General features: G+C 33.0%; 117 protein-coding genes and 2 tRNA genes (2 of these 119 cut by a window edge). 70 read left to right on the plus strand and 49 right to left on the minus strand.

What is annotated here, in order from left to right; translation table 11 throughout:
- From hacB to ASJ80_RS01665, 6 genes are all read left to right on the plus strand, one after another.
- Positions 1-145, plus strand: partial view of a homoaconitase small subunit gene (gene hacB, locus ASJ80_RS01645; RefSeq protein WP_069583548.1) — the end only. 347 nt of this gene lie to the left of the window's left edge; 145 of the gene's 492 nt are visible here — the last part of the coding sequence; the start codon falls outside the window, past its left edge; its stop codon occupies positions 143-145.
- A 91-nt stretch (positions 146-236) separates the two neighbouring features.
- Positions 237-836 (plus strand): HVO_0476 family zinc finger protein, encoded by a 600-nt coding sequence (locus tag ASJ80_RS01650; protein WP_069583549.1) that lies wholly within the window; start codon positions 237-239, stop codon positions 834-836.
- Positions 833-1,489, plus strand: coding sequence for a protein-L-isoaspartate O-methyltransferase (locus ASJ80_RS01655; RefSeq protein ID WP_338036856.1), 657 nt, complete (start codon positions 833-835; stop codon positions 1,487-1,489). Before ASJ80_RS01650 ends, ASJ80_RS01655 begins: the two co-directional genes overlap by 4 nt.
- Before the next feature lie 130 nt (positions 1,490-1,619).
- The gene (locus ASJ80_RS01660; RefSeq protein WP_069583550.1) at positions 1,620-2,900 is read left to right on the plus strand and encodes a tRNA (N(6)-L-threonylcarbamoyladenosine(37)-C(2))-methylthiotransferase; all 1,281 of its coding nucleotides are present in this window, start codon (positions 1,620-1,622) and stop codon (positions 2,898-2,900) included.
- A gap of 311 nt (positions 2,901-3,211) precedes the next feature.
- Positions 3,212-3,334 carry a hypothetical protein gene (locus ASJ80_RS17590; protein WP_255360682.1) on the plus strand — a complete coding sequence of 41 codons (123 nt, stop codon included), beginning with the start codon at positions 3,212-3,214 and terminating at the stop codon, positions 3,332-3,334.
- A 403-nt stretch (positions 3,335-3,737) separates the two neighbouring features.
- The gene (locus tag ASJ80_RS01665) at positions 3,738-4,487 is read left to right on the plus strand and encodes a hypothetical protein (protein ID WP_069583551.1); all 750 of its coding nucleotides are present in this window, start codon (positions 3,738-3,740) and stop codon (positions 4,485-4,487) included.
- Positions 4,488-4,583: 96 nt separating this feature from the next.
- Here ASJ80_RS01665 and ASJ80_RS01670 read toward each other — a convergent pair whose 3' ends face one another.
- The 3 genes from ASJ80_RS01670 to ASJ80_RS01680 form a co-directional block, all read right to left on the minus strand.
- Positions 4,584-4,775: an eL43 family ribosomal protein gene (locus ASJ80_RS01670; RefSeq protein WP_069583552.1), complete on the minus strand. Its 192-nt coding sequence runs from the start codon at positions 4,773-4,775 to the stop codon at positions 4,584-4,586.
- A gap of 124 nt (positions 4,776-4,899) precedes the next feature.
- Positions 4,900-4,972 (minus strand) — tRNA-Phe (locus ASJ80_RS01675).
- A 3-nt stretch (positions 4,973-4,975) separates the two neighbouring features.
- Positions 4,976-5,047 (minus strand) — tRNA-Val (locus tag ASJ80_RS01680).
- A gap of 336 nt (positions 5,048-5,383) precedes the next feature.
- On the opposite strand from ASJ80_RS01680, the gene ASJ80_RS01685 reads away from it, so the two are divergent.
- The 3 genes from ASJ80_RS01685 to ASJ80_RS01695 are packed head-to-tail and all read left to right on the plus strand — an operon-like array spanning position 5,384 to position 6,672.
- Positions 5,384-5,794: a GerW family sporulation protein gene (locus tag ASJ80_RS01685; RefSeq protein ID WP_069583553.1), complete on the plus strand. Its 411-nt coding sequence runs from the start codon at positions 5,384-5,386 to the stop codon at positions 5,792-5,794.
- A 50-nt stretch (positions 5,795-5,844) separates the two neighbouring features.
- Entirely contained in the window at positions 5,845-6,426 is a 582-nt protein-coding gene (locus tag ASJ80_RS01690) for a DUF2953 domain-containing protein (RefSeq protein WP_069583554.1), read from the plus strand.
- Positions 6,427-6,429: 3 nt separating this feature from the next.
- Positions 6,430-6,672 carry a hypothetical protein gene (locus ASJ80_RS01695; RefSeq protein ID WP_069583555.1) on the plus strand — a complete coding sequence of 81 codons (243 nt, stop codon included), beginning with the start codon at positions 6,430-6,432 and terminating at the stop codon, positions 6,670-6,672.
- Between the two features lie 71 nt (positions 6,673-6,743).
- On the opposite strand, the gene ASJ80_RS01700 is transcribed toward ASJ80_RS01695, so the two are convergent.
- The 3 genes from ASJ80_RS01700 to ASJ80_RS01710 form a co-directional block, all read right to left on the minus strand.
- On the minus strand, positions 6,744-7,178 hold the full coding sequence (locus tag ASJ80_RS01700) for a hypothetical protein (RefSeq protein ID WP_069583556.1): 435 nt from the start codon (positions 7,176-7,178) through the stop codon (positions 6,744-6,746).
- 100 nt (positions 7,179-7,278) lie between these two features.
- Complete coding sequence (locus ASJ80_RS01705) at positions 7,279-7,476, minus strand: hypothetical protein (RefSeq protein ID WP_069583557.1); 198 nt, start codon at positions 7,474-7,476, stop codon at positions 7,279-7,281.
- Between the two features lie 368 nt (positions 7,477-7,844).
- The gene (locus ASJ80_RS01710; protein ID WP_069583558.1) at positions 7,845-8,393 is read right to left on the minus strand and encodes an ArsR family transcriptional regulator; all 549 of its coding nucleotides are present in this window, start codon (positions 8,391-8,393) and stop codon (positions 7,845-7,847) included.
- A gap of 155 nt (positions 8,394-8,548) precedes the next feature.
- Here ASJ80_RS01710 and ASJ80_RS01715 point away from each other — a divergent pair, with 155 nt between their 5' ends.
- The 3 genes from ASJ80_RS01715 (at position 8,549) to ASJ80_RS01730 (ending at position 13,125) form a co-directional block, all read left to right on the plus strand.
- A complete protein-coding gene (locus tag ASJ80_RS01715; protein ID WP_069583559.1) occupies positions 8,549-9,220 on the plus strand; it encodes a GltB/FmdC/FwdC-like GXGXG domain-containing protein in 672 nt (223 codons plus the stop codon).
- On the plus strand, positions 9,217-11,076 hold the full coding sequence (locus ASJ80_RS01720) for a glutamate synthase-related protein (protein ID WP_069583560.1): 1,860 nt from the start codon (positions 9,217-9,219) through the stop codon (positions 11,074-11,076). Before ASJ80_RS01715 ends, ASJ80_RS01720 begins: the two co-directional genes overlap by 4 nt.
- 1,704 nt (positions 11,077-12,780) lie before the next feature.
- Positions 12,781-13,125 carry a hypothetical protein gene (locus tag ASJ80_RS01730; RefSeq protein ID WP_069583562.1) on the plus strand — a complete coding sequence of 115 codons (345 nt, stop codon included), beginning with the start codon at positions 12,781-12,783 and terminating at the stop codon, positions 13,123-13,125.
- 874 nt (positions 13,126-13,999) lie between these two features.
- Here ASJ80_RS01730 and ASJ80_RS01735 read toward each other — a convergent pair.
- From ASJ80_RS01735 to ASJ80_RS01745, 3 genes are all read right to left on the minus strand, one after another.
- Positions 14,000-14,491: a rubrerythrin family protein gene (locus ASJ80_RS01735; protein WP_069583563.1), complete on the minus strand. Its 492-nt coding sequence runs from the start codon at positions 14,489-14,491 to the stop codon at positions 14,000-14,002.
- Positions 14,492-14,790: 299 nt separating this feature from the next.
- Complete coding sequence (locus ASJ80_RS01740) at positions 14,791-14,997, minus strand: histone family protein (protein WP_048080739.1); 207 nt, start codon at positions 14,995-14,997, stop codon at positions 14,791-14,793.
- A 684-nt stretch (positions 14,998-15,681) separates the two neighbouring features.
- On the minus strand, positions 15,682-16,992 hold the full coding sequence (locus tag ASJ80_RS01745) for an ATP-binding protein (protein ID WP_069583564.1): 1,311 nt from the start codon (positions 16,990-16,992) through the stop codon (positions 15,682-15,684).
- 317 nt (positions 16,993-17,309) lie between these two features.
- Here ASJ80_RS01745 and cofH point away from each other — a divergent pair, with 317 nt between their 5' ends.
- The gene (cofH, locus tag ASJ80_RS01755) at positions 17,310-18,425 is read left to right on the plus strand and encodes a 5-amino-6-(D-ribitylamino)uracil--L-tyrosine 4-hydroxyphenyl transferase CofH (protein WP_069583566.1); all 1,116 of its coding nucleotides are present in this window, start codon (positions 17,310-17,312) and stop codon (positions 18,423-18,425) included.
- 48 nt (positions 18,426-18,473) lie between these two features.
- Here the strand turns inward: cofH and ASJ80_RS01760 are convergent, their stop codons facing one another.
- The 4 genes from ASJ80_RS01760 to ASJ80_RS01770 form a co-directional block, all read right to left on the minus strand.
- Complete coding sequence (locus ASJ80_RS01760; protein ID WP_069583567.1) at positions 18,474-18,836, minus strand: cyclophilin-like fold protein; 363 nt, start codon at positions 18,834-18,836, stop codon at positions 18,474-18,476.
- Positions 18,837-18,841: 5 nt separating this feature from the next.
- A complete protein-coding gene (deoC, locus tag ASJ80_RS01765; protein ID WP_069583568.1) occupies positions 18,842-19,546 on the minus strand; it encodes a deoxyribose-phosphate aldolase in 705 nt (234 codons plus the stop codon).
- Positions 19,547-19,714: 168 nt separating this feature from the next.
- The gene (locus ASJ80_RS17595; protein WP_255360683.1) at positions 19,715-19,843 is read right to left on the minus strand and encodes a hypothetical protein; all 129 of its coding nucleotides are present in this window, start codon (positions 19,841-19,843) and stop codon (positions 19,715-19,717) included.
- 31 nt (positions 19,844-19,874) lie between these two features.
- On the minus strand, positions 19,875-21,515 hold the full coding sequence (locus tag ASJ80_RS01770) for a tRNA uridine(34) 5-carboxymethylaminomethyl modification radical SAM/GNAT enzyme Elp3 (protein ID WP_069583569.1): 1,641 nt from the start codon (positions 21,513-21,515) through the stop codon (positions 19,875-19,877).
- A 716-nt stretch (positions 21,516-22,231) separates the two neighbouring features.
- Here ASJ80_RS01770 and ASJ80_RS01775 point away from each other — a divergent pair.
- A complete protein-coding gene (locus ASJ80_RS01775; protein ID WP_069583570.1) occupies positions 22,232-22,576 on the plus strand; it encodes a hypothetical protein in 345 nt (114 codons plus the stop codon).
- A gap of 28 nt (positions 22,577-22,604) precedes the next feature.
- Here the strand turns inward: ASJ80_RS01775 and ASJ80_RS01780 are convergent, their stop codons facing one another.
- Entirely contained in the window at positions 22,605-23,693 is a 1,089-nt protein-coding gene (locus ASJ80_RS01780) for a CBS domain-containing protein (protein ID WP_069583571.1), read from the minus strand.
- A gap of 201 nt (positions 23,694-23,894) precedes the next feature.
- Here ASJ80_RS01780 and ASJ80_RS01785 point away from each other — a divergent pair, with 201 nt between their 5' ends.
- On the plus strand, positions 23,895-24,188 hold the full coding sequence (locus ASJ80_RS01785) for a PRC-barrel domain-containing protein (protein ID WP_069583572.1): 294 nt from the start codon (positions 23,895-23,897) through the stop codon (positions 24,186-24,188).
- 36 nt (positions 24,189-24,224) lie between these two features.
- A complete protein-coding gene (locus tag ASJ80_RS01790) occupies positions 24,225-24,524 on the plus strand; it encodes a DUF2098 domain-containing protein (protein ID WP_069583573.1) in 300 nt (99 codons plus the stop codon).
- A 158-nt stretch (positions 24,525-24,682) separates the two neighbouring features.
- Here the strand turns inward: ASJ80_RS01790 and ASJ80_RS01795 are convergent, their stop codons facing one another.
- Positions 24,683-24,922, minus strand: coding sequence for a hypothetical protein (locus ASJ80_RS01795; protein ID WP_069583574.1), 240 nt, complete (start codon positions 24,920-24,922; stop codon positions 24,683-24,685).
- A 1,155-nt stretch (positions 24,923-26,077) separates the two neighbouring features.
- Between ASJ80_RS01795 and ASJ80_RS01800 the strand changes: the two genes are divergently transcribed.
- The 7 genes from ASJ80_RS01800 (at position 26,078) to ASJ80_RS01830 (ending at position 32,969) form a co-directional block, all read left to right on the plus strand.
- A complete protein-coding gene (locus tag ASJ80_RS01800; RefSeq protein ID WP_069583575.1) occupies positions 26,078-27,892 on the plus strand; it encodes an MJ1255/VC2487 family glycosyltransferase in 1,815 nt (604 codons plus the stop codon).
- A gap of 132 nt (positions 27,893-28,024) precedes the next feature.
- Positions 28,025-29,035 (plus strand): histidine kinase dimerization/phosphoacceptor domain -containing protein, encoded by a 1,011-nt coding sequence (locus tag ASJ80_RS01805; protein WP_069583576.1) that lies wholly within the window; start codon positions 28,025-28,027, stop codon positions 29,033-29,035.
- A gap of 279 nt (positions 29,036-29,314) precedes the next feature.
- On the plus strand, positions 29,315-29,929 hold the full coding sequence (locus ASJ80_RS01810) for a TetR/AcrR family transcriptional regulator (RefSeq protein WP_069583577.1): 615 nt from the start codon (positions 29,315-29,317) through the stop codon (positions 29,927-29,929).
- 69 nt (positions 29,930-29,998) lie between these two features.
- Positions 29,999-30,736: a 4Fe-4S binding protein gene (locus ASJ80_RS01815; RefSeq protein ID WP_069583578.1), complete on the plus strand. Its 738-nt coding sequence runs from the start codon at positions 29,999-30,001 to the stop codon at positions 30,734-30,736.
- 95 nt (positions 30,737-30,831) lie between these two features.
- The gene (locus tag ASJ80_RS01820; protein ID WP_069583579.1) at positions 30,832-31,632 is read left to right on the plus strand and encodes an EFR1 family ferrodoxin; all 801 of its coding nucleotides are present in this window, start codon (positions 30,832-30,834) and stop codon (positions 31,630-31,632) included.
- Positions 31,633-31,860: 228 nt separating this feature from the next.
- A complete protein-coding gene (locus ASJ80_RS01825) occupies positions 31,861-32,475 on the plus strand; it encodes a hypothetical protein (protein WP_069583580.1) in 615 nt (204 codons plus the stop codon).
- Between the two features lie 107 nt (positions 32,476-32,582).
- Positions 32,583-32,969, plus strand: coding sequence for a DUF488 domain-containing protein (locus tag ASJ80_RS01830; RefSeq protein WP_069583581.1), 387 nt, complete (start codon positions 32,583-32,585; stop codon positions 32,967-32,969).
- 34 nt (positions 32,970-33,003) lie between these two features.
- On the opposite strand, the gene ASJ80_RS01835 is transcribed toward ASJ80_RS01830, so the two are convergent.
- Positions 33,004-34,014 carry a S1 family peptidase gene (locus ASJ80_RS01835; protein ID WP_069583582.1) on the minus strand — a complete coding sequence of 337 codons (1,011 nt, stop codon included), beginning with the start codon at positions 34,012-34,014 and terminating at the stop codon, positions 33,004-33,006.
- Between the two features lie 344 nt (positions 34,015-34,358).
- On the opposite strand from ASJ80_RS01835, the gene ASJ80_RS16770 reads away from it, so the two are divergent.
- Together ASJ80_RS16770 and ASJ80_RS01840 are read left to right on the plus strand one after the other, a co-directional pair.
- Positions 34,359-34,523 carry a hypothetical protein gene (locus tag ASJ80_RS16770; RefSeq protein WP_176720234.1) on the plus strand — a complete coding sequence of 55 codons (165 nt, stop codon included), beginning with the start codon at positions 34,359-34,361 and terminating at the stop codon, positions 34,521-34,523.
- Positions 34,524-35,170: 647 nt separating this feature from the next.
- Positions 35,171-36,364: an AAA family ATPase gene (locus ASJ80_RS01840; protein WP_069583583.1), complete on the plus strand. Its 1,194-nt coding sequence runs from the start codon at positions 35,171-35,173 to the stop codon at positions 36,362-36,364.
- A 147-nt stretch (positions 36,365-36,511) separates the two neighbouring features.
- Here ASJ80_RS01840 and ASJ80_RS01845 read toward each other — a convergent pair whose 3' ends face one another.
- The gene (locus ASJ80_RS01845; RefSeq protein WP_069583584.1) at positions 36,512-37,024 is read right to left on the minus strand and encodes a hypothetical protein; all 513 of its coding nucleotides are present in this window, start codon (positions 37,022-37,024) and stop codon (positions 36,512-36,514) included.
- A 790-nt stretch (positions 37,025-37,814) separates the two neighbouring features.
- Here ASJ80_RS01845 and ASJ80_RS01850 point away from each other — a divergent pair.
- Together ASJ80_RS01850 and ASJ80_RS01855 are read left to right on the plus strand one after the other, a co-directional pair.
- The gene (locus ASJ80_RS01850; RefSeq protein WP_245837426.1) at positions 37,815-38,111 is read left to right on the plus strand and encodes a nucleotidyltransferase family protein; all 297 of its coding nucleotides are present in this window, start codon (positions 37,815-37,817) and stop codon (positions 38,109-38,111) included.
- Positions 38,104-38,451, plus strand: a complete 348-nt coding sequence (locus tag ASJ80_RS01855) for a HepT-like ribonuclease domain-containing protein (RefSeq protein WP_095651927.1) — start codon at positions 38,104-38,106, stop codon at positions 38,449-38,451. Before ASJ80_RS01850 ends, ASJ80_RS01855 begins: the two co-directional genes overlap by 8 nt.
- A 1,188-nt stretch (positions 38,452-39,639) precedes the next feature.
- Here ASJ80_RS01855 and ASJ80_RS01860 read toward each other — a convergent pair.
- The gene (locus ASJ80_RS01860; RefSeq protein WP_069583586.1) at positions 39,640-40,173 is read right to left on the minus strand and encodes a DUF2115 domain-containing protein; all 534 of its coding nucleotides are present in this window, start codon (positions 40,171-40,173) and stop codon (positions 39,640-39,642) included.
- A gap of 239 nt (positions 40,174-40,412) precedes the next feature.
- Between ASJ80_RS01860 and ASJ80_RS01865 the strand changes: the two genes are divergently transcribed.
- Genes ASJ80_RS01865 through ASJ80_RS01885 form a run of 5 tightly spaced genes read left to right on the plus strand, consistent with a single transcriptional unit; the run spans position 40,413 to position 44,102 of the window.
- The gene (locus ASJ80_RS01865; RefSeq protein WP_069583587.1) at positions 40,413-42,053 is read left to right on the plus strand and encodes an AAA family ATPase; all 1,641 of its coding nucleotides are present in this window, start codon (positions 40,413-40,415) and stop codon (positions 42,051-42,053) included.
- A gap of 11 nt (positions 42,054-42,064) precedes the next feature.
- On the plus strand, positions 42,065-42,547 hold the full coding sequence (locus ASJ80_RS01870; protein ID WP_069583588.1) for a hypothetical protein: 483 nt from the start codon (positions 42,065-42,067) through the stop codon (positions 42,545-42,547).
- A gap of 4 nt (positions 42,548-42,551) precedes the next feature.
- The gene (locus tag ASJ80_RS01875) at positions 42,552-42,764 is read left to right on the plus strand and encodes a DUF2997 domain-containing protein (RefSeq protein WP_048080710.1); all 213 of its coding nucleotides are present in this window, start codon (positions 42,552-42,554) and stop codon (positions 42,762-42,764) included.
- Position 42,765: 1 nt separating this feature from the next.
- Entirely contained in the window at positions 42,766-43,506 is a 741-nt protein-coding gene (locus tag ASJ80_RS01880; protein WP_069583589.1) for a ComEA family DNA-binding protein, read from the plus strand.
- The gene (locus ASJ80_RS01885) at positions 43,506-44,102 is read left to right on the plus strand and encodes a 4Fe-4S single cluster domain-containing protein (RefSeq protein WP_069583590.1); all 597 of its coding nucleotides are present in this window, start codon (positions 43,506-43,508) and stop codon (positions 44,100-44,102) included. Before ASJ80_RS01880 ends, ASJ80_RS01885 begins: the two co-directional genes overlap by 1 nt.
- 15 nt (positions 44,103-44,117) lie before the next feature.
- Here the strand turns inward: ASJ80_RS01885 and ASJ80_RS01890 are convergent, their stop codons facing one another.
- Together ASJ80_RS01890 and ASJ80_RS01895 are read right to left on the minus strand one after the other, a co-directional pair.
- Positions 44,118-44,654 carry a DUF2115 domain-containing protein gene (locus tag ASJ80_RS01890; RefSeq protein WP_069583591.1) on the minus strand — a complete coding sequence of 179 codons (537 nt, stop codon included), beginning with the start codon at positions 44,652-44,654 and terminating at the stop codon, positions 44,118-44,120.
- A 48-nt stretch (positions 44,655-44,702) separates the two neighbouring features.
- Positions 44,703-46,796 (minus strand): DEAD/DEAH box helicase, encoded by a 2,094-nt coding sequence (locus ASJ80_RS01895; protein WP_176720235.1) that lies wholly within the window; start codon positions 46,794-46,796, stop codon positions 44,703-44,705.
- 189 nt (positions 46,797-46,985) lie between these two features.
- Between ASJ80_RS01895 and ASJ80_RS01900 the strand changes: the two genes are divergently transcribed.
- Positions 46,986-47,324 carry a rhodanese-like domain-containing protein gene (locus ASJ80_RS01900; protein WP_069583593.1) on the plus strand — a complete coding sequence of 113 codons (339 nt, stop codon included), beginning with the start codon at positions 46,986-46,988 and terminating at the stop codon, positions 47,322-47,324.
- Positions 47,325-47,748: 424 nt separating this feature from the next.
- Positions 47,749-48,102, plus strand: coding sequence for a DUF5518 domain-containing protein (locus ASJ80_RS01905; protein ID WP_083240939.1), 354 nt, complete (start codon positions 47,749-47,751; stop codon positions 48,100-48,102).
- A gap of 20 nt (positions 48,103-48,122) precedes the next feature.
- Here ASJ80_RS01905 and moaC read toward each other — a convergent pair whose 3' ends face one another.
- The 4 genes from moaC to ASJ80_RS01925 all read right to left on the minus strand — a co-directional run bounded on the left by moaC (position 48,123) and on the right by ASJ80_RS01925 (position 51,294).
- On the minus strand, positions 48,123-48,596 hold the full coding sequence (gene moaC / locus ASJ80_RS01910) for a cyclic pyranopterin monophosphate synthase MoaC (RefSeq protein WP_069583595.1): 474 nt from the start codon (positions 48,594-48,596) through the stop codon (positions 48,123-48,125).
- Positions 48,597-48,638: 42 nt separating this feature from the next.
- Complete coding sequence (locus tag ASJ80_RS01915; protein WP_069583596.1) at positions 48,639-49,709, minus strand: glycosyltransferase family 4 protein; 1,071 nt, start codon at positions 49,707-49,709, stop codon at positions 48,639-48,641.
- Positions 49,710-49,907: 198 nt separating this feature from the next.
- Positions 49,908-50,966: a cobalt-precorrin-5B (C(1))-methyltransferase CbiD gene (cbiD, locus tag ASJ80_RS01920; RefSeq protein WP_069583597.1), complete on the minus strand. Its 1,059-nt coding sequence runs from the start codon at positions 50,964-50,966 to the stop codon at positions 49,908-49,910.
- A gap of 64 nt (positions 50,967-51,030) precedes the next feature.
- A complete protein-coding gene (locus tag ASJ80_RS01925) occupies positions 51,031-51,294 on the minus strand; it encodes an MJ0307 family thioredoxin (protein WP_069583598.1) in 264 nt (87 codons plus the stop codon).
- Positions 51,295-51,724: 430 nt separating this feature from the next.
- Here ASJ80_RS01925 and ASJ80_RS01930 point away from each other — a divergent pair, with 430 nt between their 5' ends.
- The 16 genes from ASJ80_RS01930 (at position 51,725) to thsA (ending at position 67,274) form a co-directional block, all read left to right on the plus strand.
- On the plus strand, positions 51,725-52,591 hold the full coding sequence (locus tag ASJ80_RS01930) for a shikimate kinase (RefSeq protein ID WP_069583599.1): 867 nt from the start codon (positions 51,725-51,727) through the stop codon (positions 52,589-52,591).
- A gap of 35 nt (positions 52,592-52,626) precedes the next feature.
- Positions 52,627-52,926 carry a chorismate mutase gene (locus tag ASJ80_RS01935; RefSeq protein ID WP_069583600.1) on the plus strand — a complete coding sequence of 100 codons (300 nt, stop codon included), beginning with the start codon at positions 52,627-52,629 and terminating at the stop codon, positions 52,924-52,926.
- Positions 52,919-53,110: a 30S ribosomal protein S17e gene (locus tag ASJ80_RS01940; protein WP_048080698.1), complete on the plus strand. Its 192-nt coding sequence runs from the start codon at positions 52,919-52,921 to the stop codon at positions 53,108-53,110. The genes ASJ80_RS01935 and ASJ80_RS01940 overlap by 8 nt, the downstream gene beginning before the upstream one ends.
- 38 nt (positions 53,111-53,148) lie before the next feature.
- Positions 53,149-54,369, plus strand: a complete 1,221-nt coding sequence (locus tag ASJ80_RS01945; RefSeq protein WP_069583601.1) for an aspartate kinase — start codon at positions 53,149-53,151, stop codon at positions 54,367-54,369.
- The gene (gene dapA, locus ASJ80_RS01950; RefSeq protein ID WP_069583602.1) at positions 54,366-55,259 is read left to right on the plus strand and encodes a 4-hydroxy-tetrahydrodipicolinate synthase; all 894 of its coding nucleotides are present in this window, start codon (positions 54,366-54,368) and stop codon (positions 55,257-55,259) included. The genes ASJ80_RS01945 and dapA overlap by 4 nt, the downstream gene beginning before the upstream one ends.
- Before the next feature lie 217 nt (positions 55,260-55,476).
- Positions 55,477-56,298 carry a 4-hydroxy-tetrahydrodipicolinate reductase gene (gene dapB / locus ASJ80_RS01955; protein ID WP_069583603.1) on the plus strand — a complete coding sequence of 274 codons (822 nt, stop codon included), beginning with the start codon at positions 55,477-55,479 and terminating at the stop codon, positions 56,296-56,298.
- Positions 56,299-56,348: 50 nt separating this feature from the next.
- Complete coding sequence (locus ASJ80_RS01960; protein ID WP_069583604.1) at positions 56,349-57,506, plus strand: phospholipase D-like domain-containing protein; 1,158 nt, start codon at positions 56,349-56,351, stop codon at positions 57,504-57,506.
- Between the two features lie 121 nt (positions 57,507-57,627).
- Positions 57,628-58,671, plus strand: a complete 1,044-nt coding sequence (gene asd, locus ASJ80_RS01965; RefSeq protein WP_069583605.1) for an aspartate-semialdehyde dehydrogenase — start codon at positions 57,628-57,630, stop codon at positions 58,669-58,671.
- A 356-nt stretch (positions 58,672-59,027) separates the two neighbouring features.
- Positions 59,028-59,576: a hypothetical protein gene (locus ASJ80_RS01970; RefSeq protein ID WP_069583606.1), complete on the plus strand. Its 549-nt coding sequence runs from the start codon at positions 59,028-59,030 to the stop codon at positions 59,574-59,576.
- Positions 59,577-59,928: 352 nt separating this feature from the next.
- Positions 59,929-60,450 carry a hypothetical protein gene (locus ASJ80_RS01975; RefSeq protein ID WP_069583607.1) on the plus strand — a complete coding sequence of 174 codons (522 nt, stop codon included), beginning with the start codon at positions 59,929-59,931 and terminating at the stop codon, positions 60,448-60,450.
- A 137-nt stretch (positions 60,451-60,587) separates the two neighbouring features.
- Positions 60,588-61,496, plus strand: a complete 909-nt coding sequence (locus ASJ80_RS01980) for a hypothetical protein (RefSeq protein ID WP_069583608.1) — start codon at positions 60,588-60,590, stop codon at positions 61,494-61,496.
- 419 nt (positions 61,497-61,915) lie between these two features.
- On the plus strand, positions 61,916-62,533 hold the full coding sequence (locus ASJ80_RS01985) for a hypothetical protein (RefSeq protein ID WP_069583609.1): 618 nt from the start codon (positions 61,916-61,918) through the stop codon (positions 62,531-62,533).
- A 140-nt stretch (positions 62,534-62,673) separates the two neighbouring features.
- Positions 62,674-63,255 (plus strand): phosphatase PAP2 family protein, encoded by a 582-nt coding sequence (locus ASJ80_RS01990; RefSeq protein ID WP_069583610.1) that lies wholly within the window; start codon positions 62,674-62,676, stop codon positions 63,253-63,255.
- Positions 63,256-63,310: 55 nt separating this feature from the next.
- Entirely contained in the window at positions 63,311-63,826 is a 516-nt protein-coding gene (locus ASJ80_RS01995; protein ID WP_069583611.1) for a hypothetical protein, read from the plus strand.
- A gap of 631 nt (positions 63,827-64,457) precedes the next feature.
- Complete coding sequence (locus ASJ80_RS02000) at positions 64,458-65,492, plus strand: transglutaminase-like domain-containing protein (RefSeq protein ID WP_069583612.1); 1,035 nt, start codon at positions 64,458-64,460, stop codon at positions 65,490-65,492.
- 144 nt (positions 65,493-65,636) lie between these two features.
- On the plus strand, positions 65,637-67,274 hold the full coding sequence (gene thsA / locus ASJ80_RS02005) for a thermosome subunit alpha (protein ID WP_095651928.1): 1,638 nt from the start codon (positions 65,637-65,639) through the stop codon (positions 67,272-67,274).
- Positions 67,275-67,452: 178 nt separating this feature from the next.
- Here thsA and ASJ80_RS02010 read toward each other — a convergent pair whose 3' ends face one another.
- Positions 67,453-68,496, minus strand: coding sequence for a PQQ-dependent sugar dehydrogenase (locus tag ASJ80_RS02010; RefSeq protein ID WP_069583124.1), 1,044 nt, complete (start codon positions 68,494-68,496; stop codon positions 67,453-67,455).
- 211 nt (positions 68,497-68,707) lie between these two features.
- Here ASJ80_RS02010 and ASJ80_RS02015 point away from each other — a divergent pair, with 211 nt between their 5' ends.
- From ASJ80_RS02015 to ASJ80_RS02025, 3 genes are all read left to right on the plus strand, one after another.
- Positions 68,708-68,983 carry an acylphosphatase gene (locus tag ASJ80_RS02015; protein ID WP_069583125.1) on the plus strand — a complete coding sequence of 92 codons (276 nt, stop codon included), beginning with the start codon at positions 68,708-68,710 and terminating at the stop codon, positions 68,981-68,983.
- 379 nt (positions 68,984-69,362) lie between these two features.
- On the plus strand, positions 69,363-70,844 hold the full coding sequence (locus ASJ80_RS02020) for an oligosaccharide flippase family protein (RefSeq protein ID WP_069583126.1): 1,482 nt from the start codon (positions 69,363-69,365) through the stop codon (positions 70,842-70,844).
- Positions 70,845-71,563: 719 nt separating this feature from the next.
- A complete protein-coding gene (locus ASJ80_RS02025; protein WP_069583127.1) occupies positions 71,564-71,911 on the plus strand; it encodes a rhodanese-like domain-containing protein in 348 nt (115 codons plus the stop codon).
- Between the two features lie 103 nt (positions 71,912-72,014).
- Here the strand turns inward: ASJ80_RS02025 and ASJ80_RS02030 are convergent, their stop codons facing one another.
- The 6 genes from ASJ80_RS02030 to ASJ80_RS02055 form a co-directional block, all read right to left on the minus strand.
- Positions 72,015-72,377, minus strand: a complete 363-nt coding sequence (locus ASJ80_RS02030) for a hypothetical protein (RefSeq protein WP_048080680.1) — start codon at positions 72,375-72,377, stop codon at positions 72,015-72,017.
- 323 nt (positions 72,378-72,700) lie between these two features.
- Positions 72,701-73,852: a thiolase domain-containing protein gene (locus ASJ80_RS02035; RefSeq protein ID WP_069583128.1), complete on the minus strand. Its 1,152-nt coding sequence runs from the start codon at positions 73,850-73,852 to the stop codon at positions 72,701-72,703.
- A gap of 35 nt (positions 73,853-73,887) precedes the next feature.
- Positions 73,888-74,928, minus strand: coding sequence for a hydroxymethylglutaryl-CoA synthase (locus tag ASJ80_RS02040; protein WP_069583129.1), 1,041 nt, complete (start codon positions 74,926-74,928; stop codon positions 73,888-73,890).
- Positions 74,929-75,170: 242 nt separating this feature from the next.
- On the minus strand, positions 75,171-75,401 hold the full coding sequence (locus ASJ80_RS02045) for an LSM domain-containing protein (protein WP_048080677.1): 231 nt from the start codon (positions 75,399-75,401) through the stop codon (positions 75,171-75,173).
- A 470-nt stretch (positions 75,402-75,871) separates the two neighbouring features.
- A complete protein-coding gene (locus ASJ80_RS02050; RefSeq protein ID WP_245837427.1) occupies positions 75,872-76,564 on the minus strand; it encodes a sulfite oxidase-like oxidoreductase in 693 nt (230 codons plus the stop codon).
- Positions 76,565-76,583: 19 nt separating this feature from the next.
- The gene (locus tag ASJ80_RS02055; RefSeq protein ID WP_069583130.1) at positions 76,584-78,680 is read right to left on the minus strand and encodes a thioredoxin domain-containing protein; all 2,097 of its coding nucleotides are present in this window, start codon (positions 78,678-78,680) and stop codon (positions 76,584-76,586) included.
- A 470-nt stretch (positions 78,681-79,150) separates the two neighbouring features.
- On the opposite strand from ASJ80_RS02055, the gene ASJ80_RS02060 reads away from it, so the two are divergent.
- Positions 79,151-80,074 (plus strand): DUF2121 family protein, encoded by a 924-nt coding sequence (locus ASJ80_RS02060; protein ID WP_069583131.1) that lies wholly within the window; start codon positions 79,151-79,153, stop codon positions 80,072-80,074.
- Between the two features lie 89 nt (positions 80,075-80,163).
- A complete protein-coding gene (locus ASJ80_RS02065; RefSeq protein ID WP_069583139.1) occupies positions 80,164-80,943 on the plus strand; it encodes an MBL fold metallo-hydrolase in 780 nt (259 codons plus the stop codon).
- Positions 80,944-80,996: 53 nt separating this feature from the next.
- Here ASJ80_RS02065 and ASJ80_RS02070 read toward each other — a convergent pair whose 3' ends face one another.
- The 3 genes from ASJ80_RS02070 to ASJ80_RS02080 form a co-directional block, all read right to left on the minus strand.
- A complete protein-coding gene (locus ASJ80_RS02070; RefSeq protein WP_069583132.1) occupies positions 80,997-81,527 on the minus strand; it encodes a DUF308 domain-containing protein in 531 nt (176 codons plus the stop codon).
- Between the two features lie 204 nt (positions 81,528-81,731).
- A complete protein-coding gene (locus tag ASJ80_RS02075) occupies positions 81,732-82,391 on the minus strand; it encodes an ABC transporter ATP-binding protein (protein ID WP_069583133.1) in 660 nt (219 codons plus the stop codon).
- Entirely contained in the window at positions 82,384-83,085 is a 702-nt protein-coding gene (locus tag ASJ80_RS02080) for an ABC transporter permease (RefSeq protein WP_069583134.1), read from the minus strand. The genes ASJ80_RS02075 and ASJ80_RS02080 overlap by 8 nt, the downstream gene beginning before the upstream one ends.
- Positions 83,086-83,873: 788 nt before the next feature.
- Here ASJ80_RS02080 and ASJ80_RS02085 point away from each other — a divergent pair.
- Entirely contained in the window at positions 83,874-84,347 is a 474-nt protein-coding gene (locus ASJ80_RS02085; protein ID WP_069583135.1) for a DUF308 domain-containing protein, read from the plus strand.
- A 42-nt stretch (positions 84,348-84,389) separates the two neighbouring features.
- Here ASJ80_RS02085 and ASJ80_RS02090 read toward each other — a convergent pair whose 3' ends face one another.
- Together ASJ80_RS02090 and ASJ80_RS02095 are read right to left on the minus strand one after the other, a co-directional pair.
- Positions 84,390-85,157, minus strand: a complete 768-nt coding sequence (locus ASJ80_RS02090) for an ion channel (protein WP_069583136.1) — start codon at positions 85,155-85,157, stop codon at positions 84,390-84,392.
- 146 nt (positions 85,158-85,303) lie between these two features.
- Positions 85,304-85,693, minus strand: a complete 390-nt coding sequence (locus ASJ80_RS02095) for a hypothetical protein (RefSeq protein ID WP_069583137.1) — start codon at positions 85,691-85,693, stop codon at positions 85,304-85,306.
- 272 nt (positions 85,694-85,965) lie between these two features.
- On the opposite strand from ASJ80_RS02095, the gene ASJ80_RS02100 reads away from it, so the two are divergent.
- Positions 85,966-87,372: a glutamate decarboxylase gene (locus ASJ80_RS02100; RefSeq protein WP_095651930.1), complete on the plus strand. Its 1,407-nt coding sequence runs from the start codon at positions 85,966-85,968 to the stop codon at positions 87,370-87,372.
- A gap of 56 nt (positions 87,373-87,428) precedes the next feature.
- Here the strand turns inward: ASJ80_RS02100 and ASJ80_RS02105 are convergent, their stop codons facing one another.
- Complete coding sequence (locus tag ASJ80_RS02105) at positions 87,429-88,334, minus strand: YrhK family protein (protein ID WP_083241091.1); 906 nt, start codon at positions 88,332-88,334, stop codon at positions 87,429-87,431.
- 125 nt (positions 88,335-88,459) lie between these two features.
- Between ASJ80_RS02105 and ASJ80_RS16775 the strand changes: the two genes are divergently transcribed.
- Positions 88,460-88,612 (plus strand): hypothetical protein, encoded by a 153-nt coding sequence (locus tag ASJ80_RS16775; RefSeq protein ID WP_176720348.1) that lies wholly within the window; start codon positions 88,460-88,462, stop codon positions 88,610-88,612.
- A 96-nt stretch (positions 88,613-88,708) separates the two neighbouring features.
- Here the strand turns inward: ASJ80_RS16775 and ASJ80_RS02110 are convergent, their stop codons facing one another.
- The 7 genes from ASJ80_RS02110 to ASJ80_RS02140 form a co-directional block, all read right to left on the minus strand.
- Positions 88,709-90,184 carry a pyridoxal-dependent decarboxylase gene (locus ASJ80_RS02110; RefSeq protein ID WP_095651931.1) on the minus strand — a complete coding sequence of 492 codons (1,476 nt, stop codon included), beginning with the start codon at positions 90,182-90,184 and terminating at the stop codon, positions 88,709-88,711.
- 451 nt (positions 90,185-90,635) lie between these two features.
- Positions 90,636-90,770: a hypothetical protein gene (locus ASJ80_RS17600; RefSeq protein ID WP_255360727.1), complete on the minus strand. Its 135-nt coding sequence runs from the start codon at positions 90,768-90,770 to the stop codon at positions 90,636-90,638.
- 267 nt (positions 90,771-91,037) lie between these two features.
- Entirely contained in the window at positions 91,038-91,316 is a 279-nt protein-coding gene (locus ASJ80_RS02115; protein WP_083241080.1) for a hypothetical protein, read from the minus strand.
- Between the two features lie 172 nt (positions 91,317-91,488).
- The gene (locus ASJ80_RS02120) at positions 91,489-91,944 is read right to left on the minus strand and encodes a response regulator (protein ID WP_069585782.1); all 456 of its coding nucleotides are present in this window, start codon (positions 91,942-91,944) and stop codon (positions 91,489-91,491) included.
- 282 nt (positions 91,945-92,226) lie between these two features.
- Positions 92,227-92,649, minus strand: coding sequence for a hypothetical protein (locus ASJ80_RS02125; RefSeq protein WP_095651932.1), 423 nt, complete (start codon positions 92,647-92,649; stop codon positions 92,227-92,229).
- 3 nt (positions 92,650-92,652) lie between these two features.
- Positions 92,653-95,121: a PAS domain S-box protein gene (locus ASJ80_RS02130; protein ID WP_176720289.1), complete on the minus strand. Its 2,469-nt coding sequence runs from the start codon at positions 95,119-95,121 to the stop codon at positions 92,653-92,655.
- Positions 95,122-95,711: 590 nt separating this feature from the next.
- Positions 95,712-97,238: an MFS transporter gene (locus ASJ80_RS02140; RefSeq protein WP_069584547.1), complete on the minus strand. Its 1,527-nt coding sequence runs from the start codon at positions 97,236-97,238 to the stop codon at positions 95,712-95,714.
- Positions 97,239-97,461: 223 nt separating this feature from the next.
- Here ASJ80_RS02140 and ASJ80_RS02145 point away from each other — a divergent pair, with 223 nt between their 5' ends.
- Positions 97,462-97,974, plus strand: a complete 513-nt coding sequence (locus ASJ80_RS02145; protein WP_069584548.1) for a hypothetical protein — start codon at positions 97,462-97,464, stop codon at positions 97,972-97,974.
- A gap of 116 nt (positions 97,975-98,090) precedes the next feature.
- Here ASJ80_RS02145 and aroC read toward each other — a convergent pair whose 3' ends face one another.
- On the minus strand, positions 98,091-99,182 hold the full coding sequence (gene aroC, locus ASJ80_RS02150) for a chorismate synthase (protein ID WP_069584549.1): 1,092 nt from the start codon (positions 99,180-99,182) through the stop codon (positions 98,091-98,093).
- A 181-nt stretch (positions 99,183-99,363) separates the two neighbouring features.
- Complete coding sequence (locus tag ASJ80_RS02155) at positions 99,364-99,933, minus strand: DJ-1/PfpI family protein (protein ID WP_069584550.1); 570 nt, start codon at positions 99,931-99,933, stop codon at positions 99,364-99,366.
- Positions 99,934-100,365: 432 nt separating this feature from the next.
- On the opposite strand from ASJ80_RS02155, the gene ASJ80_RS02160 reads away from it, so the two are divergent.
- Positions 100,366-100,743, plus strand: a complete 378-nt coding sequence (locus ASJ80_RS02160) for a hypothetical protein (protein WP_069584551.1) — start codon at positions 100,366-100,368, stop codon at positions 100,741-100,743.
- Positions 100,744-100,926: 183 nt separating this feature from the next.
- On the opposite strand, the gene ASJ80_RS02165 is transcribed toward ASJ80_RS02160, so the two are convergent.
- Positions 100,927-101,373 (minus strand): GNAT family N-acetyltransferase, encoded by a 447-nt coding sequence (locus tag ASJ80_RS02165; protein WP_069584552.1) that lies wholly within the window; start codon positions 101,371-101,373, stop codon positions 100,927-100,929.
- A complete protein-coding gene (locus ASJ80_RS02170; protein ID WP_069584553.1) occupies positions 101,366-101,899 on the minus strand; it encodes a GNAT family N-acetyltransferase in 534 nt (177 codons plus the stop codon). Before ASJ80_RS02170 ends, ASJ80_RS02165 begins: the two co-directional genes overlap by 8 nt.
- Before the next feature lie 633 nt (positions 101,900-102,532).
- Between ASJ80_RS02170 and ASJ80_RS02175 the strand changes: the two genes are divergently transcribed.
- Positions 102,533-103,105, plus strand: coding sequence for a hypothetical protein (locus ASJ80_RS02175; RefSeq protein ID WP_069584554.1), 573 nt, complete (start codon positions 102,533-102,535; stop codon positions 103,103-103,105).
- A 36-nt stretch (positions 103,106-103,141) separates the two neighbouring features.
- Here the strand turns inward: ASJ80_RS02175 and ASJ80_RS02180 are convergent, their stop codons facing one another.
- Positions 103,142-104,722 (minus strand): histidine kinase dimerization/phosphoacceptor domain -containing protein, encoded by a 1,581-nt coding sequence (locus ASJ80_RS02180; protein ID WP_069584555.1) that lies wholly within the window; start codon positions 104,720-104,722, stop codon positions 103,142-103,144.
- Between the two features lie 600 nt (positions 104,723-105,322).
- On the opposite strand from ASJ80_RS02180, the gene ASJ80_RS02185 reads away from it, so the two are divergent.
- The 9 genes from ASJ80_RS02185 to ASJ80_RS02225 form a co-directional block, all read left to right on the plus strand.
- Positions 105,323-106,228: a glycosyltransferase family 2 protein gene (locus tag ASJ80_RS02185; protein ID WP_245837428.1), complete on the plus strand. Its 906-nt coding sequence runs from the start codon at positions 105,323-105,325 to the stop codon at positions 106,226-106,228.
- Positions 106,225-107,415 (plus strand): DUF1972 domain-containing protein, encoded by a 1,191-nt coding sequence (locus ASJ80_RS02190; RefSeq protein WP_069584556.1) that lies wholly within the window; start codon positions 106,225-106,227, stop codon positions 107,413-107,415. The genes ASJ80_RS02185 and ASJ80_RS02190 overlap by 4 nt, the downstream gene beginning before the upstream one ends.
- Entirely contained in the window at positions 107,393-108,379 is a 987-nt protein-coding gene (locus tag ASJ80_RS02195) for a class I SAM-dependent methyltransferase (RefSeq protein WP_048080656.1), read from the plus strand. The genes ASJ80_RS02190 and ASJ80_RS02195 overlap by 23 nt, the downstream gene beginning before the upstream one ends.
- Positions 108,380-108,461: 82 nt before the next feature.
- The gene (locus ASJ80_RS02200; RefSeq protein WP_048080655.1) at positions 108,462-109,601 is read left to right on the plus strand and encodes a glycosyltransferase family 4 protein; all 1,140 of its coding nucleotides are present in this window, start codon (positions 108,462-108,464) and stop codon (positions 109,599-109,601) included.
- 25 nt (positions 109,602-109,626) lie between these two features.
- On the plus strand, positions 109,627-111,897 hold the full coding sequence (locus tag ASJ80_RS02205) for a DUF2206 domain-containing protein (protein ID WP_176720290.1): 2,271 nt from the start codon (positions 109,627-109,629) through the stop codon (positions 111,895-111,897).
- Positions 111,898-111,921: 24 nt separating this feature from the next.
- Positions 111,922-113,049 carry a glycosyltransferase family 4 protein gene (locus tag ASJ80_RS02210; protein ID WP_069584558.1) on the plus strand — a complete coding sequence of 376 codons (1,128 nt, stop codon included), beginning with the start codon at positions 111,922-111,924 and terminating at the stop codon, positions 113,047-113,049.
- A gap of 119 nt (positions 113,050-113,168) precedes the next feature.
- Entirely contained in the window at positions 113,169-113,603 is a 435-nt protein-coding gene (locus tag ASJ80_RS02215; protein ID WP_048080652.1) for a sugar 3,4-ketoisomerase, read from the plus strand.
- Between the two features lie 70 nt (positions 113,604-113,673).
- Complete coding sequence (locus ASJ80_RS02220; protein WP_083241022.1) at positions 113,674-114,606, plus strand: GNAT family N-acetyltransferase; 933 nt, start codon at positions 113,674-113,676, stop codon at positions 114,604-114,606.
- 154 nt (positions 114,607-114,760) lie between these two features.
- On the plus strand, positions 114,761-115,343 hold the 5' portion of the coding sequence (locus ASJ80_RS02225; RefSeq protein WP_069584559.1) for a GNAT family N-acetyltransferase. The gene runs 422 nt beyond the window's last position; 583 of the gene's 1,005 nt are visible here — the first part of the coding sequence; the start codon lies at positions 114,761-114,763; its stop codon lies off the right edge, out of view.

Raw genomic sequence — 115,343 nt, forward strand, 5'->3', positions numbered from 1 at the left:
TTTAAAAATAGACATGGAAAAAGGCATTATAGAAAATCAGTCAACAAATGAAACATTTAAAATTGAGCCATTTAAAAAATTCATGCTTGATATTTTGAAAGACGGCGGATTAGTTAATCATTACCTTAAACTCAAGGAAGAATAGGGTTTTGTTTAAATAAAATTTTATTTTTAGTATATACGGAATAGAGTACATAGTATTGAATATAAATTTATTAAAAATTTGAGGAAAGTAAATGAAATGTCCTGTATGTGAATCTGAATCATATGAAATTTTAAAATCAAAAGGCAAGCACTCAAAAGAGCTTCTTTTGAAGTGTGAAGAATGCGGTAACATTTATAGGGAAACTATAATACGAGAAAAACCAGTAGATGTCAGAATTGTTATAAGCGAGTTCGAAAAATCTAAAAAAGATTTCGTAAAACTTTATCCCGATGAAGTACTGATGGTAGATGATATCTTAGACCTCGATGGAAAAGAAGTTGCAGTAAACTCAATTGAAATAAAAACTAGTGCAAGGGTTTATAGAAGTCCTGTGTCCGATATAGAAACTATTTGGGCATCTTCAATGGACATGCCTGCAAGAGTTGGTATTTCAGTGGATTTCGGTGGCAGAATTACCTCAAAAAAGGTTGATGTTGATAGGGATTTTGAATTCACTGTTGGAGATATAGTCAAAATGGGAAATTTAATTTTTAAAATAAATTCCATAAAAACAATTGAACGAAAACTTAGGAAAGGTTTTGCAAAGGCATATGTGACTAAAAGAGTTTATGGAAGACCTTTAGAAGAATTCGTAAGATATAATTATGATTTAAGTCCTAATATAGTATGATGATAGATGAGAGAAAGGAACTTGTTAAGAGACTTTCAGAATTCGGATACATAAAATCAGAAAATGTAATGCATGCTATGGAAAAAGTTCCAAGAGAAGAATTTTTACCTGAGGAAAATAAGTCTTATGCTTACGTCGATCAACCTTTACCCATAGGAAAGGGCCAAACAATCTCGGCACCGCATATGGTGGCAATGATATGTGAGAGACTTCAACTTGAAGGGGATATGAAAGTTTTAGAGATTGGGACTGGTTTTGGATACAATGCAGCTGTTATTTCAGAGGCCATGGGCAAAAAAGGCCATGTTTACAGCATAGAAAGGATAGAATATCTTGCAAAACTGGCTGAAGAGAACCTTAAAAGAACTGGCTACGATGAAAATGTAACAGTGATAATTGGTGATGGGACACTTGGATATGAAAAAGAAGCGCCATACGATCGGATTTATGGGACTGCAAGTGCCCCATATGTTCCTGAACCCCTTAAAGAACAGCTTAAGGTTGGTGGAAGGCTCTTAGTTCCAGTTGGAGAACAGGCATATTTCCAGGATCTTATCTGTATTGTTAAGAAATCCGAAACTGAATTCAAAGAGAAATCACTGGGTGGAGTTGCTTTTGTTCCGATGATTGGGAAACATGGCTGGCCTGAATAGGTTCGAGATATTACTTTTAAAGAGATCATACTATCCAGCTAATTTTTAGTTAAAATAATATATTTATAGCTAATTTTAGATTAGATCACACAGTTCAATTTATATTTTTACACAGGATCAGGTCGATAAAATGAAAGTTTATATTGATACATTTGGTTGTACATTTAATCAGGGTGACTCACAGATAATGGCTGGGCTTCTGCAGGAAGACAATGCCCAGCTAGTTTCAAAGATGGAAGATGCAGACGTGATCATACTTAACACATGTTATGTTAAACAGCCGACAGAACAGAAGGTTATAAACAGGATTAAGAAGGTTCAGGAGCAGTTTCCAGATAAAAAGTTGATAATTTCTGGATGTATGGTGGAAATTGATCCAGATAAACTTAAAAAAGCTGCACCTTCTGCTGGATGGATTGGACCGCGTCAAATTAAATCGACTATAGATGTTGTGAAGTCATGCATGAATGATAAAACTTCAAGGATTACAGGTCATAGTGATGACATAAAGGCAGGCCTTCTAAAGATACGTTTCAATCCATTTGTACATATATCTCAAATATGTGAGGGATGTGTTGGAAGATGCACTTACTGCTGTACAAGGTTTGCAAGGGGAAAACTCCAGAGCTATCCAGTTGAAGATATAAAGAAAGAGATTGAAAGCGCAGTAGAGGATGGATGTGTTGAAATTCAACTCACGGCTCAAGATACAGCTGCATATGGGATGGATACTGGAGGAAAACTTTCGGAACTTATAAAAGAGATAACTACGATTCCTGGTGATTTCAGGTTAAGAGTTGGAATGATGCACCCAAAGAGCATGATGAGAGATCTAGATGAGTTAATCGAGGTTTTTATGCATAAAAATGTCTATAACTTCATGCATATCCCTATTCAAAGCGGCAGCGACCCTGTATTAAATCATATGGGTCGTGATCACACAGTTGTACAGTATAAAGATATAATATCAAAAGTCAGGGAAAAAATACCCGAGATTTCTATAGCTACAGATATAATAGTGGGCTATCCAACAGAAACTGATGAAGACTTTGAAGACACCTTAAAGTTAATTGGAGATATTAAGCCAAATTTTATTCATATTTCGAAATACAGGCACAGGCCAAAGGCTATATCATCTTCAATGCCTGAAATAGATCATAACATTATGAAAAAAAGGTCTAAAGCACTGAATGATCTTAAATCAAAGATACTTTACCAGAACAACCTTGCAGAAATCGGAAAAGTTTATGAAATTTTAATAACAGAAAAAGGTAGTAAGGGCGGTTACATTGGAAGGACAGATTCTTACAAGCATGTAGTCATAGAAAACGGTGAAATTGGTACTTTTGTTAAGGTAAAGATAGATGAAGTTACGAGTACCTATTTAAAGGGAACTATTTATGATAACTAATTTTTAGCTGCTGAATCATGTTTTTATATGATTTAAGTATTTAAACATGATTCAGTTTAAATTTATAAATGAGAACATTCATTAAAGTGTTTAACCTATTTTTTTTAAAGAGTTATAATCTAATATTGTAGAATTTGCAGGTGGGTTATGAAGAGATATTTTTGCGCTATTTTTATTTTATTTTTAGTTATTTTGACTGCAGGTTGTGTAGATACTACCTCTACATGTTCAAAAAATAAGGTTAGTGTAGCAAATTTTAAAAATATGGAAATCAGAACATTCCTCAATTTGAAATTAAAGGGGAAAATTTTATGCTGATAATAAGTGCTAAAACGGACTCTTCATCAATTACGGGTTCAATAAATGTTGATATTTCATCAAATAATGGGTTTTCATTTTATCAATGCCGCCAGTGCAGAACTTTTAAAGGATAGAAATGGTCTGATTATGCTAAAATAGAATCTGGGCCTGGAAATTATTCCAATGTGAAAACTGAGAATCTGAAAAACTGGAGAATTGAAGTAATGGATCTTCAATAAATCAATAGTTTAATTTTCGCATGCTTTGCATTATTTACGGATTATATTCTCCTTTTGTAAACTTTTAGCAGTTTTAAATGGTTTAATTGCAGTTTGCGTTCTAATTAAAATTTAAAAATTCGATTTTTAAACAATTAAACATAATTTCCTTTCTTAAAAATGTATTATGTATCCTTTAATTTTTATTCCATATATTTCTCACTCAAAATCCCCAAAAATCCCTTATTTTTGGGGTTTTATTTATCTGTTATGGCAAATAATAAAATATTATTTTAATGAAATATTCAGTAGTGATTTTATGGGATACTTGATTTGCGAAAAATGCGGTGGATACTACGAGCTTGAAGAAGGGGAATCTTTTGATGATTTTAACGGCTGTCAATGCGGAGGTAAACTGAGTTATAGTGAACAAGTTATTGGAGAGCTGGAAAAGAGGGATAAGCCTAAGCTCATCTGTTCAAACTGCATGAAGGAAAATAAAAACGGCATATTTTGTTCTAGTTGTGGTGGAAGACTAATCGCGGTGAAAGGCGGTAAAGCTGTCAGTAATATTAAAAATTTTCAAGAATCTAAAGAATTGGAAAAATTATCACGCAGGACATCTAGAAAAGAAAAAAATTATATTAATGATTTTAATGAGCCAAAGGACTTATTTGAAAGGATAAACTGGTTAGTAGTCCTTGCAGGAACTGGATTTTTTGTAATAAGTATGGTTATATTGGGATCGATTTTATTTTTCTCAATTGTAAGTAGCTATTCATATGGGTATTCCTCATATTATTCTAGTTTTTCAGTTGCATTTTTTATTGCTATGATATTGGGACTGCTCTTGGCAATAGTTTCTGGAGTTTTAACTGCTTATGTGAGCCGAAGTAGAGACTATGTGGATGGGCTTGTCAATGGTTTTTTAGTAGGTCTTATTTCTTCAGTAGTTATTGGGCTTCTTGGAGGGGTTTTAATAATTTTTATAGGAATCATTGTATTTGGGGCACTGACAGCTGTTGGGGGAGCGATGGGGATATTTGTCAGGAGGCAAATGGATAAATAAAATCAGTTAATGTGAAAAAATAATAATTTGAAGTTATTTAATTTTTAAAACAACCAATATTACAATTGAGAAAAGTTTCGTGTTTATAATATAAAACTACTTGAGCTGCCGTTTCCAGGAGAGCCGTTCCATTTTTTTAGCTTCTTTAACCTTTTTTTGCACACTGCTGTCTTCTACGACTACAGAACCCCGATATCCGCAGCTTCCACATTCCCAGATCCCTAGTTGGGGGTCATGCCATTTCATTTTTTTGGAACCACATCGCGGACACAAATTTTTCTTTGTCATGATTTTCCTCCAAAATGATATTACTTTTTAACATATTAAGTCTTTTTAAATATGATTTAAAAACAGTAGATTTGGAAGAAAATTGTTGTAATGATTTAAAAATAGTTAGTTAAAATAATTTGAGTGCCGTGGGCCGGACTTGAACCAGCGACATCCAGATCTTCAGTCTGGCGTTCTCCCAACTGAACTACCACGGCAAATGGGCCGGACGAGATTCGAACTCGTGATCACCTCCGTGTCAGGGAGGTATCATACCCCTAGACCACCGGCCCGGAGTGCGTCTAACTTGAATATAGTTGTATTCCTATATAACCTTTTCCCTTTTTCAATGGAATTTTTTTGTGAAACAGTAAAATAAATCAAATTATTCCGACTTTTTAACCATTTCTTGTTAAACTGGCTTAAATTATTTGCTGTCTATCCTATGTGTTTATACATTATATTTTTTAAAATTTTAATTTATGCAATTTACAGATTAAAACATAATATCTGTTATATACTGAATATTGGGAATTATTTTTGGATTATTTAAGTAAAAAAGCATACATTAATTATAAATATTAGTAAAACAACTTATTATATATAAAAATCCCGGGGAGGGTTGGAATATGGACGTGGAGCCGATAAAAACTACAGTAGATGAGCTTTTAAAAGTCTTGGCAACTGAAAATGTGATTGGTGAGACAATAGAGACTGAGGATAAAATAATTATTCCAGTTACAAAATTTGGAATGGCATTTGGTGCTGCAAGCGCTGAAGGCAGTGCACTTAAAGATCAAAGTGGAAAAGGCAGCGGTGCTGGTGGTGGAGCTGGTATTGAACCAATAGCTATGGTAGTTGTCTTTAAAGGTATGACAGGTCCTGAAAGCGTTAGAGTTATGCATCTAACCAAGCCTAGCCCAATGGGTAGAGCAGTATCTGAAGCAATGCCTGCAGTAATAGACCTTATGAAAGAAGGTAAAGAAACTGTAAAAGAGATGAGGGAGAAAAAGAAAGAAGAAAAGGAAGAAAGTGAATAAAATCTTTTCTACTTATTTTTTGTAATTAGGAATTTTAAAGAGTGAATTTAATGCTCATAGCGACCGCCATAATCCTGATTATTTTAATAATTGTAACTGGAATTTTGGTGGTTCCATTTCATATATACCTGAATATATACAATACTGGTTTTAAGATCACAGGGACTTTTAGATTAACCTGGATGAAAATAAAATTAATCCAGAGAGAGATCCCTTCAGAAAAACAAGCGCCAAAGAAAGAAAATGAAAAGGAAACTAAATTTGAAATAAGCCGTATTCCAAAAATTTTGTCTCTTTTGGTAGAATCATGGCCTTATCTTGAGAGGGTATTTAACAGCTTTTTAAAATCCACATCTTTTGAAATATTTTCTTTAAATTTAATTTTAGGATTGGGAGATCCTGCTGACACTGCTACAGTCAGCGGTTATTTCTGGGCTGCATCCTCTTTGTTAAATCTAATTCCTAACGCTTACATATCACTGGAACCTGATTTTTTAAATGAGAAAATAGAAGCAGATGCAACTTTAAAAATAAAAATCCGGCTTTTTTGGATAGTGGTTGAACTTATAAGGGCTTTCACCAAGAAACCTGTAAGGGCACTTTTAAAAGAATTAAGAGAAACTAGAGGTTAAACAATGGTTAAAACTAACTTTGCAGAGAATTTTGATGTTGATACTATCGTTGGTAAATCTATTGAGGTGCAAGGTAAAATTCTCCATCCTATAGTTAAAGTTTCCATTTTAAAGGATAATAAGATGACTATTGTTGGATCATGGATAATTCCAGTTGCATTTGTAATTGAAGAAAATGGAAAAAAATATGTTATTTCTTTAAATGATGAAAAAATTAACCAGAATGAACTTTTAAAGATGATATAATGTAAAGTTTTTCGTAATGAATGTATTTGGTGTTTTTATTATTTTAATTACTGTTCCTGTTTTGGGCATGTTTATTTAGAATTTCTTAAACTGGATTCAAATGAATCTTTCCAATCATTCAGGCATAAAATCTTTACTGGAACATTTAACATCCTGCTTTTTAACTGAGCTTTTTCGCTGCAGTAAGATGGAACTAATATGTGAAAATTTACTCCAGGTTTAGAAGATAATGCTTTCCAAAGCTTCTTATGTTTGTTAGATAAAACATCTGAGCAGTTTTCATATTTAATTACCATTATATCATTTCTTTTAACTGCGAATATATCTAATGTGTAGCTAGGATATTTAACATCAAAATTGCTTGAAATTTTATTAGGATATTCAAAGTTTTGTTTTACAAGGTAGCCTTCCTTTTGTAATGTATCCACTAAAGATTTAGTTATATTTCGCGGAAGTTCACCTTTTTTTATGCTGCTGGATCTCATGCACATATTAATGCCCCTCATTAAATACTCCTGAAATTTAATCTGTAAAAATTAACAAATGCTACAGCAGATTTACAATTTTTAATGGTTTTAAAATCAATAACAGATGTATGACCTCTTATCATTCCATGGGATACTCAATACGTAATTTATAACCGGCTTTCTCGCTTAACAAGACTGTTCCTGGAATAAACTGGTTCTCGTATTCCTTTACAATTTTAGATATATTCTGGTATGATTCATATTTTTTATCTACAATCCCCTTCTTTACAAGAATCATATATCTCATTTTAATGATTTCATCCTTCATTTCATCCATTATACCACCTGTTTTGAGTATGTGTACTTATCTCAAAATTTTCAGATCATATAATTCATTTCATATTTTTTTTATTGGATCCTCTGTTTTGTTGAAATATGTACATCATATGCCAATATTTTCTATACAATAATAAAGTGTCAGAACTAGTATATAAATATTTTTCAATTTTTTCCTTAAAGATCCCCCTATTGCTCAGACAATTGCCATTATTTCTGAACATTGTTTAAAATAATTAGCTTTTTATAAAAATATGTAAAAAATTTAAATTAAAATAAGGGAAAATTTGGTGAATTTATCAAATGTAAAGTTAGTATTTTATCTTTAAGTTGGGCAAATACTGGTAAAAATAGAGAAATATAGATCTATTAAATAATTACGATTCTTCCAGCTTGAGTTATGGAGTATTTTTCAAATAATCTTGATTTTTTAACTAAACCTCTATCCATAAGTCCTGCTAAATGTTTGTATACCATTGCACGTGATATATTTACACTTTTCCCGATTTCAGCTGCACTTAGATCTTCATTAGCTAAAACTTCCAGAATTTTTTGTCTTGTCTTTGATACATCCAGTTTTAAAAGGGGAATTCTTATGACTTTCTCATTATGGCAGCTGAAAATTGCGTTTATTCCTTCTTTATTAGCCACAAAATTGAGTAAAGAACCCAGATCGTCCCCTCCATATGCAACAAATATTTCACCATGCTTTTTAGCTGCATTTATAACTTCAGATATCTCCTTACATATTTCTACAGGATTTTCAGTTTCAATTTTAATTTCACCGCCTTTAATGAATTTATCTAATTCAGTTCTTCTGCGATGTTTTCCACTTAAAATGATCACGCCTTCAGCTTGTGTTTTCATTGATGCATTAAACAAGCACTGGCCCTTGAGGTTTGTAATTAGGGTTCTCATTCTTTCACCTGTAATTAACTAATAATTTTAGGTATTTTAATTATGTTACTTAGTCTCATTCAATTGTAGACTGGTCAACCATACATGTTATATGCATGAGAAGGTTTATTTAAGTTCCTAATTTATTTTAAATAAAGAATGATTGAGGGAATAATATGACTAATGTGATAACATCTGAAGGTGAAATATCCACACGTCATGTAAATGTGGAGATTAAAAATGAAATAGCCGATGAGAGACATTTTCTAACAATTGAAATGCCTAAAAAATTGGACTCCATAGCAGTTGGGCTTGGAGATGGAGTTAGTATAACTTTAAAAGGTGATGTCGGCGATTTCGTAGGAGCACTTAATAACGGTGCTAAAATAGAGATTGAAGGCAATGTGGGACGATATGTTGGTAACAACATGACTGGCGGTGAGATAATTGTTAATGGCTCGGCTGAAGATGGTGTAGGCTTTGGAACTTATGAAGGCACAGTTGTAGTCTATGGAAGTGCAGGTGATGGTATAGGGCAATTAAATAAAGGGGGGTTAATTGTTATTGATGGAGACATCGGAAATCTGGCAGGCCTGTACATGTTAAGTGGGGATATAATTATAACAGGCAGCACAGGTATCGACACCGGTGACTGGATGATCGGGGGCTCGATATATGTTGGAGGAACTTATAATACTGGTACAAATGCTGAAATTCGTGAAATGAGTGATGATGACAGGCAAAAACTCAAAGAAATTTTTGATATTTATAAAATAGATGCAGATATTGGTAATTTTATTAAAATAGAGCCAAAAAGATTAAGACCATTTTACGGTGATGAAAAATGAAGCAAATTCTTTTAACCAATCCTGAAAACTGTGATGGGTGCAATGAATGTGTAGAAGCGTGTTCTAAAGTTAACGGGGGAAGTGGATTATTTTTGCATAAAATGACCGAGGGATACCAAGCTATTGTCTGTCAACAGTGTATTAATCCTTCCTGTATTAAGGGCTGTTTTAGGGACGCTATATACCGTGAAAATGGTGTTGTAAAAATTGACCAAGATAAATGTATAGGATGCAGGTTGTGCGTATTAATGTGCCCTATTGGGAGTATAACTTACACTGAGAACATGATGTTAAAATGTGAACAGCAGTGCACCGCTTCTAATGGTGGAAGACCAGTATGTGTTGATGCATGCGAGTCTAAATGTTTAAAAGCAGTAGATGTAAAAGATGTAGCTGCAGGAGTCCAAAAAGGGTTTGAAATGAATGGGAACTCAACTAAATCTTCATTAACTCCTTATTCATCATCAGATCTTGCTAATGCAACACAGGGACTCTGTGTATTTTGTGGAACATGTGAAATTGTCTGCCCCACAGATGCAATCCAAATAATTGATAACCATGCAGAAATTGATAAATCTAGATGTATAATGTGCGGGTCGTGTTTTGCAGCATGTCCTGTTTTGATACCAAGTGGTGCTGGAAGTATATGGGATCCCAGAACCATTGCAGATATAAGATTCACTTCTAAAGCTGGAAAATATGTATTGCGAGGTTTTGGAACTGAAAGAAGCCTCCCTAATTTTGATGATATTGTAATTCTCCCAGCTCAAGCATCTATTGCTCCTGTAGATAAATATAGGGAGGCTTGTAATACAGGAGTTGTTCTTGGAACTCGTTATGCAGAAGAACCTCTGGTTTTAGATACTCCTATCCTAATTGCAGGAATGTCTTTTGGTGCACTAAGCAAAGAATGCAAAGTGGCATTTGCTAAGGGTACTTCACTTGTAGGATCATGTGCAAACACTGGAGAAGGTGGAATGCTCCCTGAAGAGAGAGAAGAAGCAGATAAACTAATTGTTCAATATTCATCAGGTAGATTTGGAGTTTCAGTTGATTATCTAAATGCGGGTGATGCTATCGAAGTGAAAATAGGTCAAGGGGCCAAACCTGGAATGGGAGGTCATCTCCTTGCTGAAAAAGTAAGCCCAGAAGTAGCCCAGATAAGGGGCATACCAATTGGAACTGATGCTTTAAGTCCATGTAGATTTCTTGATGCGACCCGAGAGGGGGACCTTGCAAAACACATTGAACTAATTAGAGAAGTGACAGACTGGCGCGTTCCAATAATAGTTAAACTCGGACCTGGAAGAGTTGATGAAGATGTCAAAATTGCTGCAGAAGCTGGAGCAGATATCATTTCAGTCGATGGAATGGAAGGAGGAACTGGTGCTGCCCCTGAAGTAGTTATTGAACATACTGGAGTTCCCACACTTGCTTCACTTGTTCAAGCTGTAAATGGCCTTAAAGAAATTGGAATGAAGGATGAAATAGACCTTATAATTACGGGAGGAATAAGAAGCGGTGCTGATGTGGCTAAAGCTATGGCTATGGGGGCTGATGCAGCATACATTGGAACAGGGGCAATGATCGCTGCAGGATGCCGTGCATGCCGTATGTGCTATACTGGAAAATGTCCTGTAGGTGTGGCAACCCAAGATCCTATTTTAAGAGAAAGAATGAACGTTGATTTATCTGCAGAGAGGGTTGGAAATTACATAAAATCTATGACTGAAGAAACAAAAATGCTGGCGCAGTTAGCAGGTCACAATGATATACACAACTTCTCTATGGATGATCTACGAGCATTGAATACAAATATAGCAGAAATAACTGGAATTAAACTTATAGGTACATAAACCTATATTTTTTTTATTTTTCTAGTTTAAATAAAAGTTAAGAAAATAAATTTAGGGTTTATTCTATTTTTAACATTAATATTATAATTTAATTGCATATATTAACTTAGAAATAGAATAAACTGGTTTTTGTGCAGGTAAACAGTACATGTGTCTGTAAAAATATTAAAACTTAAAATATTATCAGGTAAATAAAGGTATGGAGCAAATAATACATACTGCATAAGCTGATTTTGACTTAATACCAGAAATAAGTAAAATATAGGAGTGATAAGGGGGGGGGGCTAGTGATAGATTATTTGGAAAAACCAAAGAATTGGTTAGTTCATGCTCTTGTTGGGATTGTACTACTTTACTTTCTGTTATTTGCACCTTTAAACCATTTAATCAGGCAGGTATAATATTATATGTAGTAGCATTCAATATTATAAAATAAAATATTTTGATAAGAAGTGAATACAAAGCTAATTTGAGATTTAACAAATAATAATTACTTTTATAATTTATAATCCATTTTTCGTGGGAGTATTGTGCAAATATTACCATTTAGGTTATTATGTAATTTTTGATTAAATAAATGGAATTTTTTAAAACAGGTTCAACTTAAATTAAGCAACATATTAATGAAGTATAAGCTGTACAGGATAATGGACATGTAAAAATCACAGCTAACAAACACGATGTGTTTGTCGCGTCAAAATCAAAGATTTTGACAGCTTGCAAAATTCATAGAATTTTGCTGCCCGGAAATTCTACGATTTTCCGACGGCTAACAAACACGATGTGTTTGTCGCCTGCAAAATCTTAGATTTCGCGATTCAAGAAACTCTCAAACCCGAAGGGTTTGGAACACGAATCGAAGATTCGTATGCTTCGTTTTTTCAATTTCAAAAATCTGTCAAAATCATCAAAAAAATTTTTAATTTTTTTGGGACCCTCAAACGCAAAGCATGCAAAAACTCCGTTTTTGCTTGCGCCAAAATCGTAGATTTTGAGCAACGTTTGGGGCATCGGAAATCTCTGATTTCCGAAAGGTTAGAAAAATTCATCAAATTTTTCTAAAATTCATAGAATTTTGATGTTTGCAAATTCGTAACCGTGAAAAATCATAGATTTTTCACATGTCACAAAAACAAAGTTTTTGTTGGCTCCGATTTTTGAAGACCGACGGTTTTTGTGAACATGAGCGCTATTTTTTTATGTTTTAGGGTCATAGCCGGTATGATTAAAATCTTTGAATTCTCTTATTAATATTTTTAAATGCTGAAAAGCTATTTTGTAAAATTCAGCCCACAAGAATTAAATTTTTTGAAAATATTTAATAAGCTAACATTGAATTTTGAAGATGTAACTGAAAACAACTAATAAAATGTATTTTAACAAATTGAATGTTAATTAATTCTTAATAATAATATAAAAGTTTAAATACTTGTTAAGTAGATATAAACATGCTATAACGATAGGTGTTTCGTACTTTTCTAATAATATAGAGATATAGTACGAAAAAAGATTGCCAGCCAAAACATCTGGTAATTAATTACTGGAAGAGCTGACAATCTTCATCTCACCACTAATTCTCCTTAATACTTTAAAAAACAAAAAAATTAAACTTTTTTTGAATTTAAAAGTTAAAATAACAGTAATTTTTACTAGAATCTTAGAAGAGCTTTAGATGATTTAAACAGATAATTTAATTTATAATGGTTGGTAACATCAATTGTTGATATAAGTGCTTACATAAATGGAAAATTGGAAGGAGAAACAAAAATGAGTAATGAAAATCAGGAAAATGGGATAGATAAAGACTTAATAAAAGCTCTTGAAAATACAGATGAATATAAAGCATGGTATGAATCTCTATTTGTTATTATTGGTTACACATCTAACGAAGAAAATGATGATGAAGAGTTAGCATTGGAATTAATTGCAGATCATCTTAATGCAAGCTTTAAATTGCAGAATGGATTACAAAAAGGATTAGAAAATATAAAATATAAGAAAACGAAAGAGCTACATGATGATTGGGTGTTAGATAACTGCGGACAATAGTTATTTATTATAATTTTTTGATTCTTATTACTCTTTTTATGATTTCATAGTTTAATTTGTTTTTTTATAGATTAACTCATCTTGGACACCTGTAAGAAGTAATTGTCCAAGATGAGTAAGGGTATGGGGTAGATATTAATACCAACTTCCACTTATTTATAACTTCATTTTCGTGATGGTATGCAGGAGTATACATGTGCATTTTTGAGTGTAAATAAATTACCTGCTCATCTTTGCATTAGTTCATTATTGTGTTTATGCATTAGTCTGCAACTATGAATTTAAAATTATATAAATAATAATCAAACCTTATTTGTTAGTACATGGAAGTAAAATCCCATAAATGATTCAAGAGGGGGTGAAAGTTATGCTGGAGAGCTTATTAGCTTTATTAAGTCCTATTTTCTCTTTATTAAGCAGTATATTAGGTTTAATATTATAATTTGGATTATTTCATACTCTATATTTGAATAGAACTATCTCTGAGGGAATGCTGCGGATTAGGTTCTCGTTATATTCTCTTTGAAACATAAGAACAGCACCTGTTGGAGAGATAGGTCTATATATTATTTTTTGAGCATATTACTTCTTTTTTAAAATTAGGCATAAAATAGCTCATTTAATAGATTAACAAACATAGAACTGAAAATCAAAGAGTTGTAAGTAAAATTTTAGGTTTTGAGGCTCTAAAATTATCAATTTCAATGGCTTTACTTTATTCTTATTTTTTTACTACCATAAATATGATATTAATAATTATTAATAATAAAAATGAAGGGCGAAGCAGCATCTCCGAATACTTGCTAAATTTAAATAAAATTCGCCCTTCAAAATAAAATTAATTTAAATAAAAAGTAGTTAGAATAAATTTAATTTATTCTATTTTTGTAAATTCTTTTTTAGGTGCGCCGCAGATAGGGCATATTTCAGGTGCTTCTTTCTCTACAGTGTTTCCACAGTAATTACACACGTAATAAACTGTTTCTATATTGTTTCCAATGTTTTTAAGTGCATTTTCATAAAGGTCAGCGTGAATTTCTTCTACTTTGTTTGCAACATCAAAGCTCCAGAGAGCAGCTTCGTTGTTTTCTTCTTTGGCTACTTTTATCATTGCAGGATACATTTCTTTAAATTCAGCTACTTCTCCTGCTATTGCTTCTTTGAGGTTTTCTTCGGTACTTTTTATTCCTTTAAGAACTTTAAGGTGGTTGTGAGCATGTACGGTCTCTGCTGCTGCTGCAGCTCTAAATAATCTTGCAATCTGGAAAAATCCTTCTTCGTCAGCTTTTTTAGCAAATGCCAGATATTTTCTGTTTGCCTGAGATTCACCTGCAAAAGCTTCTTTTAAATTTTCAGTAGTACTCATATAACGGCCTCCGTTAGCTAGTTTAACATCAAGCTTTTATTTGGTTCAATAAATATTTATCTTTTTCGACCGTTGAAAATATCTTGATTCTCTTTGCTGAGAATGGAATATTGGATGGTATTAAATTTTTATACATTATATGACTATTTAGCAGCCTAAATTTCATTTTATTAATGTAATAACTTTTAAAAGTCAAAATAGAAGTAGTATACTAATCAAAAATAGATGTATTATTTTAAAAATTACTGAATAAATTAAACTAAGAAAAAAAATATTTCGAAATAATAAAAAAGGAAAACTTAGGCTGTTTTAACAGCCATTTCGATGTCTTCAGCTTTAACAGTTTTTCTTCCTGCGTGTTTTGCAAGTTCTACTGCTTTTTTAGCGATTTCATCACCTTTTTCTTCTAATGATTTTGCTAAAGCTTCCTTTGCATCATCACTAATTCTTTGAGCACCAGCATTTTTTATGATTCTTCCAACTGGAGCAATTGGTAATTCAGCCATAATTTCACCTCCTAATTTAGATTTGCATCTATAACATTTAAACTTATCGATTTTCATAGTGTTTTTGGCTATGGGTAACTCCCTACTGTTTCAATAAATGAGCTTGCTTTATATGTAAATTTTTTAGCATGACATAACATTAATAGAATATTTTAGTTCATGAACTTTGAATATATACCTCAACTTGTAATGTGACATAACATTGGGGGTAGCTGATAGTCTCTGGAATGTGAAATATATCACAAAAAGTCCTAGAAGAGTAGCCCCTAAGGGGAGTCTAAACTTTAAAAAAAGAAATATATGATTCTTAAAAGAGCTTTGGGGGAGTAATGCAATCTGAAAAAATTATGATAGTTTTATAGGGGCACCGTCAAACGAATTCAATAAAAAGGTGCTTACCAAATGATTTCATTAAAAGAGACCATAAATGAATTCTTTTTATGAAATCTAATAAAATGGGTTCTGTGATATTATTAAGGAATCCATTTAAAGAAACTACCATCATGAATGCAAAGCATTTTTCTATACGTCAAAAATCGACGATTTTTGACAGATTTTGGAGGATTTTAAGAGAATTTTGTAATTATTCGTGAAGAGGATAAGTGCCCATCCGTAATTGCGCTGCATGCTCTCTATATTTTTCCAATCGGAGACAGTTTCTACATTTTATCTCCTAAAAAAGAATCAAGAGAGATCAACAGATCCAAGCAGTGAATCGATGAACTGCTGTGCTGTACGCCCTGACATTCCACCGTGACGCATTTCCCATTTACTTGCTTCTGCTCTCAGTTCTTCATCTGTTAGTTTGATTTCAGGGTGTCGCCTTGCAAGATTTATAACGATGTTGAAATATTCTTTCCTCATAGGCTTGAAATAAGCGATGGTAACTCCGAACCGCTCCGCCAGGGATAGTTTTTCCTGCATTGTATCCGAACGGTGCAGTTCATCTTCCGACATATCCGAACGGTCGCTCCATGTTTCACGAACCAAATGGCGCCTGTTGGATGTTGCATAGATCAGTACATTTTCAGGTTTTGACTCCAAGCCGCCCTCCATAACTGCCTTCAAATATTTATACTCAATTTCGAACTCTTCAAAGGACAGGTCGTCCATATAAATGATAAAGCGATAGTTCCTGTTTTTTATGGCTTCAATGACCTTTGGCAGTTCCTTGAATTCATGTTTGTAGACCTCGATCATACGGAGGCCGTGGCTGTAATACTGATTTAAAATTCCTTTTATGCTTGCGGATTTGCCGGTGCCTGCATCGCCGTAGAGAAGGACATTGTTTGCCCTGCGCCCTTCAACGAACGCTTCTGTATTCTGTACCAGTTCTTTCTTCTGAGATTCATAACCGACCAAATCCTCCAATATTACATCACTGGTTGCCGTGATGGGGCAGAGAATTCCAGACTTATCATCATTTGAAATACGGAAAGCTTTATTCAGCCCAAATTTTCCAACGCCGTATGTTTTGTAGAAATCTGTAATGATCTGATACAGCTCAGTTTCATCTTTAGCCTGTTCAATAGCACGGCTGAGCTGCTGAACCTTTTCGCTCACGCCCTTGTTGAAAATCTGCTCACTTTTCACAACAGCCTCATAATTTGTGATAATCGTAAAGCAGTCTATATCCAGTTCCTTTTCCATCTCGGAAAAATCGTAGTCGAACAACTGCTTGAAGATGCAGAAATCGCTCCTGGCGAATTTATTTACAGTACCTACACTCGCCCCAACTTTTTCCGAAACAAGTGTAAATGGGTTTTCAGTCATGGCCAAAACAAAAGCCAGATAGTTGTGCCACAGATTTTTGTCAAAGCCGTAACGCGTTGAAATGTCAAGCATGCGGTTGATTTCGACATAAATATCTGTAATCAGATCTGCTTTCTCATAATCGCCTGCTGCAAACTGCTGGCAGATATTAGATAATCTAAACAAGATGCTGTCTTTGTCAATGTTTTTGTAAATCACCAATTTGGATGTCAAACGATACATTTTATTTCCTCTTAATGAACTCTTTTAGCCCCTTCAAATTTTGATGTTGTATAAATGTTATGATAGCTTCTTTTTTTATTTTTAATATTAAGTTTATGGGGATTTGTAAAAGTGCAGTTTTATTTTTAGCTGTATTTAACTGTGAATTAAATAAATTTTTGTTTGTTTCAGTACAGTAAATGGAATTAATATGTGCAAACATGGATATATAGCCCATTGCAGAATTTAGAATTAATTTCAGGTGCCAAACAATTATATGAAACCATCTGAATTAACCACCAAAACTTTTAAAAAAGTTAACCTGAATATGGAATTGTATGTTTGACACAATGAACATCGATCCTCAGATAAAAGAAATACTTGAAAAATCTTTTGATGAAGAAATTACAAAGGATGAAGCGCTTAAATTAATGCAAGTTAAGGGAAGGGAACTTCAAGCATTAATTTTCACTGCAGACTTACTCCGAGAAGAACTGGCGGGAGACAAGGTAACTTATATCCAAAACTGGAACATCAACTTCACTGATATTTGCTCGGGGACATGCGGCTTCTGTGCGTTTAAAAAAGACGAAAATGATAAAGACGCGTACTTTTTAGAGATTGACGAGGTCGTGCGGAGAACGAAAAATGCTGCAGATGAGGGTGCAATTGAAGTTTGCATACAGGGAGGCCTGCACCCCGATATAGATGCTTATTTTTATGAGGATATTCTTTTAAATGTCAAAAAGGAAGTTCCAAATGTTCATATTCATGCTTTTTCTCCAATGGAGATATTTTACGGGTCCAAAAAAGCGGAACTTGAGGTAGAAGACACGCTCAAGATGTTGAAAAAGGCAGGGCTTGGTTCAATGCCTGGAACTGCTGCTGAAATATTAAGTGATGATATAAGGGATATCATATGCAGGGGAAAGTTAAGCACGGCAGAGTGGATCGATGTCGTCGAAACGGCCCATAATACAGGAGTTCCAACAACATGTACAATGATGTACGGCCATGTTGAAAATATAAATCATAGAATTGAGCATCTGGAGATTTTAAGGAACATACAGAAAAAAACAGGCGGGTTTACAGAATTTGTTCCTTTAACATTTATGCATAAAAACGCCCCAATTTTCAGGAGCGGGATTTCAAGCCCTGGAACAACAGGAGCAGACGATTTAAGGCTCTATGCAGTTTCAAGGTTAATGTTTGGTGACCTGCTCAAAAATATACAGGCTTCTTGGGTGAAACTTGGATTTAAATTTGCCCAATTTTGTCTTATGTCTGGTGCAAATGACCTTGGAGGTACTTTAGGTGAAGAAAGCATATCCAAGTCTGCAGGGGCATCTTATGGGGAATCTACCCATCCAAGTGAACTAGAACGAGCAATAAAAGATATTGGAAGAATCCCAGCTCGAAGGAATACTCTGTATACTAAAATAGGGGAAATATAAACTATTTACTAAAATTTTCTATTTTTAATTTTTATATAAATTATGAATTTATGGGATTTTCTTTACTTTTTTTACTATTATTTCATCACCATCTCTACACTTTTTAAACAGTTCTAAGTTTTTTGTTATTTTTCCAATATTATTCACTTCAGAAACCGGCTGTGAATTCCTGTAGAATATGCAGAAAGCCGGTCCTGGTGGCCAGTAACATATATCTCCTTCTTCTGTGGTTTTTGATGGGTTTTCATAGTCTAATTCAAGTGTCATGTTGAAATATACTTCTTCAAGATAGGTATGTGCAGTTCCAGGAAGTGGAAATATTTCATATAATTTCTTTGCAGTTTCTGGGTTCCTATCATCTAATTTTCCAGTAGCTTTGCCTTTTCCTACTATTTCTATTTCAATTTCCATAATATTCACCTTTTAGGTGGTTCCATGCCGTGATTAAGTTTGAAGAGTTCTTCCATAATTTTAACACCTGAAGAGGTTCCAATCCGTGTTGCGCCGGCTTTTACCATATCAAAGACAGTTTTTATATTTCTTATGCCCCCTGAAGCTTTGATACCTATTTGAGGCCCCACTGTTTTTTTAATTAGAAAAACATCTTCCACAGTAGCTCCAGGATATCCAAAACCAGTTGAGGTTTTCACGAAATTTGCACCTGCATCCTTGACTATCTCGCATGCCAGAATTTTTTCTTCTTTTGTTAATAAGGCTGTTTCAATGATTACTTTGACTATATTGTCTTCTGCTGCAGTTATAACTCCTTCTATATCTGTTTTCACTGTCTCTTCGAGCCCTGATTTAAGAGCGCCAATGTTCATCACCATATCAATTTCACAGGCTCCGTGCTGTACGGCGTCTTTAGTTTCGAAGAATTTAATTTTGGACGTATTTGCTCCAAGAGGAAAGCTTATAACAGTGCAAATGTTCACATCTGAATCTTTTAAAAAGTCTGCGCATAATTCAACATTTGCAGGGTTAACACAGACTGAAGCAAACCCATAACTTTTTGCTTCATTACATAACTTTTTTATGTTTTCTACTCGTGTATCGGCCTTTAAATTGGTGTGGTCGATGATTTCTGCTATTTTTTCTGGAGATTCTACTAAATTTATCATGTAAACACCATTTTAATTTTTAAATTCTCTAAATATAAACTTATAATCGAGGATTTTCAACTAGATCTGTACCTTTTGCAGTGATGGTAATTTTTACATTGTTGCAAAACCATCATATACTGATTTTATAGGATATATTCACCTTCAGCTAAAAATCAACATGAACTTTTAATTTATAGGCATCGATTTTTTTCTTCTAGTTTCTATTAAGAAATCCTTGTTTACACTGGCACTGCATCTTCTTTCCTGTTTATATAATAATTCTAAAATTTCATGCTGAATGGGATTGCCCTTCATTTTATCATGTTTTTGTAGTTGAAAAGTTAATTCAAATCTTCTTTGCCATGTAAGGTCCTAATTTTTCATACCCGAATTTTCTGTAGTAGTTTCGAGCCCCTATTCCACTTGTAACAAGTATCTTTTCCATGCCGTAGTCTTCAGATGCAACTCTAGCTGCTTCATTTAATAATGATTCTCCATAGCCTAAATGCTGCCACTGCCCCTCTTCTCTTTCACCAATAGACATCATCGAGCCGTAAACATGTAATTCTCGTATAAGTGCTGTTTTATCATCTATTTCTTTTCTATGGGCCTGTTCTGAGGGTATCCTTAACCTTAGGAATCCAATTAAGATATCCTTTTTAACATCTTCAAATGATAAAAAGATTTCATCACCTTCTCCAGCACGATATTCTTCCTTTAATAATTTCACGTTATCAATATCTGGGATTAATCCATGAGCTGCTTTATGTCCAACTTCTCTACATCGAATACACTTGCAACTGACGTCTAGATCATGAAGTTTTTTGTATACAAGTTCGCCAAGATTTGATTTTTTAACTCCGGCCTCAATTAGAGGGGAAGGTATATCCCGCTGGATTCTCATGGTCCTGACCCATTTTGGGAGGTTCTTTTTAATTTGAGCTATCAGATCAACTGCTTCTTCACTTGTATATGGTTTATAATCTCCTTTTTCCCACATTTCATAGAGTTTTGAACCTTTAGTTACTAAACATGGGTAGATTTTAAGCATGTCTGGTTTAAAGTGTTCATCTGAAAATACTCTTTTAAATATTCTCAAATCCCTATCAAAATCTGCAAAAAGGCCGGGCATAAGGTGCATTGCCACTTTGATACCGGAATCCCTGAGTATTCTTGCAGCTTCAATGGAGTCTTCTACTGTATGTCCGCGGTCAATCCGTTTGTATATATAATTGTAAATGGTTTGGACTCCAAGTTCCACCCTTGTAACGCCCATATTGAGCATTCTATCAACATCTTGTGTTTTACAGTAATCTGGACGGGTTTCAAATGTCATCCCAACGCACCGCACGTTGGATTTTTCATTTTCACTTTGAACATCCTTCAGGTAAACGAACTCCTTGGGGATTTCAATATTATCTGCCGCGTTAGACCCTTTAAAGTTTTCAGATGAAATGGACACATCTTTTACTCCAAAATCGTTCATAGCTTGAAGACACTTGCTGACGAACCATTCCTGATAGCACAGGAAATATGAAGGGAATGTTCCGCCCATTATAATTAATTCTACCTTGTCTAAAGGGTGCCCTATACTTTCAAGTTGAAGCAGGCGGTTGTATACCTGTAAATAAGGGTCGAACTTAAACATTCTGGCCCGAAGCGCTGCAGGTTCTTCTCCAGTGTAACTTGGGGGAGCTATATCACTCTCTGGGCAGTAAAGACACCTGCCATGAGGGCATTTATGTGGTTTACACATTACTGCAACTATTGCAACACCGGATATAGTTCTTGTGGGCTTTTTTTGTATGATCCGTGCTATTTTCTTTCTCTCATCAGGAGTTGCATTCTGCAGTATCATTGAATTACTCATAAATTTTTCAAGATTGTAGTCTCTGCAAGCCTTATGTTTTGCTTTTTCTAGATCTCTTTTTGTTTTAATTTTTCCCTTGATTATTTGATTAATTATGAGTTTGCATGCATTTTCCATTATTATTTTCTCCAAAAAATAAGTGTTTAAATCGAATGCTCAAAAAATCAGAGCATACAAAACACTGCCAAAATCCTCAAAAAAATCCCTCGAAATTCATAGAATTTCGGGGCATCAAAAACCACAGGTTTTTGAAGGCTTTGATTTTTTTGGGAGTTAGAAAATGCAAAGCATTTTCTAAAATTCAATGAATTTTGGCGCATGTAAAAAATCGTAGATTTTTTACGGTTGCGAATTTGCAATTCGCAAACATCGAAAATTAAAAATTTTCGAATGTTGTCAAATCTGTGATTTGACACAACAAATACTTCGTATTTGTATGCTTCGTGTTTGCTGTTTGCAAAATGGAGTTTTGCAACCGTGAAAATTAAAAATTTTCACATGTTACAAAATCTTTGATTTTGTAAACATTCGAAAATCGTAGATTTTTGAGGTAGTTAGATTAAAGATAATATTCAGTTTTATATCAAATGAAAATTCTCTATTTAATAAGTTTATAGACAGCTGGTATAATATAATAGTTATGTATGTCAAATTTTTATTTTTTCCTAAAATGGGAAATTATTTTAAATTAATTAAATATTTTTTTATTGACTATTTAGGAACTATTTCTGAATTAGACTTTAAAATAGTAAATTTTTTTTATAAGTTCAGTTCATATCTAAAATTAATTAATTCATACTCGGAAATTGCATGGATTATACAGGAGGTATTCTATGGGCGAGACTGTAAATAAAGTAACATTTAGTAAAGTCTGTGGGAATGAAGAATACAAACTTAAAGTTTTGAAAGATTTCGTTGAGATAAAAAATGATAAAGAAAAAATTAAAAGGGTCGATGTTTCTGCTGTAGGTGAAATTGGAAAGATAATTCATGAATTTTTTGAAGATAAAAATGATGAAAACCAGACAGTGAAAAATGGTCAATTAATTTCATTAGACAAGGTTAATGGAAGTATGGAACCAGTTTCATATAAATTTAGAGGCATATCTTCTTTAAACAGTATTGAATCTGAGTTCGAACCGGTATATAAATTTACAATTATCTTAGAAGAAACGTGAATTTAATTACCAAGTGTTGAAAAAGAATTTATTCGAGGGGTTTAGTATCTAATACTTCTAAAACCCTCATTATATCTGTTTTAGAGATTATTCCAACTAAATTTCCATTTTCAATAACTGGAAGTCTTCCAATATTGTTTTTAGTAATTTTTTCTAGAGTATTCATTGCAGGCTCTTCAGGATTTGCTAAAATAAGTTTTTTAGTCATTATATTTCCAATAGGTGTATCCCTCTGATTTTCGGGTATCTTAGAAATGTCATCGAAAGTAACGATACCAGCAAGCTCACCATGATCTTCTACAGGATAGCCCATGTGTCTTTGCTTGAACATGGTATTTAATGCCTCTGAAACAGATGTGTCTGGAGTTAGTGTATTTACATCTTTAGTCATGATATCTCTAACTTTGATTCCCTCGAGCTTTGATGAAATCATGACATTTTTATATTCTTGGTCTGCACCTAAGTAAATGAATATGGCTATCAATATCAAAATAAAATTAAAAAATATGCCTAAGATAACCATTAAGATAGCAAACTGTTTTCCTACTGAAGCAGCAGCTTTAGTTGCTTTGCTATAACTCATTCTTTTTGCAAAAAAAGCTCTTAATACTCTTCCCCCATCCATGGGGAAAGCAGGAAGAAGGTTAAAAAGTCCAAGTACTAAATTAACCCCTAAAAAGTTAGCAAGGAACAATGACAGATCTGCTGAAGGGGTGTTAGATATAAAGAATGATTCAAGAGTTAAAGATCCTACACCTCCAATAATCAACAGCCCTATAAAGCAGGCAAATGCTATTAAAAGGTTTGCAAGCGGCCCGGCAGCAGCTATTTTAAGTTCTTTGTCTGGATCTTTAGGAATCTCTTCCATTGCAGACACGCCGCCAATGGGTAAGAGAACTATTTTACCTACTTTAACTCCATATCTCTTTGCAATATACGAATGGCTTAATTCATGTACAACAACTGTTACAAAGAGTAACGTGATTAAAAACGCGATATACACAGATATTATTCCTAGAAAGGCTATAACATATATAAAAAGCATTAATAATAAAAATGAAATGTGCAGTTCCACAGGGATTCCAAAGGCTCTGAATATTTTAAATGAAGACTTCATAACATCACTATATTACTATGATTCCATCAAGTTAATAAAATTATATCTCCTAAAAATAATTAATTTAAATTTTAAATAGATTTTTGAGGTATATTTTAAATTTAAGGTATATGGACAGTTAATAATAATTATACTGCAGTTTATATTGTGCACTCATAAAAAATATATGCTTTAAAAAATAGACTAAAAACAGGTGTATTTATGAAAGTAAGCGAGTTAATGGGTAGAAAAGTCCTGGATAAAAATGCAATGGAAATAGGCAAAGTATCTGATGTTGATTTGATGCCAAAAGAAGGTATTATAGACACAATCACAATATCTACTGGTGAAGTGTGGGTTAGAAATAGAACTTTTGAAATTAAACCCCGTGACATTCAACAGGTAGGGGACTATTTAATCTTAAATCTTGAAGAAGCTGAAATAGAAGGAATATTTGAAGAAGAAGAGGAAAAAGCTCCTGAAAAGACAAGATTAACTCTTACTAAAGAGGACTGATGTTTAAATCTATTAACTTTAGGGGGAGGTTAAATAATGGAAGTTTCAGATTTCTGCGGTAAACTTATAATGAAAGGTTCCTATGTTATATATAATGGCACGGGTACAATTGGTAAAGTTATTGACATTAAAACTGAAAATGAAGCTACCTGGGCAAAATTAGAAGATACAGATCTCTGGTATAAAAGCAATTATTTGCAGGCCATTGAAAAAATAGAAAAAAATGGACTTAAAAAAGAATCCAGAGAAGACATCAAAGAAAAACTTAAAAACAGGAAGAAACTTGTTGATGAAGATATTGACATGAGTTCCGAACTCTGTGACGGTGGAGGATAAATTATATCCTTTAAAAATAGTTTTACTTTATTAATTAATTTTTTACCGCAATTATGCCGCTTATTTTTTGTAAGTTAATGATATACAAAAAAGAAGTAATTAACTCATGTTTTAAAACAATTATAAAATTTAATATAAAATTTGAAAACATGTCAAATCTATTTTAGTCGTATTTTGTAAGTTTTGTAGACAAGTACTTTTAAATTCCTCATTTTTCTTTCTATACTGTGTCTTTCTTCCCGTGCTTTTGTGTATAACTCTACATATTTATCATGGTCTTCAGTTACTTTTCTGTGACTTTTTTTCATGTCTGCATGTAATTTCATAAGACATTTTTTAATTATTTCATCTTTTTCATGATTTAAATTGGTTAGGGTTTCATTTTTTTCAGATATCACTGTTTTAATTGTTGTATGGCGTTTTTCAAGATCATTTAATTTAATTTTTGTAGTTTCAATATCTTTAAGACTTGAATCACTGTTATTTTCTTTTAAATTCTCTTTAAGATATTTAAGCTCCTCTTCTGTGCGTGTGATATTGTTTGTAGTAATTGTGTCTTTATTTTCAAGATTATTTAATTCATTTTGATAGATGGTTATTTGCTCATCTATTTTTTTAACTTCTTCTGTTTTGCCAGCAGATTCTAAAAATTCGCTTAAATATTCGTCTATACTGTCTATGTTAACATCTCCATTCTACTAAAAGTTAAAAACAATATAAAATCAAAAATCGAAATTTCCATTTTAACTTCTATTTATAATTTTTGTTCTGCAATTATTGTATTGTACTTTGAAAGATATAAAGACTTATCAAAAATTTCACCTTATTGCATTAAAATTATTTTTTTAGTGTAATATTAATTTTACATGTGATTATATATTATATAATTCATAAAATTTAGTTAATTAAGAATCTAACTTTTTAGGAGAGTATTAAGATATAACAAGGGTTAAAAATGATGTATTAAAACTAATGGGGTAGTAGTAAATAAAATTTCATTATGGAGGAATAAATTAAAATGATTTTGAATGGGTTAATATGACCGAGAATAAATCGGGATAAACTCCTATAAACTTTATAACCATCATGATGTTTTTGTTATTTTAAGATTAATACACTGTTTAAGTGCTTTTTACTGGGATAATTGTAGTTTAAGCCTGATTTACTGAGATCGTACGTTAAAATTGCATGGGGGTTCATGTAAAAAGATAGTTAAATGTAGAATGGGTAATGAGGATGCGTTCTATGTAAAATTAGGGCAGATATGGGTAAAAAAGGAGTTTATAATAAATTATTTCAGGTATAATTGACAAAAATTAAAGAAATTTCATTTGTTTTACATTAAATTTAATTAGAGTATGTATATTTTTTTAAATTGGGATTATTTTCTTTTTAATGAGGTATAATTCAATTTTTTAAAAAGTTTCCTTAAAAATGGATTTTATAGGTATCGGTAATTAGTTTATATTTATACATAAAAACCATAATAATTAGTATTAATTATGTCTTTAATAGTAAGCTTTAAAAATAAATTAAAATAAACTAATCTATGAATGCTTAGTATAATAATTCCAACATACAATGAGGAGTGTTATCTCCCTAAATTACTTCAAAGTATAAAAGATCAGAATTTCAAAGATTATGAAATTATCGTAGCGGACGCTAAATCAACTGATAAAACAAGAGAAATCGCAGAATCATTCGGATGTAAAGTTGTAGATGGTGGATCTCCTGCTGTGGGTCGAAATAAGGGGGCTGAAGTAGCAGAAGGGGAATATTTATTATTCCTGGATTCTGATGCGATATTAACAGAAGGATATCTGGAATCTGCATTAAATGAATTTACTGAAAATGATCTTGATATCGGTATAACTCAATTAGTTCCAATTAGTGATAGTAAGAAAGATAAAATATTACATGACTTTGCGAACTTCTTTATGAAACTTGTAGAGTCAATAAAGCCCCATGGTGCAGGCTGTTATGGAATTTTAACCAAGAAAGATATCCATGAGGAAGCAGAAGGATTTAATGAATGTCTTGATTTTGGAGAAGACAGTGATTATATAGAAAGGATAGGGAAAATACACTCTTTTAAGGTGCTAAGAGAGCCTAAACTCCTTATATCCACAAGAAGGCTTGAAAAAGAAGGGCTTAAAAGCCTGGCGTTAATTTATGCAAAGAGTACCCTGTACGACTTCATGGGCAAGAAAATTACAGCAGGTGAATTAAACTACACATTTGGACATTCCAAAGAAAAGAAAAAGAAGATACTTTATTCTGTATGTGGGGAAGGAATGGGCCATGCTATCCGAAGTTCAGTAATGATTAAACATCTGTTAAAGGAAAATGATGTGGTTATTTTTGCTGGAGGGAGAGCATTTAACTATCTTTCAGAAAAATTCGATGATGTATATTATATAGAAGGGCCTAACACCGTTTACAGCGGAAATAACGCGCAGTATAAATCTACATTCTTTTCTGTAGTTAAAGACCTCCCAAAAAGTTTAAAATTTAATATTAAACTGCTTTATAATATCGCCCGGGCTTTTAAACCAGATATTATAGTTTCTGATTTTGAGGCATTTTCCAACATTTTAAGTAAACTACTTGGAATACCTCTTATTAGTCTTGATAATATACATGTTATTACGCAGTGTAAATTAGACCTCCCTGAACGGTATTTAAGTGAAAAAATAGTGGCTGGGGGAGTTATACGTTTATTTATAAACAGGCCTAAGTGTTATTTAATTACAACATTTTTTTATCCTGAAATTAAAAATAAGGAGAAAGTAAAGTTATTCCCTCCTGTGCTTAGAGAAGAAATTTTAAATCTTAACCCCGTAAATGGTAATCATGTACTTGTTTATCAAACAAGTGATTCCAATTTAGAGCTTATTTCCACATTAAAATCTATTAATGAAGAATTTGTAATTTATGGTTTTAACATGGAAAAAGAGGATGGAAATCTTCATTTCCGGAAATTTAACGAAAACCAGTTCTTCAAAGACTTTGAATCGTGCAAAGCAGTGGTTTCTAACGGCGGATTTACTTTGATAAGTGAATCAATGTATCTTAAAAAGCCAATATTTTGTATTCCTGTAAAGAAACAACCAGAACAGACTGTTAATGCGATGTATATCGAAAAACTGGGATATGGTGAATTCCGTGAATTATTAACTAAAGAAAACTTTGAAAATTTCCTGGATAGATTAGATGTATACCGTGAATCACTTAGTTCATTTAAACATGATAAAAATCAGGAAATTTTCCAGGCTTTAAATGACGCAATTGAAAAATATTCTAAGGAATATTCACAAGCTACCTACAAAATCGTTAATTTAATAGAATCAAGAGAAAATGCAAAATAAACTACTATTTTTAGTTTTTTTCTTAAAAAATCCATCCTATTTATTATTGCAGGGACTTACAGCAGTTTATTTATAAAGTTTCAAATTATAAAAGGAGTTACTTGAATAAAACACTTTCAGTAAATGATTAAAATGAATGTAGAATACCAAGTAACATCTTTTTTAGAAGATATTGAAGGGTGGAAGTTTGTATTAAACTCATTACCTGATCTTATAGCTATTTTAAACCATAAATATGAGATTATATGGGCGAACACTGCTATGGCAGAGTGTTTAAATACTTCACCAGATTCATGTTTAGGAGTCAGATGTTTTGAGGCAATTCACGGTACTAAATTGCCTGTTGATAACTGCCCCCATGCGAAAATGATGATGGATAATAAAGGGCATACTGAAGAAGTGTATGAACCTAATTTGGGCGGATATTTTATGGTTACGGCTGCTCCTATAAAGGATAAATCTGGAAATACGCTTGGGAGCGTGCACATAGCACGTGATATCACAGAACGTAAAATAATGGAAGATAAAATTAAAAATTCCCTTCAAGAGAAGGAAATGTTAATTAGAGAGACATATCACAGGGTAAAAAATAATTTAATGGTTATATCAAGCCTTCTTGATTTACAGGCAAGGTATATTGAAGATATAGAAACGCAGAATATTTTCAGGGACAGTCAAAATCGTGCAAGATCCATGGCTTTAATTCATGAAAAACTTTACCAGACAACTGACCTTAAATGGATTAACTTTGCAAATTACATCAAAAAATTATCTATGGAACTCTTCGAAACATATTCTGGACAATCTAATAATATAAAAATTAATTTTGATTTAGAAGATCATGAACTGGATACTGAAACATCAATTCCATTAGGGCTTATAGTCAATGAACTTATATCAAACAGCCTGAAACATGCATTTCCTGACGGCAGAAATGGTATTATCAAAATAAAGTTCTACAAAGATGGTGGAAAATATGTATTGATAATATCTGACAATGGAATCGGATTTCCAGAAGATTTGGATTACAAAAAATCAGATTCTTTAGGTTTAAGAATTGTAAATAGTCTGGTAGATCAGATACATGGTGAAATAGATATGGATAGAACTCAAGGGACAAAATTCACCATAAAATTCCCATAATTGGGCTTTTGACACATTAACTTAATTTAATGGTTAATTTTGAGATTTAATGCAGTTTAATCCATCAATGTTTATATATTTTTATATATTGAATATACTATTTTTTAAATGATTTATTATATTGTTTAAACTAATTTTGGGAGATTCAAGCGGGATTAACCTCAAAATATTTTAAAATTATAAATTTTAAAATGATTTGCAAGTTTTAAAAAGTTTTATATAATGGGATGTATTACTGTTATTTTAACAAACCGACAGTCGGTTTTTTGGAGAAACATAATGACTAAAAAAGAATCCAAAGAAAAACGTATCAATGATATTATTGATGCTGCCATGGAAATTTTCCTAAAAAAAGGTTATGAAAATGCTACAATGGAATCAATTGCTAAAAAAGCAGGTATAAGTAAAGGGGGATTGTATCACCACTTTAAAAGCAAGGATATGATATTGATATTTGTTAATCAAAAGATAAGCGAAAAATTAGAAGAAATAGGACATGCATCAATGGAAATGCCGTCTGTTAAAGAGGGACTGCTTTTTTATATGGAAAATTATCTCAGGTACTGGTTAGAACACCCTGTAGAAACTACTTTTCTCTTCCTGTCTATTACTAAAATTTTAGACAATTCTGAACTTTTAAAGTATTATCAGCAGTTTACTGGAGATTATATAAAATATCTGGAAGAAGCTTTTAAGATGGGAGTTGAAACAGGTGAATTTATTCCACATGATACCCGGACAAGTGCAGTTACATTGGCAGCAGCATTAGATGGAATTATATGCTACATGATCCTTGATGAGCAGCTGAATATTGAAGAAGTGGTAAAACGATTTGAAGAAAAATTTATAAAACCAATTGAAAAAGGAGCATATTGGTGTAAATTAATTAAATAATAATTAAAGCAATATTACGGCTTAATTAATAATATAATGATTATTATGCTAAAATAAGAGGAGCATTATATGAAAGATATAAAACAGAAAATTAGAAAAACAACGTTGTTAATTTCATTTTTACTTTTCCCAGTTACCATGTTTTACTTTTCACCCTTTTTGATAATATGGGGAGCTTCCCTGGGGATAATTACAGGCAGCTTTATAACTTTCACTGCTCTGTTCATTTTATCATTGTTCTTTGGTAGAGCATTCTGCGGATGGGCTTGTCCAACTGGAGGAGCTCAGGAATACTGCTTCTCAATAAATGATGGAAAAACAAGGGGTGGAAAATATAACTGGATTAAATATTTCCTCTTTGTACCATGGCTGGCTATCATTACAATAATGGCTTTATTAGCAGGCGGTTTAACTAAAATTGATCCTTTTTTCATGACCAGCAGTGGAGTTTCTATTTCAGAACCATTTATGTACATTATTTACTACGGCGTGCTGTTATCAACAATTTTAATCTCACTAATATTGGGTAAAAGGGCCAGCTGTCACTATTTCTGCTTTATAGCCCCATTTATGATTATTGGAACAAAAATAAAGAATTTTTTAAGATGGCCTTCCCTTCACATTAAAACTGATAAAGAGCTTTGTACTGAATGCAGGCTCTGTAGAAACTGTCCGATGAGTCTTGATGTGCAGCAAAAAGTGAAAAATGGAGATATACATGATTTTGAATGCATTTTATGCGGCCAATGTGTTGATTCCTGTCCAAAGGGAGCAATAAAATATGCTTTTGGCAGGCCTGAAAAATAAAAATACGTGTAATTTACAAGTTAATAGTTTAAAAATTATAAATTAATAATGGCTTTAAAGTTAGTATTTAATAAATTCAGTAAAAGGTGTATATTATGGATTTAAAAATAATAGACTTTTATTTTTTCTCAGGGACTGGAAATACTCTGCTTGTAGTAAAGAAGATGCGTGATACATTTGAAGAAAATGGCATAACTGTAAATTTGCATAAAATTGAAGGATCAACTCCTGATGAAGTCAATTTAGATCATATGATTGGATTAGCGTTTCCTGTGGCAGTATTTTCAACTTATCCTTTAGTCTGGGATTTTATAGAGTCGTTGCCCCGTGCAGGTGGTACCAAAATTTTCATGGTTGACACCTTGGGAAGTACTTCTGGAGGAATTGTTGGTCCACTTCGAAAGATCGTCTCAGAGAATGGTTACAATCCAGTTGGGGCCATGGAAATCCAGATGCCCTCCAATATATTTTTTATACAGGATGAAAAAACTAACAAAAATAAAGTTCAAAAGGGGCTTGAAGCAGCTGAAAAATATGCATTAGATCTTGTAAATGAAAAGGCGGAATGGGGACGTGTTCCAATTTTATCCGATGCTGTGAACTTATTTTCAAGGGGTACTTTGAAGTTAACTGGAGTTGATTTACACCAGAAACTTTTTCTCTTTAAGGTGAATAAAGAAAAATGTAATAAATGCGGGATATGTGTAGGCATCTGCCCAACCAGAAATATCAAGATAGATGGGGGAAACTATCCTGTACATGGATTAAACTGTCAATACTGTTTAAGATGTACTTCATTTTGTCCTAAACGGGCAATTCCATGTAAGTTTAATTATAAAGGAAAAACATATGCAGCTGTTAAGGCAAAGGAATTTTTGAAGATAAGGAATCTTTAATTTATTTTGAATCCAATGATTTAAAACACTATTAAAAATTGGAATAAATTTTTGCTTGGTTTTAGAGAAAATAAATATGAAAAAAATCATAACTATATTAAACTTTACTCGTTAATAGGGTATTTTTTTTATGATCTAAAAAGAGACAGGACTTTCAATTAGTAAGTTCAAAATGATTAAAGATAAGTAATAAATTTGAAATTTAAAAGGTTGAAAAGGGGTTTTACAGTGTATGATTTAGATAAAAAAGATATAGATATCAAAAAATTAGCAGATAAAGCTATGAATGATAAAGTTTTATTACATGAACTGCTTAAAGGGGTTGTATCTAAGGATAACACTACTAGATCAAATAGTTTTAATGTACTCCAGATCGTAAGTGTTGAAAAACCAGAAATTCTTTATCCAAAGTGGGATTATTTCCATAAAATGCTCTTAAGCAAAAATAATTACCATAAATACATTGCTATTTATATTCTGGCAGACCTTACTGCGGTAGATAAAGAAAATAAATTCGAAGATATTTTTGAGGACTACTACGGAATTCTTGCAGGGGATAAGATCATGACAGCTTCTCACGTGGCCCTTAATTCCAGTAAAATAGCATTGAATAAGCCCGAACTCCAATCAAAAATACTCGACAGGCTTTTAGATATTGACAACATTCACCAGGGCAGGCAGAATGAGCTGCTCAAGTCATATGTTATAGAAGCACTTAGAAAGATGTATCCTGAGATTAATGACAAAAAAAGGGTAGCAAAGTTCATTGAGGCACAATTGGACAGCTCAAGCCCTAAAACAAGAGATTTAGCGGCATGTTTCCTGGATAGATGCACATGGTAAATATCTCACTTTTAAACAGTGTTTAAATAGTAAAGTTATTAACAAGCCAATTATAATTAATAATAAACACATGTGCTGACTAAATATTTTTACGCTGGAGATATGAAATGTTCAAGATTAAAAGTATTTACGAACCTGCAGATGATGAAGACGGATTTAGAATTCTGGTGGATAATAGATGGCCTGAAGAGTTATCAAAAGAAGATACAAAGGTAAATTTATGGCTTAAAGAAATTGCCCCCTCAAAAAATACAGATAAATGGGTCACAGAGGACTCTGTAGATTTTGAAGGGTTTAAAGAGGAATACCGCATGGAACTTCAAAAGAAGAAGACGCTTATTTCTATTATCCGGAACTTCGAAAAAGAAAATGGAACCGTTACTTTACTGTATTTTGAACACGACCCTGAATGTAATTGTGCAGCGGTTTTGAAAGATAAACTTAATGGATACAGGACAATCAGCAGGTCTGTGGGCAGGCTTCATGGGGGGTGATTTTTAATTAGATTCAAAAAGAATAATAATGAAGTTAATTTAAAGTAACTCCATATTTTTTACATATTTTCTGGATGTAACTTGAGGATAGGAAAAGACTGCCTGCAATCTTTTTAGATTTTTTATCAAAAATACCATAACCTAAGACACCTATCACCTTGTTCTGGCTGTTAACAACAGGCCCTCCACTGTAACCTTCGCCAGTAATAGCACTTGTTAGGTAGTAAATAGTGCCTTTTGGGTTAGGTGCCATTGCTTTTAAATTACCGGATGAGCTGGATGGGGTGCTGTTTTTTTTATTTACAGGATAGCCGTGTATGACAACTTTTTCATTCATTTTGTGGTTTAAACTAATACCCGACATGGGCAGATTCACACCACTGGTATTTACTTTTAGAAGTGCTATATCCTCACCATTTGCGGTATTTCCAGAACCTATCAAACTGGCTTTTAGTGAATTACTGGTATTGATGTTGTGTAATGCGTTTCCTTTGACATAAATCTCACTTCTATACGAGTTTGAAGATATCCGTCCTTTTTTAATGAAATCATCTGTAGCACGTTCTAAGGCTTTCCTGCGGTCAGTTTGAGTTTTGGGCACATTTTTAAACAACTGGTAAGCAAGTATTGGATTTTTATTTTTTAAATAGTACAATAAACCTGCCTCTTCAACATACCACTTTATATCACTAGAATTCATTTGTTTAAGCTGGTTTTTACTTTCTAATGCCCTGGAATCACTTAAAACGTGAAATGCAGTTACAATATAGCCGTTTTTATTTATAATAAAACCTGACCCGTAGCTGTAGGGCTGGTAGTTGACTGTTACATTTGATGTTACATTAAACATAGGGTCTTTAATTGTAACTGTGCCTGAAAATCCCTGTTCAACGCTGACAGTTGTACTTGCAATATTTGCAGTGTTTAAAGAGCTTCCAGCAACTGCTTGCGCACATCCAATTCCTGAAAACCCGATAACAATAATGATCAGTAAAAATGTTTTAAATAGATTTAATAATTTGTTTTTTGATTCAGGGAGAATCATGTTTCCACCTCTTGGGGATTGATTGTTCGACAATATCTTAAATATTTGTATAATTGGAATAATATACAATATATCTTGTTTTTTGGTAATTAATCCTGAAAAGAAGCGGTTTTGCAGATTTTAAAATTAGTTAAAGCCTTCAAATTGGTATAATGCATGTGTATCATGATGATCATTTTTAAACTGTTCTATTTCAAGATAATTTTATTCGGTTTGAAGTTTTATATAAACATTTTGTTTTAATTACAATGAATGTATTTAGGGCTTGTTTTATTAAATAATTAAAGTAAAACAGGTTTTAATTTTCAGTGACAAGGATTTTAGTTAATTTATTTTGGGTTGGAATGATAATTGAAATGAAAGATTTGGGCCATCTGCCCTTTGAAGATGAAAATCCATGGATTTGTTTAATTTTGAAGAGCTTGAATGAATTGCTGGAAAATGTAATGAGATTAAGACGTGCTGGTAACTTAAACCTGAATTTTAATGGAATTTTATTAATTTTATGATAATTACATTTTATAGTCTTTTTATAACAAATGAACTGCAAGAATCTATTTTTAGCTGTATTTCAGATTATGCCAATTATAATTACAATACGCTCATGCCCAGAATGTTGTGTAAATAATATCGCTTCACTCGTGTGTCTGGTTAAGTAAATCGTATTTTTTTAAGATAAATTTCCTATAATCAATTAAAAATTACAATTTAACGTGAAGTATAACTCATGCACAGGATCAGGGACATGTAAAAATCTCTCAAAAAACCGAAGGTTTTTTTGGAGCACTCAAACACGTAGTGTTTGGTGCATCGAAAGCAAAGCTTTCGCATGCGCAAAATTAGAAATTTTGCAAGCCGTCGAAAATTCTTCGAATTTTAAGGGTTTTGCAGGCGACAAATACGAAGTATTTGTCAGCTGCGATTTTTACGGTCACAAAAACCGAAGTTTTTGTGAACATGAGCGTTACAATAAAAATTGTATTTGGTATAGTGGAGTATACCTGTCCCTAATTGTAATAAAATTATACTTAGTATAGTAAAGTATACTCATCCGTAATTGTAATCAAGATTGTATTTAGTATAACAAATTATACTAAATATAATAATATTAAATATTATATTGAGTATAGTAAAATATACAAGTAGAGGTGATTCTATGCCGCTCCTGCCTTTAAGTATTCCAAATGATTTAGATAAATATTTTTACAACAGAGAAAAGGATTTAAAAAAACTTAAAAACCATTTAAATGCCCTTAATGAAGATATATCTGATCAGATACTTGTTACTGGGCTTAGAGGTGTGGGGAAAACATATCTTCTGAAAAAACTGTTGAAAGAACTGCCGGATAACATCCTGGTTACGTATATTGACATTTCTAAAGTATACGGGAACCAGAGGGGAAAGATCAATGAAGAATTGATAATGCATGGCTTGCTGAATTCCATGAACAACGCTTTAAAAGGATACGAAAAGAACTCTTTAAATGGAATATATCATACCATAAAAGATTTTTTAGTTAAAATGTCCCTGAAAAAATACGACTTTAAAGAAGCTGGAAATATTTTAGGCATAGCGGTGCCTGAAACCAGTGATAATTATGAAAAGCTGAGCCATTTTGTAATGGAATTTCCACAAAAAGTAGTTGACGCGTCAGAAGGGGAGATTAAGGGTTTTGTCATTGTTGTAGATGAGTTCCAGCTTTTGGGCGAGTTAGAAAACCCTAATTCATTCTTCTGGTTGATTAGAAGTTACACTCAAGACCAGGACAATGTCAGTTATATATTCACAGGCTCAATTTCTAAGACAAGCGAAATCGTTGAAATGATAAACGGCGGGAACGGTGCCTTCGGGGGCAGGATGATACAGGTCAATATCGACCCTTTCACCAGGGAAGAAACTGAGGGGTACCTTAAAGAAAGGGTGCCTGAAATTAATTTTACAGAAGACGGTTTGGAACGGTTTTATGAATGTACAAGAGGCGTGCCTGCAATTATAAACAGTTTCTGCAATACTATGTCTTCAGGGGAAATTTACAATTCAGAGACTATCAAAGAGACGTTCTTTCAGAAAATGGACCAGATCACCGTGATGTGGATAAAGATATGGGGAACGCTTAACGAGAAAGAAAAGGATATACTGATATCTTTAGCTCAAAATGGACCTCAAAGCTGGAGCGAACTTGAAAAATCGGTTGAATTTTCACGGATGACCTTTACGAAGTATCTGGATATTTTAAAGAATAAGGGTATAGTTGCCTTTGGCAGTGGATCAAAGTATGAGATAGCCGACCGGATGTTAGAAGGGTGGATCAAGCATAAGAAGGAAGTTGACGGGTATTATCCTCCTTGAGGTTAAATAAAGTCATTATATCTTTATGAAGATGTAATATAGATAAGAAAATCTTAAAAATATAAAATAAATTTAATTTTGATAATCAATTTGTTTGTAATGTTCATTACTGATCAAATTTTTTGCTTTAAGTAAATTTTACTTAATTCAGTGACTATAACCATTTTTATTTTCTTCAATTAACTCTAAAGATTTGAGGGAATTTATCTGCCTGTAACCTTGAGAACTTCCAGCGGTAATTCCAACACCTTTAAATATCTCAGAAGCCTTAGATCCCGGATTTTTATTGATATATTCAAGTATTTTTATTTTAGTTTCACTTAGCATAGTTGGATTAACAATTATGGGCTCAATTTTACCATTTTTACAGATATAAATTAAAGGTAACTTGTTAAAACCAGAAATAAATGCATGCAGATATGTACCAAACAAATTTGAATTTATAATTACATTTTTTATGTCATTTTCCTGAAAGATATGATTCATTATTTTAATTGAATCTTCATAGTTATCAGTTAACTGGTAGTTTTTTATGTTTAAAAAGGTCTTATTTTCTTTTGGAGGTTCTGAAGATACTGTAATTATATCTTTTTTAAAATATCTTCCTATTTTTTCCAGTTGTTTTTGGTTTGTTATGTTTGTGATAATCTGAGATGACAATTTACCCACCAGCAGCGTAATATATCGTTTTATACCGTATGAACATTACTATTTCGTTTAAATACCTATTATATAGGGAAATATTTATAAGTAAGGACTTACATTACTATTAGGTAAAATTTAGAGGAAAAATTAAGAATACAAAAATATTTGGAGGGGAAAAAGATGCCGCTTTTAATCAACTATAAAGAAAATTCTTCAATTAAATAAAAATATTCTAAGATGGGAATAACCAGCGATATAGAAACTTGGCTAGCAGCACATAGCTGGAAAATAAGAAAATTAGGGCTTTAATTAGATGGAAAACCACTAGCAGAACTAATAAGGTTGGATGAGAAACTGCTTGTTGTTATTAATGAAGATGAAAAGAAAATGCTGGTCTTCAAAAATCATAGATTTTTGAGACCCGAAAACAAAGCATTCGAAAATCAGAGATTTTCGATGCCCTCGAACATTTCATGTTCGGGGCAGAGGAAATTACATTTCCTCAGGCGTCAAAATTGAAAATTTTGACAGTTTTCGACGGTCCTGAATGATGTGGAGTGCAGTGATTTTTAAGATTGTTCGCTTTTCTCCGCAGCGAAGCGAGGATTTTTTGGTCCATGCACTCAAAATTCGTAGAATTTTGGTGCCCCAAAATCAGAGATTTTGAGGGTTTTTTTTTGAAAAAAGGTGGTTTGGAATGATGTGGAGTGCAGTGATTTCTAATTTCATTTCTTTTTCTAGTGTAATAATTAAATATTAAGTAACATCAAATAAAATTTAAACAATGATTTAGAAATATACATATATGGACGGCGACGGTATGAATGTTTTTAATGTCCTTAAAAAACATGAAAATGAAATTAAAGAGAAGTTTCATGTTAAAAGGATTGGTCTATTTGGTTCCTATGTTCGGCATGAGGAAAATGAAGAAAGCGACATAGATATCCTTGTAGAGTTTGAGGAACCTACACTGCATAATTTTATGGGATTAATTGATTATTTAGAAAATCTTTTCGATAGGAAAGTTGATTTAGTTACTCAAAAATCTTTAAATCCTTATTTACGCCCAATTGTTGAAAAAGAGGTTGTCTGGTGTGAATAGGGATCAAATCTTTTTAAGACATATTCTAGACGAAATTGAATTTTTGGAAGAAGTATTCCCAATAAACAGCAGCAAAGAGCTTTTAAGTGACCCGGTTATCCAAAGAGCTAGTGTAAGGAGCCTTGAAATAATTGGAGAGGCTGTGAAAAACTTATCCAATAATTTCAAAGCTGATAATTCTCAAATTGAATGGAAAGAGATCGCTGGGATGCGGGATAAACTTATTCATCGTTATTTTAGTGTTGATTTAGATATTGTTTATGAAGTTTTAATGAATAGACTTCCTGAACTTAAAATAACTGTACTTAATGCATTAAACCTGTTTAATGATTTATTATAATTTGAAAAAAAGTTTTTATGGTATTAAACCTGTTTATGATGCAAAAATTTTTAAAAACCATTGAAGCTGTTGGGAAATAATCAAATTTTTTGCTTTAAGTAAATTCTACCAGTTAGTAATTTAATCGTGAACTTTTAATAGAAATAGAAAATAATAAACTAAAACTATTTTTTAACGGATTCTTTATTTATGAATCCATTTTCAAGTATCGCTATTTTGTTGTCTCTAGCCTAGATCTAGACTCTGATTACTAGAAACTTGGCAAGAATAGGCTGATTAATCCAATTATAAATTTTTTGAATCATTTAAAACATATATAAATAAGAAATTATGATGCTTCTTATAAATTAGGAAGTGTTAGGTTTAATGTGCCCTTAATTTACTCAATTCATTTCTTTTTAAATTTACTTCAAAGTTTTACAGTTATATTGCTGTATTCTTATAAAAAGCCTGTTCTTTTAGGATAAAATTGCTCTAAAACCATTTTGATCTTCTAATAAAAATTTATATTAAAAATTTATAATTTTTTAATACAATTTTTGTACTTTTATAATGTAAGATTATCTAGTTAACCTTATTAACTTAAAAAATGGGTTAATCATCCGTAACATTTAATAAGCATGACAACTATAATACTAATTAGCACAGTATTATGATTAACACACTGGTAAAATGAAAGTTTAACTACCAGTTCTAGCTTGTACTGGATATGTTCCAGTATATATCACAAAATGCAATGGGGAAATCAAACCTGCTGTAATTGAGTGAGGGGATGCCTCCGCTTTGTTGACATATTCAAAATTGAATTATAATGGTTTGATTATCCGTTAAATCGTTGCTATCAAGTTGAAGGTAGGGGTAGTCAGTTGAGATATGATGAGAGTTTTTAGAGATGTTTCTCTCATCATTTCTCTTTTAGAATCTGGTAATGAGGAGATGGTGGGAGTTTTGAGAGTTCTCTCACCATTATCCAGATTTAGCTTATTTTTAAATTACACTCATGTCTAAATGGTTGTGCCGATGTTACTTTGAATTTTTATGAGTTATATGGTTAATTACACTTCCAAATATAATTTCATAATAATTAATTGATATTATAATTTAATATAAAGCATGAAGTGTACACATGAACATGAGCGTTAAATTAAATCATGATTTATAGCTATAAAATAACAATTAGATCAATATTTATTCTACACTCTTGTCCTGCTTTGAAACGCAGAACCTGCAGAGAGCACCCGGCGTATTCATTTGTTTATCTTTTACAGGACATAAATACACGCCGTTTTCAAATTTAAGCTTGAATCCTCCAGGAAATGAAGTTCCAACAGGGTGAATCGATGCCTCTAAAATAAAAGTCGTATAAATAGAAACAATTTTTGCTAAACGTAGAAAATAAAGTTCTGATCTAAGTTTAGATCCTTTTATCTGTTTGTTGAGCACTTCCAGAAATTCTTGAAACTTTTTATTGTTAATATGTCCTTCATAGTTTCCTTTATCTTCCCGGATATCTTTGAAACGGTTTATGAATGCTTTTGTGAAATTTTCAATGAACTCTTCTCTGTACCCTGCATGCATGTATTTAGCATCTTCCTGAATATAAGCAGAGGCAAGCATTATGTCGTGCATGTGAATTCGTGATGCTTCCTGTTTTAAAACACCTAAAAGTTCATTTTTTGATATCTTCCTGGAAAAATCGAGTTCTTCAATTGTTTCAACCATATAATAATACCCTAATTTTTATAAATTTTAAACCTGTTTTTGTTTAACTTATTATATAAAAGTTAAAAAATGGTTTCTTTCTGTAATGATGAATCCTGTAGTTACATATTTTTGCCCTGCTCAGCAATACAGAACCCGCAAACAGTTCGGGGGTTATTCTTTGTTTTTGAGTATAATACAAATAATAATATATTTAAGGTAATGTTATAAAATGATTTAAGTGTTAAGGGGGCATAAACATGGAATCATATTCAAATGAGTTTAAAATATCTCTTTGTAATCTACTTAAAGCCAGATTTCCTTATTTGTATATAGCTACTTGGGAAGAAGATCGTTTATTATCTATAATAAGTTCAGTAATTGATGATGATTCTTTAATTAAAACAAAAAGGAAGTTATTCACATGGAAAATCACCACCGGACTTTCTACTGGTGAATCATTAACGAAAAAGGTAATAAAAGATCCAATAGAGGTTCTTGACTTTATTGAAAAGTATGAAGAGCCTGCTATATTTGTACTTATAGATTTCCATATTTATTTTGGTCGTTCAGGAACTGCTCCGGACATTCATGTTATTCGTAAGATTAGGGACGTATCCTCAGCTCTTAAAAGAAGTTTGAACCCTAAAAATGTCATTTTTGTATCTCCATCATTAATATTACCTGATGATCTACAGAAGGAAATAACTATTGTTGATTTTGAGCTTCCATCCTTTGATGAAATTATAAGTTTAATTGAAGAAATGATTGAAACAAATAAAAGAAATAACAGGATAACTGTAGATCTTGATCCACATGAAAAGGAATGCTTAGCAAGAGCATCCCTTGGTTTAACATTAGAAGAAGCTGAAAATGCATTTGCACGTTCTATGGTGGAAGATGGCTGTCTTAATATTGAAGATTTGGATGTGGTTATTGAAGAAAAACGTCAGATAATCAAAAAAACTGAAATTCTGGAATTTATCAGTACAGATCTTGAAATGAGTGACGTTGGGGGATTGGAAAATCTCAAAACATGGCTTAAAAAACGTAATAAATCGTGGTTTGATTCAGCAAAGCGTTACGGCATATCCGCACCAAGGGGAGTTTTAATTACGGGAGTTCCTGGCTGTGGTAAAAGTTTAATCGTGAAAGCTATTAGTTCTATGTGGCAGTTACCATTTTTACGCTTGGATATAGGTAAGGTGTTCAGTGGAGTTGTGGGCAGTAGTGAAAAGAATATGAGAGAAGCCATTAAAATTGCTGAAACTATATCTCCATGCATATTGTGGATTGACGAAATAGAAAAGGCTTTTGGGGGTATCGGCGGCGGTGATGGAGGAACATCCGAGAGAGTTTTTGGAACATTTCTTACGTGGATGCAGGAAAAAACTAAACCGGTTTTTGTCGCTGCTACTGCTAATAATATTCGATTACTTCCTCCTGAATTCCTCAGAAAAGGTAGGTTTGATGAAATATTTTTTGTAGATATGCCTACGCATAAAGAAAGAGTAAACATATTCCAAATTCATATCAAAAAACGTCTTATAGATCAGAATGTTGTAGGTGACTTTGAATTAAGTGATGAGTTGTTATATCATTTAGCTGATCTTACTGAAGGCTATTCGGGTTCAGAAATTGAACAGGTGGTTATATCTGCACTATTTGACGCGTTTTCAGAAGATAGGAGTATTAATTTGCATGATTTTGAAAAGGCGATTATTAGTACAGTTCCTCTTTCTAAAACACAGGAAGAAGAAATTATGAGGATCCGTGAATGGGCAAATGTACGTGCAGTTGCAGCTACATCTAAAGAAGATAGTAAAGGATATCAGAATGAAACCGCGGATATGGGTGGTGATGTAAATATCACCCGCGGTGGCCGAAGTATAGATGTTTAAAGAGGGTTAATATGAGCGTGGAAATTGTACTTATGCCTATTGCAATTGCAGCCGTAGCAGGGGCAATAAAAACTAGAAATGAAAATAATAAAGAATTAGCAAGGACATTGAGAAATGAAAAAAATCGAGAATCCTCTGGTTATTTTACCCTAGGGACTAGAATTAAAGATACAAAATTATTAGAAGAGACTTTGAAAATTTATGGCTGTAAAAATGTATTAATTGGAGATGATCTGGAAACAGAGTTGGATAAAGTAAGAATCATGTTTGAAAAGGATGAAAATGAGGTATTCAATGCTGTATTCCTTGGTGATATTTCACTAGAGAAAGCTAAAGAATTTATTTCAGATATAAATGGTGAATACACTAAATTGGTCCAGGAAAAAGTCTATCAGAATCTTTTAAAAAATGCTAGTGGACATAATCTCCAACTTGAATCAGAAGAAGTAAAAGAAGACAATTCAATTGTGCTTACGTTTGCTTTACAGGAGTAAAAATATGACCAAGAAAATTAAGATCCAGATTTTTCCAGACGGTACGATCCAAACAGAGATTCAGGGAATAAAAGGGAAAAGATGTACAGAATATATCCACATCCTGGAAGAACTTTTGGAAGCTGAGGCTGTTGATTCTAATTATACTCCTGAATTTCACGAAACTGAAACAGTGAAAATAACTGAAAAACAAGAACAGAGAATTAGGGAGCGGTAAAATGGCTGATACATCAAAAGGTACATTATGGGAATTAACACATTCTTTATGGATTTTATGGACATTAGCATTTGGATTTTTGAGCTGGGTGTCATTTTTTTATATTGGATTTAGGACAAAGCAAAGAAAATGGATTTTATGGGGATTGATATACTCTAGCTCGGCTATAACAGCCATGTTAATAGGTCCAACAGCAGATTATTCAATAATGGTACCAGAAGATAGCTGGATCATGGATCTACAAATTTTTTATTTCTTTGGCTTATGGATAATTTCCATGATCCATGCATTATGGGTGCGTAATGAATATTTATTAAGGTTAGAAGCCATAAGTGAACCTATTAGAGATGATGAATATTTAAAAAGAAAATATGCCATGGAATATGCTTATGGAAATGAAGAAAAAAGTAAATTTCAAAATCCATTTAAAAGATCTTCAATGAACAGCGGGATTAAAAAAGAAGATGTAAAAGATGTAGAAGTACAGTCAAAACCTGTTGACATCAACAATGATCCTGAAGAAGTAATTGCTGATCTTCCTGGAGTTGGACCTATACTAGCCAAAAAGGTTGTTGAAACACGTCAATCAAGTCCATTTAAATCTGTAGATGAATTTGGTGAGATTTTAGGACTTAAACCTCATATAATTGAAAGAGTTAGGCCATTAATAGTTATTTCTGGTGAATTTCCAGATAATGAAGAATCAGAGACTTCAACATCAGGCCGTCTGGTGGATTATTAATGTTTATAAGAATTCGAAGATTTTTACCTGAAACTAAAGTGGAAGGACCGGGAAATAGAGCGTGCATCTGGGTTCAAGGATGTTCTATTCAATGCCCTGATTGTGCAGTACCTGAATCATGGCCCACAAGCGGCGGAGAAAAGGTTAAAGTAGAAGAATTAGTCCAAAAAATTTTAAATATACCTAATATTGAAGGTATAACATTTAGTGGAGGGGAACCATTTGACCAGGCAGAATCTTTAGCTTCTTTGGGCCATATAGTTCAAGAAGAAGGGTTATCTGTAGTTACATTTACCGGGTACACTCTGGAAAATATCCAAAATTCCGCTGATCCTGGCTGGCAGGACTTGTTATCAGTCACTGACCTGCTAATTGATGGCCCATATATTTCAGGAGGGCCTGATCCAACTAATTTATGGGTAGGTTCATGTAATCAGAGGTATCATTTCCTTACTTCACGTTATCTTCATCTTAAATATGGAATATCAGATGTGTCTAACCGTATTGAAGTTAGAATTCAGGAAGATGGCAGCATATTGGTGAATGGAATGACTAATTTTTCTAAATTAGAAGATATCTTTAAGGGGATAGTCTAACTTATTTAATCCTTTTCACACGTCTTCGTCCTGCTCGGCAATGCAGAATCCGCAAACAGCTCCCGGATTATCATTTTGTTTATCTTTTACAGGGCAAAAATATGTTCCATTTTCATATTTAACTTTAAACCCGCCGGGGAATGGTGTTCCGACTATATGTATTGGCTCATCAAGGACAAATGTGGTGTAGATAGATATAATTTTGTATATCTTAAAAAAATGGGATTCTTTTGACCTTATTTTAAGCAGCATCTGCTCCTGTTCATTCAAGAGTTCCACTGCTTCTTTAAGTTCGCAGGTATTTACAGTGTCTTTAAATTTATTTTGATTATTTTTTATTTCCTTTAACCGTAGAATAAACCCTTTTACATATGCCCTTAAATATTCTTCCCTGTAATTTCCCTGCACATATTTTCCTTCAGCTACTAAATAAGAATAGGCAGTCATAATATCTGTTACAGAGATATCTGAAGCTTCTTTTTTAAGAACAAGTAAGAGTTCTTCTACTGTTATTTTGCCTGTAAAATCAAGGTTTTCCAGCTTGTTTACCATTTTAAGTACCAGTACATTGATTTTTAAATTATTTAAAATAAATAGGATTTAGGGTTTAAATTTTGCAAACTGGTCTTTACCAAACTTATTCATTATAGACTCTGCAGTTTTAGGCCCTATTCCTTCTATTTTAACCAGTTCTTTCTCTGATACATAACTTAAATCGCTTCCGAACGCATCTACAAGCGCACGGGCACGTTTTCGCCCCAGCCTTTTAACACTTACAACAAGTGGAATGATATCTTCGCGGACTCCATAGTAAAGACGTGCAGATAATTTATCGAGGTCGCTGGAGTAGGAATAATTATCTAAAACATGACAAATCTCTTTAAAGAACTTAACCATCCTGGAAGCTTCATAAGCAGCCCTTCTTGTGGTTGCAGCGTACACATTAAACGCATTTTCGATTCCATACTCACTTCTCTCATTTATCCACTCTAAAAGGGCGGCAGTTGTAGCTTCATCGTTGCTGATATCGCAGGCAAATATTCCATATTCATTCAGCTTGTCCATTACTGGTTCCTTGCTTTTACGGCTTTTAAATGAGATTTTGGGCATATCTGGAGTCCTTGAAATATCATAGATAAGTTGATAGACATCAAGATCTGAAGCTCTTTTAGCGTATTCTTTAAGTCTCACTGCAGTTTCAACAGTATAATTGCTTCTTGCAATTAAATTTCCAAAATCAGTTGTTTTAAGCCCTTCAGGAGTAAGCTGGATTATCCCATTTTGAATCAGGAACTCAAGTGCACTGTTTATTTCGTATTCCATTGTATCTACTGCAAGGGCACCAAAGAAATCATTGCAGTTCATTTGATGGCCGTAGAACGTTTTGCTGAAGAATTCAGTTATTTCTTGTGGGGTTCTGGCAAGTGAAGATGCTATCTGTGCTATTATCTGTCTGAAAACAGCGTCTTTATTTTCTATGAGTTTAGAAGATGTAAGCTCTATTTCTCCGTATACGTAATGATCTTTTAAATTATAACCTTCATCCATGCTTTTGGCTACTAAATATGAATATCCTTCAGTATCATACCCTGGCCGACCTGCACGGCCTGACATCTGCTCGTAATCAAATACAGGGATACTTTGAGGACCTCTTGATGTCCAGCGTGTGTAATCTCTTATTATAACATTTTTAGAGGGGAGGTTTACTCCGTACATGAGACTTGGAGTAGCGGTTATCATGTAAAGATTTCCTGCTCTAAACTCATTTTCAATTATTTCTCTCTGCTTGTCAAAAAGGCCTGCGTGGTGGAATGCTATTCCATTTTCAATGCATTCTGCAAGTTTTAAACACACTGAAGTTGGGCGTGACCCTCTTTTCCTTGGCACGTCCAGTATTTTTTGAGCTACGGCTCTAAATGCAAGTTTTTTATCCCTTGGAATTTTCTTTTTCACTTTACCTGAGATAAAATTTGCAAGAGCTTCTGTAAACCGTCTTGTAGATACAAAAACAAGGATCTGAGATGAATCTTCAATGGATTCGTTTAAAACTTTTAAAACAACATCATTTTTATTTTTAACCCCAAGCTCCTCAGTTATGAGGACATCCTTATAAAGTGGAACTGGCCTGTAATCATGCTCCACAATCTCTGCATCCAACCAGCTTGCAAGCTCGTCCATATTCTTGAGAGTTGCTGAAAGTGCAATGATCCTTAGGGATGGATTGATAATTTTTGATCGTGTCAGTGCACATTCAATTGTGGGGCCCCTTGAGTATTCACCAATCATGTGAAACTCGTCAATAATCAGAAGATCCATTTCTCTTAAATTGTTCCAGGAAAAACGGGTGATAGCATCAAATGATTCAAAGACCATAACTGAGAGGTCTGAAGATTTGGGGTGTTTCCCTACATTTATGCCAAATTTTTCAAACTTCTTGAATTCTGCCAGTTTTTCATTCTGTATGGATATAAGCGGTGCGGCGTATACTACCTTTCCACCATTTAAAATTGTATTTAATGCAGCAATTACTCCAAGAAGTGTTTTTCCACTTGCAGTTGGAATTGCTATTATATAATTAGATTTATTTTCAAGTAATCCTGAATCTAAAACTGCTTTTTGCGCAGGATTTAGTTCTTTAATCTTTGGATAGCAATCACTGATTATATCTCTGATTTTCTGATCTACTTTTTCCATAAAAATTAATAGTGCATTCTGCTTTTTATATTATACCTTTGATGCTTATTTAATAATTGAGTTATATATCTCCAATAAGTTAAAAACTATTAATTCTACCTTTTTTGGCCATAAAATTTCAGTATAACTAGAAAAAAATAATAGTGATTAGGTATATATTCATACTAAAGATCATTGTGAGTGTTTATCATGCCTCGATTTCAAACCATAACTCCGAAAGCAGCATTTAAATTAATGGAAGAGAAAGGTAATGAAATAACTATTCTGGATATCCGACCTGAGGATGAATTTGAAAAAGAACATGTCCCTGGAGCAGAAAATCTGGATTATCATGGACATCATTTCCAGGAAAAGGCAGAAAAGCTGGATAAAAATAAGAATTATATCATATATTGCAAAAGCGGTGCTAGAGGCGAATATTTTATGGGTAAAATGAAAGAATCTGGATTTAATGAAGCTTATAATATACTGGGAGGATTTGTGGCCTGGAAAATAAGTAAACTTCCCCTTGTAGGTGAAACAGAATAAGTTTTAAGCTAGAGATGACATACATCTAAATGAAATTTTGTTTTTTGACGAATTAACCCGTTTTTTATTAGCCAAATCAGGATCAAAATTATATTTAACATTATAAATATGTTTCAAATTATAAGTAAACTTTGTTAAATATTTGAAACAGAAACAAGATAAAATAATTATTATCTGTATATTTAGAATTGGATAAATCCTTTATAATTTATTTTAAGAGCATATACTTATTTTTCAAAACTTATTTTTTAAATAATATGGCTATTTAATTTATTAACTGAGTAAATCAGTTAAATAAAGCTATTATTTTCTACAGTACTTATTTTAATCTTAATTCAACCAGTTATGGCATTTAAAAGGAAAAGTTTATTAAAAATTAAAAATAAATTAGTATATATCACTCTGTATCTAAAGGAGGTATCTGATGGTAAATTGGGGAGCAATAGTTATAGGATTTGTTCTATCCATAATATTGTCCTGGCTATTTGGTGGATTGTTCTATGGTGGAAATTACTTTGGATTGTTCATAGCTGGACTGATTGTTGGTTTGATGGTGGGAGATGGAGCCTTAAACGGCGCGTGGAACGCGGCTGTGGCAGGTGCATTTGGCGGAATAATCGCAGCCATACTGATTGTAATTGGAGGAACACTATTTGCAGGCATTGCAGGACTTTTAGCAGGCGCTGCAGTTGGATTAGTAGTTGTTATAGTTGCAATAATCCAGTCTCTAGTTCTTATGGGAATCGGCGGAGCTATAGGTGGAGCAATAAAAGGATAAAAATAAATTAAAGGATAAATTTACCCTTTTTTCTCTTTTTTAACTACAATTATATCTGAAATTTTAGTGGAAGGATACTGGCCTTCAGAATCTTTTTCAACACTTTTTACCATGTCCCATACTGTTAAAAGTGCCACGCTTGTACCAGTTAAAGCTTCCATTTCAACACCAGTTTTTCCCAGGGAAGTTACACTGACTTCGGCCTGTATAAATTGGGGTTTTACATCGAATTTTACATCGACACCTGTGATTTTAAGGGAATGGCACAGAGGAATCAGGTGGTGTGTTGATTTCACAGCCCCAATAGCTGCAATTTGGGCTGTAGTAATGACATTACCTTTTTTAATTTCTTCTTTTTCTATAAGTTGAATTGTTTCTGCATTTAAGTAGATTTTACCCTGTGCTACAGCAGTTCGTTTTACAACAGGTTTATCTGATACTTCTACCATGTGAACACCTTTTTTAGAAAGGTGTGTAAATGATTTTTCTTCCATTTAAGTCAGCTCCTAGTGAATTATTAAATTTATGAGTGTTAATCAATATGGAATTTCAATACTTGAATATTTCATTACCTGTTCCCTTGCATTTTTTCCCATGTTCTCTTTAAGTTCTTTATCATGCAGTATTTTATTAACTGCTTCTGCAAGTCCTACAGGGTCTTCGGGATTTACAAGTATTCCAATCTTTTTATTTACAACTTCTGGAATTCCTCCAACTTTAGTTGCAACTACTGGTTTACCAGATGCCATGGCCTCTAAAATCACAATACCAAAACTTTCAGATACCGAAGGCACCACTACAACATCTGCTGAAGGCATTATATTTTCAATATCATTCCTTGCTCCCGTAAAAGTAATTCCTTCCATTTTTTCGAATTCTACAATGCCCTTGAGTTCCTCAAGCAGGGGTCCGTCTCCAACAATCACTATTTCTGCGTCTACATTGAGGAATTCTTTTGCTCGTATAAGATATTCAACACCCTTTTGCCACACTAAATTACCAACAAAAAGCACAACTGGCTTTTGTGGGTTTATATGTATTTCTTTTTTAAATGTACTTATCTGATCTGGTCTAAATCTTTCAACATCTACTGAATTGTAGGTGATTGATAGTTTATCATCAAGCCCTTCGATGCCTAACTTAAGGACATTTTCTTTGAGCGAATCACTTACAACGAATACATAATCTGATCTTTTTAAAATAAATTTAATCATTGATTTTAACAGGGGTTTACGTGCCAGGACAAATATATCTGAGCCGTGTATAGTAATCGCTGTTTTAGTCCCTGAAAACATACTGCAAATAACTGCTATTAATCCTGGAGGCATAACATAATGGGCGTGTATAAGATCAATTTTATATTTTCTAATCATGCTCAAAAGCTTAAAAGTGGCAGATATTGAAAATAAAAATCCTCGTATACCCTTAATGTTTACAGTTTGGGCTGTAAAAACAGGAATGCCTTCAATATCAGAAATATTTTCATGGGGATATGTGAGTACACATACTTTATCACCTCGATTTACCAGTTCTCTGGATAAAAGATAGCTATATGAAGAAATACCTCCTAAATGAGGTGGAAAATGACCTAACATACATATCTTCATTATGTTCACCTTAAATTAATTATATCATTGTAAAAATTATAAATTTATTTAATTATTGATTTTATAGTCAGGAGCGTAATTAATTAAACTTACAATATTTGAAAGTTAGGCATAATGATTTTAAATTGATTAAATTCAATTATTTCACCGTTTCATTTGGATAGATGGTCTAATTTTTGCACATGACTATACAAGCAGTTATTGTTTGTTTAAAATCCTGCCGTTCATTGTAACGATAATTATGTCAAAATCTATGTTATATCTTTCCTGACATTTCTCTTTTATAGATTTACCTATGAGTTCAAAAATAGGGAAGGTCATGTTTTCTTTATCAAGAATAGTTATCATGTCTTCTGTAGTCTTAGATTTAAAAATAGCCTCTATTAGCTTTTTGTCTGCACCTAAAAGTCCGCAGTATGCTGCTATTATTTCTCTTCTTCCATCTGCAACACTATTTTTAGTGTTAAAAATACCTGCAGCGATTTTAATGAGTTTACCTGCGTGTCCAAATAACATAATTTTGCTGATGCCTTTTTCTTCAGCTTTGTCTAACATGTAACCTACAAAATTACTCATCTGGACTATTTTGTCTTTAGGAGCATCTAAAATTTTAACTGCAAGGCGTTCTCCAATGTTACCCGGCACGAAGATAAGATCTTCATATCCTTCAGCCACTGCAACATCAATTTGGCAGGCTAAAGATTCTTTATAAGCTTTAGAAGACATAGGCCTTGCGATACCAGTCGTTCCAAGAATTGAAATACCTCTGGTTATACCAAGACGAGAATTCATGGTTCTTTTTGCAATTTCTTCTCCTTTTGGGACAAATATTATAACTTCTGCCCCTTTTCCTTTAGGGAGCATCTTTTGGAGATTAGTTTCTATCATTTGTCTTGGAACAGGATTTATAGCATGTTCTCCAACTGGGATCTGTAAACCTGGTTTGGTTACTTTACCAACACCTTCCCCGCCTTTAATTTTTATTTCACTATCTTCAGTTATCTTCACGTCAGCACATATTTTAAGGTTTGTGGTGACATCAGGGTCGTTGTATGGCATTTTAACTACACATGCCATTCCAGAATTAGAACTAATTTTTCTTGAACAATTTATATCAATTTTAAGTATTCCAAAAGGAGTTTCAATATCTATCTGTGGCGTAATATTTCCATTTACAGTTAAAAGTGCTGCAACAGCAGCAGCAGTTGCAGCGCTCCCTGTTGTAATCCCGTAAGAGGAATTTTTATTATTTTTCATTAATTCCCCTGTATCTCTGGACTTATTAATGAGATGCACACTGTGGATTTCCATTTTTCTAAAATTAGCTTGCTTGTAATTCTTCTTTAATAGCTTTTTCTAGCTCGTCTTTTTCAGGAGCTCCTACAAATTTCACAGTACCGTTTATAGCAACGGCTGGAACTGCCATTAAACCATATTCTATTGCTTTTTCACGATTTTGCATTATATCAATTTTTTCAACTTCTATATCGTCTTGCATTTCTTTTTTTACTGCGTCAACAACTTCTATGGCCATAGGACAGTATGGGCATGAAGGAGATGTAAATACTTCTACTTTAACAGCCATTATTTAACCTCCATTATATAAGATTTTTATTTTAACATTGTTCATTTTATTCAATATTTTTAGCATTTCTATTTTAATAAAATATCTATTTGGGTTTTTTAAGATTTAAATTTAACCCGCAAGTTACTGCAGATAAAAACATGTTGAAGTGTATCTTTTAAGTGATAGTCTTAATTTTTCTAAACTAGTTAAATTTGGGGGCGCGGTAAAGTTATTCAGCATATTACTGATTTATTTTTTCATCATTTATCCTTAAATTCTGTTTCTGCTTTATATTTTTACCATACAAATTAGATTTAAAATGGAATTGTCATGAAATTATGATTTTAAAAGGGTAATGTCTATTTTATTTAAATATCAGGAGTTATAAAAGTACATATCATAATCTTCTTATTTAGTTTAAATAATGATAACACCTAAAGGTGATATATTGAAAACAATTGTTAAATCGCCAGGTTCTGCAACAGTTATAAATGCTATAGCCACTGGTTGTGGTTCTGCATTTGGTATTAGACGCTATGTAACTGCAGAAGTGGAATTAAAATCATCAAATATAATATGTAAGTCAGATAAAGATGTAGACACAAGTTTAATGGAGCTATGTGTTAAAAGCGTTCTCCATAAATTTGATATTGATACTGGAGTTAAAGTTAAAATATATTCTGATCTTCCAGTTGCATCTGGACTTTCAAGCAGCAGTGCAACTTCAAATGCAGTTGTTCTGGCTACAGTTTCAGCTTTATCAAAAGAATATGGTCCTGATTGTTATATGTCTGATGTGGATGTATTAAATTTAGCTATAGATGCTTCGTTAGAGGCGGGTGTTACTATTACTGGTGCATTCGACGATGCAAGTGCTTCCTTTTTTGGAGGATTAACTGTAACCGACAACATGAACCGAAAAATTTTGAAAAAGCAAGACATGGAAGAGCAAAATATATTAATATATATGCCAGATAAAAAATCACTTACTGCACAATCTGATATTTTGAAGATGAAACTTCTCTCACCTTATGTCAAGCTTGCATTTGACCAGGCTTTAAAAGGTGATATATATAAGGCTCTAACTTTAAATGGACTTTTATATTGTGCAGCTCTTGAATTTAATCCTAACATTGCCCTTGATGCATTAAGTGCAGGTGCAATTGCGGCCGGATTATCAGGTACAGGGCCTTCATTTGTGGCTGTAACTGATGATAAAGCTTTAGATAATGTTTTAGACTCATGGAGCTCTTATGAAGGTAACATTATACATACTGAAGTTGATAATGAAGGCACGAAGGAAATTCTGAGTTAATAAGTCTCCTTTTTTAAACAAATTAAGGTGAAAAAGTGGATAAGGCAGAAGCTTTAAAAGTTCTTCAAGAATCTAGAGTCGCAATCGATAAAATAGATGAAGAACTAATATATTTAATAGAAAAAAGAACATCTCTTGCCAAAGATATTGCGAGTGCAAAACTAGCTTTGGGCATTCCAATAGAAGATAAAAAAAGAGAAGATTATATTCAAGATAAAATTAAAAAGATCTCCAAAGAAATAGATGGAGACTTCATCAATAAAATAATGAATATTTTGATGGAATTAAACAAAAAAGAACAAGAAAAAATACTTAGGAGGAATACTAATGGGTAACATAAGAACATCATTCGTAAAAAGAACTGCAAAAGAATTAGTAGAAACATATGAGGGTAAATTTACCACAGATTTTGATGAAAATAAAAAGTTAGTAGAAGAATTTTCTACTGTAAGTACAAAACATCTTAGAAATAAAATTGCAGGATATGTAACTAGACTAGTAAAACAAGGACCTCAATAGATCTTATAGATATCAATAGATTTCAGGTGTGACAGTTAATGGGAATTATAGTGGCCAAGTTCGGAGGAACATCCGTTGGTAATGGTGAACGGATTAAAAAAGCAGCGCAATCAGTTGTAAATGAATACATGAAAGGTAAAAAGGTAGTAGTTGTTGTATCTGCAATAAATAAAACGACAGATGAGTTTTTAAAAATTGTAGATACTGCTATGGGAAAATCTATAACAGACAAACAGCTTGCTGAAGTTGTTTCAATGGGAGAAATGACCAGTGTTAGAATATTTTCATCAACTATTGAATCTTTAGGTGTTAAATCCGAATATGTAGATCCATATGCAGATGCTTGGCCCGTAATTACTGATAACAATTTTTTAAGTGCAAAAATTAACTTTGAAGTAACAGAAGACAAATCAAGCAAGATTAAAGAAATGATAGACGAAGGAATAATTCCTGTAGTCTGTGGATACCTTGGAAAAAATGAATCAGGGAACATCACAACTTTAGGACGAGGAGGAAGTGACATAACTGCATTTTTGCTTGGGCACTGCCTCAAAGCTGAAGAAGTTATCATTGTAACTGATGTTGATGGAGTAATGTCTACCGATCCGAATAAACTTCTCTCGGCTAAAAAGCTTGATAAAATTTCTGTTGAAGAAATGAGGGATCTTGCAACTCATGGAGCACAGGTATTGCACCCCCATGCTCTAAAATACAAAGATCCAAAAATAGATGCTAAAATAATTGGATATGAGAAAGGAGACTTATCTACTCCTGGGACAGAAATTATAGGTCCTTCTAATAATGAATTACTCAAATGTGCAACCATAAACAACGAACCTATATCTGTTATTGCTGTTGTTGGGGAAGAGATTTTAACAAAATCTGGAATTTTGTCAAAAATCACAGATACTCTTGCAAAACATAAAATTAACATCTATGGAATTTCTACAGGTCAAAATTCCATAACTGTATTCGTTAATAAATCTGATTCAGACCGTGCTCATGAAGTTCTCCATGAAGTTGTTGTAACAACTGATGATTTAAGTTCTCTTTCTCTGGGAAGAGAAATTGCAATGATAACTGTTGCAAGTCAGGATTTTATAGACACTCCTGGAGTAATAGCAGAAATAACTGAACCTTTACAAAAAAGTAAAATAAATATTGTTGAAATTTCTTCAAGTCAGACTTCTGTTGTTCTTTTTGTGGATTGGGATGATGGTAATAAGGCTTATGAACTTGTAAAAGGTGTCTTAAAATGAAATTTGAAGGTACGACCGTGGCTATGGTGACTCCATACACGAAAAACGATGAAATAGATGAAGAAGGAATTCGTGAAAACATAAATTATTTGATAGAAAACGGCGTTAATGGGATATTAGCTGCAGGAACAACTGGTGAATCAGCTACAATATCTCACGATGAGCACAGAAAGCTGTTAGATATTTTAATTGATGAAGCTGATGGTAAAGTTACGACTATCGCCGGTGCGGGTAGTAATTCATCCAAGGAAGCTCTTGGACTTGTTAAACATGCTGAAGATATAGGTGCAGATGGAGCACTGGTTATAACACCTTATTACAATAAACCGCAGCAAAATGGCCTTTATGAGCATTATAAATTACTTTCAGAATCTACAAATATTCCTATAATAGTTTACAATGTACCTTCAAGAACAGGTACAGATATAGACGTTGAAACTATAGGAAAAGTTGCAGAACTTGACAACATTGCTGCTATTAAAGAAGCAAACCCTGACCTGGATAAAGTATCTCAAATAATTAAAAAAATTGATGAAATAGGTAAAACTGATAAATTCGCAGTTCTATCTGGAAATGATGATCTTACACTTCCTATGATAGCTTTGGGTGCAAAAGGAGTGATAAGTGTTGTTGCAAATGTTGATCCAGCACGTATGAGCCAGCTGGTTAATTATGCATTGGAAGGGGACTTTGAATCTGCATCTGAATCCCATTACGAACTTTATGATCTCATGAAAGTTTTATTCATTGAGACAAATCCAGTCCCAGCAAAAACAGCTTTAAGTATGATGGGAAGGCCGGCAGGTAATGTAAGAATGCCTCTTGCACCTATTAATGAGGAAAACAAGGCTAAATTAAAAGAAGTGCTTAAAAACCTTGATTTAATTTAAATTATTATTTAGCACATTTGCTAAAACTATTATTTAATTTTTATACCGCTCGAGAATTCCCTCAAAAACTATGTTTTTGCAGGTTTTTCGGGCTTTTTTATAATTTTTTATGGGGAAGTTGGTAAAAATCAAAGATTTTATGCCAGAAATAGCAAATTTTAGGTCGAAATCAGAGATTTTCTGAATCAAAATATTAAATATTGGAGAGATTGATAAAATGATTGGAGTGGCTGTAACAGGCGCAAGCGGAAGAATGGGTTCTAAAATAATTAGGACCATACTTGAACAGGATGACATGAAAGTTGTGGCAGCAATAGAAGCACCAAATACTCCTTTTGAGGGAAAGGATGTAGGTGAAGTAATTGGTGTGGGAACCATTGGTGTTCCTGTAAACGGTGCTGAAAAACTTGCTGAAGTTCTAACAGAAAAGAAGCCAGATGTGCTTGTTGATTTTACTATAGCAAATGCCGCTGTAGGTACAATTAAAACTTCAGCAGAATGTGGAGTTAATGTAGTTGTAGGTACAACTGGATTTTCAGACGAACAAATGGAAGAAATGAAAAATGCTATAGAAAATAATAAAGTAAAAGCAGTAATTGCTCCAAACATGGCAGTAGGTGTAAATGTATTCTTTAAAATCATTGCAGACCTTGCTAAAATCTTAAAAGATGATTATGATGTGGAGATAATAGAAGCTCACCACAAGCATAAAGCTGATGCACCATCAGGAACAGCTGTTAAAGCTTATGAAGTTCTGGCAGAGGCACTTGGAAGAGATAAGAATGAATGTGGCGTCTACGGCAGGCAAGGAGTGGTAGGTGCACGTACTCCTGAAGAGATTGGAATACACGCTGTCCGTGGCGGAGATATCGTTGGAGACCACACTGTACTTTTTGCAGGTGAAGGAGAAAGAATTGAAATTGTCCACAGAGCACACAGCAGGCAGGCATTTGTATCGGGAGTAATTAAAGCAGTAAGATATGTTGTTGGGGCTTCGAAGAAAATAAGCGATATGGGAGATGTTCTCGGTATAAAATAAAAAAATAATTTGCTTATTTTATATAATATTTTTATTTTTTAGGGGGATACATGCTTTTTAAGAAACGTGAACCAGTAACTGAATTTGTTCCAACTTTCTTAAAGGAAGACCGTTCTGCTTTAAGAAAGATTCATGAAATGATAAGTGGTGCACAAAATCATATTTACATTGTATATCCATGGATCACGCTTGGTGAAGAATTTATCATTCCTTTTGAAAATGCTTTATCTAATAATAAAGATGTAGAAGTATATCTTATCACTAAACTGGAAAAGGAAGATGTATTTCGAAGGCTGCATCAATTAGATGATGTTGAAAGGTGGAAAAGTATTTTCGGTGACAATATATCTATAAAATACAATAATAATCTTCATGCAAAGATGATAATTGTCGATGACACTGAAATGATTGCTGGATCTTCAAATTTAACTGGAAGCGGTCTTGGATCATCTAGAGATTATGAAGGAAAGCCTCAGATCGAAGCAAATATTTATACAAATGACCGAAAAGCTGTAGAAAATGGAGTGGGCTTTTTTGTCAGGTTATGGAGCCATAAAACTTCAAATAAATATGTTAATGATGAATATGTGCTATCCTGTAAATCATACCATCTATCTGGGATATATCAAAGATACAGAAAGGACTTTGATAAAATAGTGAATCAGGAGAAAATGCGGGTAAAAGATGATGGAACTTTAAAGTTTAACGGAATTCTAGGCTATTTAGATAGTAAAAAGGCGTATGTTTTGGGAAAAACAAGGAAAGATATTGCCGTGAAACTTTTGCGAGATAGCAGAAGTTTGAATTCATCTAAAATTGGCGATGAAGTAGAAATTTCAGGTAAATTTAACAGGATAGAAGGACATAGCGAGTTTACAATAAAAGAATTATCAAAGGGTACTGATAAATTTAACATAAATGATTTGAGGTTAGGTTTAAGTAAAATTAAGATAAATGGAGAAGTTGTAAGCATAGAAGAAGTAATTGAAATGGAGACTAAGTATGGCAGTAAGATTTTAACACTTGTTAAAATTAAAGATGACACTGGAGATATCACTTTAGAGCTTTGGGATAATATAATTCCAAGTGGAAAACTTAAATACGGTATCAAGCTGGAAATAACAAACGGCTATACAAAGGTCCATGAAGGAGAATTAAGATTAGGACTTCAAAAGAACGACGGAAAAATAAAGTTATTAGGTGTATAAATTTATAGTAGATAACATAAATTATTAGATATATTTAGTAAATTAAAGATAATATGACATAAATAAAATGGAAAGTCATTTCTACGATATTTTGTTATGAATCTGTATTATAGGTGATTATATGGTAAACGTAGGTATTCTCGGAGCAACTGGAATGGTTGGGCAGAGATTCATTGAACTTTTGGCAGATCATCCAAAGTTTGAAATCACTGCTCTTACAGCATCTGCAAGATCAGCAGGAAAAAGATATGAAGACGCCGCAACATGGTATCTGGATAGTCCGATACCAGAAAGTGTTAAAGACATTACTGTAGTGGATACAGACCCTAAAGAAGCTAAGGATGTGGATATTGTATTTTCTGCGCTTCCGGCAGATACTGCAGCGATTGTGGAGCCGAAGTTTGCCAAATCATGTATTGTAGCATCAAATGCAAGTGCAATGAGAATGGAGCCCGATGTTCCCCTGGTGATACCTGAAGTTAACCCGGAACATCTGGATTTAGTAGAAATTCAACAAAAAAACAGAGGATGGGATGGATTCATAGTAACAAATCCTAACTGTTCAACCATAGCTTTAACTCTCACTTTAAAACCGCTTTATGATCAGTATAACATAAAAAGGGTGTATGTTTCAACCATGCAGGCGGTTTCTGGAGCTGGTTATAATGGTGTTCCTTCAATGGCAATAGTGGATAATCTCGTGCCTTTTATCGGCGGCGAAGAAGAGAAAATGGAATCTGAAACACTTCACTTGCTTGGTGAATTTGATGGAGAATCTGTAGTCCCTGCGCCATTTGGATTAAGTGCTTCCTGTCACAGGGTTGCTGTTGTCAATGGGCATACTGAAGCAGTTTTCATTGAAATGGAAGATGATTTGGAAATTGAAGATGTGAAAAATTGTTTATGTAATTTCAAAGGCCTTCCACAAAAGTTAGATCTCCACTCTGCACCAAAAAATCCGGTTGTAATCAGGGAAGAAGAAAACAGGCCTCAGCCAAGAATGGACAGGAATACCGATAACGGCATGGCTGTAACTGTTGGAAGATTAAGGAAAGATGCAGCATTTGATAACAGTCTTAGATATGTATTAGTTGGGCATAACACTATACGGGGCGCTGCTGGTGCTTCTATTTTGAATGCAGAACTTATTTCTGAGATAATGTAGTGTTCAAACATGGATAAGATTTTGATTACTGCATAAAAATAGAATATTTTTAAAGAAAGCAATTCTATGAATATTTAAAACCCTTAAAATTGCAGATCTTGCAGGGTTTTTTTATTTTTTATTTTAATAATTCTATTTTCAAAGTATTACTTAACTAAGTTTCTAATATGATCACCAGCAGATTTAAGATAAGTTTATATTAAATATATGATTATTAAATTAACATTGAACTAAAATCACAGTGAATATATAATAATTTATTAAATAAGTGAATTCAATCACGAGTTAATAATGGTAATTTGGTGATCTGTGATATAAATCACAGTTGTGTTATAGTTTAAAATGAGGGGAAGTTTGTGAAAGAAAGTTACAATATACTCTTTGCAGTATTTTCTATAATTTTTATAGTTGCGAGCATATTTTCTGTATATGCAGACAGCTCAAATTCCTCAAATAGCACTAATACTACCAATACAACCAATGTTACACGAAATTTAACGGGGAATGCGGTAGTTCAGCCCATGTCAATATGGGTATCTGTCTCAGAGACTCCAACAACCATTAATTTTGGGAGTTTAAATGCTGACGGAACTGAACATACATATACCAGCGCAACTAACGTTACTGTAAGTGCAATTGGATTAAGTGCCAGTTTATATACCAGTGTTGGCGGTAATTTTGTCAGTAGCTCTGACACTATCCCGGTTAGCAATTTTAAATACAGCTGTTCTGATGCTAGTCCGGCTATAAGTAAAACATCATTTACTACTACTCCTACTTTAGTAGATACGTTTTCATATTTTTTAGTTAATACCAAAACATATCGTATGAACTATTATTTAACTGTTCCAGTAAATACTCAGCCTGGAACTTACAGTACAACTGTAATATATACTGCTAGTTAATTTTAATTGTGCGGGCATTGTTTTAACTAGTTTGATCTGAATTTTTCTATTAAACTCTTTTTTTGTTGTGTTATAATATGAATTTTTCATTTTAATTAGATTTATGTATTTTATTATGTTATTTGTAATACTAAATTTTTATTAAATCCTAATCAATACTTTAAATAATTTATTATTAAGTTTAGGGTTCTGTAATATTCCCATTTCACAGGAAAACCGCATAATATTTATATATTATGATAACAATATCACAATTTAGTTGATATCTAGTTATAACTTTGTGACAATAGTCACTAATGGAATACAATGATGGCTTAATATTTATATCAATAATATAAGGACGTGATTAACAATGAATCAAAAAATAGTGGGAATAATTCCATTGATAGCTGCAATGATGTTTGTAGCTATTTTTGCAGTAGGGGACAATCAGGCTGCAGCTGCAGAGACAGCAACTCAGACTGCAACATTGACAGTTCCTTCAAACATAGCAATAACTGTTAGTGGAGATACAACTTTAGCTGGAACAGGTACAGGTTCAACTTATACAAGTAATGCTCTTTACACTGTGACCAACACTGGAAACACAAGAATAGATGTTTCTATAAGTTCAGGTAATGCATTTACTACTTTAACTTCTACTGATACAATTCCAATAGCTGCTTCTGGTGATGATAAATACACTGTATCAGTTACTGGTGGTAGTACCGTTAATATACCAAGTACTGGAGCAAATACTATTTACAGTAACTTACACACTCCAAATCAAGGCAGTAACAGTTTCACTGCTAGCCAGTCACTATATGTACCTGCAGGACTTGAAGATGGTACATACACTAACACAGTAACTTACACTGCAGTAAAACATACATAATAAATATAAACAGAAAATACTTTTTTCTTTTAAATCTTTTTATTTTTAATTTCACTTAGATAATATTTAAGTACTTCAAAAGTATACTATTTTGTAGAATCAGATTACCATATAAATGATGATCTGGAGGGTTTCATATGTTTTTAGGAAATATTAAGAAGGTTTTACCTGTAATTTTGATATTGTTTATACTGATCAATTCAGTTGGGTTTGTTTTTGGTGCAGGGCTTTTGGCTTCACCCCCCGAGTTTAAATACAACCTGACCGCATCACAAACTGTTTCAGGCCAGGTTACAGTTACAAATATTGGGGATGAAACGTTAAATGTGACAGTTAACAAAAAAAGACTTTTAATGGACAGCATCCATCTGCTTTACTCTGATCAGGGAATTGCCACGTGGATAAATCTGGGTGTGACCAATTTCACACTGGCACCTAAGGCTTCAAAGGTGATTCCATTTACCCTTACTGCTCCTGCCAAAATAAATTATTCTGATGCAATGGGTGCAATGGTCATAACTGGGGTGCCGATACAGAACAGCAGCAATTTAAGCCAAAGTTTAGCTATTAAACAGGGTGTAGAACTTGTTATTCCAATAATAGCAGGTCTTCCGGGACCTATAATTGAATCACTGCAGATGATACACCACAGTGCGCCTACAGTTCTTCTTTCGTACATGCCTGGCAACTTTGTATATCAATTAAACAACAATGGTACTGTATACGCTAACATGACTGGAAATATTGAAATAAACGGTTTGATTGGTAAACAGGTTGTGCCTATACAAGGAGGGGTTTACCCTGAGGATAATTATACCTTAACTGCACAGTGGACACCTGGAATTGCAGACTTTGGTCTTTACTCTGCAGACACAAAAATAGACTACGGACGGTATCAGCAGGATAAGGTCCTCCAGACCCATGATACAATTCTTGTAATCCCTGTGTGGTTAATAATATTATTGATACTGGCTGCAGCAGTCTGGATCATCAGGAAAAAAGGAATTGAATCCCCGGTTAAAATTAAGGTAGAAAGGAAAAAATAATTTAAATATTTCCTTTTTTTTACTTATTTTTAGATATTGTAACAGCTTTAGATATTTTTCATGTATTTTTCTAAAGTTCATGAAGGATTATATCTTTTTGAAATTTTAAATTTTTAACCAATTTACGTTCATTAAAGTGTTAAAAATGAGTTTTATTTATTTTTTAGCATTTATATGCTGTTTCTTTTAAATATAAAATCAGCATTTATTAATATTAAATCTTATTTTAAATAATAGTATATATGTGGGCATACCAGTTTGAACCTTTATTTTAAGTTATTCCACAAATAAATACATAATATTTATACATAATAACAACAATATCACATTTCATCAAATAATTAGTGATATATTTGTGACAATTTTCACGGATTTAACTGGCCTCATATTATGGTTATAAACTGATAAAGGGGAAATAAATGAACCAGAAAACATTTGGTATAACTTTTTTAATGGCTGCAATACTATTTATAGCAGTTTTTGCTGCAGGATATAATACTGCAGCAGCATCTGGATCAAGTTCGGCAGGGCAGACTGTCACATTAGTTGTTCACGGTGGTAATCAAAATGGCACGTCAAATGGAACTTCCAATGGTACTTCTGGTGGTAGTGGTAATCAAAACTCATCTAGCAGCTCTGGAAAAGATATTGCATTAAGGGTTACCCCAACTGATATTAAAATGACCACTGATGGCCATAACCCTCTTGCTGGTGAAACAGCTTACAGTGATACTGGCTTGGAGCGTAACATATACATTAAAAATGCTGGAGAAGTATCTATTAACATTCTTGTAAGATCTGCAAGCACGCAGTTTTCAGACGGCTTTAATGTGTTCACACCAACATCTTTCACAATTAACTCTCAAGATGGTTCTTCAGTGAATATTTTAACTACAAACACGGGCATCGCCGTGCAAATGCCGGCTGATAGTTTTAAAAATCACTTTGGCACTTATTTAACGTTAGGTATACCTTATTATGCACGTGCGGGGAACTATCAAAACCAGTTGACATACACAGCTATAAAAAGCAGTTGAACTAACAATTTAACTGTTTATAAAATTAAAATAAGCGACGTTATTTTTAAGATGCAATTTGCCATCAACTTGAAAATCTTTAATTACTTGAAAGTCAAATACTAACTATTTCCTTATTTTACTAAGTAATAGTGATATACATGCTGGACGGACTAATTGCATCATTAAATCAGATAGACATTTTAATATTTTATATAATTAATATCAACATGCAAAATCAAGTCTTTGATGTTATAATGCCTTTGATATCAAGTGTGGGATATTTTAGCATTTGGATCGGACTGTGTGTTTTACTGTACGTATTTGGCGGGAGGAAAGGGAGGAATGTCGCGTTAGTTTGTATAGTTGCCCTTGTATTTGGTTATTTTTTGACAGAAATTTTAAAGTATATTGTTGCAAGGCCAAGGCCGTATGTTGCACTTAATGGAATACGAGTTTTAACAGATATGAGCGGTTCTTCATGGCCATCAGGTCACACAGTTGCTTCTTTCATAGGGGCAATTATAATTGGGAGGAGTTACAGCTTTAAATTTAAAGGTAAACGGTGTAGATTAATTTATCCTCTGTTGGTATTTGCATTTCTGGTGGGATTTTCAAGAATTTATAATGGAGTTCATTATCCATTTGATGTAATTTCAGGTGCTTTAATTGGTATATTTTGCGCTTTGTTAATTCTAATGATTGAAAAGGATATAATAAAGTTTAATGAAATGTTATTGTAAATTAAGTAAAACATTAAACTTAAAAACTAGTTCAACATAACTTATACATGATAAAATGGCATTACTGAAAGATAACGAAAGGGAACAGTTGAGACAACTGGTTAAGGCTTGCTTGCTTGAAATTAGTAAATTAAAGATGGATCTTAAAAAATGTCAAATTGAATCTAAAAATTCAGGCAAATTAGATACAGAGCTAGTTAATAAAAAGAATCAGGAAATAGAGGAACTTAAGCTGGCTTTGGAAGAAAAAGATGGGAAAATATCTGAACTTATGGGTCTCCTGAATGAAAGGAATAATGAACTGGAAGAACTTGAAAAAATTAAAAGACATTTTGACGCACTTACAGCTAAACCAAAAAAGGATTTGACTTCCTTCCAATCCCAGGTTTATCAATTATTGGGCATGGATAAATGTACCACTCAAGAACTTTATGAACAAATACGAGATATAGGGTTTAAAGAGTTATCTTTTGATAATTTTAGCAGTATTTTGAGGAATTTAGAAAGGAAAGGTTATTTTAAAGCATTTAAAGAAAATGAAATAACTTTTTGGCAGAAAATAGAGAATTAAATTAATTTTAATAGATCATCATCTTTTTTTTAATTAAATTTTTGAATTCATTCTGCAGATTTCATTGGTTTAATGCATGCATTCTTAATATTTTAATTCAGTTTCTTTAAGCGATTTAAATTTAATAGATTTTATGCTGAAATAGAATTTAACTTAATTTTTAAAAGTCTTGTTAATAAAACATTAAAATCAGTTATAGGGAGTAATAGCTACATATTTCATTGGATAATGGATATATTTAGAAAGTAATATTTTAACTGAGGATAAGGAGTTAAATACTATTTTAATGTTACCTGTGGACTCTCTAAAATCATAATTTAGATGCAGAAGAATATTAATTATCTAAATTTTTTACAAAAATCTTTTAGTATATAATAACTTATTAAAAACATAAATTAATATTAATAATAATTTTTCATGCATTAAAACGATTTTTTAGGTAATTTTAAACTTACATAAGTTTTTAATTAACTTATTTTTTTAAAAATGAAAACAAAAGATTTATATTATTAAAAAAAATTATTAATAGTAGTCCTGTGGCTTGTTAAATAAATGAATTTAACAATGCTATCATGGAGGCGATAAAATTAGGCGAAAATCATTTTTTTCGTTACTGATTGCATTAAGTATAATGATCTGTGTTTTTCCTTCTGCAGCTTTAACAGAAAACCAGTATGCATCGAATAATAATAATACAAATATTAGTTTAAATGATAAAAACGTTATACAGGTAAATGCAGCGTATTATTCAGTAACGATTAAACAAAAAGTTAAAGCTTACCGCAAAATAAGAACCAAAGTAAAAGTTAGAGTAAAAGTATGGTATAAATATAAAGGTAAGTGGAGAAGCACGTATAAATACAGATATAGCTACAGGTATGTGTACAAACCTTACTATAAATATATCTATAAAAACTATAAAGTAAGGAATATTCCTCCCAAGGAGTGTAAAAAGGCAACTAAAAATGCTCAATCCAGTAATGCACGAATAAAAGCACTTGCTAAAAGTTTAACACCTGCAACTAAAAACGTGTCTGTACCTAATCCAAACCCAAAACCAACAGCACCAGAACATGTGGAAAATCCAGATCCAGTTTCAGAACCTAGCAGTGAGCCGCAAATTGCAGATTTTAATGGAAATGAAACTGCATATCAAGAAGCGCATGATACCTGGAATGAGACAAATGTATCATATAGCTCTTATTTGAAAGCAAAACAGAAATATAATCAATATTTGCAGGACTATGCAAGTTATCAACAAAAATTGAGTCAATATAAAGAAAATATAACAGTAACTAAGAAACTCACAACTCTAGAAAAAGCCACCAATATTTTCAACTGGGTAAGAGATTATGTAAACTATTCATTCTATTACAATACAAGAAGAGGGGCAGTAGGTACACTAAGAGATAGAAAAGGTAACTGTGTTGACCTTTCACATCTTATAGTAGCTCTTTCAAGAGCTGCAGGGATTCCAGCAAGGTATGTACATGCAAACTGTAAATTTTCAAGTGGATGGTGCGGTCATGTGTGGGCACAGTTGTTTGTCAATGGAAAATGGATCTGTGCTGATGCATCAAATAATATCAATGATTTCGGAGTAATACGTAATTGGAACACCAAAAACGATATTTTGAAAGGTGTTTATTCATCGTTACCGTTCTAAACATTTTGATTTTTACTATTTTTATTTTAAATTATGGTTTTATTTAAAGGGGAGCTTAATCGAAAACTACTTATAGAACCTCTAACCCATTGATAAAATACAAAACAATTGAAAATTATTTTAAAAAAAATTTGAGGTGATATAGTGGCACAATTAGGTGGTGGAAACCAACCAATTTTAATTTTACCAGAAGGTACTAACAGGTTGTTAGGTAGAGATGCTCAAAGAATGAACATCATGGCAGGAAAAGTACTCGCTGAAACAGTAAGAACTACTTTAGGTCCTAAGGGAATGGACAAAATGCTTGTAGACTCCCTTGGAGATATTGTTGTAACCAACGACGGTGTAACAATCTTAAAAGAAATGGATATCGAACACCCTGCAGCTAAAATGCTTGTAGAAGTTGCAAAAACACAGGAAGACGAAGTAGGGGACGGAACAACAACAGCAGTAATCATAGCTGGAGAATTACTCAAAAAAGCAGAAGGATTACTCGACCAGGACATACACCCAACTGTAATCGCTACAGGTTACAGGCAGGCAGCAGAAAAAGCTCAGGAAATATTAAACGTAATTTCAATAGATGCTGATGACCGTGATACTCTCTTAAAAGTTGCAATGACTGCAATGACCGGTAAAGGAACCGAAAAAGCTAGAAAACCACTGGCAGAACTCATCGTAAGTGCTGTTAAACAGGTTGAAGAAGACGGTGAAGTTGACATAGATCACATAAAAATAGAGAAAAAAGATGGTGCTGTAGTGGACGATTCTTCACTTGTACAAGGTGTAATCATAGACAAAGAAAGAGTACACCCTGGAATGCCATCAAAAATAGAAGATGCAAAAATCGCATTACTCAACTCTGCAATAGAAGTTAAAGAAACTGAAGTAGACGCAGAAATCAGGATCACAGACCCTGCTCAAATGCAGGCATTCATCGAACAGGAAGAACAGATGATCAGAGACATGATCTACAAAGTCGAAGACTCAGGTGCAAATGTTTTATTCTGTCAAAAAGGTATCGATGACCTTGCACAGCACTACCTTGCAAAAGCAGGCATCCTCGCTGTAAGAAGGGTCAAAAAATCAGACATGGAAAAACTCGCCAAAGCAACCGGCGCTAAAGTTGTATCTAACCTTGAAGATCTCTCCTTCAACGACTTAGGACAAGCTGGAAAAGTAGTGGAAAGAAAAATTTCCGGCGACGACATGATCTTTGTTGAAGAATGTAAAGATCCAAAGGCTGTTACATTACTGGTTAGAGGTTCCACATCACATGTTGTAGACGAAATCGAAAGAGCAGTCGACGACGCAATTGGTGTAGTTGCTTCCACAGTAGAAGACAAAAAGGTTGTTGCTGGTGGAGGAGCTCCTGAAATAGCAATATCCAAAGGATTAAAAGAATACGCTGACTCAATCAGTGGAAGAGAACAGTTAGCTGTTTCTGCATTTGCAGAAGCTTTAGAAATTGTTCCAAAAACACTAGCTGAAAACGCAGGTTTAGACAGCATCGACGCTCTTGTAGACTTAAGAGCAGCACACGAAAAATCCCTTTACATGGGATTAGATGTCTTCAAAGGTGAAGTAGCTGACATGTACCGTGCTGGTGTAGTCGAACCACAGAGAGTTAAAAAACAGGCTATGCAGTCCGCTGCAGAAGCTGCAGAAATGATCCTCCGTATCGACGACGTTATCGCATCAACTGGTGCTGGTAGGGCTGAAGGAATGGAAGGAATGGAAGGTATGGGTGGAATGCCTGGTGGAATGCCACCAATGATGTAATAAACATCATTTTATTTTCTTTTTTTAATTGAAATCAAATATTAAATGAAATCAGCTATTTTTGAATGTATTTATAAATTAACTGTTAATTTCAGTTAACTGGTTTTAATCTTAAATTTGGAAAAAACGCTACTTTTAAATTTAGGTTGTTTTAATTTGCTTAAATTGCAGTTAACTCTTATAAAACTTTAATTCTTATAATCTTATCATCACCAGATTGGGGAATACCTCGCCCATCTCTGTTAGATGTGGCAATATACATGTATCCGTCATGCACTACAACTTCTCTAATTCTTCCTAAATTAGTAAAAAGAGCTTCTTGACCAGTCACACTATTTCCATCTATTGAAAGCGTTATTTTACGTAACTGCGATCCGCGCAGCCCTGCAACATACAGAACACCGTTATAGTAAGCTACTCCTGATGGGGCAAGAGTGAAGTCTGTATAAACTACAAGTGGTTTAATGTAACCTTGCGCTGATTCATTTCCCTGATAGAGAGGCCACCCGTAGTTTCCGCCCTTTGTAATGATATTTATTTCATCATTTCTTGTTGCTCCATGTTCGGATGAATACATATCTTGTGTTAAGGGGTTCCATGTTATTCCCTGAGGGTCTCTATGTCCATAAGAGTAAACATAGTTTCTAAATGGATTATCAGATGGTACAGTACCATCTTTATTGATTCTCAGTATTTTGCCGCCTAGAGAATTTATATCCTGGGCTGATTGGTTATTAGTGGCATCTCCTGTGGTAGCATATAATTTTCCATCAGGCCCGAACTTTAATCGGCCCCCATTATGGAATTGTGCATTTGGTATCCTATCAATTAAAACAGTTTCATTTTTCAGTGTTCCGTTTAATGTGAATCTTGAAATTCTATTTCCATTTGAACCTGTGTAATATAGATATATGAATTTATTTGTGTTGAATTCAGGATCTACTGCAATTCCCAGCATTCCAGACTCACCTATTTGGGTGACAGTGATAGTTCCAACAGTTTTAGTGGCACCTTTATCAAAGATACTTACTCTTCCACCACGCTCTGTAAAGATCATTTTACCGTCTGGAAGAAAATCAATTGCCCATGGTGTATTCAGATCTTGAACTAAAATTTCCGTTTCATAGCCCTTTTGATTTGCTGGTTTGGGTATAATGAAATATAGAGTTAAAATTACAATTAAAAATACAAAAACAATGATAATGATAGTTTTTCGTTTCATGTTAAACACCGCTTTAATAATATTATTGGCTTTATTTTTATTAAATGTGTTTAATATTCTAAAATACAGTTTTAAATGTATTTAAAAATGGAAATGGATTCTTTATTGTGCATTCTTTTAGATATCTAAAAAATTATGTACAACATTAAATTTTTTAATTTGGGATTAAAAATAAAAAGTGGTGATAATTTACACGGAAAAAGGTGATTTTTTGCAGGTTAAAGCTCATGTTTTTATAACTGGAAGAGTTCAGGGGGTCTATTTTAGATATAAAACAAGGTGTGAAGCTAAAAAGTATGGAGTAACTGGTTGGGTCCGTAATCTTCCTGATGGCAGGGTTGAGGCCATTTTTAATGGAAATAAGGAGAATGTTGATAAACTCATTGCTTTTGTTGGTAAAGGGCCTTCAGGGGCTAAAGTTCGGGATGTTGATGTAAAATGGCAGGAGTACAGTGGGGAGTTTGAGGATTTTGAAATTTGTTATTAGATTAATTTGTCTCTTTCTTTGTTTTTAAGTTAGATTCATTTAGAATATGATAATGTTCTGAGAAGTTAATTGTTGTGCAGTGGTTGTTTTGTTAAATTATAAAACTAATCATAAAAATTTATTATATTTTTTAAACGTTGATTATTTGTTTTTATTATTTTAAAAACTATTTTTCTGTATGTTTGCGTTAAATATTGTCTTGAATTGTCTTTTATATTTTAATTCAGTGGGATAGTTAATATTCTGTAATGCAAACGGTTTAATAATAATTTTTACATAAGTAATATTTGGTTAATTGGGTTGAAGAAAAATGTGTAGTATTTTCCTGAACCTGAAGTAAGGGATTTTTTTAAGGATTTTTGAGTTATGAGGTGAAAATTTGGATCAGTACAAATTGTTTTTACAGAGAATGGGTCTAATTGGAACGTCAACTTTTTTGGTAACTATAACTGGGATTATGCTCCTGCCTATTTTAACTCAAAACCTTTCTATTCAAGACTATGGTGTATGGACTCAGTTTCAAATCACAATTACAATTATTCCTGCCATTGCAATATTGGGTTTGCCTTATACAATGGTGAGATTTTTATCTGCTTCCAAAAGTAGGACAGAAATACAAGAAGCGTTCTATTCAATCTTATTTACAGTTATATTTGCCAGTATAATGGGGGCTGTTGCATTGTATATTCTAGTTGTGCCTATTTCCCATGTACTTTTCAATGGAAATGTAGGGGTAGGTTTGATTCTTCCACTTACTGTAATTATGTCCGCGCTGCAGCTTGTTTTTGTTGATTATTTCAGGGCGTCTAACCAGATGACAAAGTATGCTGTTTTCACAACTCTGCAGGCGTATATGGTGGTTATTTTCGCGTTATTGCTTGTATTGATGGGAAGGGGAGTAGTGGGGGCCGTTACAGGAATTTTAATAACTCAGACTTTAATTTCTTTAATAATGTTTACATTTGTGCTTAAACAGATTGGATTTAAAATTCCAAGGTTCCATAATTTAAGGCAGTACCTGACATTTGGATTACCTACCATTCCAAGTAATGCATCTTTTTGGGTGTTAGATGCAAGTGATCGTTATATAATAGGGATAGTACTGGGTATAACTTCGGTTAGTTACTATTCTGCAGGTTATACAATAAGTTCTTTGCTTACCATCCTCACATCACCAATTTATACGGTTCTGCTTCCTATTTTATCGCAGTTTTATGCTGAAAGAAAAATCAGAGAAACTAGATTTCTTCTAAATTATGCTATTAAATTGTATTTAATAGTGGCTGTACCTGCTGTAATTGGATTATCTATTCTGGCTCGACCTTTATTGTATATATTATCCACTCCAACTTTGGCTAACCAGGGGTATCTTATAACTCCAATTTTAGCTACTGGTGGATTGTTCTTTGGTCTTTATTGTATTATAACTCAAATAATAGTCATGGAAAGGAAAACAAAGATCACTGGTAATATATGGGCTATTTCTGCAATATTAAATATTATTCTAGATGTAACATTTGGATACTTCCTTGGAATTATTGGTATAGCAATTATAACGCTGCTTCTTTATCTAACGGCCTTTTTAATTACAGTTTATTATTCCCTGAACTATATACGGTGCGATTTCTACGTAAAATTTGCAAAAAAAACTATATACGCCGCATTTTTCATGGCTCTATCACTCATTCTTCTGAATCCATATGGTCCAGTTAATATAGTACTGTCTGGACTATTTTCATTTGCACTGTACATATTTGTATTATGGCTTCTTAAAGGAATTAAAACAGATGAAATCAAGTTCTTCACAGGTATGATAAAGGAATCTTTAGTGAACGTTTATTGTGCACTGCGAGGATTATAAAATTCGCTCATGCCCAGATATCGCTTTATTTTCGTGTGTCTGGTTAAGTAAATTGTATTTTTTAAGATAAATCCCATATAATCAATTAAAATTACAATTTAACGTGAAGTATAACTCATGCATAGGATCATGGACATGTAAAAATCTCTCAAAAAACCGAAGGTTTTTTGGAGCGCAAAATTAGAAGTTTTTGCGGCCGAGGAAATAAATTTCCTCCGGCATGTAAAAATCTATGATTTTTACGGTTGCGAATTTTCAATTCGCAAACACAGAAAATGCAACGTATTTTCTTTAGCTGTCAAAATCTTTGATTTTGACGCCCCGAAAACCGTGGTTAGAGAAAAATGCGTAGCATTTTTCTATACGTAAAAAATCTACGATTTTTTAAGGTTTTCCTGAACCGCAAAACGTAGCTTTCAAAAACCTGCGGTTTTTGATGTTTGCGAAGCTTCGATTCGCAACCGCAAAACGAAGTTTTGCATGCCCCAAAATTCTTCGAATTTTAAGGGTTTTGCAGGCGACAAATACGAAGTATTTGTCAGCTGCGATTTTTACGGTTACAAAAACCTTCGAAAACTGTTGAATCTTTGATTTGACGCATCGAAAATTGTAAATTTTCGAATGCTTTGTTTTCGAGGTTTCAAAAATCGAAGATTTTTGAAGACCGACAGTTTTTGTGAACATGAGCGATAAAATTTAAATAATTAGAGGTATTTGTTATGTCTATACATAAAAAAGAATTTGAAGAAATAGAACCTAAAAAAGTGTTTACCATACTTGAAAAGCATAGAGATGACCCTGATTTTGTGATTCTGGACGTCCGTACTCCTGAAGAATATGATGATGGGCACATCGAAAATGCATATCTTTTAAACTTCAAATCTGGTAGTTTTGAAAATGAACTTGGAAAAATGGATAAAAATAAGAAATACTTTGTTTATTGTAGAACAGGACGTAAAAGCCGCAAAGCAGTTGAATTAATGAAAAAAAGAGGATACATGGAGGCTCATAGTATCATAGGTGGCGTAGATAAATGGAAACGAAACAGACTTCCAGTTGAGAAATAACATTTTTTAAGTGAATAAGAAATTTATGGATGGAAAAAAAGATTTCTGGTTGAAAAAACCATTTAAATAAACTAAATGGAAAAAATTTTATAAATTAGTTATATTACTGTAAAGCTGAAAAGAACAGTATAAAGAACAGTGATTCTATGGTGAAATGCAGTGCACGGTGCTGCAGCCATTTGAGATCTAATCCTGCCAGTTCATGGTAAAGGTCTATCACTAAGTGGATAAGAGCACCTAAGATACCTATTTCTAGAGATAAAAATAACACTGATAACACTATGAAATGAAAAACTGCTTCCATGCATTCATGAACCATCCACAGCCTTATATTAGAATGTATAATTTTGTGCAGTATTCCAGATAACAGGATATAAAAATCAGCAAAAACGTTCCAGAAGAGCTTGCTGTGAACTTCGTCACTGATAGCTAATATCACTGCAATATAAAACCATAGTATTTCCATTGTTTACCACGCAATTTATGAGTATCAAGTTTCTATTAATATATTATTAATATGGAGTATATATTTATGGGCTTTAAACTTTATAGGGGTTAAATATATTGTTATATGTCTTTTTTGATTTTTTTGAATATGAATTAGCTCTATTTAAACCTTTGTATTATAACTCAATATGAAATAAAACTTATTTTTAAAAATATTTTATAAATAAGGCTGATAATTTCACAATTCTTATCGAGTCATTATTTAAAAATTTTATTTAATATTGCCAAAAATAAAAGTTATTTACTACTAAAAAATAAGTGAATGGAATCAAAAGATTCCTTTTAATTGGAGAAAATGTGGACTGCAGCAGTTCCACCGGTTCCACCAATGTTGTGGGTCATACCAGTTTGGGCGCCGTCTACCTGTCTTTTGCCTGCTTCTCCTCTAAGTTGCCATACGATTTCGGCTGCCTGAGCAATTCCTGTAGCTCCTAATGGATGGCCTCTAGCTTTGAGTCCTCCAGATGGGTTTACTGGAATATCTCCGTCTATTTCAGTCATACCTTCTTCAATGGCAATTCCACCTTTTCCTTTTTCAACAAATCCAAGGTCTTCTACTGCAAGTAACCCATTTATACTGAAACAGTCGTGAACTTCAACTAAATCAATATTTTTTGGCTCAAGACCTGCCATTTTGTATGCATTTCTTGATGCGTGGACTGTTGAGTCAATGGTGGTTAAGTTTTTCCTGTCGTGTAATGCGATGGTTCCAGAAGCTTGTGCTGAAGCTTTAACATATATTGGTGTATCTGTGTACTTTTTAGCGTCTTCTGCAGGACATAAAATGACTGCAGCGGCACCGTCTGATACTGGTGAACAATCAAGGAGTCTAAGTGGGTCTGCGACTATACTTGAGTTTAATACAGCATCCACTGAAATTTCCATTGGGAACTGAGCAAGTGGGTTTTTGGCACCATTTTTATGGTTTATAACAGAAACCATTGCCAGCTGTTCTCTTGTTGTTCCATATTCGTACATATGTCTTCTTGCCATCATTGCGTAAAGTGATGGGAAAGTGACACCTTGCTGTGCTTCCCATTCCTGGTCTGAAGCTGTGGCGATAGCTGGAGTTGGGTCAACTACATCGGTCATCTTTTCCACACCTGCAGAAATTACCATGTCATGATATCCGGATGCAACAGCCATTATCCCATTTCTAAGTGCTAATCCTCCAGATGCACATGCTGCTTCTACTCTTGCACATGGAATTGGTGCAAGTCCTGAATGGTCTGCTATCAATGATGCAATGTGTTCTTGCTTTACAAAGAGACCAGCAGACATGTTTCCAACATACATGGCATCTAATTCGTCTCCTTCTACATTTGCATCTTCAATGGCCGTTATTCCGGCCTCTACTATTAAATCTCTAAATGATTTATCCCAGAGTTCTCCAAATTTTGTCTGTGAAACTCCGATAATTGCAACGTCTCTCAAGGAATTCCCCCATGAATAATTTTAGATTAGTTTGTTTAAGCCATCCTTAGTTTGCCTTTGTATTTGGCATATACGGCATAATCTACATAAGTTTTGTTTTTAATCATATCTGCGACTTTTGGAGCGTTTTCTCGTCTTTCTTCTATCGCATCATTTACGGTTATGCTGAATGCATCGCTTCCAGCACCTGATCCGTATGAAACTGCAAATATGCGGTCTCCTGGTTCTGCTATATCAAGTATAGCTGCTAAACCTAATGGAGTAGCTCCGGAATATGTATTACCTATTACTGGAGTTAAAAGACCAGTTTTTGCCTGTTCATTGTTAAATCCAAGTTTTTTGGCAGCTTTCAGGTAAAATTTACCGTTTGGCTGGTGGAAAACTGCGTGGTCGTAATCTTTGGCTTCAGTGCCCATTTTGTCAAACATACCTTGTGCAGCAGATAGCACGTGTTTAAAGTATGCTGGTTCTCCTGTAAACCTTCCTCCGTGTCGAGGATAAGGTTTTCCTTCTCTTCTGTAGAAATCAGGAGTATCTGTTGTAAAGCTGTAAGTTCCTTCAAAGTCAGCAATTGTATTTTCTTTTCCAATTATGTATGCTGCCCCTCCTGCAGATGCAGTGTATTCTAGTGCATCTCCTGGAGCACCTTGAGAGGTATCTGCACCGATAGCTAAGCCATATTCAACAGTTTCTGAATCAACAAGTCCTATACAAATTTGCATACCTGCTGTACCTGCTTTACATGCAAATTCTAAATCTGCAGCTGTTAAGTGTGGAGCTGCGCTAATAGCTTCTGCTACAATAGTTGCTGTAGGTTTTACAGCGTAAGGGTGTGATTCTGATCCAACATAAACAGCCCCTATTTTTTGAGGGTCTATCAGTGCTCTAGCAAGTGCATGTCTTGCAGCTTCAACTGATATGGTTGCTGTGTCCTCATCTGGAGCTGGAACAGATTTTTCTTGTACTATAAGTCCTCTTGAAATAGCATTAGGGTCATCTCCCCAAACTTTTGCTATCTCTTCAACTTTAATTCTATATGATGGTATGTTAACACCATATCCTACAATTCCTGCCATTTGATATCACTACCGTTAAGTAATCTATTTTGTTAGTTTACATGTTATTTTTTTAATTTTTGAAAAAATACAAAATTGTATTTACAAATAAAAATTTAACTAATTTTATATCTTATTATTTACAATGAACTTATAAAGTTTACTATAAATGTTAATTATAAATAATGATCATTACCTTCAAATTCCAAAAATTTAAGTAAATATGATGAATTTTATCAAATAATAAGTAAATATTATGAAAATTAGTTTAAAAGTTGAATGTATAATATCTTAGTTCCTTTTATAAATTCCAGGCCAACCGATGTTTCAATGGCAACATTTAAATAGTTATCTATAGCTAAAAGTTTACCTTCTTTGGTTTCATTATCTTTCTGAAGTATATTGACATCTTTATTTTGAAATTGCTTAAGCTGTCTGTGAAGCGGATTTTCTTTTTTTTCTTCGGATTTAGCTGCTATTATTTTGCCTCTCATTTAATCATCTCGTTATTTTCAGCATTGTAAATATTTTACCTTGGATATTTTTTAAAGTTTTGATATAACTATTTTCTGATTTAATGTTTATTCTTTAGAGAATAAGTGGTTCATCTTTGCAATTATATTCTAATTTAAGATATAACTACTTTACCAAGTCAAATGGTTTATGTAAATAACACATTAACTGGTTATATAACTATTTTTAAAAGATGTATTTAAATCAAACGCTCATGCCTATGACACGCGCATGAATTATCTTTAGGTTAAAAATGGGAATTATCTTAAAAACATGTAGTTTACTTCAGGATAGCCACATTAAAAATAATTACATTATTTGTACATATTTAGTACAAAATGAAATCAATTATTTTAAGACTTATTATATTGATAATAATTAATCCTATTTATAGATTTTATATTATTTAATCTTAATCTATTTTTTTTAATTGAATATTTTATCTTTAAATTTAAATATAGTTACTTTGCCCGCTGTAACGCTCTTCTTTCCATGGATCGCCATGCATGTGGTACCCATTAGATTCCCAAAACCCGGGTTTATCTTCAGCCATGAATTCTAAACCGTTGACCCACTTAGTACTTTTCCAAAAATATAATTTTGGGACTACAAGTCTTACAGGCGCTCCATGTTTAGAAGTTATGGGATTTTCGTTGTGTCTGGTTGCAAACAGGACATCCTGCTCTAAAAAGTCTTTAATAGATAAATTAGTTGTAAAATTGCCAGATGCGTGAACCATAACATATTTAGCTTCTTTCTGGACGTCTGCAAATTCTTTAATTGTATTTGAACTTACGCCTTCCCACAGGTTATTGAGCTTTGACCAGGTGGTAACACAGTGTATATCTGAAAATACCTTAGTTTGGGGAAGAGACATAAATTCATCATAATTTAATTCTTTTTCTTCTTCAACAAGTCCAAATATCCTGAATTTCCATTTTGAAGTATCAATATTTTGGACTGACCCTGCATGCAGCACTGGTAATGATGTTATTTCGTGCTGCCCTGGAGGGATTCTATTTTCTCTTTTAGTATCTTCACTTATAATTATATTTTTATCAGAAAGTATTTCATTGATCTTTTCTTCAGTTAATGGTTTTTCACATTTCATTTTATTTTTAGCAGCATTAAATAACCCTTTCAAAACTTAAACCTCCTCTAATCTAATTTAAAAAGTTTAACATGGTATTTAAATCAGTTGTTGGAGCTTTACACGTGTTTTCTGAACATATATATGCAGTTGCCTTCTTATTTTCCTGTTTTTTAAATTTTAAAGAGTTTACAATTTTTATTATTTCTGAAGCTTCATCATCTGGAGGCCTTAATGTGATGGTCTTATTTGGTATGTAATTGCTTCGGATGGAGTTCAACATCATATTAGTATCATTGTTATTAGGGGTTCCTGCAATTACTATTTCGTAAGAAGGACCTAACTTAAAATCGACAGCGATCATAAGTTGTGCATGTGCAGATGGAGTTTTCATAACATCCTGGGAAAATGCTTTTTCTATTTGTACTGATTTATGTTTAAGTTCTTCATTTTCTGTGATTTTTGAAAGTTTCAGCAGGTTAAGCATTTGTACTGAGTTTCCAGAGGGAACAGCACCATCATAAATCTCTTTTTTTCTAACAAGTATATCTTCACTATCGTCAGGCGTGAAATAAAATCCCCAGTTTTCATCGTCCCAGAAATGATTTAATAATTTATTGTTTAGATCTATTGCTAATTTAAGGTATTTTAAGTTAAAAGATGCCTCATAGAGTTCTAAAAGCCCAGATATAAAAAATGAGTAATCATCTAAATTTGCAGTTATTGCAGCTTCCCCATCTCGGAAGCGGTGCAAGAGACGATTATTATCGTATAAGTTCTCAATTATAAAGTCTGCAGATTTTACAGCAGCTTCTAGATATTTTTCATCATCAAATACCTGTGCTCCTTTAGATAGGGCAGATATCATTAAACCATTCCAGTCGGTAAGTATTTTATCATCTTTATGTGGATGTACGCGTTTTTCACGGGCATTAAATAGCTTTTCTCTATTTTTTTCAATTTTTCTTTTTAAATCTTCCTTTTTAATTTTTAAAGTATCGGATATTTCATCAAGTGAATTTTCAAGGTGAAGTATATTAGAACCAGTTTTTCTTTGAGATGCTTCCTCGCAGAAGTTACCTTCAGAAGTTACGTTAAATATTTTGGATGCGAATTTGGCATCTTCTTCTCCTAAAATTTTATAAATTTCATCTTTCCTCCAGATATAAAATTTACCTTCAACACCTTCACTATCTGCATCTTCAGCAGAATAAAAGCCTCCTTCTGGAGACTGCATGTCTCTTAAAACATATTCAAAAATTTCCTGTGCGGTATCTCTGTATTTTTCATCCCCTGTAACCTGAAAAACTTCTAAATATGCCATTGCAAGTATGGCCTGATCGTAGAGCATTTTCTCAAAATGTGGTACCAGCCACATGGGGTCTACAGAATAGCGGTGAAAACCAAACCCTAAGTGGTCGTAAATTCCCCCATTTCTTAGGGAATCAAGGGTTTCTTTTACTATATCCAATGCTCTTTCATTTTGGTTCCTTTTCCAGTATCTAAGCAGAAATAAAAGTGTGTGTGCTGTAGGAAATTTGGGAGCACCTCCAAAACCGCCATTGATTTCATCAAAATTATTGGAAAGGCTTTCATATGCACTGTCGAGTATGTTCTCATCAAGTTCATTTCCTGATGATGTTTCTGATACTTTTTGGAGTGCTCTAATTATTTGATCTGCAGAGTCAAAGACTTCCTCCGGCCTTTCATTCCAGATATCTCTAATATTTAAAATTAAGTCTTTAAGGCCCACTCTTCCATACATGCTTATTTTTGGAAAATATGTCCCTGCAAAAAAGGGTTTTTTATCAGGGGTCATTATTATGGTAAGTGGCCATCCTCCGGTTCCAGTCATCAACTGGCAAACTGTCATGTAGATATTATCCAGATCAGGCCGTTCTTCACGATCCACTTTAATTGAAACAAATATATCATTCATCAAATTCCCAATTTCAGAGTCTTCAAAGGATTCATGAGCCATAACATGACACCAATGGCATGTTGAATACCCAATTGATAAAAAAACAGGTTTATTCTCATTTTTTGCTTTCTCAAAAGCTTTTTCACTCCAGGGATACCAATCTACGGGGTTATATGCATGTTGAATTAGATAAGGGCTTTTTTCATTTATCAGGTGGTTTGATTTTTTAAGCTTATTTTCAAGGTTCATACTGCACCTCTGATAATAATTTAACTAAAATAAATATTTTTAAAGTTTTATTTAGAGCAAATAGGATATATTGCGTAGTCTTAGATTTCAAGTTCTGGACTTTAAAATGAGTTTTTTAGTAAAAGATATATAGAATAACTTGATTTTTCTTTAGAAGTTTTTTTCCTGTTACTATGTTTATCATTAAGATAATATATTTTTTATCTTCACGGGCTCAAAAAGCAAATTAATATAATTAAAAAATCAAACATGAAATTAAATATAAAACATAGATATATGTTAACTGAAAATGTATTGGTCTTTGAATCGTTTGCATGATAAATTAACAGGAAATCATGTTTTATATAGTTGAAATACAGATTAATAAAGCAAATCAAAGAATTCGAAAATACAAAATTTCATTGGATCTATAAATTAAAGTTGATAAGTGATAATAGATCTGAACCATTTAAAACAATCAGGTGGTTTAAATGAGCCTTATAATGTCATATATTGGAAGTAATGGTTGTGTAATGGCCGGAGACAAAAGAAGAATTGGTTTTTTTGGAGATAAAGAAAAACGAGAAAAACTTGAAGAATATCTTTATTCTGGAGCTATTCAAACTGATGAAGAACTGGTTAAAGTTGCAAAAGAACAGGAAGTAACCCTTAAAATATCAGATGATGCTCGAAAAATTAGAAGTATTGCTGATGTTGTGGTTGGTGAGGTCAGGTTTAAAACACCATTTGAGACCAAGCGGAAACGAATTTATGGGACCACTAATGGTTATATCATTACAGAGCTTTCAGGGTCAGATATTAAAAAGGTTGAAAACGGCGCCAGCTCGATAGTGGTATTTGGAAATAAAGTTACAAAGCAGATGGCAAATGAAATCATTAAAAAGCACTGGAAATCTAAAGCAAGTTTAGAAAATGTGGAATCCGTTTTTAAGAAGGTAATGGATGAAATATCAGGTAAAACGCCATCTGTAAGTAAAGACTATGACATAATTATCAAGCACAGTGGTATGGATAAAAGGGAAGCACAAAAACATTTAAGGGAAATCTTGATTAAAGATGTTAAAGAACTTCAAAAATGGAGAGAAGGCTTGAGACAGCAGCTGGATACCAATGCTAAATCCATTCAAATGGCATCAAAGATAATCAATGAAGGTGAAATAGGTAAAGTTCAAAGTATAAATGGAGATAAAATAGGGATACTTTTGGATAAAAGTGTCCAGGCTTTGGATATGGAATGGAATGTAATAGCAGGACCAGGTGGTCTGATTGAAATGAACACAGATGATCCTTCAAGTGTCAAAATAGGTGACGTTGCTGTAATTGAAAATGAAAATCTCTGCATCAGGCGGACAAAGTGCTCTCTTACATGTAATGTTATCTTGTGTAGAAGCTGATGAAAATTGAAAATAAATTTATATATTATGCAAATGATTTAAAGTAGAAGTCGAAGGTGAATAAATGGAACTAACATTTTTAGGAAGTGGTGGCGGACGCTTTCGCTACCATTACCCAGCGTAGAATGACTGGCGGGCTTAGAATAGATAAAATTGATGGAAAAAATATTCATATCGATCCGGGACCTGGAGCACTGGTCAGGACATACCAGTTTGGACTGACCCCCCTTAAACTGGATGCTGTCATGGTTTCCCATTCCCATACTGATCATTATACTGATGCTGAAGTCCTTATAGAGGCAATGACTAAAGGAATGACCCGAAAAAAGGGCACGGTAGTGGGAAGTAAAAGTGTAATTGAAGGATATAAACAATGGGGCCCCTGTATCTCAAAGTATCATTTAAGTAAACCAGATATTTCAATTTTAGGTGTTAATGAAACGGTGAAGTTAGGTAAAATTAAAATAAAGGGAACAAAGACAGTTCATGGAGATCCAACTGCAGTAGGGTTTAATTTAAATGTAAAAAATTTTTCCATATCATATACTGCAGATACCGAATATTTTGAAGACCTTCATAAATATCACAGAGGGGCTGATGTTTTAATAGCAAGTGTCATAAGGCCCAGAAATGAAAAAATAAGGGGACATATGTCTACGCATGATTTTGCAAAACTTGTTGATGAAGTTTCACCTAGACTTGCTATAATGACTCATCTTGGGATGAAAATGGTGGTAAATGATGCTAAAAAAGAAGCAGATTCAGTTAAAGAGCAAACTGGAATAAATACTTTTGCTGCTTATGACGGTATGAAAATTAATCTTGACCAGTTCATGCCCAAACAGGAGACTTTAGATAGTTTTAGATGAATTCAAATTTTTTTTTATTTATTTTTAAAGGGCTTGTTTGGTTTTAAATTATTTTACTTAGGCATTTCTGATTTTTCCATACCTGCTAAATCTGATGGACTGACAAAAAATAAAGCTATTCCATCAATTATTAACCAAATTCCAATTAACAAAGCTAAATAATAAGGATCCCATGCATATGTACCCAGTATAATATATAATATACCCAGTATAACTCCCATACCTCCAGATCCTTTACCGGCGGTTCCTTCTTTAGCAAAGAGTGACATTATACCTGAAATTATCAGGAAGAAACCTACGAAGTAGAGCCAGATGCTTGCTAAGAAGCTAAATAAAAGTATGTGTCCGAACAATCCTATTCCACATATTATTGCTATAATTCCCAGTATTAAATAAGCTATACTTGCTGCTTTGCTTGCGCCCCATGTTCCAAAACTCTGTACCAATAGCCAAATTCCAAGTAACATAATAGCAAATCCAGCCAGAGCACTTACTGTAAATACACTGAACAATGGGAAAGCGATAACTAAAATACCTAAAATTACAGCTAAAATACCTAATAATATATTATTTCCTTCAGCCATATAATTTCCCCCTTAATTTTCAAACAAGCCCTAATAGATTATAATATTAATAAATATAAATAATTATTGATTTAAAAATTTATAATTTGGTACTTAAATGATTTTCATACATAATATGGGCTAAAATTAGTTATTATGTTAAAATAAGGTTATATAGGATATTATATTAGAATATATTCCATAAAAAGCAATTTTAACTCTTTTCTAGTTCTTACTTTTTTGTAAATACCCATCTTTGATTAAAAATAATTCATCGCAGTATTCGGTTAAATTAAGATTGTTTGATAGCATTAAAATAGTGTTTTTGCTCTTTATCTGCATAATTAAATCCATTACTGCTTCTGTACTTTTTTTATCAAGTTCTCCAGTTGGTTCATCAGCTATTATTAAATGAGGATCGTTAATCATAGATCTTGCAAGTGCTACCCTCTGCTGTTTTTCAATTGAAATTTCATCTGGAAATTTGCTGATTTCAACAATACCAACGTTATTGAGGACTTTAGATGCATTATTCATATCTTTTGAAATCATGGGAAGCATCGTATTTTCTAAAAGGTTTAGATATGGAAACAGATTAGCACGCTGGTAGACGATTCCAATTTTATTTTGCCGAATTTTGCTTCTCTCGGATTTAGATAATTTAGACGTGTTTTGACCATTTATTAAAATTTCACCATTTGTAGGAGTGTTTAAAAGGCTTGCAAGATTTAATATGGTTGTTTTTCCAGATCCAGATGGACCTAAGATGAGATTTAGTGAATTTTTCTTAAGTTCTAAATTTATTCCTTTTAAAGCTGTTATTTTAGTTTTATCAGCGCCATAAGTCTTCCAAACTTCTTTAAACTTTAAAATATCATTAGTCATATCTTAACGCCCCCACAACATCCTGTCGGGTGTAATAAAATATGGTATATGCTGCCAGTAACATGCTCAGGCAGGTTGTAAGAAGTAAAGCTGTGACTGGTAACCACCATGGGATTAAAATAGAGAGATGTACAACTTTTATAACCTTTGATAAAATGATTATTCCAAAAATTCCAACTACAATACCTACTAAAGCCCCAATAAATCCCAGTAACCCGGCCTCTAGCAGATGACTTAAAATGATCTGGTGTTCTGTAAAACCCAGTGATTTTAGCAAGCCTATTTCTCTCTTTCTTTCAAGTAAGTTAACGGTCATGGCATTGGTGATTCCAAAAATTCCAATTAAAAACACTATGCTGGCCATTAAATCAAAAAAATTTATGATATTTTTTAAAATAGTTTCCACAAGGCCTAAAAATTGAGATTTATTTATATCTATACCTAATTTTGAGTTTATAAACTCATTTACAGTATTTAAAAGGTTAGTGGTGCTGCCGTTACCGCCTGATTGATTTAAAATTGAACTTCCAGCAGCCGCCTGATTTTGGCCAAGGAATGTGCTAATTCCCAGTCCTGAGCTAACCAGAATCACGAAGATGAGCACGCCAAATCCTATCCTTAAAACGGTAGAAGCATTCCTAAACCAGTTTCTGCGTAAATTTTTATATGAAATACTATAGATGCCTGTATTCATCTAGATATTATTTATGGGAAGTATTAAAAATAATTTGCGATTCATGGGTGCAAAAGTAGTTAAAAACAGGGTATATAGCTCTATTTTTTTTTATTGTGGATATTTTATAATTTAAATGTCTGCTTCCATTATAAAAAAAGTAAATAACTTAAAATTTATTAATCAATATTTTAGGGGATTATATTTATTAAAATTCTTAAAATGTGGTTTTAATTGGTTTGTAAGCCTGAAAAAAAACAATTTTATAATTATTAAATGAAATTTAGGAAATAATATTTTTAAAATTTTTTATTTTTAATAAAAATTTTTAATGCCCTCGAACATGGAATGTTCGGGGCCGGAAACTCTCAAAACCGAAGGTTTTTGGAGACCTCAAACGCAAAGCATGCAAAAACTCCGTTTTTGCTTGTGCCAAAATCGTAGATTTTGAGCGACGTTTGGGGCATCGGAAATCTTTGATTTCCGAAAGGTTAGAAAAATGTTTTGCATTTTTCTAAAATTCTACGAATTTTGCATGCGTCAAACACTTTGACAGTGTTTGCGGTGTCAAAATTGAAAATATAGGAAATGCTACGCATTTCTTATCTCCCAAAAATCGAATTTTTGATTTTTGATGATTTTGATAACACTCGAAAATCGTAGATTTCGATAGCATTTCTTAAAATTTATTTAAGCAATTAAAAACAAATATTTTAGTAAGATTAAGTGAGTTAGTTATTTAAATACTGCAGTTGATGAAAACTCGTGTTTTTAAACTAAAACCCTAATTCAGGTTTGGAGGTTAACGTATGCAGACAAAAACAAGTGGATTGATCTTAATAGTCCTTGGTTTAATTATAATTGCTTTCCCTCTTTTAGGGATACTCCCTTTTAGTTTGCTTCTTGGAATTTCTGTGCTATTTTTAGGTATAGGGCTTTTGATAGCAGGTGTAATTGGAATCCGTGCAAGTACTAACATGGGCGTTGTGGAGCTAATACTGGGAATTATAGCCATTATTTTGGGTATAGGTATCATTATAAATCCTGGATTCTTCAGTTTCTTAGTTGCTTTATTGATTTATATTGCAGGTATATTCCTGATAATCGTAGGTATAATGGCATTTTTTGCTAAAATTAGAAATAAATGGGTAAGTATTGTACCTATAATTCTGGGTTTAATATACATCCTGATAGGATCAATAGTGGCAGATCCTTTTTATTTAGGTGCATTAATAGGGATATGGCTTTTAATTACAGGAATAATCATGTTATTCCAGGATTAAACTCAAAATTCCCTTTTAATCGTTAAAATTAGAAATAATAATTTATTTATTTTTTTGAGATTTCAATTCTTCCAGTTCTTTTTCTATTTTATCTAATTTATCTAAAATAATCTCCAGGGATTTAACTTCTTTTTCACTCTCTGTTTTCCGTTCTTCTCTCAACTGTTCTATAAGGGACGTAGCAATGGCAGCAGTGACCCACCCAGCATATCCAACACCGACAATTATTGCTATAACAGAGATGAATCTGCCGATTCCTGTATATGGAACTATATTTCCATAACCAACCGTGGACATGGTAACAATCATAAAATAAGCTGCATCATCAAGGGTAGAAGCCTGGGGATTTACTGGAGACTCAACCCAGAAGAAAAGCAGTGAGCCAAATACAAAAGTGCCTACAAGAATAAATGTGGCATAATCCAGTCTGGTTTTTTCTGTAATACGGATTATATCTTTAATTCTCATTGCATATTTAAATAGGGCATAAATTCTGAATAAAAGCAGTATTACAACTAAATAATGCATATGTGGGGAAAGTAGGATAATAAGATATGCAAAAGGAATCATAGCGGGGATATAAATCCAATTTTTTGTCAGATATCGCTTTTTATGCTCTTGTTTCTTTATCCATTTTGCAGATTGAAGAATTATGAGTAAAGAAACGATTATATCAAAGTTTACCAGGCTTAGTATAACTGGTTTTAAACTTAGAGCAAAATCCAAAGCTAGAAAAATTAGGATTAGAATATCCATGAATATGGAAACGAATAATAAAGCATTGAAGACTAATTTGAAATTTCGCTGCATATTTTCATCCTGTTCTACTTTACTATTAAAAGTATATCTAAAATTATTTAAATATTCGCTACCAGTAAGCTTGACTCGTACTTAAAAACGATAGTGGTGTATATCTTGGTTTGTTGATTTATATTTTCTTAAAAAATAAAATAAAATTAAAAGTTATAGTTTAAAGATACAGTCCCTTCATTTGAAGTGGTGCTTTGATAGATGGTAACATTTCCACCTTTAAACAGTTGCAGTGTTATAGTTCCGCTGTTGTTATTAGTTTTCTGTACACTGACACTAACATTACCTGGATTTTGGCCTAAATCATATGTGGCATTTCCAGTTCCATTTATAGTTTGATTTCCATTTTTATATGTTAATGTGCCGTTCCATGAACCGTCTGAATTAATTTTAAGCATTACATTTTGATCTGTTTGCATACTTGAATTGTTTTGTGCACTTGAATTATTTGCTGTTGAGTTGTTACTGCTTGTACATCCAGATACAAAAGTTATCAAAGTCAAAAGGGCTATTAAACCTACTGCGATTTTTTTCATTTTAATATCTCCTTTTTTGAATATAATAATCTGAAAGCAGACATTTTAAGCTATTTATTTCATTTCATGGGGTCATAATGTGTCCATTTCTTTTAAATAGTTTAAACAAGTTTTTTGTAATAATATATTGTTTTTAAATCATAAATAATCATCGATTTTATTTTTTTAGGCAATAATATTTGAAATGCAAAGATTTAATGACAACCAATTACTTAATAATTATTAATAATAATTATTTGAGTGTTCTCATTTTGTTAATGGAGAGTGTTAGAATGCTATCTAAAAAACATGATTTACGTAAGATGAGTGAAAGTGAGAGGGAGCATACAGTTAATACGACTACTTACGGCAGTCGATATTTCTGTGAAAGTGTGCCTAAATTTGAGATGCCTGAAGAGGGTATGCCTGCACGGGCTGCTTACCAAATAATCCATGATGAACTGAATCTGGATGGAAATCCTTCTTTAAATTTGGCAAGTTTTGTGACCACATGGATGGAATCTGAAGCCGACAAACTGATACAGGAAAGTATAGATAAAAACTATGTGGACAACGATGAGTATCCTCAGACAGAGAAGATACAGGATAGATGTGTTAATATGTTAGCTCGTCTATTCAATGCTCCTAGTGATTGTAAATCTATAGGTACCAGTGCCATTGGGTCTTCTGAGGCTATCATGCTTGGACTTTTAGCACATAAATGGACGTGGAAGAAGCGAAGGCAGGCTGAAGGTAAACCAGTGGACAAGCCGAATATAGTAATGGGGGCAGATGTACACACGGTATGGGAGAAGTTTGCACGTTACTTCGATGTAGAATTAAGGTTGATACCTTTAAAAAGGGACCTTTACACTATAACTGCAGAAGACGTAACTGAAAATGTTGATGAAAATACCATAGCTGTAGGTGCAGTTATAGGAACGACATTTACTGGACAAATGGATCCTATAAAGGAAATAAACGACTGTTTACTCGAAATTAAAAAAAATAAAGGGTGGGACATACCGATACATGTTGATGGCGCAAGCGGGGGCTTTATAGCGCCATTTATATATCCTGATCTCAAATGGGATTTCAGGCTGGAACAGGTTAAATCCATCAACGTATCCGGCCACAAATATGGTCTAGTGTATCCAGGTATTGGGTGGCTGGTTTTTAAAGATAAAACAGACTTACCTGAAGAGCTTATATTTAATATAAACTATCTTGGAGGTTCAATGCCTAATTATTCACTTAACTTTTCCAAGGGCAGCAGCACCATAATAGCACAGTACTACAACTTCATAAGACTAGGAAAAAGGGGTTATGGGGAAATTATACAGAATATGCTTAAAAATGCCAAGTATTTATCGAAAAAACTGGAGGAATCTGGTAGATTTGAAGTTATAAACAATGATATAATGTTTCCTTTAGTTACTGCAAGGTTAAAAGATGTTGATTTTGATGTATTCCAGCTGTCGGAAAAGCTGCGTGAAAAAGGATGGATTGTACCGGCATATACCCTTCCAGAGGATGCAGAGGATATTGCAGTCGTAAGAATGGTCATTAAAGAGAGTTTTGGTAGAGATATGATAGATATGCTCTTTAATGATATGGTAGATACCTGCAGCAGGTTGAAAGAATTAGCTATCAAAAAAGAAGACGTAGAAGAACGGGAAAATCCATCATTGTTGTATTAAATATTTGTGCTCTTGATTTAATATCATCAGCACACATTTTTTTTTAATTAAAATTTTTATTTTAACTTTGAGATGATACTTGGGGAGTCTTTAATTGTTTCATGGACGCGTTCTGGTAGTAATAGTATAGCAGCAACCAGGAAACAAACACCTCCTGCAAATGTGCCCATATTAACTAGAAACACGTTTAGAAGCAGGCCTGTTTCTGGTAAAACAAATGCACCTACAGCTGAAATTCCAAAGAAAATGGAGCCTAACATGTTCAGCCCTGCTATATTCCAGGAAAAACTGCGGGGACGCCATGACCATAGGGCATGGCTGACTTCCATCCATGCCAGTAAACTGGCAACAAGGAAACAGATTGACCCGTAGGCATCTGGGATCCATACCATATAGGTTAACTGGTTGATGGACAGGTTACTGCGCAGGGCATTGAATGTGTTGAGGTTAAAGAATACCGTTCCAATGAACTGCACCACTACAGCCCACCACCCAATACGGTTTGGTGCCCATACAAGAATGCGAAATTTTTCTTTTTCGTTTAAAGGATTATATGGGGTGTTTATGGCCTCAAGGTACTGTAAAAAAGCTGCAGATGTAAAAAATATAGAACCGATAAAAAAGGTCATGCTGTCGTACGTATCTCCAACCGCTGTTAAATAGGAAGGTACAGCACCAACTGCAAAACAAGTGGCTCCAATCGAAAAAAGAATCCCCATCCACCATCCTATGGCGCCGGGTGCCCACCATGTCGATCCTCTACTTTTATCGAGCTGAAAATGATGTTTTCGATTGTGACGAGAAGCCCAGGGAACTGTTTTACCTTCAGGGGTTTTTAATGTAGCCTTTGTTGCGAAGGGGCCAGGCCCTTTAGCATTTAGGCATGACCAGCCTTCTGGCAGGTTAACAGGAAGCAAATTGCATTTGTTCTTGTTACTGCTTCTATTTTTCTCTGTTTTCATTCTGATGCCCTGCTGATTTACTCAGTTATCTGTAAAACCTGCGGAAAATTTATAAAATTTAAGTATTAGCTGTTGTACTATTTCTTAATCAAAAAAAATTTACATTTAAACTTATAATTAATACTATGGATTTTTTCTTATTTATAATAGGAGTGATATCTATAATATTGGGTATGGGAAACCTGTATAAGCGAAAAAGAAATTCCAAACCGTTTGGATTTTTCCCTTTTTTGCTGGTTGTAGCAGGAATTGCATGGGTTATAGCTGCTCTATATTAAAATCCCATTAGTTCATATTAATTATCATTCTGCGGTATTTTGAAATTGAAGCTGAAATGGAATCAGATGACCATATGTCATCCTATCCTGTCTGAATTAATAAAGTAAAGTAGGATTTTTATTCTGGTCTATGTCTGTTATCCTGTCTTCTTCCGACTGTTCAAGTTTTTCAATTGATTCCATTATATCCGCAAAGAACATTTCTGCCATATCTTTACTGAAACTCTCCTTCACGACTATTCTCAAAACAGCAGTGTCATCAGCGTTTGCAGGTAGAGTATATGCTGGTACAATCCACCCTTTCTGCCTGAGCTTTTCTGAAAGATGGAACACGCTGCACGTGGTATTTTTGAGCTCTACAGTTACTATTGGAAATGTGACGCTTTTATTTATGACTTCAAATTTACCGGACCCGTTTAACCTGGTTGCGAGGTAGCGCGCATTTTCCTGCATGTTTTTCATTATCTTTTTGTAACCGTCCATCCCCAGTCTTATGAAGTTGTAGTACTGTGCTATTATGGTGCTGCTGCCCTTGGAAAAGTTAAGTGAATAATTAGGCATGAAACCTCCCAGATAATTTATTTTAAATATAAGCTCTTCAGGGAGATTTTTTTTATCTTTAAACAGCAGCCATCCAATACCAGGATACACTAAACCGTACTTATGGCCGGATACGTTGATGGATTTAACCTGTTCCAGCCTGAAATCCCATTTGAGATCAGGGTATAAAAACGGCAGTATAAAGCCCCCGCTTGCAGCATCAACATGTATCGGTATATCCCACCCTTTAGTCTCCTTAATTTCAACTAGTGCCGTGTTAATATCTTCTATAGGGTCCATCTGCCCCGTAAATGTTGTCCCAATTACTGCCCCCACTGCTATAGTATTCTCGTCAACTGCAGCTTTAACGTCTTCTGCGGTTATTGTGTATATATCTTCTTTTAATCCGCTTATATAACTGAATGAAGACATAATCTCGGTGATTTTGGTATCTGTTATTTTGCATATGTCCTTTCTGAGGGGTATAAGTCTGAGTTCCACGTCGAAATAGAGGGCGAACTTTTCCCATACCGTGTGGACGTCTGCACCTATTACTATATTCGGCTTGTCTGCGGGTTTACCTTCAGCTTCCCTTCGTTTCTTCCACGTCCACTTGTGGGCCAGAAGTCCGAGCATGATAGATTCTGAAGAACCTATAGTAGCGCTTCCAATGGAGTCACTGTCTTTGGGGGCATTGAATAACCTTGCAAGCATGTTTACAACTCGGTCCTGGATTACTTGAGTTTGAGGATACTCATCGTTGTCGATATAGTTCTTTCCCATACTTTCCATTATTAACATGTCGGCTTCAGGTTCCATCCATGTGGTTACAAAACTTGCTAAGTTTAAGGCAGGGTTACCGTCCAAATTCAGTTCATCATGGATTATTTGGTAAGCTGCCCGTGCAGGCATTCCTCTATCTGGCATGCTGTACTTAGGCACGCTTTTTCTGAAATAACGGCTGCCGTAAGTTGTGGTATGTTCCCTTTCTAACTTACTCATTTCACCTAAATTTTTCTTGTTTGATAACATCTAAAATCCTCCTGTTTTAAAAATAATTTTAATTGTAACTTTAGAACTTTAATAAATCTAAATAATAGTTTTATTAAAGAAAAAAAATATTTTTTTTGATATGTTCATTAATTAAACAATGGTAGTTATTTTATAAGTTTTTGAGCTAATCTTTGAAAACTAATTTTTTGCAGAATAAATGCTTAAAAGTAGTGGAGCGATGTGTATCTTAAATAATTCTAACCATAAGTGTTTTTGCATGTTTTTAATGGATTACAGCTAAAGGTGGAATTTCCTTTGTTTTTAATTGATAAATTTAATATAAATTAATTTATTTTACTAAAGTGGAAGATGAAACAAATCGAATATTCCCCTCATTTTTAAACCCCTCGAATGCGAAGCATTCAGAGTATAAAAAAACCTTTGAGGTTTTTTAAAACCATATAAAGTAACAGGACTCCAAATATGTACCTCAACTGTTTTCTGGCATTTTATGTGCTGCTAAAACGTCTATCTGGGCCATTGGGATACCTGCAACCGCAAGTATAGCAAACTGAAGCAGGTTAATATAACCTATAAGGAGGTAAACTGGGCACATATAATCCATTTAAAATATACGAAATAATCCACCAACTGAAGTAAATACAATTATAAGTGAAGACGCTCTCACGGGTCAATCATTTTAAAACCCAATATTATAACTATGATGTGCACTAACACAACCCCCCTCCAATTCCTAGAAGTCCTGAAGCTATTCCAGTCATAAATCCCCAGAAAACAAATTCATATTTGCTGATAGATCTTTTTTGATGCCTTTCTGGTGCTTTGAACCTTAAAAAATCAATTTAAACTACAATTAATAATGGCCCTAATATTATCCTGAAAATATCTGCAGAACATGGGTGGCGATGGAACCTCCAATTATTCCTCCTAAAAACTCTATTAGGCCCAGGGTTACTGCGGGCTTTATAAGAACACATTTTTTACAGTAGTGAATATATGTTCTGCTAAGCGCTGTGGGAAGAATTACAGCCAAGCTTGTACCAAAGGCAATTTTTATTGAGGTATCAGGATCAATACTAATGATAATAAGAGCAAGAACTGAACAGGGGCACGTATAAAACCTCCTCCACACCCAAAAGCCAAGTTGCAAATCTTACTCCTGCGCCAGTAATTATTAGGATAAGTATATAAGTGGAATTAATTAACATGATATTTAATTTAGTTTTTTTAATCAAAAATAAGTTTAGATAACTAGTTTTTAGTGGGGTATAGAAATAATTGTAATAAACCTTAAAATTCTACAAGGTTATATTACATGTAAGCTATTCTATAAGCTGTTTTTCATCTATTTTAGGTAATGTGACAATATTACACCAAAAATCTATAAAAGTACACATATGCTTTTTAAAATCTTCTAAATCAATTGGTTTGATTATACATGCATTTGCATATTGTTTGTATAAGTTATTTATATTCATATCGTCAGTGGACCCTGTAAGTATAATTACAGGAATGCATTTTAATTTATCATCTGTTTTAATCTCTTTAAGTATTTTTATACTACTTTCTGCAGGCAAACTTGAATCTAACAAAATTAAAGATGGCTTTTTACAATTTTTATATTCATTTTTATTATATAAGTAATCCATAGCAGTTATATCGTTATCGACACTTTTAATATTCATTATCTTACAATTATCTAATAATTCCATTATTAAACGAGTATCGGCAGGACTATCTTCTATTAATAATATTTCAACATTATCTGGGGCACTCATTTAAACCTCCACATTAATTTTTGTAGTAAGTCCATTTTATTTTGTAAAACATAATTCAAACAATTTTTCATTTTTTTAAGGGGAGTTGTATTTTAGTATAATTCATATTTGTTAAATGCTGATTGTTAAAATTAGAATAAATTATGGATTACAAGCTTTAAAAGTTGAAAAAAATTTAACTTAATGATCTATTTTTAGCATTATGGGGAAATTCTTATTTCTTTTTGCACTACTTTAGTATGGCAAGTATGGATTCTGACCATTTGCATTGATTCAACGTTGTTAATGATGCTTATGGACCATTTTATGAGATTTTTCAAGTTTTAAATATTTATTCAATTTAATACGTAACTCTGCAGATACATAGAGGCCCATATTATTAACTTGCACAATCTTTGATTGTGATGTGCCAAAGCCTACGGCCAACAAAATTTTTGATTTTGTGGCCGAGAAAACTTCATTTTCTACGGTTTTGGAAGCTTTTACAATCTTTGATTGTGATGTGCCAAAGCCTACGGCCAACAAAATTTTTGATTTTGTGGCCGAGAAAACTTCATTTTCTACGGTTTTGGAAGCTTTTACAATCTTTGATTGTGATGTGCCAAAGCCTACAGCCAACAAAATTTTTGATTTTGTGGCCGAGAAAACTTCGTTTTCTATGGCTTTGGCAACCGTCGAAAATTCATAGAATTTTCGGGCCTCCAAAACCTACGGTTTTGGAAGTGTGAAATAAAAGATAGAACCTTTACCAAATTTTGATTCAACCCACATTTGGCCATCATGACATTCAATAATTTTTTTAGAGATTGACAAACCAATTCCGCTGCCAGTATATTCTTCTAGTGTATGTAATCTCTGGAATATAGTGAAAATACGGTCAAAATACTGTGGTTCAATTCCAATACCATTGTCAGAAAAAGAAAATATATATTCATTCTTATTTTTATCTATAGAAGTTGAAATATGTATTTTTGGAGTTTTATTCTCTTTTCGGAATTTGATGGCATTGGATATAATATTTTGAAATACCCTGTAAAGTTGGTTCTCATCAGCTATAACTGTTGGAAGCGGATCATGGGTAATTTTAGCATTAGTCTCTTCAATTAAATTTTTCAGCCCCTCGATAACTCTATTAAGTATAATTTTGGAATTAACAAGCTTAAATTCTTCATCTTTTGTTGAAACTCTTGAATATTCAAGTAAATCGAGGATCATACGCTGCATTCTTTGTGAGGCTTCGACAACATATCCTATAAATTCATCAGCATCATGATCTAATTGTTCTTTATAACGACGCTCTAATAACTGTGTAAAACTAGAAATAGTCCTTAAAGGCTCTTGCAGGTCATGCGAAGCGACATAAGCGAATCTTTGAAGTTCCTCATTAGAACGTTCTAATTTTTTTACTGTTGATTTTAATTCTTCTTCTGATTTTTTACGTTCTGTAATATCACGAGCAATAGCAAGGCTTACCCTTTTTTCTCCAAGTTTGAAAGTGTGCACACTAATTTCAACAGGTATTTGCCTTCCATTTTTAGTTATAGTAACTGATTCGAACGTGATATATTTTTTCTTTTGAAGTTCTGCCATGAATTCAGGTACTTCCTCTTTATTATCTGGTGCAAATAAATCTAAAGGGGTTTTATTTAAAAATTCTTCTCGCGTGTAACCCAATACGTTAACTGCAGCATCGTTTACTTCAATAAAATTCCCAAATAACCCACTTCCACGACTTTCAGATAATGTTATTATATCGAGTGCTTTATTGAATAATTCACGGAACTTAACTTCACTTTCTTTTAGTGCTTTCGCGTTTTGTGATGCCGCAAACGCTTCGCGTTTAACGGATTCAAAAGCATTTTTTAATTCTACCGTACGTTCTTTTACTTGTTTTTCTAGATTATTACGAGCTTCTTTTAATTCCTGCTCACCTTGACGTCGTTTAATGATTTTGTACAGTTCATTGGCCACTGATTGAATCTGGATTACATCATGATTATCATATTCTTCGATTTTATTTCCCACACCAAAAATAAATTTAACTTTATCTCCATCAAATACAGGAACACTTATAAATCTTTTAACAGATACATGTCCCTCTGGAAATCCCTTTCTATTTGGGGAATTTTTAAAATCATTATAAACAACAGGGCCTTTAACTTTTATACAGTCAGTCCAGTTCCCTGCCTGTTCAATGGGATAATGGGTTTTAAATGAAGTTTTACAGGTCTTAAAAGCTTCATTATTCCATGTATCTAAAATAATTGTCTTCTGATCATTAGAAATTAAATGGAAAAACCCAATGGCACTATCTGTGAAACTTACTGCATGATTTAGTGCATAACTATATAGTTCTTTATCTGTAAGTTTGGGTGAACTCTTGTAAAGCTCAAGAAAAAAACTTTCCCTTTCCACTTCTTTATATAAATTTTCTTCAGCTTTCTTACGTTCAGTATCATCAAAAACATAACCTTTAACTTGAACAAGTTTACCTAAATCATTAAAAACGCCAACAACATTGGCAATGACGTGAAATCGTTTTCCATCTGGCCTTGTAAGCCATGTTTGTCGATTCTTAATTTTTTTCTCTTCCTTTAAAATAGTAATAAGATCAATCCAACTTGCAGGATTGAATTTTGAAATATTTGAATGGATAACTTTTTCAAGATTATTAAATCCATATATATCCAAAAATGATGGATTACAATCAAGAAGTTCTCCTTCAGGTGTTGCAATGAAATCTCCTGTCAAATCATCTTCAAACCACCCACGGTATTTTTCTTCACTCTTTTTTAATTTTTTGTCAAGTTTATGTTTATAAAGGGCGGTTTCTACAGATAATTTTAATTCATAGTAACTAATTGGTTTACTGATAAATCCATAATGTCGTGTTAATTTCATTCTTTCAAAAGTTTTCTGGTCTGAATAACCAGTTAAATATATAACGGGAATATTAAAAAGATCTGTTATCTTTTTAGCAGCTTCAATACCGTCTATTTCACCTTTAAGTGTTATATCTATAAGTATTAAATCTGGTTTAAGATCCTTTGCTTTTTGGATGGCTTCCCTTCCAGTTGAAGCTGTTGAAACTACTTCAAAATCCATATCTTCTAATAATCTCAGGATATCCAGTGCTGTAATGGCTTCATCCTCAACAATTAGGATCTTGGCATGCATAAATAATTTTTGGTGATAACTAAAATTTATAATTATTGCACTATTTTTTTTATTTCGTGGAATTTTTAATGACTCAGTCATAACTATTAAATTAATTAAATAAAGCCTTAATCTGCTTTATGTTATAATGACAGTGTCATCATGAATTGAAAGTTATCAGTGATTAATTTTGTAATTGGTTCTGTTGCTATCTTAAAGAGTCACTATATTTTATTTCTATGTTATTTACCTCCATTAAATAACATTTCAAAAAATAAATTACATAAATTTAAACATATTGAAAAATAATTAATCATATAAGAAACTATTTCAATAAATTAAATGAGGTGTTTTAAAATAACTGAAACTAAAGATCAATTAACAGATGACCCGAAGTCTAAATTAAAGAATAAAGCTATATCATTAGTTACATACTTGTTTGAAGATGAGGATGAATACAAAGTGTCTCACAATATACAAAAAAATATGGATGGAGATATCTGTGTATTTATTACAAATAATAAGAACAGATTTAAATTGATTGATACTAGAGAACAATAAATTTTATTTTAACTTCAAAACCAAGTAAAAAATAAATAAATTTAATTAAATTATTTCCTTTTGGGTATAAAAACACTTATAATGAACCCTAAGATCAAAATCAGGGTTAGTGCATTGAAAGTTTGTTTCATTGAATAACTAATGGTAGATTCAACGATCTGTGTGGCCTGCGGTACTAATTCTGGAGATATTTTAGGAGGAACTGTCTGCATTTTTTCCACGTAGTTAAAAAGACTGTCATGTATTTGTTTAGTTGTCATGTTTCCATCTAAACCTGCTGATTCTATTCCAGATGTAAGACCGCCGAATATTCCAAGTATAAGTAACACTCCAATTAAAGCTGTTCCTACAGAATAGCCCAGATTTTTAAATGCATTTAAAAAACCTGCAGCATCAGTTTCCTGGTCACTTTTTGCAGCGGACATGGTTAAATTGGTTAATTGTGAAAGTAAAAGGCCCACTCCAATACCAAATACAACTGTTCCAGGTATAATATCGATTATGTGGGTGTTTATGTTAAATACGCCGCCTAATATGAATGCACCAGCTGCAGAAATGATAAATCCTATCATTATGATGTATTTAGATTCTAAAATCGATGATAATTTTGCACCAAGCAGTGAAAAGATTAAAATACTGATTGAAGCAGGTAAAAGGGCAACACCTGTCATAAATGCGTTGATTTTGGCCACCTGCTGCATGAATACTGGAATTATGAAAAGAAATCCTGCCAGGGGTATCTGCTGTATAATGGAGTTTAAATTCCCTAAGCCAAATATGCGGTTTTTAAGGAGAGATATGTCAGATAAAGGCTCCAGTCCATTATTAATTCTTCTTTTCTGCCATACTAAAAATAATATAAACAGAATAGAACCTGAAATCAATAGTACTGCCACGTAAGACCAGTAGTCTGGCCTTGTAAGTAATAAAATGCCTAGAACAATTAAAATTAGGGATACTATTGAGAGTAACACGCCTACTTTGTCTAAATCTTTCCAGGTTAACGTTGGTTTTGATTCACTTAAGTAATGTCTGAAAATTAGTATGAAGGCAACAAAAACCAGTTCTGAACCGAATACAAGTCTCCAGGTAACAAATGTAGTGAATATTCCACCTACAATCGGCCCAACTGCAGCACCCATTGCTGCTATTCCTCCCCAGATCCCAAATGCGGTGACTTTATCTTTACCTTCGTAAGCAGCTCCGACTATTGTTGTGGTTGCAGGTAAGATCATAGCTGCCCCGATGCCTTCTAAAATGGACCAGCCTGTAAGGAGCATAAAAGCATTTACACTTAGGGTTGCTGTGATTGTTCCACATGCATATATCATTAATCCAATAAGAAACGTCTTCTTTCTACCAAGAATATCCTGAAGTTTGCTTCCAAGCAGCATAAATGATGCAATTATTAATGCATATAATGCGATTATGGATTGGATAATTGATAACGTTGTATTTAATTCTACAACTAGGGTACTTATGGCTACATTCATGGCTGATGAGTCTAAAACAATTATAAAGATTGCCATGCAGGCAATTATCACTACACTCCATTTATTCTGGTTTTTATGAGCCATAAAAATCCCTTTACAATTTATTAAATTTAATATGTATTTTATTAAATTTAAATTTTTGCTTTAAGGTTAATATCAATTTTCAGACTCAATTAAGGTTTAAAATCAATAATTTTTATTTTATAATTAAAATGCTTTTAGTTTAGATCAAAACATCTTTTTTTATGTATTTAAGGAAAAATATAAGTATTAATTTTGCAATATATAGGTAATAGTCGGTGATAAAATGAATCGTGATAATTTAATTATTGCTGGAATAATCATTGCAGTTGTAGTGATTATTGCTATTGTACTGGCTGTATCCGTTGGAAATAGCACATTCACGAGCGGTAATATATCTTTCCAGTACCCTAAGTCATGGAGCCAAAACCATGTGGTGGGAGATTTTACCAATAATTCACTGTATTCTGAGATTACTTTAACTGCAAATATTCCTGATAGACAAAGCCCCATATCATATATTGTTATTCAAATGCAAAAGAAATCACAGGGGACTTTACAGCTTCCCGGAACAAATACGATAGTGATGAATACCACAAATTCAACAGTTGGAAGTGCTAACATTGGAAACTTTAAAGCAACTCAGCTGGGATCCTATGGGTCAGATGTAGCTCAAAAAGTAACAATTGTAGATACTGGTAGCAATTATCTTGTACTGGAGTATATTTGCCCACCAAGTGCGTTGAATCAGACTGAACAAGCTTATAACCTTATTCTACAGACACTAAAGATTTCATAAATATTTAAATTTTTTATTTTTAGTAAAAATGCCCAATTGCTACCTCAAAAATAAATTTAATTGTTATAGCTTTAAATTAGAAGAATAAAAATAATTTTTGCTTAAAAAAATAAAAATTATAATTTGCATGAATTAATAAAGCCTGCTCGTATCAAATGGTCTGCAAGTACAACTGCAATAGAAGATTCAGCAACTGATGTTACCCTCGGGCAAATACAGGGGTCATGTCTCCCCTTAATTTCAATTTCTGTATCGTCCATTTTTTCAAGATCAACAGTTTCCTGAACTTTAGATATTGATGGTGTTGGCTTTACAGCCATTCTAGTTACAATTGGCATTCCATCTGAAATTCCACCTAATATTCCGCCAGATTTGTTTGTTTTAGTTTTTATCTTATTGTTATCCACATAAAATTCATCATTCATTTGGGAACCTTTTAAACCAGCAGCTTCAAATCCTGCTCCAATTTCAACACCTTTAACGGATCCTATTCCCATTAAAACCTTTGCAATATCTGCATCTAACTTGTCAAATACAGGCTCTCCAAGACCTGCAGGCACATTTAAAACTATTGTTTCAACTATCCCTCCTACAGAATCTCCTTTTTGTTTTAAATCAAGAATTAATTCTTCCATTTTTGCCGCAGCTTCTAAATCTGCACACCTTACAGAATTATTTTTAATGTTTTTTTCTATTTCAGTTAATTCGACCTTTTGAGCTTCAATACTACCTACTTTTGTTACATGGGCGATGATTTTAATATTTAGCTTTTCAAGGAGTTTTTTTGCAACTGCACCGCCTATTACATGCCCTATGGTAGTTCTTCCGCTTGCTCTGCCTCCTCCTCTGTAATCATAGTGTCCATATTTACTTATCCATCCATAATCTGCATGCCCTGGTCTTGGTTTATTTCTAAGTGCTTTGTAAGCTGATGAATCCATGTCCCTGTTATAGACTGCTGCTGTGATAGGTGTACCATCTGTTTTTCCTTCAAATATACCTGATAAAATCTGGACTTCATCTGTTTCGCCCCTGGAAGTTGTAATTTTACTTGTTCCGGGCCTGCGCTTATCAAGCTCCACTTGTATGTCTTCTTTTGATAATTTCAGCCCTGCAGGGCAGCCGTCTACAACAGCTCCAAGTGCAGTACCGTGGCTTGAGCCGAAGGTTGTTATTTTAAACATTTTGCCTGTTGTATTTCCTGACATGGATCCACGTCCTTATAAAATATTTGAGATTGAATTAATAGTAATTTAAAATATTTTAATGATTATTAAATATTATCTGGATTTACATTTATTAAATGTTAATAGTAGTATTTTTGAAAAATGGTTGTTTTAATTATGTTCAATAGTTTACTTTATTTTAGCTAATAAAAATTAAAACAGTTTAATCATAGTTATAATTTAGATAATCCATCTGTTTTTGAATTTTTTCTCTAATTTCTTTACCTGCAATTTTTTCACATAAAAACAGGCCTAAATCTATTGACGAGGTCACGCCCCTTGCAGTTATAATATTTCCATCCTCAATAATCCGCTTATCTGTTGCATTAGATGTGAATTTTTTAAGATTTTCAATCAGCATGGGATGAGTGGTGGCTTTTTTATCTTTAATCAGTCCTGCAACCCCTAAAATTATAGAACCTCCACATACTGATGTTACTGTTGATTTATCCTGTGCTGTTTTTATCCATTCAATAAACTCTTTGTCCTGTGCGATGTATTTTACTCCTTCTCCTCCAGGCACAACGATAAAATCATATTCACCTAAATTATTTAGAATTTTATCTGCAGTGATTTCTAAACCTTCTGCAGCAGTTACTTTGTTTTTGTTGGAGCAAACATCATATTCTAAGTCATTTATAAATCCCATGGTCTTTAATCGTGTTAGAGGGTCATAAGCTCCAATAAAATCTAATGTTGTCATTTTGTCATAAATTATAAAAGCTATTCTCATTTTTTAACCGTTTTAATTTTATATTTATTGTTTACATTTTAAAATTAAATATAATTTTATTGCAGGCTAAATCAACAAAATTATACTTAATGTTTCCAATTACATTATGTTCAATGTTAATATGGGCTCTAAAGTTTTAAATAACACCCTTTTTTAAATCCATTGTTTTATTTCATATTCTTTAAATTTTTATTTAACCTCTTAAAAATCAAATATTTTTCATCATATCTTTTTTTGACCTCAATTGGCGAAATATTTTTTTATTTATATTTAAAATAAGGGTTTAGCTTTAAATTTATTTTTTTGTTCAAATAGGTACGAAATAAATATTTTTTAGCTAATCGAAAGCTTTTTAACACATTTCTGATATAGATCAGATTGTAATACAAAAAATAGTATTTGTATTACATATTATGACATGGAGGTGAAAAAGTGAAGAAACAATTAGGAATTCTTTTACTTGCCCTTGCTGTTGCAATAGGATTTTCAGGGGCAGCAGCTGCACAAAATTATGGTTATGCAGCGCAAACTGCAACAGGTAATCAGTACACTGGTTATGCTAATCAGGGAATGACCTATTCGGGAATGAACCCTTTAACATACATTATAGGATCATACGTGGTGAGACTAGTATATCTGATACACATGGTGCTAATGGGAGGATACATGCCTGGAGGTATGATGGGTAACATGCCTATTCCTGGAACTACAACGGGCACTGGAGGAACCACAACTGGAACTGAGGGAACTACAACCGGTGCTGAAGGAACAGCTACTGGAACTGAGGGAACTGCAACAGGTACAGAATGAAGTATTAACGCTGCTAAATAAAAATACAACTGTGTAACTATTTCTAACGCATTATAAAAAGCAATCAAAATCAGTTAGCATATATTATTCAATTCATTTTTTTTAATTTGGGTTATATTTAATTTAAAACGTTTTGGGCAGTAATTTGTTTATTTTATAAATGGGTAGATATGATTTTGATGATTATATCCGCACAATAAATGCAGTTTTTTCTCCCCTGTCAAACCCTGCATTTTCATAAAAATTTAATATATTTTCATCTTTCCTGCTGGTGGTAAGCACCACTTTGTAGCAGTTATTTTCTTGAGCTATATTAACTGCTTTTTTTAAAACTGCCGTACCATACCCTTTATTTCTGTAATCTGGATGGGTGACTACATTTTCTATTATCCCGTAAGGTCTGGCTGACCTTGTCAAGTTTTTGATAATAGTTAAATTGCACGAGCAAACAAGCATTTCATCTTCTTCAATTACTAAATAAAAATAGTCAGGATCAGATAATATTTCCTTCCAGTGTTCCTTTAAAGCAGTATCTATTTTTAATTTGGGATCATCGGGGATTAAATACTCATAAAGCGATAAAAGGCTTTTTAATTCTTCGTACTTAATTTGACGTACTTTTTTAATCATCACAAACACTACTATCTCGGATTCTTGCATATAAAGCTTGATTATGGAGTTTTCCGGATTTAAAAACACTGTTTCTTAAAATTCCCTCAAGGACAAAATCATTCTTTTCAAGGACTTTTCTTGATGCAGTGTTATGTTCAAGGGGCACTGCAAAAATCCTTTCCAGCTTAAGATTATTAAATGCAAAGTTTACAATGCCTTCTAGGGCAGAAGATGTAATGCCTTTTCCCCAGTGGTCTTCTCCTAACCAGTACCCAACTTCTGAAGATTTTCTCTCTATGTCATTACCTACAATAAGCCCTATGCCGCCAACAGCTTTAGCATCTATGGTTATGGCAAAATTATGGCCCCATTCTTTATTTCCTGCAAATTCTATCCATTCTTTTCCATCTTCAGTAGTATATGGATATGGAAATGCATCCCTCAAAGTAGATGCTACATTGTAGTTATTGGCATTTTTAACTAGATTTTCAAGATCGGAAGCCTTCCATTTCCGTAATGTACATTTATCACATTTAATTATCATTATTAACCCATTCACTTTTTTACTTTTAGTTAAAATCTGAATTTTAATTTATTAATAGTTTAAGTATTTCTATAACCTAATACAATTACTAGTTTGGAAATAACTGATCTATTGGTGACGTATGTCACAAACCATGTGAAAAATTAGATAGTTCATCTAATTGTATAACTGTTCGAATGTTTTTATAATTAATTTAATAGTTTGTTAACTTATTAAAATGTTTGAACATTTCTTAAAATTTAATCTGGGACTATTAATATCTAATTATTTAAATTAGAGGTAATACTTCCGTTTTATTATTTTAGTATCATAAGTTAATATGAAAATAGTGTTTGGAATTAGTATTAAAAAATCAGTAATACCTTAATATTAGCAGTATATGCATATATATGCGTTGTTGCTTTTAGAAACATTTAATAGATGTATATAGAAAAGGGGACGCATTTAACAATATGTTTATATGCTGGAACGTTAAATTAGATCATACGCAGCAATATTGATTGTATTCATCAATGTTTCTAAACGTGAAAAGTGCTGTTACTTGAGTTGAGTAATATTACTTGATATGAAACAATTAATTCAATTGTTGGATATATGAATATAAAATAGTCAATTAATTTGAAGGTGGTATTAATGGGCATGAATAGGGTTACGATTTCGGTACCTGAAGATATTGATTTGATCTTTCGTAGAAATGCAGCAATAAAATTTGCTTTTAGAAGAGGCTGGTATGGGAAAGCTATACTTGAAGCAATACAACTTTGGATTACACACCAAACGAGTAAAAAATCTGATATTTCTGAAGAAGAAAAAAATTATCTGTGGAACATCTTTAAAGATAAAATTGATATTGATTCTGATAATCCGGAAGAAATATTAGATTCAGTTGTTCAGTATTTTGAAACTGATATTAAGTATGCTGAAAAAGTGAATTACAGATTAAATGACCACAAAATTATAGTGGATAAAGAAGATTCATTGGACTCTTATCTTCCTCAGTTAATAGTACAGGAAGATGGTTCTGTATATTTAAGCTGTATTGTAGAAAATGTTGCTTCTGCAGCTATTAAAGATATAACTGGACAGGAATACATAACTTCTAATTCACGCACATTGCTTTGTACCTATGAATCAATTAATTCTGAGGCAGAAACTCAGAAAAGCGAAGTCTTAGAAAATCAGGTAAATCCAATTAGATCTAAATAAAAAAAATAGAAAGGCTCAATAATCAAATTACTTTCATTAACTTAGAATATCATTGATATCTAAGTACAATATCTCTATAAAGAATGAAGTTTGTTGATTATTAGTCTCAATTCTTATTATTCCGCTTAACTGTTCTAATAGTGCATGTGTAAGCTTCAAATCATCTGCATTTTTCACTACAGGAACTTTAGGTCGGGGTCCATTATCTGCAATTTCTATAGTTATTCTACCGTCCTGTGATTTAGATTCAATCATTAAATTAATTTTGGCACTTTTTGTGAATGATTTAAGTCTGTAATTGAGTATATCATTAATAATAAGGCCGCATGGAAGTATAATATCTAGATTCATAGGTGCATGACCTTCAATTTTCAAATCAACGAAACTTTCTGCATTATAAATATGGAGAAGCTTAGAACATATTTTCTGAACGTATTCATTAAAATCTACCTGTTTAACATCATCATAATACAGGAGTTGTTCGTGGATATTTTGAATAAAACTCAACCCTACTACCTTATTTATCTTATTTTCATTTAGATAAAATTTATTATACTGTTCAGGCTGGTCCAGTTCTTCGTTTACACACAGAAGATTGGTCATGGTCTGTAAAATATTTAGAATTCGATCATTAAACTCCTCTGAGATTATATTTTTAGCTTTAATTGTATTTATTAAATCTCTTTCAGTATTTTTCAGCTTAGATACATCTGATATTGCTGTTATGGAGGCTATTATATTCCCTGATTTATCAAAAACAGGTGAAGAGTTAATCATAACAGTTTTATCGGTATATTCATCGTATTTTATAACCTGTTCTAAGTTCTCAATATCTTCCCCACTTATAATTGATTTGATTGAGGGGAATTCTTCACCAGCTATTTTTTCACCATTTGGGCTGTATAAGTTGAGTGCATTGATATTATTTATTTTTATCAAATTTTTTTCTATATTAAACTCATCTAAGTTATCAGTACCAAACATGTGGAGCAATTCTCTGTTTACAAAAAATTCATGTGATTTCCTGCAGTCTAAAATAATGATTCCACAGGGAACTGCATTTAATAAAATTTCAAGCCATTTTAATTCTGATTCAGTGGAATCATACTGGTTAAAAAATTCAGTGTTGGGGTTTAAATCTATAACATCGTCATATTCTTCTAGATAGGAGTAGTCTTCAATGGTAAGGTTAGCTTCTTTTTCAATGTCTTCTTCTACAAGTTGTTCGTAATTTTGAAGCTTCCAATTTAAATCATCGACTTTCTTTTTTTCAATTGCAAGGAGAACTGATTTTTCTAGTAATATTGGAGTTAACTGCTCTACCAGTAAATAATTATCAGTTAATTCTTTAACTTTTTCCTCATTTTTGGCACGGGTTATAATAATCAATGCAGGGTTATTCCACTTTTTTGAGATCCTATCTAGTGTTGCTTTCTCAAAAGTATCATAACATTCCATTTCAAACAAAACAGCATCAAATTCTGAAGCATCAAATTCTAATAAATCAATGAAATCCTCTAAATTAAGCATATCTTTAAGATGAAGATCAGTAAATCCCACAATTGCCTCGAATGGATAATTTATATTATTCTTAATTAAAAGAACACTTGTATTCATTGATGCTCATCTCACTTGTTAAATTTATTATTAACATCTGTATTTGCGTAAATACTGAATTGTTTGATGGATTTAAATTTTCCACTGTTGTACTGATTTTTTACTGATAGTTAATAAAGTATAAACATAGATATCACATCATCACATAAAAAAATTTCTACTTCTTCATAAATATGAATTAAAAATAAAATTAAGATTTAAATTAAGGGGATATATTGTTTAATATGTTTTCACTATTTAATCTATCTTTAAAATGCTCTACTGTTCATTAAATGTATTAATCAATTTATCAGTTTTTATAAACCACTACTTTTGACAATAATCTGTGAAAAAGGTTGCATTTACATGTCTATTTTAAATATTACCATATTTGAAGTCATTATGATAGTTAATATATTTTAAATTAATTTGAAGTTCTAATTAGCCCATTTATGTGGTTTATTTTGTTTTAATTTGTAAAAATATAGAATTTTAACTTTTATAAACTGTACTATTAAAATCTAACTATTTTGCGATTTTGCTATTTGTTATAAGATGCATTGAAATGTTTGGCCAGAACAGTGCGGGAATGTCTATCATGAAAAGCATGGAGACATTTTGATGAGAGTAGTATTAAATGTTTTGATGATATTCATATCACGATTTATAAGAGCGTATAGATATGAATGGAAGGGGATCACTTTGGATTCAAAAAATCTATACAAAAACATGTTATTTGAAGAATTAGACTATTTGAAAGATATAGAACTCTATTCTCAAAGATATAGCAATAAACTAACAGTAAACCGGGTTTTTGACGAGGAATATTATCATTCAATGAGACATGTGACCTTTTTGCTTCCAGCATATAATGAAGAACAGTCTATTGGTGTCCTGGTCAAAAATATCCGCAGATATTCCAAATCCAAAGTCATTGTGGTTGACAACAATTCTAAAGATAAGACGGCCTATGTTGCAAAAAAATCAGGGGCCAATGTACTTAAAGAACGAAAACAGGGAAAAGCACATGCTATAAAAAGAGGTTTTGAGAATGTAAAATCTGATTTTATAGTAATGCTGGATGCAGATAACACATATGATCCAGAAGATGCTCAAAAACTTTTAAAGCCATTGATGGACGGTAAAGCGGATGTAGTTCTAGGATCTCGTCTATTAGGCAAACGTGAAAAAGGCTCTATAAGTCGATTTAACCTGGTGGGTAATCGCCTGTTGAGTTTTTTTGCCAGCATACTGTTTTCTAAAGTTTCAGATGTATGTACTGGTTACTGGGCCTTTCAAAGAAAAGTGATAGACAGTCTTTTGCAGGAAGGTATAGATTCCGATGGTTTTGATTTAGAGGTTGAAATGTTTTCAAAGATTTCTAACAACAATTTCAGAGTATTAGAAATTCCTATTAACTATAAAAATCGATTAGATTCCCCTAAATTAAATGGATTGAATGACGGGATTAAAATATTCAAACGAATGTTAAGTTACTGGATTAAAACAAGAAGAGTGAGAAGATGAAAATTGCAATTATAGGCTGCCGGGGTATTCCTGCCAAATATGGGGGTTTTGAAACTTTTGCTCAGGGATTAACGGAAAATCTGGTAAAAAATGGTTATGATGTCACTGTAAGCTGTGAACACGAACCATTGCAGTCTCGTAAAGATAATTATATGGGAGCCAAACTGGAGTATTTTCCTGTAAAACCGCCTAAAAATTATTTTTTAAGGAAAATTTATGAGAATCTCTCGGATATTTATTTCCTGATTAAATTAAGCAGGAAACATCAGCTCATATACTTTTTGGGTATAGAAGTGGGTATGTTTCTTTTCATCCCTAAGATACTTAATAGAAAGTCTCAAGTTCTTGTTAATATAGACGGGGTCATGTGGCAGAGAAGCAAGTTTAATCTACTGGAAAGATGGCTTTTGAAGATAAATCATGATATGGCAACTGTATTTGCAGATAAAATAATTGTAGATGCTCAGGCAATGAAAAATTATGTGGATAAGAAATATCTGGACAAAACCAGTTACCTTTCCTATGGGATCGATGTCCCTAAGAGAGTTACATGGAATGGTGAATCATTGAAGCTTCTTAAAACTTATACTTCAATTGAGATTAGTCCTGGAGATTATTATCTTGTGGTAGCACGATTAGAGCCAGAAAATAACATCCATATAATAATAGATGCATTTATTCAGGCTGAAATTTCTATTCCATTGGTAATAGTTGGAGATTTCACAAGTGAAGATTATAAAGAAGAGATTGAAGCTATAGCAGAAGAGTGCACTCAACCTGGAGTAATATTTTTAGGATCGATTTATAATCAAAAACTTCTGGATATGCTTCGGCAGAACTGCTGTGCATATATTCATGGTCATTCAGTGGGAGGAACCAATCCTTCTCTTTTAGAGGCTGCAATTTCTAGAAATATAATTATAGCACATGATAACCAGTTTAACCGTGAAGTTTGCGGAACATCGGCAGTTTACTTTAAAAATGAAATAGAACTCTCTAGAAAAATGAAATCAGTTTATAAACATCAGCAGAGTTATCTTAAGCTCAAGGATGACGTTTACTATAGGGTAAAAAATAATTATTTATGGGACAGGATTACAGAGGGCTATCTTTCTCTTTTCCAGATAATCAATGAAGAATTTATCACACACAGGGAGATGGATTATGACCAAAAAGATGAAGCATGATTACTGTGATTTATGTGGTTCCAGGCTTCATAAATTGGTCTTTACTAATCATGATCGCATGTTTCCTGAAATTGAAGGAGAATTTAAGATATATCAATGCCAGAATTGTGGACTTTCATTTTTAAATCAACCCAGTCCTGAAGAGCTTAAAAAACATTATTCTACAGGTTATTCCATTTACTCTGATTTAAATGGTCCATCCCACTCCAGAAAAATTTTCACATTGATTGAAACATTATATCATTATATTCAAAAAAATAATAACCTGGGATTTTTAAGGGTATTCAGATTTTTACTTTCACCGTTTTCATCCTATTTCAGGACTGTAAAAGTTGTTGAAAACGGTAAATATCTGGATATTGGTTGTGGAATTGGCTATTTCCCTTTAGTCATGAAATATCTTGGAATGAAACCTCATGGGGTAGAACCAGTTGATTTCAACCAGGAATTATCCCAAAACTATAGCTTAAATATTTCAAATTGTACGTTAGAAGAAGCGAAATATAATGATGAATATTTTGATTTTATTACCCTCAATCATGTTTTTGAACATGTTCCTAATCCTTCGCAAACTATGAAAGAAATTTATCGAATTTTAAAGCCAGGGGGTCATCTTATAATAGCAGTGCCAGTGAGTGACTCCCTGGCTTCGAAGGTATTTGGAAAATATTGGGCGCAGCTTGATACTCCACGTCATTTGTACCTTTTTTCAACTAGTGTCCTCAAAAAATATGCTAAAAAGTATAATTTTGATATTTTGGAAATAAGATACAATTCTGATCCCAGATATCAGATTATAAGTTCATTTATATATTTTTGGGAAAGTTTCAGGGGTAAAAAATCTAGACGTATTTTAATTCATAATTTATATCTAAATATGCTCCTTATTCCATTAACTACAATTTTAAATTTGTTTAAAATTGGAGATCAGTGTGAAATAATCTTGAAAAAGCAACATAGCTAACAATAAATTGTAGTTTTAAAAATAAAATTTTTTAAGCACTTTATACAGTAAAATCCTGAGAAATTTTATACAGGTAGATTAGATGATTCAACTTAAAAACGGAAAAACAAATAAAAAATCCAAAATTTTGATGGTCATATCTTATCCGGATACTCGCCTGAGAAAGGAAATAGATACACTGCTAAAATGTGGGTATGAAGTTAAAGTTATCATTTGGGAGAGGGGCTGGCCATTCACCTGCGATAAAAAAGTTGATGTAAAAGGTTTGGGACTTAATGCTCCAATAGGCCGTATTAATTCATTATTATACTTCCCAATATGGTTTTTATACCTTGTTTTCTGGCTATTTAAATCGGAATGGGATGTAGTCCATGCTGTAAATTTTGATACATATTTATTTTCATTGATTGCAGCTAAAATTAAAAATAAACCTATAATTTATGATGTATATGATTTTTATGGGGATATGATGCCGTCCATACTTCGAAATATTATTGTAAATGTGGATAAGCGTTTATTGCCATTTTCAGATGTTCTAATTTTGGCCGATGAAGCAAGGGTTGAACAAATAGGTGGAAATATACACAAAAACATTTTTACTATAAATAACAGCCCTGAAGAATATAATTTTGATAAAAATTATCATGATAATAATATAAACACATTTAAAGTCTTTATTGGGGGCAAAATACTAAAAGAAAGATGTTTGGACGTTGTAATTTCTGCTATTGGTAAAATAGAAGGTGCAAAACTAAGTATCAGGGGACACTGTGATGAAACAGATTATAAGCAGCAAATAATACAGCTCAGCCAAAAATTCGACAATATAGACATGTATTTAGATGGAGTTCCCTATGAAGAAATAGTTAAAGGGACACTGGGCGCTGACCTTACCATTGCACTTTATGATCCAGATATTCCTAATAATAGATACGCCAGCCCAAATAAGCTTTTTGAAGCCATGGCGTCTAAAATTCCAATTATTGTGAATGAAAATACGTCAATGGCAGATATTGTACTGAAAGAGAAATGTGGAATAGTAATACCCTATGGAAATGAAGAAGCTTTAATTTGGGCAGTATCTCGTTTAAAAAATGATCTTAGCTTGCAGAAAAGGTTGGGTGATAACGGCAGAAAAGCCTATGAGAACAAGTATAACTGGACAATTATGGAAAATCGGTTGAACAGTATTTACCGCCAGGTTCTTGAGGGGGGATTTTAGAATGTATTTAAAAAATCCTTTTCGTATGAAAGATTGGAGGATTAGAGAATTTCTTTCACTGATTATTGCGGTCCAAGTTGTATTCTCCGTATTCCTTCTTTTGGATTTCGCTGGTTTAAATGTTCCTATTGTTAAAAATATAGTTGGATTTATATTTATTTTGTTTGTTCCAGGCATGCTTTTACTTCGCTTGCTGGATTTAGACGGAATAAAACATAATGGGCCTGTCCTTTTGTATACGGTTGGATTAAGTCTAGCTAGCCTCATGTTAGTGGGATTTTTGATGAATACAATTTACCCCCTTTTTGGAATTAGTAAACCACTATCCTTTGTATCAATTTTCGCCACTATTAATGTTTTAATTGTTATTCTGTGCTTTATTTGTTATAAAATAGATAAAGGCAGGAGGTACAAATTAATTTTACGAAATTTAAAGGATATGGTGATTAAAAAATCACCGCCAAATCATGTAAATGTTAAAAATTTGATGACATCAAAGGTCCTATTTCCCCTTTTAATACCATTTTTAAGTGTTTTAGGAGCTTACATGATGAATGTATATCAGTTTAATATTTTAACAATGCTGATGATTTTTTTAATAGGTTTAATGGCATTGCTTGTTGGTATAGGGAAGATTAATTCTAAATATTATTCATTATGGGTATTTGTAATTTCATTTTCCCTTTTACTGCACAAATCTCTGATTACCAATTATATTTGGGGATGGGATGTAAACATTGAGTACTTTTTAGCAAATCAGGTTGTTGCAAATTCTTTCTGGGATCAGAATCTCCCTATGAACTATAATTCCATGTTAAGTGTAATGATGATGGTGCCTATTTTTTCCACATTCATTAACACGGGATTAATCTGGATAATGAAAATTGTTTATCCGTTTATTTTCTCATTAACACCTTTAGGCTTATATTACGTGTTTCATAAACAGACCAGCCATCGTATAGCATTTTTTGCAGCATTTTTCTTTATGATACAGTTTACTTTTTACACAGAAATGGTATCATTAATCAGGCAGCAAGTAGCTGAACTTATGTTAGTTCTGGTATTGATGATAATGGTCAATGAACAGATGGATGTAATAAAAAGGTCAGTTCTGGCCATAATTTTCGGGATGTCTATTGTTGTAGCGCATTATGGGTTAGCGTACATTATGATGTTTATTTTATCAGTAAGTATGATTTTCCTGTATCTTATTGATAAGAACCCAGTTAATATATTTAAAAAATATTTGGCCAGGGGTAAATTAGTTGACCATGAAAAGGGTGAAATCAACACAAAAATAAAAAGGTACAGATCTATTATTGGAAGCAGCAGGATAATCATCACTCCTCCATTTGTGGCCCTATTTATATTATTTATTTTGATATGGGATATCTACACTTCTAACTCCACAATTTTCCAGAGTTTCGTTAACATAGGCTGTAGCATAATAGGTAATCTATACAGTTTTATGGATCCGAATGCCACCCAGGGTTTAAGTTTGGTGATGCAGCAGCAGGTTACTCCTCTGCGTAATCTGCAGAAGAATTTCTATCTGATCAGCCAGTTATTTATAGCTGTAGGTATTCTTGCATTGTTATTTGGAAAAGACGGGATGAAGTTTAAAAAAGAATTTAAAGCTCTCAGTTTAGCTGCATTTATAGTACTAATGGCAGGAGTCTTTTTACCTTTCTTTTCAAGCCAGATGAATACTTCCAGGCTTTATCACATGTCATTAATTATTTTAGCGCCATTTTGTGTAATTGGAATAATAAAGGTATTCCATTTGTTTAAACCAGTTTTAAGGCTTAAACTATTTTCAAAAATCAACCGTAATAATCTGTTTACGGTGATCTCTATTTTTCTGGTGGTTTTCCTGTTTTTTGACACTGGTTTTACATATCAAATTTTAGATAGGGCTGATGTTACTTCTATTGCTCTTAGTTCCACCTGTGATTTCCCTAAATTCGATCAAAGGGAGGTAACAAGTGGCGAATGGTTACAAAAATATTCTTATAATGGTACTGATATTTACGCTGATAAAAATAGGGCCAGTGTTTTAAACAGTATGGTTTCCTGTATGGAGATCCCTGTATATTTTGATCTGGTCAACAGTACGTCCTACATATTTTTGGGGACCGTGAATATAGCCAGAAATAAGGTCTTGATATCTCAAATGGCAGGGGCCAACATAGTGATCAATGAAGGCTATCGGCCGCCTGATGAAATACTCAGTGAACGGTTCAGGATATACGATGATGGAGGTTCATATATCTACGGATCAGCGGTTCGTGGATAAATCAAATTTAAATGGAGGTTAATTATGGATATAGGTATTGTTAGTAATTTTATAGATGAATATAATGGGGGAATTGGGGTTTACACCCATCAAATTGTGAAAAATCTGGGTAAAATGGACAATGAGAATAATTACCATCTTATACATTACTTGAAGAATAATTTAGATATTTACAGTCAAAATAGTGACATTATTATCCCTAAAAACCAATTTGTAAGGGGATGGGGAAGTTATATGTTTTGGAGACACTTTACATTACCTCGAGAGTTGAAAAAGTATAATTTGGATGTTGTTCATGACCCCTATGAGCTGGGGCCATTTACTTTTAACCAGCCGTTTCGAAAGGTAATCACTGTGCATGATTTGACACCGCTGCTCTTTCCAAATCTTTTTAAGAGGGGAGATGTAATGCTGCACCGTTTGCTCCTTAAAAAAACCATTAGTAAAGCTGATAAAATAATTACCGTATCTTATAATTCCCAAAGAGATATCATGGAATACCTCAATGTTCCAGAAGAGGATATAGAAGTAATATATAATGGAAAGGACGAAAATTTCAGGCCATTAAACTCCAGACAGGTAGCTGAAGTTAGAGAAAAATACAGGCTGCCCCCTAGATTTATTTTATCTGTAGGAGGTCTGCACCCAATAAAAAATATTCCGCGCCTGCTTGAAGCATATTGCCTGGCACGAAAAGACGGTTTAGACCATAAACTGGTGATGGTTGGAGGTGCTGTAGACAGGGCTGGAGAGATATTCCAGATTATAACTACTTTGGGTCTTGAAGATCATGTGATTTTCACGGGAGTAGTTCCTGATGATGATCTAGTAGGTCTTTACAATGCCGCAGATCTTTTTTTATATCCCTGTTTATATGCTGGCTTTGGTCTGCCTCCTCTGGAAGCTATGGCCTGTGGTACTCCTGTTATAACTTCCTGCAGCAGTTCTCTACCTGAAATAGTCGGAGATGCTGCAAAACTTATCAACCCTTACGACCCTGAAAAACTTGCATCTGCCATTAATATGGTACTATCTGATGATAGGGCAATGAAAATGCTTATTAAAAAAGGTTTAAAACGGGCTGAAAGATTTAATTGGAAAAAAACAGCTTGGAAGACTTTAAAAGTTTATAATGAGGTTTATAATTACTAGTAAATTAGGTATAGTTTATTATATGGGCTCTAAAATTTTATTTAAGAGTATATAATGATTAAAACGTTTAAAAATTGCATTTAAAATTATTAAAGAATAAAAACAAAGTAGGTGGTTTAATGTTTAAAGAACCGAGAATATCAGAATGTAGAATAATATACCTCCCTAAAATTGAAGATAACAGGGGTAATCTGACATTTATTGAACAGACTGAGCATGTGCCCTTTGAAATTAAAAGGGTTTATTATCTTTATGACGTTCCAGGGGGAGAAAGTAGAGGGGGCCACGCACATAAGGGATTAGAGCAGTTTATTATTGCAGCAAATGGTAGTTTTGATGTTATACTGGATGATGGCCAGAATAAAGAACGTTTCCATTTGAATAGATCTTATTATGGTCTTTACATACCTAAGATGGTATGGCGTGAGCTGGATAATTTTTCTTCAGGATCTGTATGCTTAGTTTTAGCCTCTGAATCATTTAATGAGGATGATTATATTAGAAGTTACTCCAATTTTAAAGAAGCTGCACTGGAGGATTTAGAAGCCAAATAAATAAAAAGCGGCTAATTAAAATAAATCTTTTCCAGCTACTCTAAACTTATAGTCTGCTAATGGTGGTCAAATGATTGAAATTAAAAGATACGAAGCAAAAGAAAAAGAACTCTGGGATAATTTCGTGAAAGGTTCTAAAAATGGGGTATTCTTTTTTTTGCGAGATTATATGGAATACCATTCTGATAGATTTGAAGATCATTCTTTAATTTTCCTAAAGAATGATAAACCTGTAGCTTTATTGCCTGCAAATCGTAGTGGTGATACACTGTTCAGCCATGCAGGACTGACCTTTGGAGGCATTATAACCAATCGAAAGATGAAAACTTCTTTAATGCTGCAGATATTTGATTCATTAAAAGAATATTTAAAAGAAGAGGGATTTAAAAAACTCTTTTATAAAGCAATACCTCATATTTACCACTCATACCCTTCTGAAGAGGATTTGTATGCTCTTTTTATTAACAATGCTACTTTAGTAAAGAGGGAAGTATCATCCACTATTGAAATGGGCCATAAGATCTCCTATAGCAGGAATATAAGGCGGAATATTAAGAAAGTTCAGGACAATAGATTAAATGTAAAGCGAAGCTATGATTTTAGTACTTTTATGCTTTTAAAAGAGGAACAGTTGTTTAAAAAATATGGATTAATGCCTACACATACTGCCCTTGAAATGGAATATCTGGCAGGTAGGTTTCCAGATAATATAAAACTCTTTGCAGCTGAGCAGAATGGGACTATGATTGGTGGAGTGGTAATATATGAAAATAAAAATGTAATCCATGCGCAGTACCAGGAAGCTAATGAACTGGGAATGGATTTACATGTCCCCAGTTTACTTTTTGATAAGATTATTAATCAGTATTCAGAAAAAAAGTACTTTGATTTTGGTATATCTACAGAAAATAACGGTTTTTATTTAAACGAAGGCTTAATTGATTTTAAAGAAAGATTTGGAGCGAGATCTACGGTATATGATTCGTATGAGTTGAATTTATAATTTAAAATAGATTTTGCCAGGTGAGTATATTACTTAAACTTTAAATAAAGGAAATTTTAATTCTTAAACGATTAAATAGCCTGAATTTTGGGATTTTAATTGCGTTATAACTTAATGTACATAAATAGTAATTTAGAGGTTTAATGGTGATTAAATGGTTGAAATAAAGAGATATAAACCTGAAAAAAAAGAACTCTGGGATAATTTTGTGAAGGGTTCTAAAAATGGTGTGTTCTTTTTTTTGAGGGACTACATGGAATACCATTCTGATAGATTTGAAGACCATTCTTTAATTTTCTTTAAAGACGGGGAACTTGTTGCTTTATTGCCTGCAAATCGTAGTGGTGATACACTGTTCAGCCATGCAGGACTGACCTTTGGAGGCATTATAACCGATCAAAAAATGGACGTTAATTTAATGCTGCAGATATTTGACTCATTAAAAGAATATTTAAAAGAAAAGGACTTTAAAAAACTTCTTTATAAAGCAATACCTCATATTTACCATTCATATTTATCTGATGAAGATTTGTATGCTCTTTTTATTAACAATGCTACTTTAGTAAAGAGGGAAGTTTCATCAACCATCAAAATGGATGTTAAAATACCATTTAGTAAAAATATGAAGCGAAATAGGAAAAAAGCTGAAAATAAGGATCTAAGCTTAAAAAGAAGTTATGATTTTGATACTTTTATGGATCTGAAAGAAGAGCAATTGCTGAAGAAGTACGGTAAAA

Origin of the sequence: Methanobacterium bryantii (genome assembly GCF_002287175.1) — an archaeon.
GTDB lineage: Archaea > Methanobacteriota > Methanobacteria > Methanobacteriales > Methanobacteriaceae > Methanobacterium_D > Methanobacterium_D bryantii.

Coding starts and splice junctions, on each gene's coding strand:
- ASJ80_RS01650 (WP_069583549.1), top strand. CDS start 237: ATGAAATGTCCTGTATGTGAATCTGAATCATATGAAATTTTAAAATCA.
- ASJ80_RS01655 (WP_338036856.1), top strand. CDS start 833: ATGATGATAGATGAGAGAAAGGAACTTGTTAAGAGACTTTCAGAATTC.
- ASJ80_RS01660 (WP_069583550.1), top strand. CDS start 1,620: ATGAAAGTTTATATTGATACATTTGGTTGTACATTTAATCAGGGTGAC.
- ASJ80_RS17590 (WP_255360682.1), top strand. CDS start 3,212: ATGCTGATAATAAGTGCTAAAACGGACTCTTCATCAATTACGGGTTCA.
- ASJ80_RS01665 (WP_069583551.1), top strand. CDS start 3,738: ATGGGATACTTGATTTGCGAAAAATGCGGTGGATACTACGAGCTTGAA.
- ASJ80_RS01670 (WP_069583552.1), bottom strand. CDS start 4,775: ATGACAAAGAAAAATTTGTGTCCGCGATGTGGTTCCAAAAAAATGAAA.
- ASJ80_RS01685 (WP_069583553.1), top strand. CDS start 5,384: ATGGACGTGGAGCCGATAAAAACTACAGTAGATGAGCTTTTAAAAGTC.
- ASJ80_RS01690 (WP_069583554.1), top strand. CDS start 5,845: ATGCTCATAGCGACCGCCATAATCCTGATTATTTTAATAATTGTAACT.
- ASJ80_RS01695 (WP_069583555.1), top strand. CDS start 6,430: ATGGTTAAAACTAACTTTGCAGAGAATTTTGATGTTGATACTATCGTT.
- ASJ80_RS01700 (WP_069583556.1), bottom strand. CDS start 7,178: ATGAGGGGCATTAATATGTGCATGAGATCCAGCAGCATAAAAAAAGGT.
- ASJ80_RS01705 (WP_069583557.1), bottom strand. CDS start 7,476: ATGGATGAAATGAAGGATGAAATCATTAAAATGAGATATATGATTCTT.
- ASJ80_RS01710 (WP_069583558.1), bottom strand. CDS start 8,393: ATGAGAACCCTAATTACAAACCTCAAGGGCCAGTGCTTGTTTAATGCA.
- ASJ80_RS01715 (WP_069583559.1), top strand. CDS start 8,549: ATGACTAATGTGATAACATCTGAAGGTGAAATATCCACACGTCATGTA.
- ASJ80_RS01720 (WP_069583560.1), top strand. CDS start 9,217: ATGAAGCAAATTCTTTTAACCAATCCTGAAAACTGTGATGGGTGCAAT.
- ASJ80_RS01735 (WP_069583563.1), bottom strand. CDS start 14,491: ATGAGTACTACTGAAAATTTAAAAGAAGCTTTTGCAGGTGAATCTCAG.
- ASJ80_RS01740 (WP_048080739.1), bottom strand. CDS start 14,997: ATGGCTGAATTACCAATTGCTCCAGTTGGAAGAATCATAAAAAATGCT.
- ASJ80_RS01745 (WP_069583564.1), bottom strand. CDS start 16,992: ATGTATCGTTTGACATCCAAATTGGTGATTTACAAAAACATTGACAAA.
- cofH (WP_069583566.1), top strand. CDS start 17,310: ATGTTTGACACAATGAACATCGATCCTCAGATAAAAGAAATACTTGAA.
- ASJ80_RS01760 (WP_069583567.1), bottom strand. CDS start 18,836: ATGGAAATTGAAATAGAAATAGTAGGAAAAGGCAAAGCTACTGGAAAA.
- deoC (WP_069583568.1), bottom strand. CDS start 19,546: ATGATAAATTTAGTAGAATCTCCAGAAAAAATAGCAGAAATCATCGAC.
- ASJ80_RS17595 (WP_255360683.1), bottom strand. CDS start 19,843: ATGAAGGGCAATCCCATTCAGCATGAAATTTTAGAATTATTATATAAA.
- ASJ80_RS01770 (WP_069583569.1), bottom strand. CDS start 21,515: ATGGAAAATGCATGCAAACTCATAATTAATCAAATAATCAAGGGAAAA.
- ASJ80_RS01775 (WP_069583570.1), top strand. CDS start 22,232: ATGGGCGAGACTGTAAATAAAGTAACATTTAGTAAAGTCTGTGGGAAT.
- ASJ80_RS01780 (WP_069583571.1), bottom strand. CDS start 23,693: ATGAAGTCTTCATTTAAAATATTCAGAGCCTTTGGAATCCCTGTGGAA.
- ASJ80_RS01785 (WP_069583572.1), top strand. CDS start 23,895: ATGAAAGTAAGCGAGTTAATGGGTAGAAAAGTCCTGGATAAAAATGCA.
- ASJ80_RS01790 (WP_069583573.1), top strand. CDS start 24,225: ATGGAAGTTTCAGATTTCTGCGGTAAACTTATAATGAAAGGTTCCTAT.
- ASJ80_RS01800 (WP_069583575.1), top strand. CDS start 26,078: ATGCTTAGTATAATAATTCCAACATACAATGAGGAGTGTTATCTCCCT.
- ASJ80_RS01805 (WP_069583576.1), top strand. CDS start 28,025: ATGAATGTAGAATACCAAGTAACATCTTTTTTAGAAGATATTGAAGGG.
- ASJ80_RS01810 (WP_069583577.1), top strand. CDS start 29,315: ATGACTAAAAAAGAATCCAAAGAAAAACGTATCAATGATATTATTGAT.
- ASJ80_RS01815 (WP_069583578.1), top strand. CDS start 29,999: ATGAAAGATATAAAACAGAAAATTAGAAAAACAACGTTGTTAATTTCA.
- ASJ80_RS01820 (WP_069583579.1), top strand. CDS start 30,832: ATGGATTTAAAAATAATAGACTTTTATTTTTTCTCAGGGACTGGAAAT.
- ASJ80_RS01830 (WP_069583581.1), top strand. CDS start 32,583: ATGTTCAAGATTAAAAGTATTTACGAACCTGCAGATGATGAAGACGGA.
- ASJ80_RS01835 (WP_069583582.1), bottom strand. CDS start 34,014: ATGATTCTCCCTGAATCAAAAAACAAATTATTAAATCTATTTAAAACA.
- ASJ80_RS16770 (WP_176720234.1), top strand. CDS start 34,359: ATGATAATTGAAATGAAAGATTTGGGCCATCTGCCCTTTGAAGATGAA.
- ASJ80_RS01840 (WP_069583583.1), top strand. CDS start 35,171: ATGCCGCTCCTGCCTTTAAGTATTCCAAATGATTTAGATAAATATTTT.
- ASJ80_RS01850 (WP_245837426.1), top strand. CDS start 37,815: ATGGACGGCGACGGTATGAATGTTTTTAATGTCCTTAAAAAACATGAA.
- ASJ80_RS01860 (WP_069583586.1), bottom strand. CDS start 40,173: ATGGTTGAAACAATTGAAGAACTCGATTTTTCCAGGAAGATATCAAAA.
- ASJ80_RS01865 (WP_069583587.1), top strand. CDS start 40,413: ATGGAATCATATTCAAATGAGTTTAAAATATCTCTTTGTAATCTACTT.
- ASJ80_RS01870 (WP_069583588.1), top strand. CDS start 42,065: ATGAGCGTGGAAATTGTACTTATGCCTATTGCAATTGCAGCCGTAGCA.
- ASJ80_RS01875 (WP_048080710.1), top strand. CDS start 42,552: ATGACCAAGAAAATTAAGATCCAGATTTTTCCAGACGGTACGATCCAA.
- ASJ80_RS01880 (WP_069583589.1), top strand. CDS start 42,766: ATGGCTGATACATCAAAAGGTACATTATGGGAATTAACACATTCTTTA.
- ASJ80_RS01885 (WP_069583590.1), top strand. CDS start 43,506: ATGTTTATAAGAATTCGAAGATTTTTACCTGAAACTAAAGTGGAAGGA.
- ASJ80_RS01890 (WP_069583591.1), bottom strand. CDS start 44,654: ATGGTAAACAAGCTGGAAAACCTTGATTTTACAGGCAAAATAACAGTA.
- ASJ80_RS01895 (WP_176720235.1), bottom strand. CDS start 46,796: ATGGAAAAAGTAGATCAGAAAATCAGAGATATAATCAGTGATTGCTAT.
- ASJ80_RS01900 (WP_069583593.1), top strand. CDS start 46,986: ATGCCTCGATTTCAAACCATAACTCCGAAAGCAGCATTTAAATTAATG.
- ASJ80_RS01905 (WP_083240939.1), top strand. CDS start 47,749: ATGGTAAATTGGGGAGCAATAGTTATAGGATTTGTTCTATCCATAATA.
- moaC (WP_069583595.1), bottom strand. CDS start 48,596: ATGGAAGAAAAATCATTTACACACCTTTCTAAAAAAGGTGTTCACATG.
- ASJ80_RS01915 (WP_069583596.1), bottom strand. CDS start 49,709: ATGAAGATATGTATGTTAGGTCATTTTCCACCTCATTTAGGAGGTATT.
- cbiD (WP_069583597.1), bottom strand. CDS start 50,966: ATGAAAAATAATAAAAATTCCTCTTACGGGATTACAACAGGGAGCGCT.
- ASJ80_RS01925 (WP_069583598.1), bottom strand. CDS start 51,294: ATGGCTGTTAAAGTAGAAGTATTTACATCTCCTTCATGCCCATACTGT.
- ASJ80_RS01940 (WP_048080698.1), top strand. CDS start 52,919: ATGGGTAACATAAGAACATCATTCGTAAAAAGAACTGCAAAAGAATTA.
- ASJ80_RS01945 (WP_069583601.1), top strand. CDS start 53,149: ATGGGAATTATAGTGGCCAAGTTCGGAGGAACATCCGTTGGTAATGGT.
- dapA (WP_069583602.1), top strand. CDS start 54,366: ATGAAATTTGAAGGTACGACCGTGGCTATGGTGACTCCATACACGAAA.
- dapB (WP_069583603.1), top strand. CDS start 55,477: ATGATTGGAGTGGCTGTAACAGGCGCAAGCGGAAGAATGGGTTCTAAA.
- ASJ80_RS01960 (WP_069583604.1), top strand. CDS start 56,349: ATGCTTTTTAAGAAACGTGAACCAGTAACTGAATTTGTTCCAACTTTC.
- asd (WP_069583605.1), top strand. CDS start 57,628: ATGGTAAACGTAGGTATTCTCGGAGCAACTGGAATGGTTGGGCAGAGA.
- ASJ80_RS01975 (WP_069583607.1), top strand. CDS start 59,929: ATGAATCAAAAAATAGTGGGAATAATTCCATTGATAGCTGCAATGATG.
- ASJ80_RS01980 (WP_069583608.1), top strand. CDS start 60,588: ATGTTTTTAGGAAATATTAAGAAGGTTTTACCTGTAATTTTGATATTG.
- ASJ80_RS01985 (WP_069583609.1), top strand. CDS start 61,916: ATGAACCAGAAAACATTTGGTATAACTTTTTTAATGGCTGCAATACTA.
- ASJ80_RS01990 (WP_069583610.1), top strand. CDS start 62,674: ATGCTGGACGGACTAATTGCATCATTAAATCAGATAGACATTTTAATA.
- ASJ80_RS01995 (WP_069583611.1), top strand. CDS start 63,311: ATGGCATTACTGAAAGATAACGAAAGGGAACAGTTGAGACAACTGGTT.
- ASJ80_RS02000 (WP_069583612.1), top strand. CDS start 64,458: ATGATCTGTGTTTTTCCTTCTGCAGCTTTAACAGAAAACCAGTATGCA.
- ASJ80_RS02010 (WP_069583124.1), bottom strand. CDS start 68,496: ATGAAACGAAAAACTATCATTATCATTGTTTTTGTATTTTTAATTGTA.
- ASJ80_RS02025 (WP_069583127.1), top strand. CDS start 71,564: ATGTCTATACATAAAAAAGAATTTGAAGAAATAGAACCTAAAAAAGTG.
- ASJ80_RS02030 (WP_048080680.1), bottom strand. CDS start 72,377: ATGGAAATACTATGGTTTTATATTGCAGTGATATTAGCTATCAGTGAC.
- ASJ80_RS02040 (WP_069583129.1), bottom strand. CDS start 74,928: ATGGCAGGAATTGTAGGATATGGTGTTAACATACCATCATATAGAATT.
- ASJ80_RS02045 (WP_048080677.1), bottom strand. CDS start 75,401: ATGAGAGGCAAAATAATAGCAGCTAAATCCGAAGAAAAAAAAGAAAAT.
- ASJ80_RS02055 (WP_069583130.1), bottom strand. CDS start 78,680: ATGAACCTTGAAAATAAGCTTAAAAAATCAAACCACCTGATAAATGAA.
- ASJ80_RS02060 (WP_069583131.1), top strand. CDS start 79,151: ATGAGCCTTATAATGTCATATATTGGAAGTAATGGTTGTGTAATGGCC.
- ASJ80_RS02070 (WP_069583132.1), bottom strand. CDS start 81,527: ATGGCTGAAGGAAATAATATATTATTAGGTATTTTAGCTGTAATTTTA.
- ASJ80_RS02075 (WP_069583133.1), bottom strand. CDS start 82,391: ATGACTAATGATATTTTAAAGTTTAAAGAAGTTTGGAAGACTTATGGC.
- ASJ80_RS02080 (WP_069583134.1), bottom strand. CDS start 83,085: ATGAATACAGGCATCTATAGTATTTCATATAAAAATTTACGCAGAAAC.
- ASJ80_RS02085 (WP_069583135.1), top strand. CDS start 83,874: ATGCAGACAAAAACAAGTGGATTGATCTTAATAGTCCTTGGTTTAATT.
- ASJ80_RS02090 (WP_069583136.1), bottom strand. CDS start 85,157: ATGCAGCGAAATTTCAAATTAGTCTTCAATGCTTTATTATTCGTTTCC.
- ASJ80_RS02095 (WP_069583137.1), bottom strand. CDS start 85,693: ATGAAAAAAATCGCAGTAGGTTTAATAGCCCTTTTGACTTTGATAACT.
- ASJ80_RS02100 (WP_095651930.1), top strand. CDS start 85,966: ATGCTATCTAAAAAACATGATTTACGTAAGATGAGTGAAAGTGAGAGG.
- ASJ80_RS02105 (WP_083241091.1), bottom strand. CDS start 88,334: ATGAAAACAGAGAAAAATAGAAGCAGTAACAAGAACAAATGCAATTTG.
- ASJ80_RS16775 (WP_176720348.1), top strand. CDS start 88,460: ATGGATTTTTTCTTATTTATAATAGGAGTGATATCTATAATATTGGGT.
- ASJ80_RS02110 (WP_095651931.1), bottom strand. CDS start 90,184: ATGTTATCAAACAAGAAAAATTTAGGTGAAATGAGTAAGTTAGAAAGG.
- ASJ80_RS17600 (WP_255360727.1), bottom strand. CDS start 90,770: ATGGATTATATGTGCCCAGTTTACCTCCTTATAGGTTATATTAACCTG.
- ASJ80_RS02120 (WP_069585782.1), bottom strand. CDS start 91,944: ATGAGTGCCCCAGATAATGTTGAAATATTATTAATAGAAGATAGTCCT.
- ASJ80_RS02130 (WP_176720289.1), bottom strand. CDS start 95,121: ATGCATGCCAAGATCCTAATTGTTGAGGATGAAGCCATTACAGCACTG.
- ASJ80_RS02140 (WP_069584547.1), bottom strand. CDS start 97,238: ATGGCTCATAAAAACCAGAATAAATGGAGTGTAGTGATAATTGCCTGC.
- ASJ80_RS02145 (WP_069584548.1), top strand. CDS start 97,462: ATGAATCGTGATAATTTAATTATTGCTGGAATAATCATTGCAGTTGTA.
- aroC (WP_069584549.1), bottom strand. CDS start 99,182: ATGTCAGGAAATACAACAGGCAAAATGTTTAAAATAACAACCTTCGGC.
- ASJ80_RS02155 (WP_069584550.1), bottom strand. CDS start 99,933: ATGAGAATAGCTTTTATAATTTATGACAAAATGACAACATTAGATTTT.
- ASJ80_RS02165 (WP_069584552.1), bottom strand. CDS start 101,373: ATGATTAAAAAAGTACGTCAAATTAAGTACGAAGAATTAAAAAGCCTT.
- ASJ80_RS02170 (WP_069584553.1), bottom strand. CDS start 101,899: ATGATAATTAAATGTGATAAATGTACATTACGGAAATGGAAGGCTTCC.
- ASJ80_RS02175 (WP_069584554.1), top strand. CDS start 102,533: ATGGGCATGAATAGGGTTACGATTTCGGTACCTGAAGATATTGATTTG.
- ASJ80_RS02180 (WP_069584555.1), bottom strand. CDS start 104,722: ATGAATACAAGTGTTCTTTTAATTAAGAATAATATAAATTATCCATTC.
- ASJ80_RS02185 (WP_245837428.1), top strand. CDS start 105,323: ATGAGAGTAGTATTAAATGTTTTGATGATATTCATATCACGATTTATA.
- ASJ80_RS02190 (WP_069584556.1), top strand. CDS start 106,225: ATGAAAATTGCAATTATAGGCTGCCGGGGTATTCCTGCCAAATATGGG.
- ASJ80_RS02195 (WP_048080656.1), top strand. CDS start 107,393: ATGACCAAAAAGATGAAGCATGATTACTGTGATTTATGTGGTTCCAGG.
- ASJ80_RS02200 (WP_048080655.1), top strand. CDS start 108,462: ATGATTCAACTTAAAAACGGAAAAACAAATAAAAAATCCAAAATTTTG.
- ASJ80_RS02205 (WP_176720290.1), top strand. CDS start 109,627: ATGAAAGATTGGAGGATTAGAGAATTTCTTTCACTGATTATTGCGGTC.
- ASJ80_RS02210 (WP_069584558.1), top strand. CDS start 111,922: ATGGATATAGGTATTGTTAGTAATTTTATAGATGAATATAATGGGGGA.
- ASJ80_RS02215 (WP_048080652.1), top strand. CDS start 113,169: ATGTTTAAAGAACCGAGAATATCAGAATGTAGAATAATATACCTCCCT.
- ASJ80_RS02220 (WP_083241022.1), top strand. CDS start 113,674: ATGATTGAAATTAAAAGATACGAAGCAAAAGAAAAAGAACTCTGGGAT.